Below are 115,343 nucleotides of genomic sequence, written 5' to 3'. Positions count from 1 at the left end.
GATTTTGAGATGTTAGGAGGGCGAATTGATGAGTGGAATATGGGGAAATAATTTGAAAATCTCAATTTTTGGAGAATCTCATGGAAATGCTATAGGTATAAATATAGATGGTCTTCCTTCTGGAATTGAACTTGACCTTGATAAGATTGATAAAGAAATGAAGAGAAGAGCACCTGGAAAAAATTCTATATCTACCTCAAGAAATGAAAGTGATATACCAGAAATTCTAAGTGGATACTTTGATGGTAAAACTACAGGAACTCCACTATGTGCAATCATAAGAAATAGTGATACTCGTTCAAAGGATTATGGGGAACTTAAAAATTTAATGAGACCAGGACATGCAGATTATACAGGGCATGTAAGATATTCTGGATTTAATGACTACAGAGGCGGAGGTCACTTTTCAGGGAGGATAACAGCTCCATTAGTATTTTGTGGTGCTATATGTAAACAAATTCTATCACAAAAAGGAATAGAGATAGGAGCACATATAAAAAAGATTAAAGATATAGAAGATATTAGCTTTGATTATGCAGATATATCAAAACAACAATTAACAAATTTACAAACTTTAGAGTTACCTTTACTTGATTTATCAAAGGAAGACACTATGAGAGATACTATTATAGATGCAAAACATCAAGGAGATTCAGTTGGTGGAATAATTGAATGTGCAGTAGTGGGAATTAATGTAGGCATTGGGAATCCATTTTTTGATTCTGTTGAATCTACTCTATCACATTTATTGTTTTCTGTTCCATCTATAAAAGGTGTAGAGTTTGGTTTGGGTTTTGGACTTACAGATATGTATGGTTCTCAAAGTAATGATGAGATGTATTATGAAGGTAATCAAGTTAGGAGTAAAACAAATAATAATGGTGGAATTATTGGAGGTATTACAACTGGAATGCCAATAATTTTCAAAGTTGCAGTAAAACCAACACCATCGATTAGTGTTCAGCAGAACACAATTAATATAAAAGATAAAAAAGATGATATTTTATCTATTAAAGGTAGACATGACCCTTGTATAGTTCAAAGAGCAGTACCTGTAATAGAAGCAGTAACGGCTATTGGAATTTTTGATTTGGTGAAAGGACGATAATAATGGAGGATTTAACAAGATATAGAAATGAAATTGATGACATAGATAAAGAGCTTATTCAATTATTTGAAAAGAGAATGAATACAGTTCTTGAGATTGCTAAACATAAAATGAAAAATAACACTACTATATTTCAAAAAGATAGAGAAGAAAAGGTACTAAGTAAAGCTGTAGATAATTTGGATAATAAAGGGTATTCTCAAGAAACGATACAGTTTTTTAATTCTATAATGGAGATTAGTAGGGGATTACAAAAGAGAATAATGGATGATGATAAAGAAGAAAAATCTGAATGTAATCTAAATTCATCAAATGAGAAATTTGATTTGTCAAACATCAATAAATATAAAACTTTAAAATATGAAATTAATAAAAAAAATATCCTAGTAGGGTTTCCTGGTATATCAGGTTCATTTACAGAAGAAGCATTAAATAAATTCTTCAACAAAAAAATATCCAAAAAACAATTTAAAGAATTTGAAGATGTTTTCGTAGCACTTAAAAATAAAGAAATAGATTATGGAATAATACCTATAGAAAATTCATCTACAGGAGCTATTTCTGAAACTTATGACCTTTTAAGAAAATATGGTTTCTATATAGTTGGAGAAGAATGTATAAAAATAGACCAAAATTTAATTGGAATAAAAGGTACAAAACTTGAAGATATAAAAGAAATATACTCTCATCCACAAGGGATAGGGCAAAGTAGTGAGTTTTTAAAACAGAATAGTAATTGGAAACTGATACCATTTAATAATACAGCAACAAGTGCTGAACTTGTAAAAAGACTTCAAGACAAAACAAAAGCAGCAATTGCAAGTAAAAAAGCTGCAAATATTTATGAACTAGAAATAATAAGTCCTTGTATAAATGATATTACGAATAATTACACTAGATTCGTAGTAATCAGCAATCAGATACACATTGATGAAGAATCAAATAAAATGAGCATAGTATTTTCTGTTGAACATGAAGCAGGAAAACTATATAAAGTACTTGGGTACTTTGCTGAAAATAATATAAATATGACAAAAATAGAATCAAGACCTATGAAGGATGCTTCATGGAGATATTTCTTTTATATAGATTTTGAATGCTCTATTTATAATCCAAAAGTGTACAATTTATTAGAATTGATAGAACATAATACAGCATATTTTAAATTTATAGGTGTATATAAGAATAAAATTGAATAGTAAAATAGAATTCTTTATTTAAATTTAATTATTAGGAGGTACAAAGATGAATTTTTTTGGTCTAGTAGGTGAAAAGCTTTCTCATAGTGTTTCACCTCAAATCCATAAAAGAATATTTGAGATATTAAATATTGAAAGTGCATATAAAAACTTTGAAATATCAAAAGAAGATATATCCAAGTTAGAGAGTGCTATAAAATTATTAGGGATACAAGGAGTAAATGTCACTGTGCCATATAAGGAACGCATTATGAAATATTTAGATTTTATATCACCAGAAGCAAAACGAATAGGAGCAGTTAATACAATTTTACTTAAAGAAAATATATTATATGGTTACAATACAGATTACTTTGGTCTTGATAGTATGTTTAAAATGGCCAATATTAATGTTCAAGAAAAAGTCGCTGTTATATTAGGAACTGGTGGAGCATCTAAAGCTGCTCTTACATATCTCCTTGATTCTGGTGTAGATAAAGTTTATGTTTCAACTAGAAAAAAAGATAATAAAAAATTATTAAATGATAAAGCTATATTAATAGATTATGAAGAACTTCAATTTATAAAAGGAGATATAATGATAAATGCTACACCAGTAGGAATGTATCCTAATGTTGGAATATCACCAGTACCAAAATCAATTATACAAAATTTTGATACTTTAGTGGATTTAATTTATAATCCTGGAGAAACAGAGTTTTTGAGAATTGGTAATGATATGGGTAAGAAAACTTGTGATGGTTTATATATGTTGGTAGGTCAAGCAATAAAGTCTCAGGAAATTTGGCAGAATAGAAAAATAAATAATGATATTTTAGATGTTATATATAATGAATTAAAATTAGAGTTTTTGTAAGGGGGATTATTATGATAAATAAACCAAAAGAAAAATTAATATTAATAGGTATGCCAGGAAGTGGAAAAACTACAATCGGTAAACTTCTAGCTCAAGAGTATAATTGTAGTTTCTGTGATATGGATGATTATATAAGTGAAATATCACAAAAAAGTATAGCAGAATTGTTCTCAGAAGGAGAAGATGTTTTTAGAGACTATGAAACACAAGCATGCAAAGAACTTTCTATTAGTGATAAAACAGTGGTATCTACTGGTGGTGGTGTAATAAAAAAAGATGCAAATATGGAGATATTAAAAGAAACAGGTATAGTTATTTTTATTGATAGACCTGTACAAAAAATTTTAGAAGATATAAATATTAATTCAAGACCTTTATTAAAGAATGGCAAAGATAGATTATACAACCTTTATGATGAGAGAATAAGTCTTTATAAAAAGTTTTCAGATATTGAGATTTTAAATGATAAGTCATTAAATAATGCTATATATAATATTACGAATGCAATCAGTGATAATTTTAAATTTGAGTTTAAAGAAAAATAATCTAGGGGGAAATGAAGATAATGAATATTGTTATTGTAGGGCTAGGAGTTATAGGAGGTTCTTTTGCTAAAGCACTAAAAAAAGCAGGATATGAAAATGTATTTGGAGTGGATGTAGATTTAGAAACTTTAAAGAAAGCAGAAGAATCAAAAATCATAAAAAAAGGAAGTACTACAGGTAAAGAGCTATTTAAGGAAGCTGATTTAATTATATTATCTATATATCCTAGATTAATTGTGGATTTTTTAAATAATAATAAGCAATTCTTTAAAAAAGGAACTATAATCACTGATACTACAGGAATAAAAGAAACACTTATCAATGATGTATTAAAAATAATTCCAGATGACATAGATTTTATATTTGGGCATCCCATGGCAGGAAGAGAAAAGAAGGGAATTGATTTTGCAAGTGAACAGGTTTTTAAAGAAGCAAATTATATAATTACTCCAACTGGTAGAAATAATATAAAAAATTTAGAATTGGTTGAAAATTTAATTTTGGAAATAGGGTTTAAAAGAGTAAAAAAATTGACTTCACAGAAACATGATGAGATTATAGCTTTTGCATCTCAGCTTCCTCATGTTATGGCAGTTGCTCTTATAAATAGTGATGAAGAAGATAGAGATACAGGTAAATTTATTGGAGACAGTTATAGAGACTTAACTAGAATTGCAAATATGAATGAAGATTTATGGAGTGAACTTTTTTTAGGAAATAGAGATAATTTACTAAAATCTATAGAAAATTTTGAGTCAGAAGTAAATTTGATAAAAGATGCTATTTTTAATAATGATAAAAATAAATTAATAGAATATTTTAAAAAATCTTCAATAAGAAGAGAAAGTCTAGAAAAATAAAGATTGCTATTTAAGCTACTTGTCGCTGGGTATAGATATAAACGATAGCATATTTAATTGTATTAATATCTATAGATTTAATATAATTAAATATGTTATTGATGTATTTATACCCTTAAATATTGCCACTTTATAAATAATATTTAAAAAAATGGTCTTTGTTAACAATTTATGAAACTTAATTGTAAAAAAGAGTTATTAATAGTAAAATAAAATGAATCAATTAAATTATAGTTGTTAAAGAGGGAGAGGTGTATCTACTTGAAAAATAGTAGGCCAATATTGAAAAATATGTTAATCGCATTTATAGTGCTATTCTTTTTTAGTATATTTGCTTTTTTTTATGTGAGTAATATGGATAGTGCACTAGAATATGAAACACAAAAATATCTGTCTGAAATTAGTACAGAAAGTAAAATCGCAATAAATAGTAAATTGACAAGTAATTTAGATAAATTAGAGAGCATTTCTAAACTTTTAGAGACAGAGGATAGCTTTAATTTAGAAAAAACTTTAAAAATTCTAAAATCTTATAACAAAGACAGTAATTATAATAATATTGGTCTAATTTTGCCAAATGGGAAAGGTTATGCTGAAACAATTTTTGGAACAGATTTTTCAGATAGAGATTATTTTAAACTTGCAGTTAAAGGTAAATCTAATATATCAAAACCATTAATAGATAAAACCACTGGAAAACTTACTGAAACATATGCTGTACCTTTATATAATAAAGGGAAAATTGTTGCTGTGATTGCAGCTGATTATGATGTTGAGTTTATATCTGAATTCTTATCAATTTCTACATTTGATGGGGAAGGTTTTTCACTTATATGTGATAGTGATGGTAATATAATTATTCCATCGTATCATAAAAATTTAAACTCAGATATTACAAACCTATCTCAAATTAACTTTGAAAAAAGATTTACTTTTAAAAATATGAAAAAGTCAGACCAAGGTGTAGTGCAAGTTGAAGAATCAGATGGGAATTTTTATATGGCATACACATCTCTAGGAATTAATGATTGGTTTATAGCGTCCTTTGTTCCAAAGATGGTTGTATCTAAAAAATTGAATGATTTAATGATAGTTACAATTATTGGATGGATTATACTTTCATTTTTATTTTTAGGCATTATAATGTACATACTATATTCAAAGAGAAAGAGCCAAAGAACTATAGAAAAGGTGGCCTATACAGATTTGGTAACTGGTTATTCAAATTGGAGAAAGTTTGAATTAGATGTTACAAATTTATTAAAAAAATCTTCACAAAATAATAAATATGCAATGGTTATATTTGATATTGATAAATTTAAAGCGATTAATGATATCTACGGTCATAAAAAGGGAAATTTAATTTTAAAAAATATAGCTAGTACTTTAGATGAACTAACCAATAATAATGAAACCTTTGCTCGTGTAAGTGCTGATAATTTTAATATATTGTTATCATACAATACAAAAGAAGATATAATAAATACAATCAAAAAGATTATAGCAAATAATGAACTTGTGAACTTATCTTTTGGAATTTATGAAATTAAAGATAAAACTTTGACTGTAAGTGTATATAGTGATAGAGCTTCACTTGCAAAATCTTCAATAAAAAATAATAGTGATGTGAACTTTGCTTTTTTTAATGATAAATTAAGAGATAAGCTATTACTTGAAGATAAGATAGAAAAAGAAATGGAATATGCACTTGAAAATGGTCAATTTGTAATGTATTTACAACCAAAATATAATATTAGATTAGATAAATTTTGTGGAAGTGAAGCCTTAGTAAGATGGCAGTATACAGAAAAAGACATAATATATCCAGGAGATTTTATTCCTATATTTGAAAAAAATGGATTTATTAGAAAAATCGATATGTACATATTAGAACAAGCTTGTAAAGAAATTAGATTCTTATTTGATAAAGGTATTTCACCATTGCCTATATCTGTAAATTTCTCAAGAGTTGATTTTTTAAAAAAAGATTTTATTTCAAAGATAGTAGATGTATGTGATAAATATAAAATACCATATAGTTTAATAGAAATTGAAATCACTGAATCCAGTATGTTTGGAGATACTGATATTCTATTTGATGTGAGTAGAAATCTACAAGATATTGGTTTTATAGTTTCGATGGATGATTTTGGCTCAGGATATTCTTCTGTAAATATGCTTAAAAATATACCATTAAATGTAATAAAATTAGATAGAGGATTTTTTATAGATGATAAAGATGTTGATAAAAGTCAAATTGTTATAAAAAGCATAGTTTCTCTCATCAAGCAATTAGGAATAAGTGTCGTCGCAGAAGGAATAGAAACTAAAAGTCAAATAAAAATGTTAAAAGAAGCAAATTGTGATATTGTTCAAGGATATTATTTTTCAAAACCATTACCAGTTAAAGAATTTGAAAAATTAGTCTATAAAATATAGTCAATAAATCTTAAATGGGAGGTGGTAAATAAATGATAAGAGCAAAATCTTTAAAGAGCATATTGAGTATTGTTTTAATATTTTTATTTACAATAATTTCTTTTTCTGACTTTGCATTTAAAACTAATGTTCAAGAAGAAGAAAATAATAAAGTTAATTTAAAAGAGATATCTCTTCAAAGTTCTAATGCAATAAAAATAAAATTGGATAGTTCTTTATCATTCATTAAAAGTGTATCAAATATGGTTTCATACTTTGATACTATAGATAATCAAGAAATAATTCCATTGTTATCTAGAATATCAAAGGAATCTGATTTTCAAAGAATATCTATTGTATCTCCTAAGGGGATAAGTCATACTAGTGATGGAAAAACTATCGATGTATCAAATTATGAATATTTTAAAAAAGCAATTAGAGGAGAAAGTAATATATCTGAGGTTGTGAAATCTCCAATTGATGGAAAAGATACTTTTGTTATAGCTACACCTATATTTAAAAATAATGATGTAGTTGGTATTTTGTATGGTTCTTATTACAATGATAAACTAGCTGAATTTATAGATATAACAAGTTTTAATAGTGAGGGATATATAGATATATTTGAATCTAGTGGACAATTTGTTCTAAAATCTTCGCATACAAATAATATCATTAAATCTAGTAGTAATATATATGATATATTTAAAAAGGCTTCTTTTGATGAAGGTTATAGCTACAAAAAAATATACGAGGACACAAAGAATAACAAAAGTGGTTTTACATCATATGAATATAAAGGGGAGAATAGGTATGCCACTTATACACCAATTGGCGTAAATGATTGGTATGTGCTTTCTGTTATACCACAATATACTGTAAGAAAAAATATTGATAAAATAAATCAATTAGCATTTTCTCTAATTTTTAAAGTATTCTTATTATTTATTATACTTATAATATACATCTTTTATAAAAATAATAAATCTCGAAGACATATATTAAAAACAAACAAAGAAATATCATCTATTACAAATAGCATCCCTGGAGGAGTACAAAAATGTACGATTGGAGAAAGGTATGAATTTAATTTTTTAAGTGATGGATTTATAGATTTGTTTGGTTATACAAGAGAAGAAATAGAAACCATATTTAATAATGACTTTTATAATCTAATACATAAAGACGATGTAAAAAGAATAAAAGAGGAGATTTCTGAACAGCTTCACAAAAACAAAACTATTGAGCTAGAATACAGAGTTATAACAAAAAATTGTGATGTAGTGTGGGTTTTAAATAAAGGAGAAATTATAACAGAACCTGATGGTAAAGAGTATCTTTGTTGTGTAACAGTAGACATTACAAAAACGAAACAATTAGAAAAAGAAATGGAACAAAAAAATCTAGAACTTGAAATGGTATCAGAAAATATTTTAGGTGGCATACTTATAACAGACTTTGATGAAGATTTTACTATACAATACACTAATGCTGGTTATCTTTCAATGATTGGATATACTCGCAAACAACTAGAAGAAGAACTTCAATACAGGGCATGTACTCTCGTTTTTTACGATGATAGGAAAAAGACTCTTGAAAGTATAAAACATCAGTTAGATAAAAAAGGCATAGCTGAATATGAACATAGAATAATAAGACGAGATGGTAATATTATCTGGGTTTCTGTAAAAGGAAGGCTAATTATTGATGGTGATGGAAGTAAAAAAGGTATTTGGATTTTGACTGATATAACTGATTTGAAAAATGTAGAGCAAAAACTTAAAATCAATGAAGAAAGAGTTAGAATTGCATTAAGACAAACATCAAACACTATATTTGAATATGATATAGAAACAAAATCACTTTTAAATACTAATAAAGAACTCGATAAGTACAACATTCCTAATATTACTGAAAATGTTCCATATTCTTTAGTAGAATCAGGAATAATTCATAAAGATTTTAGTGATGATTTTATAAATATGTACGAGAAAATAATGAATGGAGCAAAAATAGCAAATTGTATAATTAAGATAAAACTTCCAGATAAAAGTTATGTATGGAATAAGGTTACTTTGACTACAGTTTTTGATGAAGATGGGAAACCTGTAAGAGCAATTGGTATACAAGAAGATATAAGTGAACAAAAAGAGGCAGAAATAAGATATAATCAAGAAGGTAAATATCATTCAGCTATATTATCAGAAGCAATGATAACTTATGAGATAAATGTATCAAAAGATACTTTTATAAGAGGAAATGAAAACTGGTATAAAGAATTTGGAATTAAGCCTGACAACAACTACTCAGAGATGGTAAAAAATATAGCAAAGAATATTATCTATAAAGATGATAAAGATGTATTTTTAAATACTTTTTTGTGTAAGAATTTGTTGACTGCACACAAGAATAATATAAGTGAAATAAAATTAGAATATCGAAGAATGAATCAAGAAAATAAAATGATTTGGGTTATTTGCACGATGCACCTGATAAAAGACTCTATTACGAATGATATAAAAGCTCTTGCTTATGTTAAAGATATTGATAAACAGAAGAATGAAGAAATTAGATTAAAAATAAAAGCAGAAAGGGATACCCTTACAGGATTATATAATAAAGGGACTACTGAAAAACTAATTAATGATTTCTTAGGCTCTGAAGAGTCAAGCTCAGGAATACATGCATTTTTAATTGTTGATATAGATAACTTTAAATCTGTAAATGATAATTTAGGACATGTATTTGGAGATAAAGTATTATTTGAGGTTTCTAAACATCTAAAACCTATCTTTAGAAAAGATGATATAGTGGGTCGTATTGGTGGAGATGAATTTATAGTATTCTTAAAGAATATTCAATCTTTTGATAATGCTAAAAAGAAAGCTGAAAAAATATGTGATATATTTAGAAACTCTTATACTGAAAACAAAAAGACATATAAAATATCAGGTACAGTTGGAATTTCATTTGTTCCAGAACATGGAACTATATTTGAAGACCTTTATCAAAAAGCAGATATAGCACTTTATTATGCAAAAAGTAAAGGTAAAGATAAATATGCACTTTACAATGATTACGCTTATCAAAATGAAGTTAGCAATATAGATTACGATAACATAGAAAAAGTAAATAAAAATGAAAAATCTAAACCTGTACTTAAGGAAGTCCTTGATTCCATTGATAATTATATATATATAGTAAATCCAAATACTTATGAAATTCTTTTTATCAATAATAAGGTATCAAGTCTAGATTTAGAAATAAAACTAGGTGAGACTTGTTATAAATCATTATTAAAATCTAATAAACCTTGTAATAATTGTCCTCTTAATGGATTGGAAGAAAATAAACACTCGAAATTCAATATGGAGACAAATACATTTGGTACAAATATAAGTATAGCAAGTTGGATTAATTGGATAGACGGAGAATATAACTGTCTCATAGAGTGTATAGATATTTCTTTGTACAAAAATAAATAAAAAGGATTATGAGAATATGTTAAATAGTGTTAGTTTAATATTGGGCATAGTATTTGCAATTTACTATTTTTATCTTAAAATAGTTTTTGGAGGGATTTCATTTAGTGAAATTTTCTTAGTTGTAGGAATCCTATTAATTGTTTATCAAATATTTAAGAATAAAATTAAAGAAAAGAAGGTTTTTTATAAAGTGCTAAAGATAATAATTAGTGTTTTTTTAATAGTGTTCATAGTTACTGAAAGTTTGATTATTTTTTACCCCAAAAATAACTTTGAAGTAAAGAGTGATTATCTATTGATTTTAGGAGCTTCTGTAAAGAAGAATACACCAAGTACAACCTTAAAGGGAAGATTAAACACAGCCTTAAAATATTTAAAAGTTAATGATGATTGTTATGTGGTTGTATCAGGTGGTAAAGGAAATGGAGAAAATATAACTGAGGCAAAAGCTATGAAAGATTATCTTACAAAAAATGGTATAAATAAGAATAGAATAATAGAGGAAGATAAATCTACTAATACTTACGAAAATTTTAAGTATTCAAAGTTAAAGATAGAAGAACATAGCAAAGGAAAATTAAAAGACTTAAAAATAAAAATAGTAACAACGGATTTTCATGTTCTTAGAAGTAAAATATTGGCATATAGAAATGGATATAAAAACACCTCTTTTTATGCTAGTAAATCAAAACTTTCATTTGTACCTACTTATTATACAAGAGAATTTTTTGCACTATGGAAAACAATTGTTTTTGATAGATAATAAATTAAGAAGACTGGATATAAATTATAAACCTATATCCAGTCTTTTTTTTATATGATAAATCAAAAGTTATAAAATTATCTTTTCTTTTAATTTTAATCCATTTCTCATCTTTACAAATCTCCTTGGCATTTTATATTAATATCATGAACGTAAATAAAATATTCATAATATTAATACAAATCAATATAAAAATAGTTTTAAGATTGTACTAATTGTTATAAATATAGATAGAATTTTAAAAAGACTTTTTAGTTTACATAATAAAAAGAAAGTTAACTAAAATTCTTGATTTTAGCTTGAGGCGTACAATTAGAGATTTAAATAAATTCTAAGCTCGTTTTATCCTCGAAGGTATAAAACATCAATAAAAAATATATAAGCTACTTAAAAACTAAAATAATAAGTCGTCATTTTGGGCAAAATTACGAAAATAATTAGAATAAAAAATACGAAATAATCAAAGTGAGTAAATGTTATAAAATTCAACTAGATTTTAACGTGTATTTTGAAGTTACTTTTAATTTGCTATTATTATTAAGTGAATAAAATACTGAGAATTTTGTGATTAAAATAGAACATAAATAAAAAATGAGATGTATATAGTTTAATCCTAAAAATATCTTAAGTGATTAAATTTGATTTTTTTTAAATAGTTTGTCTGATAGTTATAGAATATAAAAGCATGGTTTTTAATTTATTTGAAACTAAAAAAAGAGAAAAAATAATAAAAAAATTACTGACATTTTACTGACAAAATACAATTTTATCTTATTATATATATTGAAAATACTAGATTAATAAAAAATGGCATAAAATAGTATATTTTATGCCATTTTTTATTTGTATGATGGTTTTTAAAAATTATAATCTAAATAGTTTATCTACCACAAAAAATACGCTATCAAATAGATTGGGAATTATGGAAAGAAAAAAAGAATATTATAGAAAAAAAGCATGCTTATTGAATGAAAATGTCACATAAAAGTATTTAAAAGAATAATATATTATGAACACAAAATTTTATAATTTTAAAGGAGTGATAATATGGCAACAGTGTCAGGCCAAATAATTTTTGATAGAGATAGAAGTGCTACTATCAACACTGGAGACACAGGAATAGCCAATGTACCAGTTGTGTTACAAAATATAACAACTGGAGCTAGACTTGTAGTTCTTACAAATGCTACAGGGAATTATGTGTTTACTAATGTTCCAAATGGTAACTATAGGATTGTGGAGGCTTTTGGAACTCCAGGAGGAATACCAACACCAGGAAATTTTGCAACAGCAGTAATAGGTCCAGTTCCAATTGCCCAAGCACCACCTATTACTTTTGTAACAAATCCACCTACAGGTTCAACAAACTTAGATTCTACAACACCTAATACATTACTAATAACAGTGACAGGTTCTGATATAACAAATCAAAATATATTAAATGGACCTGTAATTTATACACCTATACAAAATATATTGGACCCTTGTGTATCTGTATCTGATATAAATCTTATTACAGATGCGGATAATGGTACATTTGGTTTTTTCCAACCAGGTACACCAAGTAATACAGGTCCTGCAATAGAACCTTACCCAGGTGTAACGCCAGATTTTACGTATGTGGTACCAGACCCGACTAAGTTTACACCGATAGATGGAGAATACACAGTACAAAACATTATGACAAATGCGATGAGCAACGTTATAGGAGCTTGGTGGCGTATTGCTGACCATACTACAGGAAATGAAACAGGTAGAATGATGGTAGTAAATGGTTTTGATCCAGGCGCTGTATTTTTTAGATCAACAGTATCTGTTACACCTAATACTAATTTCCTATTTAGTACATGGATTTTAAATCTTTTTAAGGTAACAGGATATCCACCACCACAATTAGGCGTAAGAATACTTGACCAAAATAATAATATATTGTATCAGGCAACATTAGGAACTCAAATTCCAGTTAATACAAACGCACCAGAATGGAAAGAAGTAGGTACTATCATTAATTCTCAAAATAATAATCAACTTACAGTAGAATTTTTTAGTGAAGGAGAAGGTGCTGTCGGAAATGATTATGCTATAGATGATGTTTCTTTAAGAGAAATTGAAATACCAACATTTACTCCAATAAAAACAAGCAATACAACGGCTGCAAATGTAGGAGATATAGTCACATACACAGTTAGACTAGATAATACTTGTAGTAGTCCTTTAACTAATGTATTTTTTAGAGATATCGTTCCAAATGGTTTGTTATTTATACCTGGAAGTGTAACGGTTAATGGTGCATCTATATCAGGAGTAGACCCTAATATAGGTTTTACATTGCCAAATGTTGGAGGAGGGACAAGTGTTGAAGTAACCTTTGATGTAAGAGTAGAAGGTATTCCTAATCCAAATCCAATTAATAATATAGCAACTATAGATTATTCTTATACACCTGTAGAGGGAGGAATACCAAATGATTTTTCAGTAGATTCTAATCCAGTTCCACTTTTGGTAATAACAGCAGATATTGAAGTTACAAAGATGTCTGAGCCTGATGTTGTGAATCCAGGGGAAGAACTGATGTATACTATAAAAGTTATAAATAATGGACCATATCCATCTGAAAATGTAATCTTAACAGATAATATACCTGCTTCCATCTTGAATCCAGAGTATTCATCAAATGGAGGAATAACTTTCCAACCATGGACTGGAAGTCTTAATATAGGCACTTTAGGAGTAGGAGAAGTAAGAGTTATTATAATTAGAGGGGTTGTAAATCCATCAGCAATAGGTACTATAAGAAATACAGCTGTGGTATCTTCATCTACAGCAGACCCAAACCCTAGAAATAATACATCTACAATAGATACAGAAGTAAGTCTGTTAGCAGACCTTTTAATAGTTAAGACATCAGAACCTAACTCAGCAGTTCCAGGTACTTTATTAAAATATACTATTGAAGTAGTAAATTTAGGGCCATCAAATGCTGAAAATGTAGTACTAAATGATGATATACCAGATTCTGTTTTAAATCCGGAGTATTCAACAAATGGTGGGGTAACGTTCCAACCATGGACTGGAAGTCTTGGTATAGGAACTTTAGGTGCTGGAGCTTCAGTAACAATTTTAATACAAGGAATAGTCAGTTTAAACGCTACAGGAGATATAGTAAATACAGCAACAGTCGTTTCATCTACACCTGACCCAGATTTAAGTAATAATATATCAACTACTATTACACCAGTTAATCCACAAGCAGGCATTTCTATTATAAAAGTAACTGATGAGGATGTAGCTGTTCCTGGAGAAGAACTTGTATATACAATTGGAATTTTTAATGAAGGACCATCCAATGCTACGAATGTAGTTTTAACAGATAATATACCTGCTGCTATTTTAAATCCAGAATACTCAATAGATAATGGAGTAACTTTCCAACCATGGACTGGAAGCCTTAATATAGGTACAGTGGCACCAGGGCAATTAATAAGAATTATTATAAAGGGATTAGTAAGTTCAACAGCTACAGGATATATTACAAATACAGCAGAAGTAAGTGCAAATGTACCAGAACCAGTTGTAGATTCATCAACAGTGACAACTCCTATTATTGCATCAGCAGATATAGGTGTAATAAAGACCAACAATATGGATGCAGCAGTTCCAGGAGAAACTTTTAGCTATACTATAGTAATTACAAATGCAGGACCATCAGCTGCACAGAATGTTATTTTAACAGATAATGTACCAAGCTCTATTCTAAATCCAGAGTATTCAGTAAATGGAGGCGTAACTTTCCAACCATGGACTGGAAGTCTTAATATAGGAACTTTAAATTCTGGAGAGATAAGAAGTATTATAATAGAAGGGATAGTAAGTCAAACAGCAGTAGGTATGATTATAAATACTGCAACTGTAAGTTCACCTACACCTGATCCAAATCTAGACAATAATACTTCGACAGCAGAAATAGAAGTAAGTTCATCAGCAGATATTTCTGTAATAAAAGAGAATGAACCAATTGCTGTACCAGGAGAAACATTCATTTATGTTGTTGAGGTTTCAAATGCAGGACCATCAGCTGCACAAAATGTTATTTTAACAGACAATATACCAACTTCTATTTTAAATCCAGAATACTCAATAGACAACGGAGTGACTTTCCATCCATGGACTGGAAGACTTAATATAGGTACTCTAAATGCTGGAGAAGTAAGAAATATTATAATAATGGGAACAGTAAGCCAAACAACAGTAGGTATTATTGTAAATACTGCAACTGTAAGTTCAACTACGTATGACCCAAATCTAAATAACAATACTTCAACATCAGAAGCAGAAGTAAGCTTATCAGCAGATGTTTCCGTAATAAAATTAGTAAATAAAAAAGAAGTTTGTGTAGGAGAACGATTAGAATTTTTAATAAAAGTATCAAATGCAGGACCAGCAGATGCTCAAAATGTTATTTTAATAGACCATGTATCAAATAAACTTGGTAGGGCAGAATTTTCATTGGATAGAGGTATAAGTTTTAAACCATGGACTGGAAGTCTTGATATAGGTACATTACCAGCAGGGTCTTTAAGAGTTATTCTATTGAGAGGATTTGTAAAACCAACATGTAATGACAAACTAATAAATACTGCAAAAGTAACTTCAACAACACCAGATTCAAATCCTAACAACAATATATCAAGAGTGAAAGTGAAAATTGAACAGTGTTGTTGTGATGACTCATGTTGTAAAGATTGTTGTTGTGACGACCCTTGTTGTAATTGTTGTAAAGATTGCTGTTGTGACGACCCTTGTTGTAATTGTTGTAAAGACTGTTGTTGTGATAAACATAGTTGCAATTGTTGTAATGATTGTTGTTGCAATGAGCACAGTTGCAATTGTAACAATGATTGTTCTAAAAATAAGTCTAAATATTAATTTGCCACAATAATTTTATCCTAAATAAGATAAAAAGTAGCTTTACAGTGTATGAAGAAAATATTTTATATTAATTAAAAAATATCAACCTTTTTATATTTGATAAGGACTAACTTCGCAGTGCTATTGCCTAAAGCGAAGTGGTCCTTATATAGTTTTGTTTTTTTAATAAAAATTATTCATATCTTTTACTTATCTAAATTTATATAGCCAAAAATAATTTAAGATTTATCACATCAGGCTATTTTTATATTCATAAAGGTACATTTCTTTAAGTATATAGGTAAACTTTACTGCATTTTAAGAAGAAAAGAATTTTATTCCTATTGTTGAGGATGAGAATACTATTTTTTTATATTGGAATAATAAGAGTAAATCTATAATACAGAAAAGAGGTATTTCTAGTATGCATGAAAATAAAAAGAATCTATTAGATGGAAGCTTAGCTCAATATAATGATGCAGCTGTTCCAAAAATACCAGTATTCGCTGGTAGTGATATAACTTCAGAAGTTTATTATTTTAAACCTAATCAAGTTCTTAATGCTCATAGACATCCTAATGGTGAGCAAATATTTGTGTTTCTAAAGGGAGAAGGTAAAATGAAGCTTGGTGAACATGAATGTGATGTAAAAGATGGTGATACTGTCTTTGTACCAACAGGAGAGTGGCATGAGATTACTAATGGAAGCAAAGAAGAAATGGTAGCTGTTCAAATCACAAAAATCAATGCTGGAGCAGAATATAGAGGATAGATATATAAGTACAATTGGTACTTTAATTTCTATTTTATTATATAAACTTTAATCTCAAACTGTAAAAAGAGGCTATCTCAAAATAGAGATAAGCCTCTTTTTCATTGTTGAAATGATGAACATATATTCTTTATTTTATATTTTTTATAGCATTCTCAGCAAACTCAGTATTTACAATATCTTTATAAGGTGCTTCTTTGTCTAATTCTTTGGCTTCTTTCATAACAGACATTAATTTGTTCAATCCTTCTTCTTTTAATACAGGATTTTGAGACCATGCATCTATTGATTTGTATCTATCTACAACTGTTGTTAAGTCTTCTAAAGATATATCTTCAAAGAAAGGTTGCATAGCTTTAGCTATATCCTTACTAGGTGCTTGTTGAACCCATAGTTGACCTTTATAGACAGCATTTGTAAATCTTTGAATTAAATCTTTATTATTTTTCATATATGATTTAGTAGTGGAATAAGCTGTAAATGGTATTTCTCCAGAATCTTTTCCTATAGATGTAACTATATATCCACTACCTTCTTTTTCCATAGCTGTTGCTGTAGGTTCAAAAGCTGTTGTAAAGTCTCCTTCTCCACCTGCAAAAGCTCCTGCCATTACACCAAATTGGTAATCAGTCTAATTATAACACTAAAATATGTATTTAATTTTTTGATTAATTTCTTGAGATATTGGGGTAGAGTGTTAAAGAAAAATCATCAGACTTCTGACTAGCTTCTTTTTTATATACAGCATAATTAATTACAGTTTTAAGTAGTATGTTTTTTAAATAGGGTTCTTTCTCTTCTGTATATTCACTTAGAATTCTTTCGAGTTGAGGAATAACTTGCGTTTCAACTATTTTTCTTTCTTTTTCAATTTCAATATTTATATTTGTTTTATTTATAGCTTTTCTTATATCTTCTATACGAGATGTAAGTATATTTGAACGTTCTAGAAATGTATCACTGTCATAAATCCCTTGTTCTAAAAAATCATGTAGTCGCTCTTTTTGTTTTTCTAGATTATTAAATTCTTTATTTAAACTTGCTAAAGTATTTTCTAAATTATCCTTAATTTTAAAACTATCTTTTTCTTCTTTTAAAGATAGTTTATAATCTATTACCCATTTGTTTAAAACTGATAAAATTTTATTTTCTAATATGTATAATTTTGTAGCTTTATTTTTACAATTAGTACAAACCATATATTTCTCATGACCACTTGATGTAGTATTGGATTTGGCTACTAAAGTATGATTACAGTATCCACATTTTACAATCCCAGCTAGTGGATTAGTTATTTTATTGTTTGATGTGGGAGAGTTACTACGTTTTTTTCTTATGTTCTGTGCTTCATTCCATATATCTTCGCTTATTATTGGTTCGTGTTTTCCTTTTACTTCAATCTGTTCTTCGATTCCTCTTGTTCTACTAGAATTTCTTTTTCTCTCAACTTTATTCCATACTATATAACCACAATACACTTTATTTTTTATAATATCTCTAACTCCCTTTTCATACCAAGTCCTACCTGTTGTAGTTTTATAACCAAGTTCATTTAGATAACTAGATATTTTACATGCGCCACCTCCCTTTAAATACATATCAAAGATTATTTTAACAACAGTTGCTTTCTCTTCATTTATTATAAGTATTCTTTCTTTATTATTTAAATATTTAATGTCATATCCATAAGGCGGTGCTTGAGCTATAAATTTACCTTCTTCAATACTTTTAATTTTTCCTCTTTGCATACGTCTAGATATTAATTTTAATTCTTTACGAGCCATAAAAGCTTCAAATTCGGAATATTCTTCATCAAATTCATCATTTAAATCATAAATTTTTCTAGGAGTAATAATTTTTGTTTTAGATTTTTTAAATGTATCCAATATTAATCCTTGGTCTTGCATATTTCCACGTCCTAAACGGTCAATATCCATTACTAAGACTGCATCATAGTCATTATTTTTAACCTCATCTAATAGTTCTATCATCTTAGGTCTGTATTTTATACTTTCACCAGAAATAAGTTCTTCTTTAATATTAATAACATTTAAATTTTTCTCTTTTGCTAATTTTAAAAGAGTTGTCTTATGTCCACTTAGTGTTTCAAATTCACCTCTATGTTCTGCTTCTTCATCAGCTCTGCTTTTGCGTAAATAAATTGCGACATTCATTAAATCACACTCCTTGAATATATTATATTCAACAACAAATTGATTATATTTAAAATATAAAAAATAAACCCTTAAAAATACACGATATATTTTTAAGGGTTTATTTTTATATAGTAACTTCTATAGTCCATTTAAAATCTCATACTTTAAGTAATGTTCATATTGTTATCTTTATACCTTAGCTATAAATTTTACGCTATTTTTTTACAACAGGTATCCATACTTCAAACTTAGCATTTTGTGGGTCTGGATTTAAGTAAAGCTCAATATCAGGACCATTGTCATATTCATATCCAGAAGTAGGCAACCATTCTGTTACAATACGCTTTTCTAGTTCTTGAATTGCTTGTGGGCATTGGCCTTCTCCAGAGAATATAGCCCAAGTAAAAGCTGGAATAGTGTATTCGTCTAATGTATTATCTATAGATTTTGTACTTGAAACTGATATAAAATATTTCCATTCTTCTAAATCATTGCAAATGCTTATACCTAATACACCTTGAGGTTGACTATCCATCATAGGCATTAATTTTTGAAGAGTTCCATCTAAAGCAACTTTTTGCCACATTTGAGGAACAATTTCAAAATTCTTTTCTAATTCAGTGTGAAGTGGCTGAGATACACCAACTATACGAAATGCTTCTTTTTTTTCGACTCTATAATTCATTTCTTCGGCTCCTTTTATACTAATTTTGAAGCTGATTGGTGGAAATGCCTTCAAAGTTGTTATTTCTCCTTTTTTTATAACTGATGGAGCAACACCATGAATGCTTTTAAATGCACGATTAAAGGCCGTTGGAGAAGAATATCCATATTTTAAAGCTACATCAATTATTTTTTTATCATCATTCTGTAATTCTACAGCTGCCAAAGACATTCGTCTACGACGAATATATTCAGAAAGTGGTACATCTGCCATATAAGCAAACATTCTTTGAAAATGATATGTAGAACAACAAGCTATTTTTGCAACTTGTTCATATTCAATTTCTTTTGTTATGTTTTCTTCAATATAGTTAATTGCTTTGTTTAATCTTTCAATCCATTCCATAAAATCAGCTCCTTGTAATTTATATAATATATATTTTAAAATAGTTAATCCTCTCTTTCTATGCACTAATTAACTAGCTTAATAAAGAATGAACATGAGAAAGTCTGTAATTAACTACAAAAATGAACAAATAGTATTGTTTTTCACATTAAAGTATATCACAAATTAGTATCTAATTTTTATAGAAGATAACAGTTTTAATTGATTATGAAATTTTTATAATATTTTAGGTTAAACATTTAATTATATATAATATTTTATTCATAGTTAACTATTTTTGAGATTTGTCCTTAATCAAGCAAAGCTTAGTTACTCAATTATAAATAATCATTGAGAATAGGACAATTTTTAAGATACATAAAATATAAAGAGGAGGGGATTTAAATGCCAAAGATAGAAAAAGACTTGGATGGTACAACTACTATAATATATCTCGACGACGATGTAGATGTTCCAACAGACGAGAATGGTTATAAAATATCCATGACAGTACTACATGGAAAGACAATCTGTCATGTAGTATCTCCTGAAACAACCTTAGGAAGAAAGTTCACATTAGAAGAAAAACAAGAAAAAGATACAATAATATATGAAGCAATAGAAAAAATAATGGTAGATAGACAATTACAAATAAAAGATTCAAATAAAGAAGTTGCTAGTCATTAGCACTTCTTTAATAAGTCAAGTAGGACAAGTATTTTTTATAATATTATTGACTTATAGTCTAATTAGACTATAATATAAACATAGATAGTCTAATTAGACTACTATGAAAAATAAATACAATAAGAGTTTAAGAAAGGACAATAACAATGATTAAATCATTTTTAATGTTAGGACAGTCCAATATGGCTGGAAGAGGATTCATAAGTGAAGTGACTCCAATTTATAATGAAAGAATACAGATGTTACGTAATGGAAGATGGCAAATGATGACAGAACCTATTAATTATGACAGACCAGTTTCTGGGGTAAGTCTTGCTGCATCATTTGCAAATGCATGGTGTTGTGAAAATCAAGATGATAGAATTGGGCTAATTCCTTGTGCTGAAGGAGGCAGTTCCTTAGATGAATGGAATATAGATGGTATACTTTTTAAACATGCTATAAGTGAAGCTAAATTTGCCATGCAAAGCAGTGAATTGACAGGAATTTTATGGCATCAAGGAGAAAGTGACAGTAATAATGGCAACTATAAATTTTATTATAAAAAATTACTTTCTATTATTGAAGCTCTTAGAAAAGAATTAAATATTCCAGATATGCCAATTATTATTGGTGGATTGGGAGACTTCTTAGGAAAAGTAGGTTTTGGGAAAAGTTGTACTGAGTACGTATTTATCAATCAAGAGTTACAGAAATTTGCTTTTGAACAAGATAATTGTTACTTTGTTACAGCAACAGGCCTTACATCTAATCCTGATGGTATTCATATTGATGCAATATCTCAAAGAAAATTTGGATTACGTTATTTTGAAGCTTTTTATAATAAAAAGCATATTATGGAAGCATTAGCTAATGAAAGTGAGTTGATAATACCAAGTAATTCCAAGACATATACAAAAACAGAAAAAATATATATAAATAGTATGGACTTGGCACTAGGAAAGATATCATATGATGAGTTTGAATCTAAACTTATTAAACTTAATGATAATTAGATAAAATATTCATTAATATATTAGTAAATATAGCTTGAAAAAAGAGGTGATTTTTTGATACCCTTATTAATTTTAGGATTATTAAAACAAAATCCAAATTCTTATGGATATGAGTTGTTAGCATTAATGGAGAAGAAGCATTACAAGTACATAGTAAATTTCACTAAAGGTTCTTTTTATTATAATTTACAGCAACTTGAAGAAAAAAAGTTTATTGAAAAAGTTGAAAATAAACAATCTAATAAAAGTAGAGAAACTCATAACTATATAATTACTGAACTTGGATGTCAAGAATTTGAAAAACTAATGTATAAGTATGGTTCTAAAACAGAGTATATAAATCTATCATTTTACGCAGCACTGTTATTTGCCAATGATTATAAAAATGAAAAGTTAATAGAATTATTGGAAACGCAAATTAAGCAAACTCAAGTAAGAATTTCTCTGTTAAATGAATCCATAGAAAATAACAAAACAAATTCACATTATTTTAATAGAATGCTAGAAAATTCTCGTTCTCACCATTTAGTTAATATTGAATGGTTTGAGAAGTTACTAAATGATATTAAAGATTGATGTTAATAATAAAAAAATCTACATATATACTTTATATAAATGTAGGATATATAGATTAAAATAAGGCAGATAATTTCCAATTGGATATCTGTCTTTTTATTATATAAGATGTTAAAAGACATTTATACTATGTAAATAAAATTTATAAATATAAAGTTATTAATCGTTGAATTACAGACACTTAAGATGAAAAGTATGACATTTGATATAATAAAATTGTTTAAGTATTAATTAATGGTACAAATAGTTTTAATATAATTGTATTTATAAATAATTATAAAATAATAAATTAATTTTTTTATACTGACTTTTTTATAGTATAAATCGTTATATATAATGACGGAGGTGATAATAGTGAATGATGCTCGGATTATATCAAGAATAAAAGCAGGGGAAAAAGAATTATTTGATACTCTAATCAAAAAATACTATGATAGCATCTATTGTTATTGTTATCGCCATGTAGACAATCAAATGACTGCACAAGACTTAACCCAAGATGTATTTATAACAGTTATAAAAAATATAAGTGATTATAAACATTATGGTAAGTTTGAAAACTATTTATATGTTATTGCAAAAAATAAGTGTAAGGACTTATGGAAGAAAAAGCAACCTATATATTTAGAGTCATTAGATAAAGAGATGTCAAAGCAAGAATTAGCAGATGTTGAAAACAAAATATTTGTAAAAGAAGCTTTGATTAAATTACCAGAAGTAGAGTTTGAAGTGATAATTTTAAGATATTATCATGATTTAAAATTTAAGGATATTGCTAAGATTATGGGTTCAAGCGTCTCTGTCACAAAGTATAGAATGAATAGAGCATTAAAAAAACTAAAATTATATTTGGAAGGAGGTAAATTATGAATAATAAAAAACTTAAAGAAAGTCTATTTGAATATAAAGTTCCAAAATATGATGTTTCAGCAATTGAAAAAACGGTTAAAGCTATACATGAATTAACATTTAATAATGCAGATAAAAGAATGAATAGTATAGAATTTTTTATCTCTCAAATTGGCTTTATACGAAAAAGAACTTGGATTATGCAATTTTTAGTACTGTGTATAATATGCTTATTTTTATTTAGTACATCAAGAGATAGCAATTCACTTTACAATACTTTATCCTTGATTTCCGCAACATTTCCACTTCTCATATTAACTAATATAGAAGAGTTAGCAAAAGTATATAATAGTAGTATTTTAGAGATAGAATTTTCAACCAAAAATACACTACACAAAATTATTGCTACAAGAATGCTTGTATTTGGAATAAGTGATTTGTTGCTTATGCTTATTGTCTTGATATCTGCAAAACAAACTATTAATTTAAATGTAGTGTATATAATAATTTATATACTAGTGCCCTTTAACTTAATGTGTATAGGATGTATGGAAATTATAAATAAAAACAAAGGTAAAAATACGAATTATTATTGTATGATATATGGTGTATCTCTTGTATTATTGATATTTACACTAGGTACTTTTAGAAAAAGTATATATCAATTTGAATCAATAAACCAATGGCTAATCGTTTTTATAATCACATCAGTAATATTAATTTATGAAATAAGAAAAACATGGAGACATATTCGTTCGTTTGAAAATATTATTGTGTAAGAAAAAAATAAGAATATACAGTATCAGGAGGAATAAGTATGGAGCTAAGTGTAGAAGGATTAACAAAACAGTATAATAACAAAGTTATAGTAGATAAAATAGAATTTAGATTGAATGAAGGTATATATGGATTTTTAGGAGAAAATGGGGCAGGAAAGACCACTCTTATGAGAATGATTTGTGGGATATTAAGTCCAACATCTGGAGAAGTAAAGATAGATGGTAAAAATAACTTGGATATGGGAGAAGATTTTAGAGATATGATTGGATACCTTCCTCAAGACTTTGGATATTATCCAGATTTTACTGCAAAAGAATTTATGCTATATATAGCTTCATTAAAGGGATTGATACCTAGCCATGCAAAGAAAAAAACACAAGAATTATTAGAAATGGTTGGTTTATCAGATGTAATCAATAAAAAAATAAAAACATTCTCTGGAGGGATGAAACAAAGGCTAGGATTTGCTCAGACACTACTTAACGACCCTAAAATTTTAATATTAGATGAACCAACAGCAGGATTAGACCCTAAAGAACGAGTTAGATTTCGTAATTTGATTTCAAAATTCTCTAAAAAGAAAATTGTTATTTTATCTACTCATATTGTATCTGATGTAGAACATATTGCAGATAAGATTTTAATAATGAAAAAAGGAAGATTCATTTTAACTGGTTCAGTTGAAGAAGTAACTTCAAAAATAGAAGATAAAGTATGGAAATGTGTAATTAATGAAAATGAAGTAGAGTATATGTCTGATAGATATTGTTTAGCAAATATTCATCATTCTGGAGGAGTCGTAAATCTTAGAATTATAAGTGATATAAAACCACATGATAATGCATATAATTTGAAACCAACATTAGAAGATTTGTATTTATATTGTATTAATGAGGAACTATAAATATATATAAGGAGATAAGTATGTTTACATTAATTAAATTTGAATTAAAAAAAATAATAAAGAGAAAGTCTACAATAGCAGTTATTTTAGGAAGTCTAGCCTTAAGCATAATCCTTTTTTCTTTAATGCCAATTAAACAAAAAGCTAATGATGAGAATGGAAAAGAGTATAGAGGTCTACAGGCCATTGAAATAAAAAAACAACAATCTAAATTAAATGATGGGTACATAACAAATAAAAAAGTAGAAAACTCAGTTAAAGAATATCAAAAAATGTTTAATAATCCAGATAATATTATAAAAGATGAAAGTGGTTTTTCAGATTTTAAGCCAGATATTTATTGGAAATTTTTTTATCCTAGTAAGAGTTTTTACAGTTTTATAATAGAGTCATATAGTAAGCCTAATGATTTTGATTCCTCTATAATTAGAACAATGTCACTAAAGAATGGCATTGATTTTTATAAGTCTAGAAATGAAAAAGTAAATACAATCTTAAATATGGAATATGCAGACGGAAATTATACACAAAAAGAAAAGGAATTTTGGTTATCTAAGAATAAGGAAATAAGTGAGCCCTATTTAAATGGATATTATCAAGGTTGGGATTATTTCATATTATCGAGAGATTTACTGATTTTTACTATATTAGCTATTTGTATAAGTATAGCTTCTGTATTTTCAGGAGAATATCAATCAGGTACTGATTCAGTGATATTATCTTCTAAATATGGAAAAAGTAAAGTTATAACAGCCAAAATAATAAGTTCTTTTTTATTTGGTACAATTATTTTTATTATAAACACAATTGTATGTGTTGGAATACTCACTCTGTCTTTTGGAATGGATGGATGGAATTTACCATTACAACTTACAACTAGTTCAGTTCCATATCCATATACACTTTTACAGGCAACATTACTAAGCATATTAGTTATTTATATTATATTAATAGCATTAATTAGTTTTACACTTTTATTATCTTCTTTCATGAAATCACCTTTTCCAGTTTTAATTACAAATATAATAATACTTTTCGTACCAATATTTTTACAATATAGTGAAACCAACAAACTTTATAATCTGATTTTACGAATTTTGCCATCAAATGCTATTTCATTTTCGTTTGCCAATTATATAGATTACAAGATTGGTAATTTAATAATAGATTTACCAACTATGATTATTTTTACATGTTTAGTACTTGCAATTCTTTTCTTACCTTTTACTAAAAATAATTTTAAAAAACACCAAGTTAATTAAACTATATAATATAAAAAGCTTGAAGATATAGAAATAAATTATAGTTAATTTCTATATATTCAAGCTTTGAAGTTTTGTATTTAAGTTGAGCAATTATAAAATATGTAGTTTAGATGTTATAAGTTTATGTTATAAACATACTGATTTTTGTACATCAGTTCTTACATTAACATTACCTGCTTTTAGATTTTCTCCTATAGTAAGCCCTTTGTCTTTTAGAACATATTCAAAAGTCATAAGAGGAACTCCACCTTTTCTGCCACCTAATATTTCTTTTCCTTTTAAATCATCATAAGAGAAATTAGACATTTTTTTTCTAGCTACTAGAAAACTTCCATCTCTTTTAGTCAATTGTGCAAAGTTCACTGCATAATCATTTTTATTTTGATTATATACATATATAGATGCTTCAGGACCCATTAGACCTACATTTGCCTCACCTGAAATCAAAGCCGCCATAGTTTTATCAGCACCTTGAGTATTTATAAGGTCTATTTTTATACCTTCATCTTCAAAAAACCCTTTTGTAATAGCAGCATATTGTGGAGCGTAAAAAACGGAATGAGTAACTTCTGCTATAGTTACCTTATCTAGATTTTTAGATGAAGAGTCATCTTTTTTATCATTGGAACTAAAATCACATCCAGTTAGACATAGCGTGCCTATAACAACAGAACTTGCAATTGCGACTATTTTTTTAAACATAATAAATACCTCCCATAAAACATCCGAATAATATATAGTATTAAATATTTATTGTAGTTGTTACAAAAATGTATCTATATTTATTCTATTTCTACAAAAACCTAAAAATAAATTTGAGTTTTATGTTTTAAACAATGTTTAATCTTGGGTAAATTATATTGATTATTTATAATTTAAAGGGTAAAATTAAAATAATATTATTTTAGAGTACTATATATAAATACTAATTTATATGAAAAGAATTTATATATAAAGTTAGATTATTTTTATATGAAATAACCTAACTTTATATTTTGCAATTACTTGAGTATTACTGGACAAACATAATTAAAATGGAGGAAATTATATGAAACAAAATAAATATGATAATGATGAATTCTTTGATAAATACAGTAAAATGGAACGTTCTATAAATGGTCTAGCAGGTGCTGGAGAATGGCATGTTTTAAAAAAAATGTTACCAGAATTTAAAGGAAAACGCGTTTTAGATTTGGGCTGTGGATTTGGATGGCACTGTCAATATGCAGTTGAAAATGGAGCAGATTCTGCTGTTGGAATTGATATTTCAGAAAAAATGTTAAAAGAAGCTAGAAACAAAACAAAATTTGATAATATAAAATACATATGTATGCCTATTGAAGATATTAATTTTCCAAAAGATAGTTTTGATATAGTTATTAGTTCTTTGGCACTACATTATATTCAATCATTTGAAGATATATGTAATAAAATAAGTGACTGCCTTTCAAGTGGAGGTGAGTTCGTATTTTCTGTTGAACATCCTATATTCACTGCATATGGAACTCAAGAATGGTATTGTGACAAGGATGGTAATCATCTTCATTGGCCAGTTGATAGATATTTTACAGAAGGAGTACGTAAATCTAATTTTTTAGGAGAAGAAGTTATAAAATATCATAAAACACTGACAACTTATCTAAATACTTTAAATAAAACTGGATTTGAAATATTAGAAATAATCGAACCTCAACCAGAAGAAAAACTATTAGATACAATTCCTGAAATGAAAGATGAATTACGCAGACCTATGATGTTACTTGTAGCTGCAAGAAAAAGATAGTAAAGAATAGTTAATCTAGCTTATAGAGAAAATTTTAAATGCTAAGCTGAAAGATTAATCGTATTTTTTAAAGAAGGCAAAAGTAATGATTTCTTTTGCCTTTTCTAGTAAGTAATAATTATACTTCTACATAATATATTTCATTTCCATTTTGCTCTATAAGTTTTTTCATGTCTTCAAATTTCAAAAACACAGTAGCTGTGTTGTCATTTGGATGTATACCTATTTTATCCATTTTTAATAAATCTTTATCAAATACAACTTTTACAACAGCATCTGTATCATTTAATATACCAAAAGGAGTTACAGCTCCCTTAGTAAGTTTTAAGTATTTATGAAGTCTTTCTTCTGATGCAAAACTAAGAGGCTTACTATCAATTTGTTGACGAATGTCTTTTAAATCTGCTTTTTTATCCTTACCTAGTACAACTAAAAAATGTTCTTTCCCTTTAGCATCACGAAGAAATAAATTTTTTACAACAAATTCCATATGTAATGTTTCTAATTGTTCCATTTCTTCAATTGTATAAACTGGTGGATGATTTACAACTTCATAAGGTATATTTAATTCATCCAATTTTCTATATACTTCTTGTTGTTGAGTATCCATAATATCCTCCTATTAGAAATTTATTTTATATATAAACAATATTATCACATAAAACTTCAAAAGAAAACGTTTTATGGTGTGCAAATGCTATATTATTTGCTTTTAGATAAAGCTCTAATGTACAAATATAACCCTATAAAGTTAAAAAATTTTAAAAATACTTGTAAAAAGGACATTATTTACTATTTATAAATTATATAAAAAGAGATTATATAAAGTCACATATGAAAAAACTATATTATACTATCTTTTCTTTTTGGAATAAACTATACTTTAAATAGAGATATTTAATTTTAATAAATTTTACAGTATTAACAGTAAATTACCTTAGAAAGGAACGTGCTTTATATGTCTACAGACAAAGTTGTTGGAATCATAGATGAAGAAACTGCAGAACTTGCTGGAATTGAATATACTGGTAAAATTTATGCTTCTTCTGGTGTTATAAAACATATAAAGAAAAAACATAGGTGTCAATTAAGTAAGGATATTGTTAATGATATAATAGATACTATAAAAATGGTACTAAAATCTCCTGAATATATAGGCAGTCATCCTAAAAAGCCTGGAAAAAGTGTGGAGTTTATAAAAAAAATTGGTGATTATATTTTAGTGGCTACAGAACTAGATACAAAAAAGGGATATTTATATGTATCTTCACTATATGCTATAAAAGAAGCGAAATTAGAAAGTAGAATTAGTAGTGGAAGAGTAAAACAATACGAAAGTTAACATAATATTATTATTTTGAAACTATTGAAAAATATTGTTAAATAAGTTATAATGTTAATATATATGTAGATATTTATTAGTTAGATTTGAGGTTGGAAAGGGCACCCAATACGCTACTATGGAGTAGTTAATAGAGATGCAGGATACGCCGCCCTGCCAAATCTAATTACATTTAAAAGAGAGGATTAATTCCTCTCTTATTGTTTTTTGAACTATTAAGTAAATTTATATAAAAGATTTGAAGTATAAGAATACTTACTTTATCCTAAATAATTTCTTAGATATTCATATAATGTGATTTATGGAATAATATGAATAATCCTATATCTATAAAAAAGTATTTTTTTGTATTAGTTTCTAAAAATTTAGTTAGAAACTATATCATTATGGAAAAAAATGTATTATAATATTTAGAAATATTATAATAAGGGGCGATTAGATATGAGTTTATCAAAGAAAATAGAAGATAAGAGAAAAGCTAAACAAAGAGCTGAAAAAGTTAAGCAAGCTAAAGTTGCTACAGCTGGTGTAGTGTTAGGAGCAGTTACTGGTGCAGTGAGTGGAGTATTGTTGGCTCCTAAATCAGGAAAAGAAACAAGAGAAGACATAAAAGATGCTTCACAACAGATTGTTGAAAAAATAAATATTAAAACAGTAGATGTAAAAGATAAAATGTCTAACAAGCTAGAAGATAGAAGAGGAAATTTTATGGAGTCAAAGAAAAAAATAAGAAAGTACATAGATACTAAAAAGAATATTGAGCATTCTAATGAGGAAGATAAAATAATAGATATTGTTGAACCAGTTAGTGTTACTGAGGAATAGGAATGAACAATACAATAACAATCAATATAAGTATAATATATATATTATTAGCTATACTTGGATGTGTTGCTTTAGTTTATTTAATTATTGTACTTGCTAAATTACATAAGATTTTAAGTAATGTTGGAACTGTTTTAAATGATAATACACAAAATATAAATACAACTTTAAATAATCTTCCTAGTGTTGTAGAGAATTTTGGAGAAGTAGGAGAAAATATGAAAGATGTAACAGAAGCAGTTACTGAAGTTACAGCAGATTTTCTTGTTACTAAAGACAGTGTCAAATCAAATATGGATGTTATAGTGGATATATTGACTATAATCAAAAACATTTTTTTAGATAAAAAATAATTCTAGTTTTAATGAAAAAATTATTAAAACAGAAAATAATTTATAAATAAAATTAATATGAATAAATAAAGATGTATCTATTAATTAATAAACTAACAAGTAGATACATCTTTTTTATTAGATTTTTATAAAATAATCATTCTCTTATAATTTATCTATTTGTTTTAATGCTAATTTAACAGTTTCATATCTATCAGCACCATTTATTACTACATCACCTTTTACAAGTTTATTAGCTTCTCCACCTATAACATAAACTTTTTTCCCTAAACCTTGCTTATAACTAGATGCTTCAACTATTAAAGCATCTTTTAATTGCCAGTATAAAATCTGAGCTGCTACTTTGTCAGCATCTCCTGTATAAACTATTACATTTTCATACACTTTATTTACCCCCTGAGAATCTGATATAGATTTATTTAATATTCCTTCTGCTATCAATTTAGCAACTTTATCTTTATTGTTAATGTAGTAATCTGTATCTGCCTTACTATCTACAAAACATACTTCTATTAATATTGATGGTGCATCAGTATGATTAAGCCAATAAAGACCTCTAACATCAGATTTTGCTCCTCTGTTTTTAAATACTGTAGCTAATTTAGCATTTACTCTTTCTGCATGTATTTTCCCATTATTAGTTTTATATATTGTTTCTGTACCTTCTGGAGCTGAAGTTGTGACATTTGCATTAAAATGAATTTGAACAGCTAAATCAGTTTCTTGTTTGTTTGCTATTTTACACTGGTCTGCTAAATGATTATTTGATTCATCAACTCTTCCTGTGTAAACAGTAGCTCCTCCTATTTTAAGCCATTTGACAATCAAGTCATTCATTATTCTTGTTTCTTTACCTTCATTTATATATCCAACAGCTCCTGTACCTTTTCCAGTTAAAGTATGACCTGGTATTACTACTACTTTCAAGCTATGCATCTCCTTTTCAATTAAATTTAACCTCTATTTAATATATGCATAACTTAGAAATTTGTTTCTTTTTATGTCTTATAGATTTAATATAATATATCTTGTAAATTCATAGAGTATTTAGGTAAAATGTATTAAAGTTATAGTTTTGTATATAATACATTGCTTGATTTCAATAATTTTATAGCATATTCGTCCATTCTATATCCATTTCTATAGTATACATGTTTAATTCCAGATTGAATTATGGCTTTAGTACAATTTAAACATGGAAAATGAGTTACATAAATGGAACAATATTTAACTGCGATACCTTCTTTGGCACAATAGTAAAGGGCATTTTGTTCAGCATGAATTGTCCTAATACAATGTCCATCTCTCATCTCATGACCAACTTCACTACAATGCTTATCTCCAGAAATACTACCATTATAACCAGTAGATACAATTCTATTTTCTGAATTTACAATTATAGCACCTACATAGGCTCTATCACAAGTACCTCTTTCAGCTACTGTCTCACATAATCTCATAAAATATTCTTGCCATGAACATCTATTTTCAATTTTATTTTCCAAATTAATCCCTCCAAACTTATGTCTAATATATAAAGTTTATACCTTAAAAATAGTATTAAAAACAAATTTATATATAAATATGTTAGAAACAAAGCAATTTAAAATAAGAAAACTGTCTCAATAAAATCGAGACAGTTTTATAATCAAGGTTTATAATAGAAGTTCATATTTTTCTTTAAATTCTTTTACAGCTTCAGGCCATGCCTTTTGCTCTGTAATCCCTTTTTCTTTAGCTATTTTAATTGCAATTTTTCTTATCATTGCAGCTCCCTCTAATATTCCCATTTTTAATCTCCCTTCAAATATCTTTTTGTATAGAATATAAATAGTGCTAAGATTTATTACATGCTGCATATACAATATTTATACAACATGTAACTTCTAAACTCCTTTTATTTTCATACGTCTTTAACCGACATATAATTATATTCAGTAGGTTTTAAAATTATCACTTAAATAATTATTATTTAATCTTTTTTATTATTTACTTTCTTATTTACACACTAAAAACTGTAGGTAAATTTGTCTTATATCTTCACAAATATTCCTACAGCTTTAATTATTAAAAATGTATCTCTTTAATTTCGAAAAAGGATTACTTATAAGAAATCATTCCTTATTATAATCACTAAAATAATCAAATATCTTGAATAAAATTTTACTTATCTAGAATTGTATATTTTTTCTATAATATTAACTACAGCGTACATTGCCCATGCACAGATAGCCAATACAAATACGCCCATCATTACTAAATCTAATTTGAATACTTGAGAGCCATATACTATTAAGTATCCTATTCCATATCTTGAAACCAAAAACTCTCCAACAATTACGCCTACCCATGCCATACCAATATTAATCTTAGTTAAATTTATCAAATTTCCTGTATTTGCGGGTAGTATAAGTTTAAAAAGTATTTGAGATTTACTTGCTCCAAAACTTTTTAGCATTTTAATTTTCTCTTCATCTATATTCATAAAATAATTGTAAGCTGAAAGTATAGTAACAACAACCGAAATAGTTACAGCTGTTACGACGATTCCTTCTATTCCAGCACCTACCCAAACTATAATTATAGGAGCCAAAGCAGTCTTAGGAAGAGCATTTAAAACTACCAAAAATGGGTCTAATATTTTTGATAATTTCTCTGACCACCAAAGAGCAATTGCTACCAATATACCTAAAACAGTCCCTATAACAAGACCAAGGACAGTTTCATATACAGATATTCCAATATGTTTAAATAACTGTCCACTAGATGCATACTGAATAAATAAATTGTAAATATCACTTGGTTTGCTAAATAGAAATGTATTTATAACATTTAAGTCAGCTAGAAGTTCCCAGACTATGATAAAACCAATTAGAATTAATAACTGGTAGAACAATACATTTCTTTTTTCTCTTTTTACACCTTTAACATAGTTTATATATCCTTCTGATCTTTTATTAAGCCTCATGTGTATCTAGCTCCTTCCATAATATGTCGAAATACTTTTGAAAATCCGGAACTTTACGTGTTTTGAGAGGCGTTTTTGTTCCATCCATATTAAGTTCAATGTCGTAAATGTTTTTTATGGTAGCAGGTCTTTTAGATAATATTGCAACCTTATCTGATATGCTTATTGCTTCTACTATCGCTAAGAAAGTGCAACTAATTATTTAAAGAAACAGAATCATCTATTTCAGCACCCATATAAATAATGTTAAGGTCTCCTAAACTACTATCCCAAATAATAGAATCAATAATAGTAGACAATAATAATCTCTTATCATCCAGGCTAGCATTATCAACTTCATTATTAAATTTCTTCAAATTACTAACAATAATGTCCAAATTAAAACAATCACTACTAGTATTTATATCACTAGACTCTAAGTCATCAATCTTACTCTTTAAGATACTAATCTCATTATTTAAACTTTCAACTTGAGAAATTATGTAATCAGAAGCAATACTGCCAGTATTTTTTGCAAGCTCTTTAATTAAATTGTTAATAAGTTTTTCTTTCTCTAAAACCTTGTTTTTAAGTAAATCAGTCTCGGAGTGTAAATCATTAAAGGCATAATCAATCTTAATTTTATTACTATCAAATGCACTTATGATAGATTCTAAATCACAGTTTTTAATTTTATCTACAACTAAACTTTCAACTAATGGACCATTAAGATTTTTACAGTTACAACCATCAACGCCAAGTGTTTTTTTAGTTCCACATACATAATAATATTTTAAATCTTTATCAGTTTTTTTACCTTTATAAGTGATTCTCATATTAGCACCACACTTACCACATTTTATAAGACCAGATAAAAGAGCAGTTTTACCAGTTGCTATTCTAGGCGCTTTATCACGATTTTTATCCAGTTGATTTTGTGTTTTAAGCCATATCTCAGGTTCTATAACTCCAAGATGCTTTGCAATTGCAGCTATGGAATCAGACGTATTTTTAGCATATGTCAATATTCCACATTTTCCATCTGGAGTTCCTATAACCTCCATACCATTGTCTCTGAGATATTTTAAAATTTTATCATTAGCTTTTACATATGCTGGATTTCTAAGTATTCTAGATAAAGAGCTAGGGTCAAATTTACCACCATGAGGACCTCTTATACTATTGTGATAGACATATTTATATAATTTTGATAAGGACCTAAATTCTAAGTACTTATTATATATTAGCTTTACAATCTCCATTTGCTCATCGTTTACTTGGAGTTTATACATACTTCTTTCTTTTAGATTTTCATCCAAAAAAGTGATTCTTTCACTGTTAAATCCATGAGGTGTTTTTCCACCAAGCCATCTACCACTACGAGCCAATTCATACATATTATCTTTTACACGTTCTGCAATGGTTTCTCTTTCTAATTGAGCAAATACACTTGATATAAACATCATAGCTCTTCCCATTGGAGTAGAGGTATCAAATTGTTCTTTAATAGATATAAACGATATATCTAGTTTGTTTAATTTTTCTATTAAAGTAGAAAAATCAGATACATTTCTCGAGATTCTATCCAATCTATAACAAATTAGATAATTAAATTTTTTATCCTTGGCATCTTGCATCATTTTTTTAAATTGTGGTCTATCTATATTACTACCACTAAAGCCCTCATCTTCATATATATAAAAATCTTCTATACCAATAGATTTGGCATAATCCATACATAGTTGTATTTGATTTTCTATAGAATCACCTTTCCCAGTGAATCTTGATTTTCTTGAATAAATTGCAGCTTTCAAAATTAAGACCTCCTATAAATTCGAGCTATCTATTTTAAATTTTTTATTATAGTATTTCAAATGAATATATTAATTAATTGAATTTATATAATTATCCCCTTTATAATATATGACTATTTATTTTTTTTATTTCTTTGCCATTAAAATTCCAAATGAGTTGGGCAAATTGATACTTAGTTGTATCAGGACAAATCTATAACTTCATAGATTAATATAAGATACTTAAAATCCAGATATTTTAAAATATGATTTTTAAAACTAGTAGTTATAACAAAAATGTGTAGGGGGCTTGCATATGGAAATCAAGGTTATAGAAATTTTTCCTAAAGATGGAGCTAAACTCAATGAAATAGAAATGGCTAAAGCTAATTGGTTTGTAAATATAATAAGTAAAAAATATCCTAAAGAAATTTTAGGGGAGGCTTTTACCCTTTTAGAAAAAGAATTAAACGTAAGTAAAGCTGATACATAAGCTTCGATTATTGATTTTAATGTACTATGACTTGACATTATATTAATCAAATAGTATATTTTAAAATATAACACAATGAAGTGTTAAAAGAGCAATGGAGCTCCATAGATAAAGTCTATGGAGCTTTTTTGCGTATTTAACTTAAGGAGGATGGTAATTTGAATAATTTTGAGATTAAAACCAAAATAAAATTTGGAGAAGGTTCACTAAAAGCACTACAAGAATTAAAAAACAAAAATGTATTAATAATAACAGACCCATTTATGGTTAAATCAAAAACAATAGATAAAATAACATGTAATTTAATAAATTCAACATATCAAGTTTTTGAAGAAATAGTGCCAGACCCACCAATAGAAATAGTAGTAGCGGGAATAGAAGCATTTAAATCTATAAATCCAGATGTAATAATAGCATTAGGTGGAGGTTCTGCAATAGATGCTGCAAAATCTATAGTGGATTTTTCTAAAAAAATATTAAAAACTAATGAAGTAGAATTTATAGCAATACCAACAACAAGTGGAACAGGTTCAGAAGTAACATCATTTGCAGTAATATCAGATAATCAAAAGGGATGTAAGTATCCATTAGTAAGTGATGATTTACTTCCAAATATGGCAATACTAGACCCAGAACTTATAAAAACTGTACCAAACTTTATAACAGCAGATACAGGTATGGATGTATTGACACATGCTATAGAAGCTTATGTATCTACAAATTCTAATGATTTTTCAGATGCATTAGCCGAAAAAGCTATAAAACTAGTATTTAAGTACTTAATAAAGGCATATAAAGATGGAAATGATATAGAAGCTAGAGAAAAAATGCACAATGCATCTTGTCTGGCAGGTATGGCATTTAATCAAACATCACTTGGTATAAATCATTCTATAGCACATGTATTAGGTGGAAAATTTCATATACCACATGGAAGAGCAAATTCAATATTACTTCCACATGTGATAGAATATAATGCATCAATAGTAGGATATACTAATACAACTTACTCAGATACAGCCATGAAATATGCGCAAATAGCAGAATTAGTAGGGTTTGGAAATGGTAATATAAGAATAGCAGTTAAAAACTTAGTAAATGAAATAAAGAAATTGCAAAAAGAAATGAATATGCCAACCAAATTAACACAGTGTAAATTAAATTTAAAAGATATAACTAATGAAGAAAGAGAAATAGCAAAACTTGCTATAAAAGATACTTGTACATTAACCAATCCTAAAGTGCCAACTGAAGAGGATATAATAAGCATATTAAATAATATTAAATAATTACATTTTATTACATGCAAACATAATATTATACAAATAGGGAAAATGTTTTTAAAAATATAAATAATATATTGACAAATATAAAACATAAAACTATAATGAAAGTATCACAAAGGCGTGATACTTTAGTAAAAAGCAACGGAGCTTCTTAGGAATATTAATATTATTCTTATGGAGCTTCTTTTATTTTAAGCAAATAACTTTTTAGTAAACTATATTTAAAGAAAGTAGGGAATAAATTTGGCTGAAGAATCTAAGCAAAGAGTCATTCAAGAATATGTTCCTGGAAAACAGGTTACATTAGCACATATAATAGCTAACCCTAATGAAGATATATATAAGAAGTTAGGATTGGTACTTGATAAAAAAGATGCAATAGGAATACTTACAATAACACCAAGCGAAGCATCAATAATAGCAGCAGATGTTGCTACAAAATCTTCAAATGTATCTTTAGGTTTTATAGATAGATTTAGTGGTTCTGTAGTAATATCAGGAGATGTAAGTTCTGTAGAATCTGCATTAGATGATGTTTTAGAAGTTTTAGGAAATATGTTAAACTTCTCATCTACAAAAATAACAAGGACATAATAATATAATGAAGAATATAATATTTATGGGAAAGACGGGTAGTGGAAAAACTACTCTATGTCAAAAACTAGACCAATTGGAATTGAAATATAGAAAAACTCAGTCAGTAGAACTTTATAATAATGCAATAGATACTCCAGGTGAATATATGGAAAACAGAAATCTATATAATGCATTAATAACAACATCAGCAGATGCAAAGATTATAGCAATAGTGTATGATGCTACACAAGAAGAAAATTATATAGCACCAGGGTTTGCAAGTATGTTTTGTAAAGATGTAATAGGGATTATAACTAAAATAAATAAAGCTACTGAAGATGAAATCAACATAGCTTATGAGAGACTATTATTAGCAGGAGCAAGCCAAATATTTAAAATAGATACAGTGGATAATATTGGGCTTGAAACATTATTTAAATATCTAGAAAAATCTAAAAATATAGATGAAATTTAAGGGGAAATGTTTTTTTAACTAAAAAATATGATAAAATTATATGGATAGTTAAAGAAAATATAAATTAGTATTTTATAAAGAAATATATAAACTATTCTAAAAAGATTTAATCTTTAAGTGAGGTAGGAACATGGGGAAAAAAATACTATTGGTTGATGATGAACCACTGTTAAGGATGGACACAAAGGATATATTAGAAAGTCATGGTTATGAAATAATAGGAGAAGCAAGTGATGGATTTGAAGCTGTTGAAATGTGTAAAAAACACAAACCTGATTTAGTTATAATGGATATAGAAATGCCAATACTTGATGGTATAAAAGCAGGCAAAATAATCTGTAAAGAAAATCTAGCAGGTGGAGTGCTTTTATTAACTTCATTTGAAGATAAAGAATATATAGAAAAAGCCAAAAGTATAGGTGCTTATGGATACTTGGTAAAAACAGCAAGTGAAAAGTCATTTATCCCAACTATAGAAATGTGTTTAAATAAGGTAAATGAATTTGAAAAAATGAAAAAAGATTTAGAAAAGGTAAATTCTAAATTGAATGAAAGAAAATTAGTAGAAAGAGCAAAAGGTATACTTATAAGAGAGTTTAAGATTTCTGAGGATGAAGCATACACTAGAATAAGAAAATTAAGTATGGATAAAAGAACTACAATGATGGAAATTGCCAAAATGATTATTATAGGATACGATGACTAATACGATAAAAAAAATAGCAACTACACAAACATACTTAAATAATAATGAAATTGAAAAAATTATAGAAGTATCAAAATCCTTAGATTTAATGGCTTCCTTTTATGAGGCTGATGTTTTTATAGATGTACTAAGTAAACTTGATGATGAAGCGATTGTTGTGGCACATAGTAGACCTAAAGAAAAGTCAGTCTACAGTGAAAGTGTTGTAGGTAAAAAGGCTCTAATTGAAAATGAACCAGGAGTTATAAAGTGTCTAAGTACTGGAGAAAGAGCAAGAGATATAAAAGCTTTAACACAAGAATACAAGCTGGTTAAACAAAATATTCAGCCAATAACATTAGATGACAAAGTTTTAGCAGTATTAATAGTTGAAAAAGATATAAGTAGTGAAGTTAAAAGTGAATTTGAAACTAACGAGGATGAAGAAAATAAGAATTTACATCAGTTTATAAAATTGATAGGAAATAATGATTTTTTAGTTGATAATTTAAATTCTGCTATCCTTATATTTGATAAAAATGGAAAACTAAAAATTAAAAATCGTATTGCAACTGAGATGTATAAAAACCTTGGATTTGATTGTGATATACAGGATATGCATTACAACGACTTATATATAGAAACTAAAGTATTTGAAGATATATTAATAGATGAAAATTATGATGAAACAAATGAAGTTTCGATAGGTAATATGTTTTTCAAAATAAAAACTATATACATCAAAGATGATGAATTTAAAGTTTGTAAAATAGTACAAGATATAAGTGATTTAAAACGAAAAGAAGAAGAATTAGTTTTAAAAACAGTAGCTATTAGAGAAGCTCATCATAGAGTGAAAAATAATCTTCATACAGTAATATCTATAATAAAAAAGCAAAGTAGATTATCTCAAAATGAGGAAGTTAAACAATGTTTAGATAATATAATAAACAGAGTGTTTGCAATACTTTCAACTCACTATCTATTATCCAAGGAAGTAGATAATAATATATCTATACGAGAAGGTATCAACTTATTAGTATCAAATATTCAAGGTGGTTATTTGTTTAGTAAAGATATAGATATATGTATAACAGGTGAAGATTTTAAAATTAGTGGAGAAAAAGCAACCGCCATACTTTTAGTTATAAATGAAATATTACAAAATTGTTATGACCATGCTTTCATTGATAGAGAACGTGGCAATATACAAATACTAATAAATAAAGATAATGATTCTAGGAATATAGCTATTATAGATGATGGCGTTGGATTCGATAGTGATAATATAAATAAAAATAGTTTAGGAACATATATAATAGATAGTTATATAACTCAAATGTTAAAAGGAAGTATAAAAAGAAAGAGTAGTAAAAATGGGACAGAAGTATTAATTACTATACCTACACAAATTAATATTTAAATAATAACTCATCTACAAAGTAGTAGTTTTAATTGAGCAAAGAGGCTTAAGGTTATTAATAAATTAAGTTAGTTGAATATATTTATAAAACTTGTAAATATGAATTCAATTTAACAGATATTTATTATAGCTTTAAGCCTCTTTGCTTGTTTAAGACATACTTAAACTTTAGGAGGTGAGAAAATGAGAGAAGAGTTATTAAGTGTTGGTATTGACATTGGAACAAGTACTACTCAGTTGATTTTTTCTAAGTTAATAGTAGAAAATACTGAATCAAATTTTTCGGTACCTAGGATAAGTATAGTAGACAAAGAAATTATTTATAAAAGTAAGGTTTATTTCACTCCCCTTATCTCAAATAATGAAATAAATGGACAGCAAATAAAAGAAATAGTTGAAAGTGAATATAAAAAAGCAAATATATCTAAAGTAGATATACATACAGGAGCAGTAATAATAACTGGCGAAACAGCCAGAAAAGAAAATGCAAACGATGTGCTTCATACTTTAAGTGGATTTGCAGGAGATTTTGTTGTTGCAACAGCAGGCCCTGACCTAGAAAGCATAATATCAGGTAAAGGAGCTGGAGCTCATATTTATTCAAAAGAATATTCAACTACAATTGTAAATATAGATATAGGTGGGGGAACTAGTAATATAGCCTCATTTAAAAGAGGAGAAGTAACTGATACTGGGTGCTTGGATATAGGTGGAAGGCTTATAAAAGTAGATAAAATAAGTAAAGAAATAACTTATATATCACCTAAAATAAATGAAATCATAAAAGATAATAATTTAAATCTTCAAGTTGGAACTGTAGCTACAATAGAAAATACAAAACCAATAGTTAATATAATGGTTGACTTATTAATGGAAAGTATAGGATTAAAAACTCAGACACCTTTATTTGATTTTATAATAACCAATAAATCAATCAATATAGATGAAGATATTAAGAATGTCTCATTTTCAGGTGGGGTAGCTGATTATATTTACTATGATGGAGAAATAAAAGATTATTTTGAATATGGTGATTTGGGAATTTTACTTGGTCAAGCAATAAAAAATTGTGAGTACCTTAAAAAAGTGAACATAGTCAAATCTATGGAGACAATAAGAGCTACAGTAGTTGGTGCAGGTTCTCATACTACTGAGGTAAGTGGAAGTACAATAACTTATACTAGTGAGAATTTTCCACTTAAGAACTTGCCAGTTTTAAAATTATCAATGGATGAAGAAGTAGGTACTTCAAAACAAATCAGTGAAGCTATAAAAAACAAACTTAACTGGTTTAAGTTAGAAAATGATTTACAGAAAGTTGCTATAGCTATGATAGGCAAGAAAAACCCAGCCTTTTCAGATATACAAGAATATGCCAAAGGATTTGTGGATGGAATGCAACAAATCATAGAAAATGATTTGCCTTTTGTAGTAATTGTTGAAAACGATATGGCAAAAGTATTAGGTCAAGCAATATATGCATTATTAAATTATGAAAAAGAAATTGTCTGTATAGACAGTGTCAAGGTCGAAAATGGAGACTATATTGACATTGGGAAACCTATAGTTGAAGGTAAAGTTTTACCTGTAGTAATAAAAACATTAGTTTTTAATTAATAGAAGGAGGTAAGTAAATGATTTTAAAGACAAAATTATTTGGACGTACTTATCAGTTTAAAAGCTTATATGATGTAATGGCTAAAGCTAATGAAGAAAAATCAGGAGATAAATTAGCAGGTCTTGCAGCAGAATCAGCTGAAGAAAGAATAGCAGCAAAGGTTGTTTTATCACACATAAAGTTAGAAGATATAAGAAATAATCCTGCAGTAGCATATGAGGAAGATGAAGTAACAAGAATAATACAAGATGCTGTAAATGAAAAAGTTTATGAAGAAATAAAAGAATGGACAGTATCAGAACTTAGAGAATGGATATTAGATTCAAATACTACAAGTCTTGATATAAGAAGAATATCAAGAGGATTAACTTCTGAAATAATAGCAGCAGTTGCAAAGTTAATGTCAAATATGGACTTAGTCTATGCTGCTAAAAAAATAAAAGTTACTGCTCATTGTAATACAACTATAGGAGAACAAGGTACATTATCAGCAAGACTTCAGCCTAATCACCCTACAGACGACCCAGATGGAATACTTGCATCACTTCTTGAAGGTTTAACTTTTGGTATAGGAGATGCAGTACTTGGTCTAAACCCAGTTGATGACTCAGTTGAAAGTGTTACTAAAGTGTTAAAAAGATTTGAAGAAGTAAAACAAAAATATCAAATACCAACTCAAACATGCGTATTAGCACATGTTACTACACAAATGGAAGCAATAAGAAACGGTGCTCCTGCAGATTTGATATTCCAATCTATAGCAGGTTCTGAAAAGGGAAATGAAGCATTTGGATTCAATGGTGATACTATCGAGGAAGCCAGACAATTAGCTTTAAAACATGGTACAGCTACTGGACCTAATGTTATGTATTTTGAAACTGGACAAGGTTCAGAATTATCTTCAGAAGCACATCATGGAATAGACCAGGTTACTATGGAAGCTAGATGTTATGGATTTGCTAAAAAGTATGAACCATTCTTAGTAAATACAGTTGTTGGATTTATAGGGCCTGAGTATTTATATGATGCTAGAGAAGTAGTAAGGGCAGGACTTGAAGACCATTTTATGGGTAAATTACATGGATTACCAATGGGTGTTGATGTTTGTTACACTAACCACATGAAGGCTGACCAAAATGATATGGAAAACTTAGCTATACTACTGACAACAGCAGGATGTACATATTTTATGGGAATACCTCATGGAGATGATGTAATGCTTAACTATCAAACAACAGGATACCATGAAACAGCATCACTTAGAGAAATGTTTGGATTGACTGCAATAAAAGAATTTGATGCTTGGATGGAAAAGATGGGATTCTCTAAAGATGGTAAGTTAACAGAGTTAGCAGGAGACGCATCTATATTATTAGGATAGGAGGTATTTAGTATGAATGAGAAGGATTTAAAAGCATTAGTAGAACAGTTAGTTGGACAAATGGTTGGAGAATTAGATACTAATGTTGTATCTGAAACTGTTAAGAAAGCAACTGAAACTGTAATTGATAACAGTGCTTGCATAGATGATATAACAGAAATTGATATAAGAAAGCAATTACTAGTAAAAAATCCTAAGGATGCAGAAGCTTACTTAGATATGAAAGCCAAAACACCTGCAAGATTAGGTATAGGAAGAGCTGGTACAAGATATAAAACAGAAACAGTTTTAAGATTTAGAGCAGACCATGCTGCTGCACAAGATGCTGTATTCTCTTATGTAGATGAAGAATTTATAAAAGAAAATAATATGTTTGCAGTAGAAACTTTATGTAAAGATAAAGATGAATACTTAACTAGACCAGACCTAGGAAGAAAATTCTCTCCAGAAACTATAAATAATATAAAATCTAAATTTGGAACAAATCAAAAGGTTTTAATATTAGTGGGAGATGGACTTAGTTCAGCCGCTATAGAAGCAAACTTAAAAGATTGTGTGCCAGCTATAAAACAAGGTCTAAAAATGTATGGAATAGACTCAAGTGAAATTTTATTTGTTAAACACTGTAGAGTTGGTGCTATGGACCACTTAGGTGAAGAATTAGGTTGTGAAGTTATATGTATGTTGGTTGGAGAAAGACCAGGATTGGTTACTGCTGAATCAATGTCAGCATATATAGCATATAAGCCATATATAGGAATGGCAGAAGCAAAGAGAACAGTTATATCAAATATTCACAAAGGTGGAACAACTGCAGTCGAGGCAGGTGCTCATATAGCTGAACTTATAAAAACTATGCTGGATAAAAAAGCTTCAGGAATAGACCTTAAATAAAGTCGAGGGAGTGTAGAATATGAAAAACGATATGATTCGTCCTAATATACTAGGAGTTAAAATAATTTCGAATATAAGTCCAGAAATGGCACAAAAACTAGAATTAAAATCACACCATAAAAGCTTGGGGTTAATAACTGCAGACTGTGATGATGTTACATACACAGCTCTTGATGAAGCAACTAAAGCTTCAGAAGTTGATGTTGTATATGCAAAATCAATGTATGCAGGTGCAGCAAATGCTTCAACAAAACTTGCTGGTGAAGTTTTAGGAATAATAGCAGGACCAAGCCCAGCCGAAGTAAGAAGTGGATTAAATGCAATAATTGATTTTATGGAATATGGAGCAACTTTTATAAGTGCAAATGATGATGATTCAATAGCATATTACGCTCATTGTGTATCAAGAACAGGCACATACCTTTCAGAAGTAGCAGGAATAAGAGAAGGTGAGGCATTAGCTTATTTAGTAGCACCACCACTTGAAGCAATGTATGCTTTAGATGCAGCGATGAAGGCAGCAGATGTTAAAATGTGCGAATTATTTGCACCTCCAACTGAAACAAACTTTGGTGGAGCATTACTTACAGGTTCTCAATCAGCTTGTAAAGCAGCATGTGATGCATTTGCCGAAGCAGTAAAATCAGTTGCAGACAATCCAACAGGCTTTTAGGATAATTAAATGGATGCTATAGGCTTAATAGAAGTAATAGGGTATGTTGCTGCAATAGAAGCTTCTGATGCTTGTTTAAAATCTGCAAATGTTAATCTTGTAAGAATTGATAAGGTTGGAGCAGGTATTGTTACTTTAACAATAAGTGGAGATGTTGGTGCTGTCAAATCTGCTCTAGAAGCAGGTGAAATGGCAGCTTCAAGAGTTGGTACATTAAGGGCATCACATATTATACCAAGAATCCATAATGAAGTAACAGATACTTTATTTAAAAAGGAAGAATCTAAAGTCTGTGAAGTTTTGGAAAAGACAGATAAGAACTTTGAAAATATATTAGAAATAGGTAACATAATTTTAGATGATATTGAAAATAATGATAAACAAGATAGTAATATAAAGAAAGTTAAAAATGAAATAGAAACAGTCGATGATAGTTTAACTGAAGCTGATGAAGAAAAAATAGAAAATTCTAATGCTCATAAAGAAGTATTAGAACAAGTTAAAATAGAAAACACTGATTTCGATAAAGATGATTTATCAAAAAACAGTGTAAAAAAACTTAAAGCTATAGCTAAGAAATTAGACTCTTCAATAACTTATAAAGATTTAAATGTTCTTAAGAAGGAAGAATTAATAAACTTAGTTAAAAAGCTTAGCAGAGGGGATAGATAGTTATGACACTTTTAGATAAAGATTTAGTATCTATACAAGAAGTCAGAACTCTTGTAAAAAAGGCTAAAGTGGCTCAAGAGAAACTTTCTAAAATGAGCCAAGAGCAAATAGATAAAATAGTAAAGTCTATTGCAGATGCAGCATTTAATAATGCTACTAAGTTAGCTAAAATGGCAAATGAAGAAACTGGATTTGGAAAATGGGAAGATAAAGTAATAAAAAATACTTTTGCATCTATGGGAGTTTATGAAACTTTAAAAGATACAAAAACTATTGGAATAATTGGCGAAGATAAAAAAGAAAACACTATAGATATAGCTACACCAGTTGGAATTGTAGCAGGGCTTATACCTTCAACAAATCCAACATCAACAGTAATATATAAAACCATAATATCTATAAAAGCAGGAAATACTATAGTTTTCTCTCCACATCCAAATGCAAAAAAATGCATACTTGAAACAGTTAAGATAATAAATGAGGCAGCTATAAATGCTGGAGCACCAGAGGATTCAATATTATGTATAACTAATCCAAGTATAGTTGGAACAAATGAATTAATGAAGCATAAGGATACAAACTTAATATTAGCAACTGGAGGAGAAGCAATGGTTAGAGCTGCTTACTCTTCAGGAACACCAGCTATAGGAGTTGGCCCTGGAAATGGACCAGCATTTATAGATAAGTCAGCAAATGTTAAGTTGGCAGTCAAGAGAATAATAGACTCTAAAACTTTTGATAATGGTGTTATATGTGCATCAGAACAATCGATAGTGATAGAAAAGTCCATGGAAGAAACTGTTTTAAAAGAACTTAAAAACCAAGGAGCATATCTTTTAACTGAAGAAGAGAGTGAAAGATTAGCAAAGTTCATATTAAGAGCTAATGGTACTATGAATCCGCAAATAGTTGGTAAGAGTGTTGAGGTGATAGCAAATTTAGCAGACCTTGCAAATGTACCTAAAAATACAAAAGTCTTAGTTGCAAGAGAAACTAAAGTTGGTCACAATGTAGCCTATTCAAGAGAAAAACTTACACCAATACTTGCATTCTATGTTGAAGATAATGTAGATGCTATTATGAATAGATGTAGAGAAATACTATTAAATGAAGGTGCTGGACATACTTTCTCAATGCATGCAAATGATGAAGAATTGGTAAAAAGATTTGCTCTTAACATGCCAGTATCAAGAATACTTGTGAATACTCCTTCAGCACTTGGAGGAATAGGTGCATCAACAAATCTTGTACCAGCACTAACACTTGGTTGTGGTGCGATAGGTGGAAGCTCAACTTCAAACAATGTAGGTCCACTTGATTTAATGAATATTAAAAGAGTAGCTTATGGAATCAAAGAAATAGAAGAACTTGGTAGAGATAAATCTCAAGTTGAAAAATCAATGTTTGACTCAATGGATAAAGAAGAATTAATAAATCTTCTAGTTCAAAGATTAGTCAAAGAACTAGCATAATTAAAATAAACAATGAAACTTATAGTTTATAACTATAAGATTTCTAAAAATAAAAAACTATAAAATAATATTAAATTTTTGGAGGATAAGATTATGGCAAGTGCAAATGCATTAGGAATGATAGAAACTAAAGGATTAGTAGGAGCAATAGAAGCAGCAGATGCAATGGTTAAAGCTGCAAACGTACAATTAGTAGGAAAAGAGCAAGTAGGTGGAGGATTAGTTACTGTAATGGTAAGAGGAGATGTTGGAGCTGTTAAAGCTGCTACAGATGCTGGAGCTGCTGCTGCTGAAAGAGTTGGAGAACTAATATCAGTTCATGTTATACCAAGACCACATTTTGAAGTAGATGCTATATTACCAAAAGTGTCAGCTGAGTAATATAAATGTAATTTGAAAATTTAAATTTTGATTAAAAAAGAGGCTATCTCAAAAATGAGTCTTACTAATAAACTCAATGTATTTTGAGGTAGCCTTTTTTATACATCTAATAGGAGATGTGATAAAATGGGTGTTTTAACAGAAAATGAAGTAAAAAGAAAAATTGGAAAAAATAAAGATAATATAACTGAATTTTATATAGAAAAAGGGCAAATAATAACTCCTTCTGCAAAATCTTATTTAGCTGAGAGAAGTATTGAGCTTAAGTATGTTGATAAACTTCCAGTCATAAATAATGAACCTAAGGAAGTTATAAAAGAAGTAGTTAAAGAAAAAACATATAGATATACTACTGTATTTGGTGCTAAATTGGATGAGAAACCAGAACATATGACTCAATTAAATGGAAATCTTTTAGTTTTTAAAGACCATAAAAGAATAATACTAAGAGGTAAAATAGATTCACTTGAATCAGAAATACTGAAAACTCAAGTTCTTTGTCAAAAGCTAGATATGCCAAAGCTTGTTAAGGAATTACAAGAAGTATTAGATTTTGTAAGAAATATAATGAGATGTGAAGTTTTGGAAGAAAAACTAGAAGACTTTAAACTTTTAGGGTTAACTCCTCAAGAACTTAGAGAACAATCTCACTATCCTAAAAAATATTTTGGTATAGGACATGAATTCCCAAGTTATGAAATGGGTGAAGCTGTAGTTGCTATAAACAGTATAAGAAGCAATGTTAGAGAGGTTGAACTTGCAGCTTATGAAGCATTTAAGGGTGAGTATGGAAATGTTCATAGAGAAGATTTAATAAAGGCACTTAATAGATTGTCATCTGTATTTTGGATAATGATATATAAAGTTAGAACTAATAAGTATAAGTAGTTGGAGGACGTAATGGAAAGTCTATTAAACGAAATAGTAGAAGAAGTAATAAATAGAGTTAAAAAAGAAGCGTTTATAGAGGTTGAAGCATCAGGAAGACATGTTCACTTAAGTAGAGAAGATGTAGATAAATTATTTGGTAAGGGGCACACTCTTACAAAATTAAAAGACTTATCTCAACCAGGTCAATATGCTTGTAAGGAAAGAGTTACTATTACAGGGCCTAAGGGAAGTATAAAAAATGTAGTTGTACTTGGACCATGTAGAGAAGAAACTCAGGTAGAAATCTCTTTAACAGATGGTTCAACTCTTGGATTAAAAGCTCCTATAAGACAAAGTGGAGACTTAGAAGGAACTTTAATGGTTAAAATATCAACACAACATGGTGAAGTTGAACTCGATAAAGGATTAATGGTTGCTAAAAGACACATACATATGACGCCTGCTGATGCAGAAAAATTCAATGTATGTGACAGAGAAATAGTTGAAGCTAAAGTGATGGGTCAGAGACCTCTAACATTTGATGATGTAGTAATAAGAGTTAGTGATAGTTTTAAAACTTACATGCACATAGATTATGATGAAGCTAATGCATGTGGTTATTCAAAAGGGACTGTTGCTAAAATAATAAAGAAAGCATAGATTTAACCTGCTATATAGATTACCTCTAGGGAGGATTTAATATGAATTATGATAAGCTTGTAGATTTAGTAATAGAAGAAATCTATAAAAAAATAAATAATGATGAATTAAAAGTATCTAATAAACCTAAAGCTGTAACTGTATTTGAACAGGATAACAGTAAATTTAATTTATTAAGAGATGAATTTGAAATATTAGAATTTAATAAAAGCATAAAAGAATGCGAGGTCGTGATAGTTTCAAAACTTTGTATGAGAGGATTATCAAACTTAGCACTTGGAAATTCAACAAGTGACGAAGAGAGATTTATACTAAAGATGCTTATGAAAGGTAAAAAAGTATATGTCTTAGATGAAGGAATTGAATACAAACGATATAAAGATACTGCACCAAAAGCATTGTATAAAAAATTCATATCATTTGAAGATGAAATACGTAAATTTGGTGTTGAAATTATAAAAGACTTAAACACTATAGCTAAAAGTAAGTTAAGTATACAAAGTGAAACTACAGAAATTTTAAATAAAGATACTATAAGTTTAATCAATACAGAGAATACAAAGATAGTTAATGAGTTTAGTTTAGATTTAAGAAATAAAAAGCTTATATCAGAAGCTGATTTAAGAAAACCTACTATAAATGGAGTTAAAAATATATTAGTTAATAAAAAAAGTATAATAACTCCATTAGCTGTAGATTTTATGAGAATACACCATCTCGAACTAAAGAAAATGTAAGGAGGTAATTTTATGGATATAGGAAAAGTTGTAGGTAATGTTTGGGCCACAAGAAAAGATGAAAAATTGTGTGGTCAAAAACTTTTAGTCGTAAAAATTTTAGAAACTAAAGACACATACAAAGAAGGCTTCATGGTTGCGGCCGATAATGCAGGAGCAGGAAATGGAGACTTAGTTCTTATATCCAAAGGTTCCTCAGCAAGAGAATCTATTGAAAAAAAACATGTTCCAGTAGATGCAACTATAGTTGGAGTGGTTGACTCCTTTGAGGTATTTGATGAATAAAAGTATAGGCGCTATAGAGTTTAAAAGTATAGCTAAAGGTATAGAAGTATCTAATGAAATGGTAAAAAAATCATCAGTCGATGTATTATACTTAAAAAGTATTTGTCCAGGTAAATTTTTAATAATAGTAGGTGGAGAAACTTCCTATGTAAATGAATGCATAAGTTATGGAATGGAGCTTGGAGAAAAGTACATTGTAGATAATTTTGTAATAAATTCAATTTCACAAGAAATATTAAATGGATTTAAAAATAGGTACCAAACATTAGATAATATAGTCTCTATAGGTGTTGTTGAAAGTAGTAAAGTATGTGCTGGAATAAAAATGCTTGATAAGACTTTAAAATCAAGCGACTTAGTATTAGTAAAGCTTCAATTATCTTTTGCTATAGGTGGAAAGTTAGTATATATAGTAGCAGGAGATTTAAGTAGTTTAGAATATGCATTAAAAGAAAGTGAAAAAGTTGTAAAAGAAAAAGAAGTAATCTATAAGACTGTAATATCATCAGTAGACAGTCAAATAACAAAAAGTCTAATAAAATAATGGGGGGCATTATGAGTATAAACGAAATTATAATCTATGTAATGGTAGTCTTCATGGCACTTGGAGCTATAGATAAGTGTATAGGCAATAAATTTGGTCTTGGAGAACAGTTTGAAGAAGGTATAATGGCAATGGGTTCACTTGCAGTTGCGATGGTTGGTGTTATATGTCTAGCACCAGTACTTGCTGATGTATTAAGACCAATTGTAGTACCAGTATTTGATATGCTTGGAGCTGACCCAGCTATGTTTGCTGGAAGTTTATTAGCTAATGATATGGGTGGTGCGCCACTTGCTCTTGAGCTTGCAAAAGACCCAAATGCTGGATTATTTGGCGGATTAATAGTAGGAGCTATGATGGGACCTACAATAGTATTTATAATACCAGTTGCACTTGGGATAATAGAAAAAGAAGACCAAAAATTCTTAGCAACAGGAATACTTGCAGGAATAATAACGATACCTGTTGGGGCGTTTGTTGGTGGATTAGTTGCAGGATTTGAAGTAATGATGGTTCTTAGAAACTTAGTGCCAATAATAATATTTGCAGTAGTTATAGCACTTGGATTATTGAAGTTTGAAAATGCTATGATAAAAGGATTCACATACTTTGGAAAAGGTGTAGTAATAGTTATAACTTTAGGGCTTGCTGCTGCGATAGTTGAAGCCTTAACAGGAATAGTTGTAATACCTGGAATGAAACCAATAGGTGAAGGTATAGAAATAGTAGGGGATATAGCAATAGTTTTAGCAGGGGCATTCCCACTAGTGTTTGTTATAACAAAAGTGTTCAATAAACCATTGATGGCTTTAGGAAAAGTTCTTGGAATGAATGATGTATCAGCAGCAGGTCTTGTTGCAAGTTTAGCTAACTGTATACCAATGTTTGGTATGATGAAAGATATGGATAATAGAGGAAAGATAATAAACGTGGCATTCTCTGTATCGGCAGCATTCGTATTTGGAGACCACTTAGGGTTTACAGCAGGGTTTAATGCTAATATGATAACACCAATGATAGTTGCTAAATTGGTTGGTGGTATAACAGCAGTCCTATTAGCTATGGTTATAGCAAATAAAACACTAAAAAAGGAGAATGCATAAGATGGATATAACAAATATAGATAAAAACTTAATTGAAACATTAGTAAGACAAATAATAGAAGAAAAAATAAATGGAACTAAAGATAGTGTAGATTTCGTTAGAAATAAAGATGTTAGTGGAATAACTTCTATAAAGTTACCAACAGTAAAGGTTAATGAATCTGATAGATTAGATACAGGAAATCCTAATGATGTAGTTTATACAAAAGATTTATTTACATTAGAGGAAAGTCCTAGATTAGGCTGTGGTATGATGGAGATGAAGGAAACTACTTTTGACTGGACTCTAAACTATGATGAAATAGATTATGTAATAGATGGAACTTTAGATATAATAATAGATGGAAGAAAGATATCTGCTTCTTCAGGTGAGTTAATATTTATACCAAAAGGAAGTAAGATACAATTTTCTGTACCTGATTATGCTAGGTTTATATATGTAACATATCCAGCAGACTGGGCATCTCAAAATTAACAAGAGAATACTTTAAATACAGAAATAAGGCTATGACTACAAAATCATAGCCTTATTTTCAGATTTAATAAATCACAATTACTTTTGATTCGAAGTCTTTATTATTTCTTCTCTTAAATATTTAAATTTATTTACAAAAAATGGAACAGGTGCAAATAATGACAATATTTGTTATAATTAATTTAACATAGTACTTGGAATTTGAGGATATGAGAATAAATATTTTTTATTGGAGGGGAATTAATGAATATAGTAAAGTTGCTAGATATTATGTATAAAGAAGATATTATAAGTAATTTGATAGTTGGTTTAATAAATGAATCACCATCATTTAGAAATTCATTTCTAGAAAATTTAGCTGAAATACAAAATCCAAATGATTTTAGAGTTAAAGCTCATACAAGAATATCAACATCTGTTGGAATTCCAGATATAATCATAACAATAGAAAAAGAGGATGAATCTATTTTATTAATAATAGAGAATAAATTAAAAGCAGATGAAGGGTATAATCAAACTTTAAGATACTTAGACAATAAATGCATAAATGAATTGATAAGTAATAAAAAAATATTTAATAAAAGAATGAAAGAAGATATAGAATGTAAATTCATATTCTTAACCTTAATACCAGAACAACAACCTACAGGAACTGAATTTGTAAATATAACATATAAAAATTTAGTTGATAAGGTAAATATAGAAATAGAAGATAAAGGATTAAATAGAGTATATGAAGATTTTATAGAGCTCTTAAAAGAATTTTATGATGGTTTAAATATTAATATAAAGGACAATCTTATAAAAACATTAAATCAAGAATCAAATAGTTTAAAAGCTTTTATAAAGTTTAAAAAGATATTTGACTGTATAAAAAATGTAAATGGATTAAGTATATATGATGTTGGAAAAACTGGTGGAATGGGAAGAGTAAGTTTTGTTGCAAAGATATCTAAGGATAATTGGTTAGGAAAAGATGATATAAAGATAGTAGATGATAAATATAAAATCACAAAAGACAGTTATAATATACATTTAGAGCCATCATTTGATACTTTCAATAAAATTATAAGCTTACCATTACATTATGAGACTAATCCATATATACCTAAAAATAAATTAATAGAAAATAGTGATGAAGAAGAATATAAAGAATATAAAGTTAAAAGAGACTATATAAAACAATTAATACATAATAAAATTAATAATTTAAATGATGAAAATATAAAAATTTATAATGGTTCAAATCAAATCGCTTTAATAAAACTTCAAATAAATGAAGAAATGCTTATTGAAGAATTTATAAATGAAATTCAAAAATATATGGAAAAAATTTCGGAAATAGTGGATAGTTGTTTAATAAATTAGATAAACTTATGATATTGGAGATACAATCTATGATTTATGAATACTTTTACACGTTTATCATTTTTTTATCTCCTAGTGTTGCACTTTTATACATATTGCTTCACCAATATCATGCGTAACCAAAATAGTAGATTTATTCTCATTTTTAATAATACTATAAACATCATCACAAACCAACAATCTCGTCTGATAATCAAGAGCTGAAAAAGGCTCATCTAAAAGTAAAATATCTGGATTTACAGACAGTGTTCTAATAAGTGCAACCCTTTGTCTCATACCACCAGATAATTCTTTTGGGTACATGTTTCTAAAATCCCATAATCCATAAGTCTTTAAAAGACTTTCAACTCTATCTAAAGATTTTTTATCTTTTTTGCCTTGAATTTCTAAGCCAATAGTTATATTATCCATTATATTTCTCCATTCAAGCAAATTATCTTTTTGAAACATATATCCAATATTTCCAGTAATCTTTACGTCTCCACTAGTTGGTTTTAAAAGATTAGTAAGAATATTTAAAATTGTAGATTTACCGCTTCCAGAAGGACCAAGCAAAGTTAATATTTCTCCTTCTTTCAAGTTAAAATTAACATCTTTTAATACTTCAAGTTCGCCTTCCTTAGTGTAGAAGTTCATATTTATATTTTTAACCTCTACTATGTTGTCATTCATTATGCCACCCCCTATAACTTTTAGCTCGTATATATTATGTTATTAACAATATGACCTATTTGTACCATTTTTCATAAATATAATATAAATATTTTGTTTATTTACGTATTTTCTTAGTAACTTGTACGTATAAATTATAGATAAATAAATTATAAGGTAGGGGATAGAATTGAGTAACATAATAACTAATTTAATAGAGTCAATATTTACTAATCCGATAACTATATTGTTTTTACTTGCAATAACTTTATATTCTGTTTTTAAGATAATAGAAAATAACAGAGTATACTCGTTTGTAAGTTCAAAACTAGAAGAAATCAATAGAAACCATAAAACGAGTGAATTTTATGGAAAGGTAAGGAATGATTACTATACATATAGCAAAGAAAATCCTTATTCTGATGTAAATATAACTTCTTTTGTAGAAGAAGTTGTATCAGATTTAAAACACAACAACTTACCACTTTTAGAGAAGATTAGAAGTATAAAAAATTCATCTTCAATAAGTATTTTGCTTGGAGTTTTAGGTACATTTGTTGGACTTTCTACAATGCTTTTATGTGTTGATACCAAAGACATTATAAATTCACTTCCTTCGACTATTAGTAGTATGCAGACTGCATTTACAACAAGCATCTTTGGAGTCGTATTTTCTCTAATTATAGGCTACTGTACAAAGATAAAAGATTGTGAACATGTTTTAATACAGATAATGTTAAAATGCGAAAATTTATTAACATCTGAGATAACTCATTTTAAATCAGAAAGAATGGATTTAAAAGTAGAAGAGGTAAAAAATACAATAAAACAAATAAGTAAGTCTATAGAAGCTATTGAAAAATTTGATAAAATATCTAAAGATTTAAATGATTTTAATGATGAATTCATAAGTGGAATAGAAGCTTTAAAAAGCCTTTTAGAGGGTTCTCAAAGCTCTATTAAGACCTTTGACCAAAGCGTAAGAAAATTAGATAAACAGTTTAATATTTTAAATGTAAAGTTTGTAAAACTGTTTGATAAGTATGATAATCAAGACAACATAAATAAAGAGATTTTATTTGACATAAAAGAATCTTCAAAAAATATATACAATGCTACTGAAAGCCAGTTTAAAATTAGAGACTACATAAAAAATATAAATGCAGGATTTGCTTTATATGAAAGAAGTGCCCAAGATTTATTAACTAAATTAATGACTCATGAAAATAAAATATCTCAAAATCAAAAAATTCTTTTAGATGAAAAGTTTACTCTAGATGATTCAATAAAAAATCTTTCAAGTATTATTGAAAACTTTTCTAATGACCTACAAGTTAAACTAGATATAATGTTTGAGAATTCTTTAGATATTCAAGATAAATTAGACGTTATGTTTAATAACTCTTTTATGCATGATGAAGTTCCTCTTGAGAGTGAAGAATTATTTAAAGATGATATCGATAGTGTATTTAACCCTTTCAGCGAAGAAATTTATGAGATAGAAAATAATGAAATAAAGGTCATAGGTGAGGATGAGTTAAATGAATAATAAATATAGAAGAACTGTTAACAGAGAATTTGAAAAGAGTAGCTTTTGGCCAACATTTACAGATTTATTATCAACTGTCTTGATGGTTGTGATTCTTATCTTATTTAGTTCAGAAAGTATTTCAGGTTCTGTCGAGCAAGATTTGGCCAAGAACGTCAACGCTTCTGTTGAGGAGACCTTTAAAAAAAGTGGTATTCCTGTGAAAGTAGATAAGGTTAATGGTCAAGTAACCTTTGGTGAAAGAACTATGTTTGATGTAGATAGTGATGTTTTAAAACCAGAGGCTAAAGAAATGTTAAAAATGTTCGTTCCAAAGTACATAGAAACTATTTATAAAGATTATGGTGACTATATATCCAAAATAGTTATAGAAGGCCATACAGATGATGTAGGGAGCTATATATACAATTTAGACCTGTCCCAAAGAAGAGCATATAGTGTTGCAAAGTATATAGTAGGGGATGAGATTGGTGACTATAAATATAAAGATAAGGTTACTAGACATATTATTGCAATAGGAAGATCAAAAGCTGAACTTATAAAAGATGGAGATAATGGAGTAAACAGAGATGCATCTAGAAGGGTAGAGCTAAAATATGAAATAAATATTAATCAAAATAAATAGTTAAATTTTTATAAAAAAAAAGAAGGCAGTTGGTGTGAGCTTTAAGCCTTCTTTAAGGAAAAAGTTTATTTATTTTTGTTGATATTTAACATATTATAGTTTTTAGAAAAAATTTGCAATATCTTAAACGTAAATGGTCGTTTAAAATGCATAACTGGGTACTACTGATGTAAAATATTTCATTTTATATAATATAAAATTTATAAGCAATCAATTGTTCATATTATTATACGATAACAAGTCATTTAAAATATTATGTAAAAAAATATCATAAAAACTCATATAATGCTAGTGATATTATTATATTATATAGAATTTAGAGTAAGTTGATTATTTATTAATTTTACATATATTAGATTGTAGTAGAAAAATAAAAAGGTAACAACTAATATTAGTTGTTACCTTTTTATTGATGAAAAAATTTAACTTTAATTATTTTTTTATCAATTGACAGCCAAAACAGATTCCTGCGCCTCCAGATTTCTTAATTTGATACATTGCTTGGTCTGCTTTATTAATTAATTCTTCTGCATTATTTCCATCTTCTGGATAGCAAGCTATGCCAACACTAGTATTGCAATATACAGAACCATTTTTTAAATTCCATGGTTCTTTAAATCTTTTATGTATGAAACTTACTAAATTACATATATTATCTTTTGTAATATCCCCACCAATTACAGCAACAAATTCATCTCCACCATTTCTATAAACAGAATTCTTAAGAAGTGGAATTGAAGAGAAAAAATCCCCAAGTTTTACAAGGAATTCATCACCAGCATCATGCCCATAATTATCATTAATTACTTTAAAGCCATCAATATCGAAAAAGATTACATATCCTTGCTCATCTTCTTTAGCATTGTCGATTCTATTTTTACATTCTTCAAGAAGCATCCTTCGATTTGGGAGACCTGTTAACACGTCGTAATTTGCCATATATTCAATTAATTCTTCATTCTTTTTATTATCAGTTATATCTGCACTGCTAACAAGATGAGCAAGACGACCATCAACCCATCTAAAAGCTGTACTAAATACTCTAAACCATGCTCCATCAAAAGGTCTTTGATAATTCCATGTATATACTCCTGTACTATTCCCATTTTCATCAATAAGATTTTCTTGTGGACAAAACTCACAAGGAGATGTCTGTCCTGGGAAAAGAATTTGCCAGCATTTATGGTTTGAAAATTGAGATACGCCACCATAAGGAGCAGCCATTGACTCATTGACATATAAAATATCATATGTATAAAAATCAATTATATAAATATCTATGCCTGTATGATTTATTATTCCTTCAAGTGCAGTCTGTGTGAATAAAACTTTATTTCTATGTATTCTTATTCCTAAATACTTTTCAAGCATTGAAAGTACAATGGATAATGTCTTAAATTCAGAATCAGAAAAATCTATTTTGCTGGATGTAGTATTTAGAAATAAGATAAAACCATAATTATTAAAATATTCATCTATGACAGAAATTCCAACCAAATATTCTGCAGAAAAAATATTCATAAAATCAATTTCACATGAGCTATAATCTTTATTTTTATCTAAGCAAATTATTTCTTGATGAGCTAATTGATTCTTAAAATCTGACTCAATTTCACATGCACTGAAGCTATTACATAATTTTGTATCATTCAAATTGTAATTTTCAATTAAATTAAATTGATTATATTGGTCTGCCTCATATACTAAGCCACATTCAAATGAAAAACTATTACAAATAAGTTCAAGAGATTGAGTGATTGTTTTTGTATCTATCTGTTTTCCAATGAGCATATTAGCAAGTGCTTGAATAAGTGTATAATGTGAGTTATCTTTCATTTTTACCTCCTAAGTAAAAATCCTGTCAATAACTCATCATTTGGCTAAGTTTGAAATGAGAATTTCCTTCCTCAAATATAGGTTAAGATAGTTAAACTGACAGTTATCAAAGTTTAAAATTATATTTTTATATTACTAATAATGACTTATTTAACTATTTTCTTTTAGTTAATATATATATTATAGTATATTTTTTTAATGGATTAAAGCTTAAAAATTCCCTATGATGCAATTTATTATCATCACTATTATATTAAACATTATTACTTAAAAATACATAAAAAATTAACAGTTTATATTGTAAAAATAAAGAAATAATCAAGGTATTATTGTTTAAATGTTAAGTCAATATAATCTGACTATATAAGAGAAATATTGATACTAAATAGTTAATTATGATAAAATAAGTCGATAGATGTTGTAAAGTATTATGAAAATGGAGGAGTAGTTTGTGATAGGAAGTAGTATAAAAAATAGTAATATAAAAAGTAAAAGAAATTCTAAATTTAAAGCTTTAGTATTTTTACTGATAATATCTATATCGATTTATTTGACTGGTTGCGATACATCAGATAATGTCAACAATCAATCAAATAACAAAGATTCCTTATCTAGTAGTATATCGAGTGATAAAAATGTAAAGATTCATTTTATTAACACTGGAAATAGTGATGCAATATTGATTCAAGAGGGTAAAACTTTTACATTGATAGATGGTGGGGATAATGATGATGAAAATTTAATGGTAGATTATCTTAATAAGCAAGGTGTAAAAGATATTAAGTATCTTATAGCTACCCATTCTCATGCAGATCACTTAGGTGGACTTGATTCTGTTGTCAAAAACTTTAACATAGAGAATGTTTTTGTATCGAATGGTTCAGCAGAAACAAAGAGTTATAGAGACTTTATAAATGCTTTGGCAAATAAAGATTTATCTCCAAGCGTCCCGCTTGAAAATAAGAAGTTTTATTTAGAAGATTCTTACTTTGAAGTTCTAAATACAAATGGTGGAGATACGACTAATGAACAATCTCTAGTTCTTGCATATACTAATGGTAAAGATAAAGCTTTATTTACAGGTGATGCTGAAGAAGGTACAGAAAAAGAGATACTACCAAAGCTTAGTAAAGTAGACCTTTTAAAAGTGGCTCATCATGGTTCTCGTAGTAGTTCATCTCAAGCGTTTTTAGATAAAGTAGACCCTGAGTATGCAGTCCTTTTAGTAGGTAAAGGTAATTCATATGGTCATCCACATCAAGAAACAATGAACAAATTGGAAAAAATGGGAGTAAAGGTACATAGAAGTGATGAGTGTTCAGACATAATATTTGAATCGACAGGTGATGGAGTATTTACAAGCTGTAAAGATGGAAGCTATAAAAAAGGGGTTAGAGAAGATGGAAACTCTGAAAAATCAAATAACAATACAATAACAAATGAACCTCTAAATAAAGAACAAAATGTATCTAATACATCAGAAATAGTGTATTTTACTCCAAAAGGGAAGAGTTATCACTCAACAAAAAATTGTAGTGGTCTTTCAAGAAGTAAAAAAATATTATCAGGTACTATTTCCGAAAGTAAAAAAAATGACCCATGTGATATATGTTATGGAAAATAATAAAAGAGCAGATAATAAAAAATAAAATAAATGCATAAAAAAAATAAGCTATAATTAGTAGATAACACATTTTATCTATACGAATAGCTTATTTTTTTAGTATTCTTTAAATAGTTATTTTATAACTCTAAATACACCAGTTACAATACCTACAATTTCAACTTCTGAATCATTAAGCATAATTGGTTCCATAAAATCATTTTCTGGCTGAAGTCTTATTAAGTGTCCTTCTTTAAAAAATCTCTTAACCGTAGCAGATTCACCATTTATAAGTGCAACTACTATCTGAGAATTCAAGGCTGTATTTTTTTTGTCTACTACAACGTAATCTTCATCTAAAATTCCTGCATTAATCATACTTTCGCCTTTTACTCTTAATACAAAATTATTACTGCCCTTTACTAAACTGGCAGGGAATGGAATGTATTCCTCTATGTTTTGTTGAGCTAAAATGGGTTCTCCAGCTGTTATTTGACCTACTAATGGAAGTTCTATTATTTCTTGATTAGCTCCAGAAACATCATTTACTTTACTACGTTCTAAAACTTCAATAGCTCTTGGTTTAGTAGGGTCTTTTCTTATGTATCCCAGTTTTTCAAGTTTATTTAGATGAGAGTGTACAGTTGAAGTAGATCTTAACCCTACAGCAGTACATATTTCTCTTACAGCAGGTGGATAACCTTTTAATATGATTTGAGACTTTATAAATTCCAATATCAAAACTTGCTTTTCAGTTAGATCTAAATACATAACATCACTCATTTCTAAACATATTTTGTTTTTATTTCCATACGTTTTATATTTTTAATTATAACATAATCCATTTATATCTGCAAACATTTGTTCCTGATTTTTAATCATCCTCAATCCATTCAAAATTCTTAACTATATCACGTTTTACATTCTTTTTATGAGCTGCATAAAGCTGAGTAGTTGTGACATTATCATGGTCAAGTAAGTTTTGAACATCGTATATAGAAAATCCTGTTTGGATTAGGGAAGTCGCAGCAGTTGCTCTTAATTTATGAGGACTATATCCATTATCTCTAGTCGTATCCAGTGGAATAGAGGTATATTTTTTTACCAATGTTCTTATAGCTTTTGCTGTAATTCTCTTGTTTTGAAGAGATAAGAATAAAGCATCTTTTTCATCATCATTTAATAAATCATCTCTTGTTCTTTCATTTTGCAAATAGTCTTTTATTACATGTTCGCAAGTATGATTTATAGGCATTAAAACTTCCTTTCCACGTTTTCTATATATTTTAAATTCTCCTCTTGAAAAATTAAAAGAGGATATGTTTAATTCTCTAAGTTCGTTTAATCTAAGCCCATATGTGACAAATAGAGCTAAAATAGCTTTATCACGCAATTTAGTCTTTCTCCAATATACTTTTTCTTTTTCTGTAAGACCTTCACCTGTTTCTACTGATTCTAACATCTTAGCAACTTCATCTATTTCAAGACGTTTAATAGCATCTGGTTGAGGTTTAGGAAGTTTTATTGGATTAAATCCATCAGTTATATTATTATCTATTTGAGAGTTCCTATATAAGAACTTAAATAGAGTAGAGATGGATGATTTTTTTCTTGCCAAAGCTCTATTATTATTTTCAAAAATTAATGTGTTTTTTTCTGTATTTTTATAATATCTACTACAATAATCACCTAAGAATAAATTTATATCTCTTGATTTTATTGTATTAAAATCATCTTCAGTAATATCTTTTATACAATCTGCACTTGTTAATTCTTTAGTTTCAACCAAATATGAACAGAAAAAATTTATATCTTCTAAATAAGCAAGTCGTGTGGAAACTGCAACAGAACCTTTTAAATATATAAAATAATCCTTCATAAATACAGGAAGTTTATTTTCCAAAAGTAGACATTTTTCTATAAGCTCATTTTCCTTGATGACGATATTATCAGGTTTATCTGATTTATTATGTATTTTTATAATTTTCTTATCATTATTCAAAATTAAACCTCCTAAAGTAAAAATATAAATCTTTTAAATTATATAAATTAATTATAAATTTTTAATTTAATTATTTTTTGTATTTTTAAGAGATTAGTAGTGCTTTAATCGAGATTAGCGCTAACTATTCCCTAAATCCACATTTAAAGACTAGTTGTATTTAAGTACTCTTTTTTATTTCTCAATATATTTTAAGAATTATTCTATAAATATATTGAGAAATTTTATACTCTACTGAAATCTTTTTTATTTAATATTTTTATATGTTTCTAATAAAACTAAATATATTGTAAAATATACAGCTCTTTAATTAAAGTTTTTAAATGGACTGACCAAACTTAAAATATAAGATATTATTAGAGTTACCACTGAAAAAATAAGCCCTATCGCCATGAAAAAACTCACAAATATATTATATTGAACTATCAGACTGGATATATTCAAGTTATCAGGTCCAAGTAAGTATGTAATTAGACTTATCGCAAAAATAACTATGATTATAAAACTCAAACCATTTAAGCTGTTTTTTAAATCAGCACTACTAAGTGACATATGTGTAGATATAGAATACATTAGGAACATAAATATAAAATACTTCAATGAATATATACTAGGTGTTAACAACATTACTTTTATAAAATTATAAATATCATCTATAATAATGTGCATAAAACCGTTTATATTCAAACTATTAATCATACTTACATATAATTTTAAGTCTATATTTTGTGTCACTTTCATATAACTCTCTGGCAACAATATATTAAAAAGTAAAATAATCATTATTGTTCCACCTATAATAGGTGCAATTCCTATAAAGAAATTTCCTATACTTTGATAAAGACTATCTTTCTTATAACTATGACTTACATATCCTAATATGCCATCATTTTTACTTTCTATTGGTCTGAAAAATTTAACTGAATTTACTTTATGCATAAAAATCAAGCACATTATCAAATGACTAAGTTCATGAATAAATGTTCCTATAGCTCCAGTTACAATAATCCCAGTTTTTCCAAAAGATGAAAATATAAATTTATTATTTAGATTTTCTGTAATACTAAAAATCAGTCCAAAAACAATAAATATTCCTAAAAAGCAAAAGATATTTATCATACTTATTTTTAAAATTTCGATTATATGAATCATAAATTAAAACCTCATGTAGAAGTATTTGACTACTCTACTTCATATCCATTACAAGTTAGAATTTCACAAGCATTTTCTATATCTTTTTCTTTTATTAAAATATAATCTGTATCATATGTAGAAATTGCAAATATGCTTATTTTATTTTCTGCTAATAAGCCACTTAGTTTAGATAAAATTCCTATAAGTGAAAAATCTAAAGGCCCTAGTATCTTAAGTATTCTCCACTCTTTTTCCGACTTAACATCAGAAGGAATATTATTATTTGAACATACAACACTTAATTCATCCTCAGTCTTAGTTATAGAGTAAAAGTTTTTTGTATCTATCCATGTTGGTATTTTACTATCATTATTTAATCTACATACTGCATACTCTTCTGCAAATAATTTTAATTTCATAATGTACATCTCCTTTAAACTTATTTGTTTACTTAAGATTATACATTAAAAATTATATAAAATAAAACATATAACGTAAAAAAGGTTCACTATAGTATCCTATTTCTATAGCCAACCTTTAAAACTTAATTAAATTCTAATAAAAGATATATTATCTAGGTTCAATTATAAGTTTAATGGCTGTTTTCTTATCACCCTCGATTTCTATATCAGTAAATGCGGGAATGCAAACTAAATCCATTCCACTAGGTGCAACAAAACCTCTTGCTATTGCAATTGATTTTATCGCTTGATTTAGAGCTCCAGCTCCTATAGCTTGTATTTCTGCAATACCTCGTTCTCTCAGTACTCCAGCCAAGGCTCCAGCTACAGAATTAGGATTAGATTTTGATGAAACTTTTAGTACTTCCATTTCAACATCTCCTTGTTAATTTGTTAAAGTATCCATTACCTAAAGTACTAAATCACAATTGCCATTTACTAATTACAATCATCATTTAAAGTATACTTTTATAAAAATATACTTCTATAATTGTTTTAAGAAAACCTTTATTTTTTAAAACCATTTTATAATGAAAAAACTACAAATTTCTTTATATTCTATAAGCATTTTCCAATATTTCTAAATTTATTATATCTTTGAGTCATAATTTCTTCTTTATCCATATCTTTATAATGATTTAATCTTTCTAAAATATAAGCTTTTATTTCCTTTGAAACAGCTTCTACATCTTTTTGTGCTCCTCCAAGAGGCTCTTTTATAATCTTATCTATTATTTTTAAATCATACAAATCATCACTTGTAAGTTTCATAACATTACAAGCTTCTTTAGCTTTAGAAGAATCTTTAAATAGGATACTAGAAAGACCTTCAGGTGATATTACAGAATAAACTGAGTGTTCTAACATGCAAACATCATTACCTACTCCAATACCCAAAGCTCCTCCACTACCACCTTCACCAATTACAAAAGTGATTACTGGAACAGAAAGTTTACTCATTTCAAGTAAGTTTCTTGCAATAGCTTCTCCTTGTCCTCTTTCTTCTGCTTCTAAACCACAAAAAGCTCCTGATGTATCAATAAACGTTATTATTGGTCTATTGAATTTCTCAGCTTGTTTCATAAGTCTTAGTGCTTTTCTATATCCTTCTGGATGAGGCATTCCAAAATTTCTTTTTATATTTTCCTTTGTATCTCTTCCTTTTTGATGACCAACTATAGTAACATTGAATCTTCCTATCTGACCTATTCCTCCAACAATAGAAGGGTCATCTTTAAAAAGCCTATCTCCATGAAGCTCTAAAAAATTAGAACAAATGTGTTCTATGTATTCTAAAGTCGTAGGTCTTTTTATATCTCTACTTAACATCACCTTTTCATATGGAGATAGATGGGAAAAGGCTTCTTCTTTAAGTTTTTCCAATTTCTCATTAAGTGAATTTATTTTATCACTTAAATCTATATTATTTGCCTCAGAAATAGTTATTAATTGTTTAATATCATTTTCTAAAACCTTTATTTTTTCGCTATTATTTTCAATCAAAACAGTTCCTCCTTCATGCCCTATTTCTTGTGCATAGCAAGAATTTGATATAATACTTCCTTCATTTTTCTTCTATCTACTATCATGTCAATAAAACCTTTTTCAAGTAAAAACTCAGAAGTTTGGAATCCTTCAGGAAGTTTCTGATTTATTGTTTGTTCTATTACTCTTGGACCTGCAAAGCCTATCAATGTATTTGGTTCAGAAATTATAATATCTCCAAGCATAGCAAAACTAGCAGTTACTCCTCCTGTAGTAGGGTCAGTTAGAACTGATATATATGGCAATGATTTTTCTTCAAGTTTAGAAAGTGCTTGAGAAGTCTTTGCCATCTGCATAAGAGATACCATACCTTCTTGCATTCTAGCTCCTCCTGAAGCAGAACAAATAATTATAGGTAAATTATTTTCAGCAGCATATTCTATTGAATAAGTTATTTTTTCTCCAACAATAGAACCCATACTTCCCATCATAAAATCAGGATTCATTACACAAATAACTGTTTTAATTCCATTTAATCTTCCATAACCTGTGACAACAGCTTCTGACTCATTCGTTTTTTCCTTATAAGAGTCTACTTTTTCTTTGTATTTAGGAAAGTTTAGTGGGTTTTGAAATTCTACCTCAGAATTAAACTCCATAAAAGTTCCCTTATCAATCAATAAATTTATTCTTTTTCTTGCTCTTAAGCCATAATGTCTTGAACATTTTGGACATACAAATGAATTTTCTTCTATGTCCTTTCTAAATACATGACTATCGCAACCTTTGCAATAAGTCCAAAATTTATCATCTACACTATTCTTTTTAAAGTTGTCATCTAAAGAAATCGTAACATACTTAGATTCTTTTGATGATAAAAATTTTTTTATCATAATCTATTTACTCCTTATAATGTAGCAAATTCTTTCTTCATAAAGACATCTTCTATAAATTTGGTATGATGAGTATCTTCTCTAAACTCTTCACTTGTTACAAGTGCCTTTTGGAATTCTACATTTGTATTAATACCTTCTACAATAATTTCGTCTAGAGCTCTATACATTCTATTTATACATTCTTCTCTAGTCTCAGCCCAACATATTAATTTACCTATCATAGAATCATATAAAGGTGGTATAGTATATCCTGCATATACAAAAGTATCAAATCTAACACCAAAACCTCCAGGTAAATTTAACGATTCTATCTTACCTGGTGATGGAGCAAAGTTATTTGATGAATCTTCAGCATTTATTCTACACTCAATAGCATGACCTCTAAAAGTAATATCTTCTTGTTTAAAAGGAATTTCTTCCCCATTAGCTATAGATATTTGAAGCTTTATAAGGTCAAGACTTGTTACCATCTCTGTAACTGGATGCTCAACTTGTATTCTTGTATTCATCTCTATAAAGTAAAAGTTTTTATCTTTGTCAACTATAAACTCAATAGTACCAGCACCAATATAACCTACACCTTTTACTATATCTACTGCGATTTTATGAAGTTTTTGTCTCTCTTCATCTGAAAGGTATGGACTTAAAGATTCTTCTATTACTTTTTGATTTCTTCTCTGCATAGAACAATCTCTATCACCTAAATGTATTGCATTTGAGTGTTTGTCCCCAAATACTTGTACTTCTATATGTCTAGGATTTTCTATGAATTTTTCCATATATAAATCGCTATTAGAAAATGCCGCTAGAGCTTCTGAACTTGCCATGTCAAAATTTGAAAAAAGTTCTTCTTCTTTTCTAACGATTCTCATACCTTTTCCACCGCCTCCACTTGAGGCTTTTATCATAACAGGATAGCCAATTTCTCTTGCAACTTCTAAAGCTTCTTCCTTAGTTTTCAAAACAGATTCTGAACCAGGAACAACAGGGATATTTAATTCCATCATAGTTTCTCTTGCTCTAGATTTATCTCCCATCAAAATCATTTGTTCTCTTGTTGGACCTATAAAAATAATATTATTCTCTTCGCATTGTCTTGCAAATTCAGGATTCTCTGATAAAAAGCCAAAACCTGGATGAATAGCATCACACTTTAATTTAAGAGCAAGGTATATTATATTTTCTATATTGTTATAACTCTTGCTTATATTGTTTGGCCCTATACAAATAGATTCATCAGCTATATATCTATGAAAACAATCTTTATCTATTTCAGAATAGATAGCAACAGTCTTGATACCTAATTCTTTACATGTTCTGATGATTCTAACTGCTATATCGCCTCTATTTGCAACTAGTATTTTTTTTATCAACTTAAATACCTCCTACTACAATGGTTTTATCTTAAATAAAGGTTGATTATATTCTACTAGTTCTTCATTATCAACTAATACTTCAATTATTTCACCTTTAATTTCACTTGTTATCTCATTCATAAGCTTCATCGCTTCTAATATACATAAAGTATCGCCTTCTTCAACTACATCGCCAACTTTGACAAAACTATCTGCATCTGGACTTGGAGAATCATAGAATGTTCCCATCAAAGGAGCTACTACTACTGATAGATTCTCATTAGATGCGACAGGTATATCGTTTACAACTGGCTTTTCTAAAGAAAGATCCACTACTGATTCTTGTTGTACACTTAAAACAGGTGAACTTGTAACTTGAGCTTTTTTAGATACTTCTAATTTTAAATCGCTACTTTCAAGTTTTACATATTCTAAGTTAGTTGAGTCTATAACCTTTAATAATTCCTTAATTTCATTGATGTTCATGTTGTTACCCCCTTGTATTATTACCTGGTGCTAATATTATATCACAAAAAACAAATTTATAAAAGAAAAAGTGCTGACTAGAGAATCAACACATCAATATATATTTTAATTTTAGATTAACAACAAGTAACTTATATTTGTTTTAATTTTCCATTATTAATATAGATTATAAGTATAAAATGAATAAAATTCAATATTTTTTGCAAAATACAAGAGAATACAAATTAATACCTCGGGGATTTTTAAGACAAATACCAATATTATGCAATTTAGACTTCGCTTTCTTTCAAATTAGTATCATTTTCTTTATCTTTACATAGAATATACTTTAACTTAGTTATTAAAATATCACTATACATGTTAAAAGTTATTAAAATTGCAGGAATTATAAAATAAACTCTAGCACCTATAAAGCCAAAAACTACTGTAAGAAATATTAATCTTTTATTTAAAGTAAAAAAAGGTATATTAAAGATACTTTTATCAGATGTCTTTGGAGTATAAGAACATATAATTCCAAAAATTACAGTTAACATACAAAGTGGGAGTAATGTATAACTTGAAATTATTCCTAAAAAGCCGATACTTTCAAAGTATTTACTAGCACTATTTGTATAAACAAACATGTATCCATTTAAGTAAGCGCATATACATGATATAATGCCAAAAGTTCCTCCTAGGGACTGAGTGTACCAATTAAAAAATTTAGATTCCATATACCTCACCTCCTAAAACTGTATATATAATGATATGCGTTTAAATAATGAAATATATCTTTATATGCTTATGAATAAATTTTTGTTAATTTCATTAATTTATGTTTAAGAAATTTGAAGTATAGTGTAGTATATATTAATGTAGATAAAGTTTTATGCTACTCAATTAATTTATCTCATTATGGATTTAACACAGGTTTAAAAATTATTACAGGGTTTTATATTTTTGTTGAGCTGAAAAATTTATTATAAATGAAGGGATGTTTTCGCTTTGGTAGATACATTAGAATTTGGTCTTAAAATTTTATTTTTTATATTATCAATTATTTGGATGGGTAAAATAATGATTTTAAGAACTGATAAGCAAATAGTAATCAATCCTTTGCTTATTGGTATATCTGCAGTCCTTGTGATGTTGCATACCTCACAAAGTAACATTGAATTTTTTGGACTAGATGTCCAGTATATAAGAATAGTTTTATATATCATATATTCATTAATAATTTTAATAGGAATATGGGCTACTAACAGAAGAAATGGTATTTTCTAGATAATCTATTTTTAATAGATATCTAAAGGTTGCTAGTAACAAAGTGCTAATAATAGTGCTCTGTTACCAGCAACCTTTATTTTAGTTATACATTTAAATTAAAAATTAAATTATTAAGTAAGTTGACATATACTTATTTTACATTGAAAGTGATTAGAACTTCTTGAGATGTATTTAAATCATTTTTGTCACTTAGTACAACTTTTACTACAGCTTGACCTGTTTTATTACCTTTAACAGTCATACCTTCATATGAAATTATGTTTTTATCACTTACAGATACAGTAAAATCTAAATCCTTTGGAAGGCTATCAGTAACTTCCCAATACTTATAATAGCTATCAATTTTCTTTGTAATTATTTTTCTCAAATCAATACTTTCACCTTTTGCTATATCAACATTATGATATTTAGAATCCAGTTTATATTGATTGTCTTTTGTATCAATAAAATTCAAATCACAATTCACATCCACACCATTATCAGAAAGAGAATTTACTACACCATCATCAACCAGATAATTATTTGCTAAATTGATTGAATCCATATCTTTTAGACTTAAAGCTTCCCTAGGAACTTCTTTTATGTTATTGTTCCAAAAAATAAAATTGTCTACATTTTCAAGATAGGATATTCCTTTTAAATTTGAAATGTTTTCACCAGTTGCATAAAATTCTCCATCTAAAGCCTTTATATTGCTTATAGTCATCTCATCTGGGTTTATATATCGTTTTACAACTGCTCTTAGATTGGCATCAGGAAAAATATTTTTAAGTTGATTGTCACTTAAAACATTATCATTTGAATTTATTGGACTTAAAGCTGCCGCAGAAATAAGAAATGGTATTACATTAGCTAAATTCATAGTACCCTCCCACATAAATTTTTTATATATAGTAATTTAATTTCTATGAGAGGGTTCTGTTTCCTTGTTGTATATACATACTTTCGTACACTTTATTAATATAAATTAAAATAAATTTCTACTATTAAACTTATAAACATATTGCTAGTTACGTTTTTTAGCCTCACATCTAAATATTCGCATACCTTGTGACATAAATTTGTCCTCATACTCTGTTGTAACATTATTTTCATACTCACTATTTCCTAAATCAAGAGAAATATTCTTCAATAGCCAATTATTTGCAGCAATTTCATTTAAACTAAACTCGAATAATTTTTCATTATCTGTTTTAAAATGAATTTCGCCATTATCTTCTAAAACCTTGTTATACATACCTAAAAATCCAGAATGAGTGAGTCTTCTTTTACTCCATCTATTTTTAGGCCATGGGTCACAGAAGTTTATATAAATTCTTGACAATTCTTTAGCTTCAAAGTAATCTAAAATATTACTTACATCTCCCCATAAAAATAATATATTATTTAAATTAGAAACATCAGCCTTTTCAACAGCCTTTAAAAGAACTTCTTCTTTAAGTTCCATAGCAATATAATTTATGTCAGGGTTTTGCTGGGCTAAAGTTGTTATAAACTTACCTTTACCAGTACCAAATTCCACATGTATTGGATTATCATTACCAAACTTAAAACTCCACTTACCTTTTAATTCTTCTATATCGTCTCTTAAAACGTATTTTGTATAACTTAAAAGTTTTTCATCTGCACCTTTTTTTCGTCTTCTTCTCACAATAATTCTCCTTATATATAAAAATTAGTAAAATACATTTTTTATTATACATTATCTAAGCAAAAAATAAAAAGAACTCTCTTAAAATAGAAATCTATTTCTATAAAGAGAGCTCTTAATCTGCTAAAAATTAATCTTAGTGGCACCCTGAACAACCAGAGCATCCTCCTCCACCTTGATCTTTCATATTTTCAGGAATAACTCTAAATCCAAATCCTGTATCTTCTATTATTATATCTCCATACTGACTATATTCATCAGAGCTCATTACAAATTGTAATTCTCCAACTTCATAAGTTAAGTCATCTTCTTTTTTCTCATCTAAAGCTAATCCAAAAGAAGGACCTCCACAACCAACACCTGCAAAGTATACTCTTATATTATTAGGTTTATCTTGATTGTCTTTTAAGATACTTTTCAAAGTATCAATAGCTGTTTCTGGTAAAGTAATTTTCATTAAATCATTCCCTTTCAAATATTTTATTAAAACAATATCTATTATATACCCATATAAGGTACATAATCAATTAGTTTTTGCATATTTTACTAAAACTTCTGCCAAATATTACTTAAAGCTTTAAAATATTTTATATGATATTTTATTTCCTTAAGTAAATACCCTATTGTATGCTTAGTAAACAAATAAAAGTTTTGCTAAAAAATATAATTCTTTTATTTGTTGCCTTAATATTATAACACATTTGATAATGACCAATTCATATATGCAAAATTTATATATTTGAAAGCTTCTCTGTATACAACAAGAAAAGCACAATGGTACATATCATCGTGCTTCTTCTTTCTTTTTATAATTTCCATTTGTAACTACTCAAAGATGTTGTGGCTATAACAATGCAAAATGGCTACTCTCAATAACTGATTTCATCTGACATAAGCAAAAAGGATGTCCAGCTGGGTCAAACATAACTTTCCAATCATCAGAAAATTGCTCTTTTGCGATTGTCGCTCCACAATGAATTGCATACTGAACTGCCTTTTCCAAATCATTAACAGCAAAATCCATATGAGCCATCTGCTGTTGAGCTTCGGGCTTTCCTGGCCATACAGGTGGTTTATACTCAGGATTTCGTTGAAACGTTATACCAGGATATGTACCTTGATTTGTTCCTGGAGCACCAACACATGCAAATTCTTCATTATAAAATGGTATTTCCCACTTAAGTAATGTTGCATAGAATTTTGCTAATTCATATGGGTCTTTACAATCCATTGTAAATGAATACATTTTTATTTTCAATTCATTATACATAACTTAATTACCTCCAATAATCTAAATTCAAACATTGAGTTTGTAAGCTATTTTACGTGTCCTTATATTATGTATTAAGTATTTAGTTCTTGCAATATAAAAAAACTTATATTTTAACATTTTATAATTATTGAAACTGTTTAATAGATTCAGCAGGCTACATCGTATGTTTTGAAACTTCTTCAACACTTAAACCTAGTTTTAACAACCTTTTTATGACACTTTCCATGCTCTCTGAAACTTCTAATTTATTGGTAATTCATATCCTAGCAACTCATTATACAATTAAACCATCTAAAATTGTAATAGTACGGCTACTACTTTTAGCTGCTTCTAATGAGTGGGTTACCATAATTATAGTTTGACCACTTTCTTTGTTTATTTTACTTAGTAAATTTATTATTTCTGTTCCTGTATTGCTATCTAAATTTCCAGTAGGTTCATCAGCAAATAGAATTTCTGGTTTTCCTATTAAAGCCCTGGCTATAGCAACACGTTGTTGTTGACCACCAGATAACTCTCGTGGTGTATGTTTACGTCTATCACATAAACCTACTATATCTAATATTTCATCTAATTGATTTTTATAATCTTTTAAATTCTTACCATCTAATAATAAGGGAAGCATTATATTTTCTTCAACATTTAGATTTGGTATTAGATTATAAAATTGAAACACAAATCCTATATTTCTACGACGTATTATACTCATATTATCATCATCAAAATGTGATATATCAGTTCCATTTATATACACTTTTCCATTAGTTGGAGTATCTAAGCCTCCTAATATATATAAAAGAGTGCTTTTCCCAGAACCAGATTGACCCATAATAGAAACAAATTCACCTTTCATTACTTGCAAGGATATATCTTTTAGCACCCTAGTTGTTGCATTTCCAATTTTGAATTCTTTAATAATATTTTTAGCTTCTACAGCTAAACTCTTAAATGTAGTTTTCATATTAACCTCCATTATTATTCAAATTTAATTTCTTCTACTAGATTCATTTTCTTACTTTTTACAATTGGGACTATTGAACCTATTAAAGTTACTACAATTCCCAATAATCCCACAATAATGAATGTTTTAAAATCCAATTCTGGGGACATTGAAATCTTTGGTCCTGCAACTATGAATATAGTTTGAATTTCCATTATAGATATTACAATTCCAATAATAGAACCTAGCAACCCTGAGGTAAAACCTTCAATCAATGTCATTTTTACATTTTGTTTATTGCTTTGCCCTACCGATTTATACATAGCTATAGAACGTCTTTTTTGAATATAATTAATTATTAGGTTATTGATAATCCCAACTGTAGCAAGAATAAAAATGAAATAGGTCATTTTATTCATAGGAGATAAAAAACTACTTATAGTTTTTAAAGCATCATTATTAAATTCTTTAACTGTACGGCTCCAGTTAGATGTATCTTTAAATAGGTCTCTTATCTGAATCATAACAGCATCTGGATTAACTGCTGTATATGTTAAAAGACCATAATTAGTTTCATCAAAATCGCTAACAGCATAATGTGATGGTATAACAGCTTCTACATCACTTGCACGAGATTTAAAACTACCTACTATACTATAAGAAAACTCATATTTATCATTAGATAAAGTTACTGTCTCTCCTATAGATAAACCTAGTTTTTTTAAAGTATCTTCATTCAAAATAACAGAACGCTTATCTTCAAAAGATTCAATTACTTGTTTTTTCATATCAGAATTTGTATAATTGATTGCAAGCATAGAACTATACAATTTTAAATTATCTGTGGCTTCTAGTCTTGAAAATGTTGTATTGTTACCACAAATCTTATTATTCATAACATAAATAGGTAAAATATTTTTAATTCCACTTATATGTCTAACATCTTCAATAAACTCTTCATCCATCTTTCCATCTGCAAAACCTTGTAGTTCTGCATCACGAAATACATCACCTACATAAGTTTTGACAAAACTGCCAACAACACTTATTACAATCACTGCAGAAATGCTTATAAATAATAACGTAATATTCTGTGTAATATTTTTGTTATTTTTCATATTTCTAGCAGCTAATTTCCCCTCATTACCTAGAATCTTTTCATAAACAAACTCAAAAATTGTAGACATGGTATCAGTAAAAGGAGGTATTAACACAATAGTAGATACGATTAATCCCAGTAATGAAAATCCCCCAGCTAAATACAGTGTATTTTCAGGTGATATTCTTGGCAGTAGAATAGACAAAATAAGTATAATAGTGCCTATAAAAAGTATATGACGATTTGAAACATTCTTTTCTTCTACAGCTCCTAATACGACATTTTTAATAGGCAAACGACTGGCTTTTCTAACAGGTATATATGCACTAAATAAAGAAACAATTATTGCTACTATAACAGAGACAATCACCCCAAGAGGAGATATTACTGTTGGAATTGATATTCCTTGTTCAAGAGAATTTCCAAGTCCATGTAGCATAATATTTAAAACAACTATACCAATAGGAATAGCAATCACTCCTCCAATACTTCCATATAGCAAACTTTCAAACATTAAAATATAAGTTACAGTTTTTTCATTAGCTCCAACACTTCTAAAAGTACCAATAAATGGAATGCGTTCTAGTGTAATCACTTTATAACTACTGTATATGATAAATATACTAAGAGTTAATGCGAAAAAGCTTATTAAGAAGAAAGGCATTGTTTTTTGTCTAGCATCTGCAACTATCTTACTTTCATTTATGGTGCTTGATACCTTGTATTTTTCAGTTGGAAGTTCTTCAGACAATTTACTTACTAGATTTTCTGTTTTTTCTCCTTTTGATTCGATAAGAACTCTTGTATATCCATTTCCTTTATTTAATATTTTAGATAGAGTTTCTTTAGGTAATAGTGCATTTACACCTCTTGTATGTCTCAAAAATACTGTATCATATGAAGCAATATCACTAACTCCAAAAGTATAGGGCTTCCCATAGATTTGTAAAGTAATAGAATCACCTTTTTTTATTTTATATTTTGATGTAAAATGGTTGGGAAGAATAATCTTATCACCAGAAAAATCAGTAATACTATTCCCATTTTCCAATCGTGGTTTGTTGATTTTATTCAGTTGATTTAAGTCTGCTGATATAAGACTGAATGATTCATAATATCCATCTGTATGATAAATAGCAGAACTTTCTAATATCCCAACCTTTGATTTTATAGAATTTAGATTAGGAATATCTTCTAGACTAGTTAACATATCTGGATTTTTATTTTGGATAGATATAGTTGCACTACCAAACATACCTCTTGCCATCTTTCTCTGTGCACTTTCGTAAGATAATCCAATCGAGAACGAAACAAAAAGTAAAACTGTCGATAAAACTATGGACAATAACATAACTGTCGTCCTAATTTTTCTTTCTCTAACATTTGTTAAAATATACTTTAATATAATCTTCAAATTTACACCTACTTCCTTAATTAAATTTAACCTAGACTTAGATTTAATCCAATCTATGTAGAATCTCTAATACAACTTTTTATTCTGTTTTCAACTAAACAAAATCCTAAATAAAAAAGATTGATAAACTATTATATAAACATAATAATCTACCAATCTTAATATATTTTTTAATTAACCTTAATTAACCTTAATTAAGTGGAAAGCAGATATGAAATGAACTGCCTAGACCCAATTCACTTTCAATAGATATATCTCCTTTATGAATTTCAATGATTTGCTTTGTTATTGCTAATCCTAAGCCAGTTCCATTTGTTCTTTGCTTTTGCGTGGTTCCTCTATAATAACGATTAAATAAATTTGACACTTCTTCTCTTGTAATCCCTTTTCCATTATCTGAAATAGTAATTTCAATTTGTTCATTCAACGCTATATTCACAACAACTTTGGTATCCTTATTTCCATATGTAAAAGCATTAATGATAAGATTACTAAAAGCACGTTTTAATAGTGTATAATCAAAACTAAAGTTAATAATGTCTGTATCATTTTTAAATTCAATTATATTTGACTCATACTCTGGGTAGTTTAAAATATCAATGGACAATTCCTTCAAAAACCTTACTAAATCATCATTTTTCTTATTTAAAGGAATAATTCCATTTTGTAATTGATAGGTTAACTTTAAATCGCTTATAAGTTTATTTGTATATTCTATATTTTTTAACATGATTGAAGCATATTTATGTATCTTTTCGGATGAATGAGTAATACTGTTATCTGCAAGGAGTTCTGCATATCCTTTTATTGGTGAAAGTGGAGTTTTTAAATCATGGGTTATATTTGAAATCCATTCTTCTCGCATAATATCAGTTTTCTTTTGTATCTCATCACTTTTATGAATTTCTTTACTCAGAAGATTTAAACTATTATAAACATCAGCAAAAACTCCTTTAATCTTAATTGGTAGATAGCTTCTTTTTGAAACATCACTAACAGCAATTGTAATATTGGAAATACACTTTGTTACCCAGTAACTATAAATGACTCCAGAAATCAAAATTATTAAAAATATAATTACTATAATTGAAAATATAATTGACTTTCCACCTATAAATTTATTACCATCAAAAAACATATTTACTTTAGATATATTTAATGGAAAATGTATAATATAAATAAAATCATTTTTGTTATTTGTAATAGTATTAAAGTATGTAGTGCCATCACTAGAATTATTTTGCTCAACTAATGCTAGTAATTCGGAATTAGAATAGTAATTTTTATGGTCTTTGGGTTCCGAAAATCCATAAACTATATTTCCATTAGAATCTAAAATTTGCAACCACAATTTGTTTTCTTGAAGTTTTTCTAAACCATATTCTTTTATTTGTGGTTTATTATCTATAAACATTATTTGTTCATTAAAATCTTCTGTAAATTTTTTAGCCCAATCACTATGTACATACTTCCCATTTGGCTGTTGAATAGTAATGAGGGATAAGAAAATGCCTATTACAATAAAAATTAAACAAAGAAAAATTACGAAAAAAATAAGGTATGAATGGAGTATTGTCTTGTAACTAGGTTTACGCATTTAATCAACTCTTTTCTTAAGCTTGTATTTTGATTTAAAAATATAACTATCTATATAAATTATATTTATATTACTTTATGTTATCAAGATAGTTATTGTCTTCAATAAATTCAAATAAAAGTATATCAGCATATTAAACAATATAAAGAAATTCTTCATATAACTGTCTTTATAGGGGATACTTTATAAAAGAACTAAAAAATTATAACATATAAAACTTTCATAGATAAATAACAATATTGGTAAAAATATTAAAATACTATATAAAATTCACAAATATTAAGAATAATGAAACACTTGAAATTACTTATATCAAGAAAAATTTATATAATATAAATTGGTCAAATATGTTATAATATTAAATTGTGACAAGTTCATGGAGGTGTTTATATGAAAAAACAAAAGTCGCCAATTTTACTTGAGATGTTTGGTCTATTTTTTGGTTGTATATCAATGAGTATTGGTATAAATATGTTTTTAAAACCACATACAATTGCTCCAGGGGGGCTTAGTGGTCTATCATTAGTATTAAACAAAGTTACAGGACTTCCAGTATCAGCCATCATGTTAATTATAGGTATACCATTAGTAATACTTGCTTTTAGAATTATGGGAACAAAAAATTCATTAAAAACGTTATTTGGTACAATCGTGTTTTCTGCTATAGTCCAATTAACAGACCCATTATCAAAATTAAGATTTACTGATGACTTACTATTATCTGCTATTGCAGGTGGAATATTAGTTGGTATTGGTTTAGGAATAATGTTTAAGTCAGATGCTTCTACTGGGGGGACAGATTTAATTGCACTCATACTTAGTAAAAAATTCCCAGGAATAAAAGCTACAAAATTCATGTCATGTTTAGATGGAATGGTTGTTATATCTTCTGGTATAGTAAATCGTAGTTTAGAAACTGCTCTTTACTCTGGTATAGCACTTTGTATATTAATAAAAATAGCAGACATGATAATAGAAGGATTTGACCATTCAAAAGCATTTTTTATTATTTCTGATGAGCCAGAAAATTTAAGAAAAGCTATAACTGAAGAACTTGATAGAGGTCTTACTATTCTAGATGGTAAGGGTGGATATACTAGAGAAAATAAAGAGGTCTTATTAGTTGTAGTTTCTAAAAAACAAGAGCTTTATCTAAAGAGATTGGTTAAAAGAACTGACCCTACTGCATTTGTTATAGTTACAGATGTACATGAAGTTCTTGGAGAAGGATTTAAAAAATTAGAAAATTAATTATAAAGTTAATACTTTAATTAATTTTGCTTAATAAGAAGTTTATATAAAAGGGCATGAGTCTGAAAGTCTCATGCCCTTTTGTTTAAACTTTATTAGTATATTAAATACTTATATCTATTATTTTCTCAATTCATATTGATAACAAGGAACATTTTTTACAATACTACCAGCATGAATTTTCTTCATATGTTTTCCCATACATTTAAATCCTAGCAAATCTAATGATTTTGTAGAATTCTGATTTTCTTCATATGTTATAGCAATGATTTTTTTTAAGTTTAATTCTCTAAACCCATACTGTATTACTCTTTTAGTTATCTCAGTAGCAAAATCATGCCCCCAATAGTTTGGGTTGATACATATACCTATTTCTGCTTCTAATGCTTTGGGATTTATATTATTAAACCCCATATTTCCAATAACTTTATTGTCTTTTTTATATACTATAGCAAAATGACCAATCTTTCCTTTTTTATACGGATTTAGAAAAAAAGATTTTATAAACTTTCTTGTGTCCTCTAAAGATTTGTGTTCACTAAATGGTAAATGCTTTACGACTACTTTATTTTTATAACAATCAAAAAAATCTTCAACATCCTCTAAGGATGCAGGTCTTAGTATACAGTTTCTAGTTTCTAAGGTTTTCATTTGAGGATATCCAGAATCAGACATTTCTAATCCCCCTTTATACATTAATCTAAATATACTGTTCATATTTAAAATACGATATTAATTATATAAATGTTCTCAAATTAACCTTATTTCTATTTTTAATAAAAACTAGCTTATTATATGAATCTTTCAAACGTACAAACTTGTATCTACCTAAATTACATATTATTTGAAATCATACTTAAAAATTCTTTCGTTGCTAAAGACAAGGAGATATCCTTTAAATGACAATACCCTATACTTCTCTTAGGTATTGGCTCTTTTATATCCAATTTAAATAATTTTTTGCTTTCCAAATAATCTATACTGAATTCTTCTATAACACAAGATACGCCAAGATTTATGTACGCAAATTCTAAAAGTAATTCATGAGAACCCAATTCTATATCTGGGTTTAGTTTTATACCTTTTGATAAAAAATATTCATTTACATACAACCTTGAATTTGCTTTATTTTCCAACATTATCAAAGGCAATGTATTTAATTCTTCTAAGGATATTTTTTTACCTTTATATTCTATGTAATCATCTGCACATACAAATATATCATGTATTTCAATACACTCAACAATATTTAGTGAATCATCTTCTATTGGCATATTTATAATTGCTATATCTATATTTCCATCTTTAAGTAGGGATATAAGTTCTCTACTCGTTCTATTTATTGTAGATACATGTATATGTGGATACTTCTTATGAAAGATTTCTAAATACTTTAATAAGAAAAAACGTGCAGCAGTATCTCCTACTCCTATTTTTAAAGAACCATATTCTAATTTTTTAAATTTATTTATTCTATCTTCTCCAGATGCTATTAGCTTTAATGCAGTAGTTACATGTTCACTTAAAATCTTTCCCTCTGGTGTTAATTTTACACCTTTATTATTTCTATAAAACAGTATAGTGTCCAATTGTTCTTCTAATTGTTTTATTGACTGGCTTACAGCTGGCTGTGACATAAATAATTCTTTGGCAGCAAGAGAAAAACTCTTATTACTTGCAACTGCATTAAAAATCCTATATAGTTCAAGTTTTATATTCATATATAATTACTCCTTATGTCAAATATTAGTATTATTTATTTTACTTATAATCATATTTGAATTATAATATACATGGTACTAATATGACAATATTAATTCTTTAGGAGGATTTTGAATAATGAATAGATTAGTTGGGACTGTTTCAAGAGGGGTTAGAGCGCCTATTATAAGACAAGGAGATGACTTAGTCAAAATAGTTGTTGATTCTGTTTTAAATGCGTCAAAAAGTGAAAACTTTGAAGTTAGAGACAAAGATGTAATTGCAGTTACAGAAGCTGTTGTAGCTAGAGCACAAGGAAATTATGCTCATGTTGATAATATTGCGGCAGATGTAAAAGATAAATTTGGAGATGATACTGTTGGTGTTATATTCCCAATTTTAAGTAGAAACCGTTTTGCAATATGTTTAAAAGGAATTGCAAAAGGATGTAGAAAAGTTGTATTAATGTTAAGCTACCCTTCTGATGAAGTTGGAAACCATTTAATAAGTATTGATGAACTTGATGATAAAGGAATAAATCCTTGGTCAGATGTTTTAACAGAGGAAAAATATAGAGAGTTATTTGGATATAACAAACATACATTTACTGGCGTAGATTATGTTGATTATTATAAGAATTTAATTAAAGATTGTGGTGCAGAAGTAGAAATTATATTTGCCAATAATCCAAAAACTATTCTTGACTACACAACAAGTATTTTAACTTGTGATATACATACAAGACAAAGAACAAAGAGAATTTTAAAGCAAAATGGTGCTAAGAAAGTGTATTCTCTTGATGATATAATGACATCAAGTGTAGATGGTAGTGGGTATAATGACCAATACGGACTTTTGGGTTCAAACAAAGCTACAGAAGAAACAGTAAAATTATTCCCTATAAATTGTGATGAGGTTGTAAACAAAATTCAAGGTGACATAAAAGAAATCACAGGTAAAAATGTAGAAGTAATGGTTTATGGAGATGGAGCTTTTAAAGACCCTGTAGGAAAAATATGGGAGTTAGCTGACCCAGTAGTATCTCCTGCTTATACAAAAGGTTTAGAAGGAACTCCAAATGAAGTGAAATTAAAATATTTAGCAGATAATGATTTTGCTGACTTATCTGGTGATGAATTAAAAGAAGCTATTTCTAAATACATAGTTGAAAAAGATAATAAATCTGATGATTTAACAGGAAATATGGTTTCTCAAGGTACTACTCCAAGAAGATTAACAGACCTTATAGGTTCTTTAGCAGATTTAACATCTGGAAGTGGAGATAAAGGTACTCCTATTATTTACATACAAGGATACTTTGACAATTATACAAAATAATTTTTTTAAAAGAGGATTTTATTTCTCTATATTAAATTTAAAATTTATTAAAACCTCTTAATTGATACATTTTACTATGTATCAATTAAGAGGTTTATTTAATGACTCTAGAAATGATTACCTCTAAGGCATTTTTAGATTATATAAACATTCTTATTTAGATTTATACAATTCTAGCTCTTGCTTATTTCTGAGATAATATCATTTTTTAAAATTTGCTTTACTGGAATAATAACTGCAACGATGCTGATAATAATATTTAAAACAATCATACCTATATAGAGAGATGCATTTACTTCAAAGATTGGATTTATATATAAATATACGCGTTTTACCATAAAATAAATCATAAATTGTCCAATAATACTTCCAATTATCATTATAATACTTGCATATAATCCATATAAGAAACCTTCTCTCATCATCATAAGTAAAAACCTATTATCCGTAATACCCATAGCTCTTAAAATCCCAAATTCATGTCTTCTTGAAAAAACTAAGTAACCTACTGTATTGATAATATGAAATAGACTTATTGCTAGAAGTACAAATACAATACCATATATAAATAAAAGTTTTTGATTTAAATAGGTATTATTTTTTTCAATAGCTATGGTATAGTCTGTTACTATACATCTCTTTATATTATTTACAACACTTTTTATATTTTCAGACAACTCTACGCTATTACTTTCTTTTGTCTTTTTTATACTTACTGAATTGTAATTTTCAATATTAAAGTTATTCTTCATTTGTTCATTTGTCATAACTATATCCATACCATAGTCGCCAATAAAATACATGTTATTAGCCATTACACGTTTTACAGTAGCAGCAACTACAAATTCTTTTGTTACATAATCATCCTTATTTTCTTCTTTAAATTTAACAATTTCACCTGTTGGTTTCATTGTTTTTGGTACTTTAACCTTTATTGTATTTCCTGGTTTTATATCCACTGCATCATACATACCAGTCCCATCCATAGGTAATCTAACTATAACTTTATTATTTTTGACCATATCATCATGATTAATTTTTCCATCTATGACATAAGAATTTAGCCCTTCTAACATTCCATTGTTATATCCATATATATTGGTTTTTAAAAGGTATCCCCCTTCACTTTGTTTTGTACAAATACCATTAAAAAAATTCTTTATTCTATAATCTTTCTCAAGAGGTTTAAAGAAGTCTTTCCAAAATAATTGTTTTTCTTTAATTTGTATAGCTCCAAACAAATACTTTACTGGATAAACTCGTGATACTCCCTCAACCTCATTGAGTCTTGAAATTTTATCTTTAGGTATACCTATATCAAAATCGGTTGTTTGCATAGTTACTTGGTAGTCAGAATTTAAACCATCATCAGCTTTCATTGTAAGTTCATTATTATTTTTAGTAAGCTGTATAGAGTAACTGGAACATAGGAAAATAATCCCACCAAGTGACAATGAAAATAAAATACCCACAAACATTCCCTTTTTTTGAGTCATGTATTTATGAGATAGTACCTTTGTCATATTAGAATGTCTTACACTTTCTAAAGTCCTTTTTTGCTTATTAGTGACCTTAAAATTTTTCATGGATTCTATACTAGAATATTTATTTAATTGATGTACAACACGCACAGTGATTAAAATTAACAATAATAAAATAAATAAGAATCCCAAATAAATAGATTTTTCGCTTATAAAAAATGCTCCTGGAGTAATATCACTGCTCAAAAATATATGTGGAAATCGTTCATATATTGTAGATGCTACTCCAATACCCAATATACAACCTATAGGAAATCCAATAATAAAAAGTAAAAATAACTCTAAAAATAGTAAGAATAAGAGTTGTTTATTATTGGCACCTAATACTTCTAAAACTCCATATTGTGATATTCTCTGAAGTATTGAAACGTGGAAAATACTATATACTGCTGCTGCACCAAATACTCCAACAAGTAAGATAATTGCATTTGTATTTAGCTCTAGATTTTTTAAGAACTCAAATATATTATATTTTTCTATGCCTTTTGGAGGCTTTACTCCAAATTCAATTGATAAGTGCCAATTTACACGAGCGTTTTCTTTTGATATATTGAATTCTTTTATAAATTTAGAGTTTTGCTTATTTATACTTTTATTTTCATCATACTTTACATAAACTAAATAAGAATTATTTTCTTTAGGTTGTGAATAATCATTTACAAATCCTTGCATATCAGTTTTGGGATTTGTAAGATTTGATAAAATACCACATAATTTATAAGTTTTACCATCTAATTTAATTGTCGTTCCAATCTCTTTTTTTACATTTAAATTATTTAGTGAATATGTGTCAAAAGCTATCTCTCCATCTTTACTAGGAAGACTTCCTTGCAATAATTTTCTACCTGTCATATCTAGGTATGATGAATCTGCACTTAAAAATTCTATAATAAAAGGTTCATCTATATGAGATTTAGTATTTGTAACCCCAAGTTTATCTATAGTGTATTTTTTTGATTTTTTATTTTCTTTAATTTTTTTTAGTTGTTTCTCGTTTACTTTATAGTAAAAATGATAATCTCCTTTATCTTCCCTTATTTTTTCGATTGCACTTTTATTTGCACTATTAACTAGAGAACCAATTCCTGTCAAGAGTGCTACTGATAATACTATGCTTAAAAATATAGACATAGATTGTTTTTTGTAATGTTTAATATATTGAATTGCAAACTTTATCAAAGACATCATAGTACTCCACCACCATTATTTACTACAATTCCATCTTCAATATGTATAATTGAATCACATACTTGTGCTATATTTTCATTATGTGTTACCATCAGTATCGTTTGATGAAATTTTGCACTACTTTCTTTTAATAAACATACTACTTCCATTGTGGTTTTACTATCAAGATTTCCAGTTGGTTCATCTGCTAATATAAGTGCAGGTTTATTTGCTAAAGCTCTAGCAATTGCTACTCTTTGTTGCTGTCCACCAGAAAGCTCATTTGGAAACTTTAGACGCTTATCCCAAATCCCCAATGTATTCATCAACATTTCAATATATTCATGGTCTACATGATTTCCTCTATCTAATGTAACAGGAAGAGTTATATTATCATAAGTGTTCAGTACTGGTATTAAACTGTAGTTTTGAAATATAAACCCTATATTTCTTCTTCTAAATACTGTTAAATCTTTTTTTCCTATTTTAGATATATTCTTTCCTTTAATTATTACATCACCTGATGTTGGATTATCTAATCCACCTATAATGTTTAATAATGTGCTTTTGCCAGAACCAGAAGTTCCAACTATAGCAGTAAACGTAGCTCGTTCAATTTCTATGCTTACTCCATTTAAAGCTTTGACTTTAGTCTCATCTTTTCCATAGTGTTTTACTAAATTATTCGTCATTAATATACTCATTTAATTTCTCCTTTCAGTACAGGTATATGTTCTTATAAGATATTGTAAATGACAATAATTACACTCATCCTACAAAGTTAATTTAAACTCTTACAGTTTTGTAAGAAGATACTAAAACAACTTCCATTTCCTAACTTAGATTCTACTATAATATTCCCATTTTCTTTTTCTAAAATTAACCTTGCAAGATATAGACCAATCCCTGTTCCATTTTGATTTTCTACATTCTTGCTTCTATAAAACCTTTTAAAAATATCATTTAACTCTTTACTATCAATGCCTATTCCTTCATCTTTAATAATGATTTTAGTATACAATTCCATTTTTATTATAGAGACAGTAATTACACTATTTGATGGTGAGTATTTTATAGCATTTTCTAATACATTTACAATTGCTTCTATAGTCCATTTTTTATTATGGACTAGTTTTACATCTGAAAATGGTTCTAGATTTATCCTTATATTTTTAGCTTCTGCTTTATTAAAAACAGTACTAATACTTTGCAGAATAGTATCTTTTATTAATAGTTCATCTACCTCAAAATTAATGACTCCATCTTCTAATTTAGTCATCTTAAATAGAGATTGTAATAACCAATCAATCTTAAAGGTTTCATTTTTCATCTTTTGTAAAAACTCCTTTTTCTGTGATGTAGAAATATTCATATTCTCCAGAAGCTCGCAATAAATATTTATATTTGAAAGTGGAGTTTTTAATTGATGTGACATATTTGAGATTAAGCTTTTAATTGCTTCTTTTTCTAATTTTGACTGTTCTACTTCTATTTCTATCATATCTTTAACTTTTTTTACTTGGTGAGAAATTTTTGATAATCTTGTATCTTTAGTATCTGAATAAGTAACTTCTTTACCTTCCAATATTTGATTCAACATTAAACTCAATTCATCATATCTATTTTGATTTTTTTTAGTGATTATGATACATACAGCTACTATACATATCATAAAAGCTAATACCAACATCTTATTCTACCTCGTTCCATAGATACCCCATTCCATAAGCTGTTTTTATATATTTTGGATTAGAGGGATTATCTTCTACTTTTATTCTAAGTCTTCTTATATTTACAGATACAATATTCTCATCAACATAATTTTCTTCACTATCCCAAATATGATGCAAAATTTGTTCCTTTAATAATATCTGACCTTTATTTTCAATTAGGTAACTTAGAAGCTTATATTCTACAGAGCTAAGTTCTAAACATTCTTCATTTTTATATACTCTAAGTAAGCTTTGGTCCAATTTTATTCCATTAGAATATATTACTTTATTATTTAATTTTTTTCTTATTGCTACTTTAACCCTTGCCTTTAATACAGATAAAGAGAATGGTTTTGTAATGTAATCATCAAGTCCTATTTCTAATCCTTTTACCTCGTCAATTTCTGAGTCTCTTGCAGTAAGCATTATAATTGGTGTATCTGACTTTTCTCTTATTAACTTACACACATCAAATCCATTTCCATCTGGGAGATTACAGTCCAAAATTATAAGGTCTATATTTTTATTATTAAATACATGCAATCCTTCTTGTACTGTGTAAGCCTTAAATACATTAAATCCATCACTTTCAAACGCATAAAAAAGGCCTTCGTTTAAGTTTATATCATCCTCAATAATTAATAAGTTCAATTTTACACTCCTTTAAATTTTAATTATTTTTGTCTTGTTATAGTTTTAATATACATTGATTTCACTAAAAAGACTGTAATTAAATTTGTTTTTCAAATCTAGTTACAGTCTTATATCTTGTACTTACTCTTCATTCTTAGAATATGCCTCATAAAACATTTTGATTGAATCTAAATTATCGTCAGTTATAATAGGTACACCACTTGCACTTAAAAATTCAGATAAAAATTCAATACGCCTGAAATATTTTTCTGTACTATCTCTAAATAATATTGGGTCTAGCCAAATATTAATTAAAATTATGAATACTTCAGATACTTCATCTGGATAATCTGTTTTAAAAATACCTTCTTCTATGCCTTGCTTTATTAGACAAGATAATAAAGGAGTTATTTCAATAGTAGATGCTCGTATATTCTTTATAAAAAAAGTTGGCTTTTTTTGACTGCACATATAATCAATCAATTTTTTTCTTATTTCTGAACTAGATATATATAAAATAAATTCAGATATTTTTTCTCTAACAGTTAACTTAGGATTGTTTAATAATGACTTTAGATTTTCAACTTCTACTCTTAAACTATTTAATACTATCTCTTCAAATAGCATTTCCTTGTCTTTAAAATGATAATACACAGCCTCTTTAGATATATCAAGAGTATCAACGATTTGTTGCATAGTTACATCATCATAATCTTGCTCTTCAAATATTTTCCATGCGACTTCTAGTATCTGATTTTTTATTTTATCAGAGTATTTATTTCTTGACATATAAATTCACTTCTTTCTTTATTAGTTTATACTAATCATTAGTACATTAATTATAATAAGATTCTTTACAATATGTCAACACACTCCATTTAAAGACAACAAAACGTATTTGCTCCTAATTTTTTTAATATTAATATAATTTCCTTATAAAAATATTATAATTAATTATGTAGTTATACATTTCTCAATTTAACTACACTTAAATTGAAAATACAACGTTGTTCTTATATAATTAAATTATACAACAATAATGATATATTTTTTAAGTATATTTTTACTAGGGGGAATAGAGATGAAAAGGGTTGATGAAAGAAATACTATGTTTGCAAGGGCAAATTATAAAAAGGATAGTACTGCTTATAATGACTATTATAAGCAAAATCCTGAGAAAAAAGAAATTGATGATAGTATAAGAAGCAGACCAAACTTATGTAGCGAAGGAACAATGACTTACAACAAAGTAAACTCTCCAATGGCAAGTAGTGCATTTGACTTTTTATCTGATATAAAGTCCTTATGTGAAGGAAACGTTTCTGACACAAAAGTAGATGTAGATGCAAAATCAATGACAAAAAAAATAAAAGGTTTTGCAAAGCAATATGGTGCTTCTGTAGTTGGTATAACTAAATTAAAAGACTATCATATTTATACAAATAGGGGAAGACATGAAGAAAATTATGGAGAAGAAGTTAATCTGACTCACAAGTATGCTATTGTATTTGGATGTGAAATGGATAAAGAAATGATAAATAGAGCACCAATGATATGTGAAGTTATAGAAACATCAAAGTGTTATGTAGATGCTTCTATTGTTGGAATGATTTTAAGTTACTACATAAGAAACTTAGGATATGATGCCAGAAATCATATGGATGCTAACTATTTAGTAATGCCTGTTTTTATAGCTCGTGATGCTGGTCTGGGCGATATAGGAAGAAATGCTATTCTTACAAATAAAGATTATGGTTCTAGACTTAGATTAGGTGTTGTTACTACAGATATTCCACTTTTAGAAGATGAATATGTTGATTTTGGATTAGAAGATTTTTGCAAGGTCTGTAAAAAATGTTCTTTTAACTGTCCTTCTCACTCACTTTCTAATGATATTAAGATTAGTGATGATGGAAAGTATAATTGGGTAATTGAACATGAAACATGTTATATTAAATGGAGATATTTAGGTACAGATTGTGGTATGTGTATATCTGCTTGCCCATTCAGCCAAAATCTTGAAACTATAAAAAATACCACTTCTTTTAAGGGTAATAATGAACTTATTGAAAAAGCTTTAGATGAGTATACTTCAAAATTTGGTAAAAGAATATTTGTACCTGGCAACCCTTCTTGGTTAAAATAGTTCTACTTAGTCAAGAGTCTGTCCTATGATGAATTATAGGACAGATTTTTTATTAAATACATAGATTATGAAGGATTTTTTCTTGATTATAACAATTCAGCAATATTTTAAATTTATAATTGACCTTATAAAACTTATGAAATGTCAAACATAAAAGGAGTATATATATGGAAAAGATATTGGTTGTGGAAGATGATACTATATTAAATAAAACTCTGTCATATAACCTAACAGAAGATGGATATTTGATTACTTCAAAATTTACAGCTATTTCTGCATTAAAGTCTATTATGGAGTATAAATTCGACTTAATCATTTTAGATGTTAATTTACCAGATAAGAGTGGATTTGAATTATGTAAAGAAATTAAGATGAATTGTGATATACCAATAATTTTTTTAACAGCTAATGATATGGAATACGATATGATTAAAGGTTATGAGCTTGGAGCTTTAGATTATATAACAAAACCCTTTAATATAAATGTATTTAAGCAGAAAGTAAAAGCTCTTTTAAATCATATTACAATAAAAACAAAACAAGATTGCTATGATGATGGATATCTTGAAATTAACTTTTCTGAGCTATCAGCCAACATAAATGGAAATCAAATTATATTTACTCCATTAGAATTTCGTACATTGAAGCTATTTACTGAAAATCCTAAAAACATATTAACAAGAAAAATACTTTTAGAAAAACTCTGGGATATAGATGCTAACTTTGTAGATGAACATACTTTAACATCTGTTATAAGTAGAATTAGAAGTAAGATTGAAAAGGATGATTTTCAATATATTAAAACAGTATATGGTATGGGGTATATGTGGTTGGGTGAAAGAAATGAAATTTAAAAAATTTTCTTTTAGCTCTATTTATTTAACAATTGCCATTGGTCTAATTTTTACAGCCCTTCTATTTAGTATAGCAATTTATGTAATAACTGATGATATAAAACTAGTTGTCTTATTATTAATATATACAGTAATACTTTGTGGATTTATGGCCCTAATAGTATTTTTACTTCATAAAAAAATAACTCTGTTTTGTTCTGAAATATGTCATACTTTAGATAGTATGATGAATAGTGAAGACAATATTGAAATTGCATTAGAAAAAGAAACTATTTTATCACGTATCAATCATAGATTAGTTAGAATGTATGAAGTTATTCAAGAAAATCGTCATAATGTTGCTATGGAAAAAGCTAACTTACAAGAATTAGTTTCTGATATATCTCACCAAATTAAAACTCCTATTGCAAATTTAAAGATGATTAATACTACTCTACTTAATCAAAAATTTAAAACAGAAATTCAAAATGAGTTTTTGATGGATATGGAAGGTCAATTAGATAAATTAGATTTTTTGATGCAGTCTATGGTGAAAACATCTAGATTAGAAACAGGTATAATTACACTATCTAAAAAGAGAAATTTAATTTATGAAACAATTGCTATAGCACTTAGTGGAATTTTATTTGATGCTGAAAAAAAGAACATTGAAGTTACAGTCGATTGTGACCCTAATTTATATATAGTTCATGATAAAAAATGGACTTCTGAAGCTATTTTTAATATATTGGATAATGCAGTAAAATACACGAATGCTAATGGGAAAATACATGTATCTACAGAATGTTGGGTTATGTACACCAAAATAGATATCACTGATAATGGAAAAGGAATATCAGAAAGTCATCAAGCAGAAATATTTAAAAGATTCTATCGTGAGGAAGATGTACATGATATAGATGGTATTGGAATAGGTCTATATCTTTCAAGAAAAATTATATCTCTTCAAGGTGGATATATTAAAGTTACATCAGATATTGGAAAAGGGGCTACATTTTCTATATTCTTACCAAATAAATAGCTCTTTAAATATTTTATTTGTGATAATTCTGCAACATTTTGATTTTATACTGTTCTTATAATATATTAAGGAGGTTTTATGATGAGTATTTTACAAGTAATTGATTTGAAGAAATATTATGGTGAAAATTCAAATATTACAAAAGCTCTCGATGGTGTAAGTTTATCTATTGAGAAAGGTGAGTTTATCTCTATTGTAGGTACATCTGGAAGTGGTAAATCAACATTATTAAATATGATGGGAGGATTAGATAATCCTACATCTGGAAAGGTTGTTATAAGAGATAAAGAATTATCAAATATGACTGACGAACAACTTACAATTTTTAGACGTAGAAACATAGGTTTTATATTTCAAAATTATAATCTTGTTCCTTTGCTTAATGTATATGAGAATATTATTTTACCAATAGGATTAGATGGAGAGACCATAGATAAAGATTTTATACATGAAATTATAAGTATGCTTTCTCTAGAAGAAAAACTATATGATATACCAAGCAATCTTTCTGGAGGACAACAACAACGTGTTGCTATAGCTAGGGCACTTGTAACAAAACCTGCTATTATACTAGCAGATGAACCAACAGGTAATCTTGATAGTAAAACAAGTACAGATGTGTTAGCTTTACTGAAAATGACAAGTGAAAAATTCAATCAAACAATTGTAATGATTACTCACAATAATGAAATTGCTCAACTAACTGATAGAATTATTCGCATTGAAGATGGAAAAATTGATAATTAGGAGGTGTAATATATGTTTAAAAATAACAATCGTGCTTTTATAAGAAAAATAGCTTTAAATGATTTGAAAATTAATAAACTCAAAACATCTCTTTCAGGTATTATTATAATGATTTCTACATGTTTACTGTTAACAGTAGCCTTAGTTTCATATAATGGTTCTGTAGATTTAGTTAATTCATCTCCATATCATGCTATATATAAGTCTGTAAATGAAAAATCAAAAAACATATTATATCGAGATAAAAATTTTAGTGATGTAGGAACATACAAGTTAATTGGCAGTAACAAGAAGACAGATTATATGATGTCAACTATTTATGCAGATAATATAGCAATCAAACTTATGAATTTTCAACCAATGGAAGGTACTATGCCTACAAATAAAAATGAGATTGCTATTTCAGAAAAATACTTACAGCAACTTTCTTTAAATAAAGACATTGGAGACAGTATTAAATTAACTTATCGTGATAATATGACGAATAAAGAAATACAAAGAGATTTTGTTATTGTTGGCCTTTTAGAAAATTATTATCAAGATAATGCTAAACAATATTATACAGTTGTTTCAAATGACTATTTTAAGAACACAATTTCTACATCTTTACAAAACAAAAGTAGCAATTTTGATGATACAAGACCTAACGATGTAGATGTATTAGTAAAATTGTCAGAAGAAAATACAAAGAAAGATTCAGCTTCAATTAAGGCACAATTAAAAGATATTGGCTTTTCTTTAGGGATTAAAAAACATAATATATACTTAAATGATAAATATATTGAATCAAATTTAATCGATAGTGAACAGGTTATTACAGTTTTGGCAGTTGGAATAGTTATTCTTTTTTCTAGTATTTTTGTTATATACAGTATTTTTTATGTTTCAGTTGTTAATTCGGTTCATGTGTATGCTAAGTTGAAATCTTTAGGAATGACTTCTTTTCAGTTAAAAAAGATTATTTCTCTACAAGGAAATTTTTTATCGATTGTTTTTATTCCATTAGGTATCATTATATCGTGTATAATTGCTTACATAATTCAACCATTGGCATGGCAGATAATAGATGATTCATTTATAATCTTAATTTTATCACTAGTAATGTACTTAACTGTTAGAATTTCTCTACATAAACCTGCTAGAATTATTTCCAAAATATCTGCTATTGAAGGTATGCAATACACAGAAATTAAATTTAGAAAAAAAATAAAAAACTTTAATTATATAAATATTAAAAATTTAGCCTTAAAAAATATTGAGTCAAATAAAAAGAAGAACTTAATTGCATTAATCTCACTAAGTATTAGTGGAATTTTATTTATTTCAATTGCTAATCTTGCTAATTCGATAAATTTTAAGAAACAGTTGTCGCAACAATTTGTATATAACGAAAATTACCTTGTTAGCATTAAGAGTGATAATTTATATGAACGCATTACACAAATTCAACAAAACAACCCATTAACAGATTCCCTTAAAAATGAGATTGAATCTATTCATGGAGTAAAAAAAGTAATTGAATCTAAATCAATTAAAGGTAGTCTTATAGAACCTTCTATCAAAGATAAAGATGAAAAACAATTTACTACTTTAATTAAAGGTCTTACACCTGAACTTTTAAAATCATTTGAAGAATATATTGTAAGTGGAAAATCAGATTATAAAAAACTTAACTCAGATGATTTAATTGTAAATAAGTATAGAGCAAAATCCTATGGATTAGATTTAAAACTTGGAGATACAGTTACATTTGATATTTTTAGTGGAAATAATATTATTAAAAAACAAATGAAAATTAAAGGAATTATTGATAATTCTAATACAGGTAGTATGTTTTTTGCTTTGGATAAAACCTTAGAATCTCTAACTCCATATAATACAAACTTAGATTTTTCTATTTTGGTAGATAAAAAATATTCTAAAGAAGTTGAAGAAAAGTTGCTAAGTATCATTCAGGAACATTCTAGTTTAATGCTTTATTCATATGAGGATGATTATAAAATGATTACTAGAGCATTTAAGTATATAGTTGTAACTTCATACATTTTTGTTGGTTTAATTTCTTGTTTTGGTATACTAAATATGACCAATATTCTAATAAATAGTGTTTTAATCAGAAAAAGAGAATTTGCTTTACTTCAAGCTGTTGGAATGACAAAAAAGCAACTTCGAAATATGCTTTACAGAGAAGGTTTAAATATAAGTATTAAAGCTATATGTATTTCAAGTTTATTAGGTTATTTGGGTTCAAGTTTACTTTGTACTTTTATAAAAGATGTAGTTAGAGTAGATTTTATTAATTTTAACTTTTCTATATTTACTATTTTAATTTTTTCTTTTGTATTAATTGGAATACAAGTTTTAACAACTGAATTACTTGTAAGAAATATAGAAAAAAAATCACTTACAGAACGCTTACGCTCTCAATAAAAAATAGGAGTTACAATTAATCTATCAGTAGATAATTGCAACTCCTATTTTAACTTTAAATACTTTTCTTTTTTTCTAATATTTCATATACACAATCTTCTGTTGAGTTACTATCTTTTTCTCTTCTCTTTTTAGAATCGATTAAAACAAAATACAGTATAAATCCTACAACAAGTCCCCATGTTCCACCTTTAGCAGCAATCACACCTCCCATAAGCCCAATTAATCCCTTCTCTACACCAGTATTACATAGTTCCATTGACAACTTTGTACATAAATAACCTTGAACTAAGAGTGTCACTGAAAGTGCTAATGGTATAAGAGGAGTAGCAATCTGAGCAACTGGATAAAAACATATGAAAATAGCTGAAACCCACACTAATGTACCCATACCACTAAAAATGGACTGCATTGCTTCCTTTCCAACCTTATATCTTTGAGCAACACTTCCAGTAAGTGTCGCAGCTAATGGACCACACATTGGTATATATGGAGAAATAACTGCCATAACAATATTTCTTATACCACTTATAATATTAGACCTATTTGAATTGAAATCTATATATTCATCTTTTCTGTTTTCACTTTCAGAAAGTACTAAATTTTCACCTGTTATAAAATCACCAAATGCAATTATATATATCATAAAAGCCATTGGTAACCCTTGTATAAATAACATCATGTTTGGAAAACCTATTCCAAGAGGAGATACTGTATTTATTAAATTTTTTAAGTCTACTATGTAAATTATTTTATCAAAACTCAAACTAGGAATTCCTATTTCTTTGCTAAATATACCTACAATTAAACTCACTAAAATAGCTGATACTACTCCATATTCTCCTAAATGAAATAGAAATTTATTTTTAACTTTTAAAGTGTCAAATCTTTCAGAAAACATTACAAAACAGGCAACCAAAATTCCTACTGTTATAGCTATTGGATAAGAATCAAATCTACCTTTAGGACTAAATTCTGATATTACAGTAGAGATACCAACACCCATTAATATCCCACCTTTAATAGAATTTGGTATTTTACTAACTAACTTTCCAGCTACTCCAGTTATTCCCATCAAAATAAATATGATTCCTAAATCTATTTGTAAAGCTGTTAATGCTTGTATTCTTTCAATGCCCATGCTAAACTTTAACAAATATGCAGTTGTAAGAGTTATAGAAGCCGTAATCCAACCAGGTACAACTGGGTCTCCCATAAAAACATGTAAGCAGTATAATATGGAGTTGATTATAGCCATACTCCATGCTACTTCATAAGGTAATCCCAAAATTTGTGTACTAAGACCAATAGTTCCTAAACTTGTCATACTTGATATTATTCCTTGAATAGCTTCTGGTTTCTCAAACCTGTAATGTATAAATGGAATTCGTATCTTGAACAATCCAAATTTTATATGAGGTTGCTCTATTCTAGTGAGTCTTTCCATAATTTCACTCCACCTTTCGATAACTCTTATAAATTTACAACCTTATAATTGTTTATAAATTATCAATGTCGTTAAAACTAGTATATAACATGCAAATTGCATAAACAATAAATTAAATTTATAAAATTGATAGATTTTGTGCATATATGGAAAGACATCTTCATTTTTATTTGTTTATATCACTTGATAAAGGCTCTTTATAAAACTCAATGGTTCTTTTCCATGATTCAAATTGCCCTTGTGTATTTCCTTCTATCGTTCCTCCTGAAGAAAAGATACCTCCACCTACATTCATACATAAGGTCTCTTTTAAAGGTATAATATATGGAATTGGTAATGGATGCCCCATATTATTATATGTTAATAATTCTACTTTACATGGATAATTGTTTTCTTTAAGTATTTCTAATGCCTCTAAACAAGCATCATAACTATTCCATATATTATCTTTTTTCCCAGCAATCATAAGTATGTCTGCTTTGGAATTTTCTATTCTTATTCTAGCTTCATTTCTATTATTCGCTCTTTCAAGATTTTTTTTATAAGAATTGGCAAATCCAAATGGAATTCCTTTTGAGATATCTTTCTTTTGTTCTTCAAGAAAGATATCATCATCTAAGTGGATATATGAAAATGGTTCCCCTTTATACGACCATGATGAAGTATCTTTTCCATTCTCCAATCCATTAAGAGCTTGGAAACAATAAGTATGTGGAGCTGATACTACAACTTTTTTAATCTGTTCATATTTTGAGGCAAGTAAAAGTGCTAACTCTCCACCCTTTGATGTTCCATGAATAAAGATTTCTTTAGTATTAGTAATTTCATTTTCACTAATCCATTTAAATACTTTTTCAAAATATTCTAATGGAACTTCTTCTAATTTATCTGGTAGACCCTCTAAGGCAAAATAAGCAACTGTTAGTACATTGAATCCCCTAGATGCAAGTGGAGCTGCTAAAAGGTCTAGAGCATCTAAACTTCCATCAGAACCACCCAACATTAGAATTGTTTTATTATTAGAATTTTGTTTATAAAATAATTTTCCTATAAATTCATCAGATATGTATTTTGTAGTAATATCATGTGATTTAAATAGTCTTTTCAGTTTAACTTCTTTTCTTTCATTAGAAGATTCAAATATCATATTCATGATTATTGGCTTATCTATAGATATATTTTCTGCAAAATTATTACCTTCAGTTTTAGATTTTTCCAGCGAATAAATTAATCCCATACAGTCAGGATTTTTATAAGTACCTTCTATAGGTTCAACTGAATCTAAATCTACTTCTCCCTTTTCATTTGAAGAAAATACTCCATAAGAAGAGAATTCTTCTCCCTTACACCATGGAAATTCCATTTTCATACTTACTTTAAGTTTAGTATTTGGAGTCAAATCTGAAACTATAATCTTAAGTCTTTCATCTACAAACGATTCTAAATTGTATACATTTACTTTCATAATCCATTTCTCCTTATAATATTAGTGATTTATATGTTTAAAATAACTTTATCCAATGTAATATGAATCCTCTGAATTAAGACATCATATTGACTATTTTATTGTATCAACTCATCAACTCTTTGTCAATATGATGTCTTTTTATTCATTTTAAATTATCACTAATATACTCTCTCTATTTAATATCATCATAAATAAAAACCACTCTTTCTAAAGAATGGTTTTTGATAAATGTTATTTTATATTGACAAGTTTCTCTTTTAATTTAAATTTATATAATTAGATATTTTTTATTTAATATCTAATTATATCATGCATTTGCAAAAGTATATATGGCATTAATTCTTGCTATATATAAATTTTCATCGCTACATCCAATATATTTAGCATATTTCTCTATCTTTTCTTTTGCATTTTCAACATCACTTTCATCACTCTCCATTAACTCATTTATATAAATATCCATTAATGAAGCTTTATAATCTTTTATATCATAACCTAAAAATTCAGTTAATCTCTCAATTTCCTTATTGAAATCTCCATCTTCTTTCACCAAAAATTCGTATACATCTTCTCTATATGGATTTAAGGTTATTATTTGTTTTACAACCTTACATTCATCAGCTTTTCCAATAAAGCCATCTTTATAATTATTAAATAATGCATTAGATTTTTTTATAGATTCTTCATCAATATAAGAATGTACCTCAGTTACCCTATTTTCTATAAGAGCATCCACTACAGCATAATGAATTTTAAAACAATCATTATATAAATAATTACTCATTTTTTTTACTGTTGATTCTATTTCTAAAAAACTAGCATGACCATTTTTTTTATTTTTATTTGGAATGATAAAAGTTTTATTCAAATTATTAAAAAGTCTCTTAAAATCCAAGTATTTTTCGCAATAAACACTTTTAAAGGTATCGATATCTATAGTTATAATTCCAAAACTTACTATAGTCTCAATGCCTTTCTTAAAAGATTCCTCTATATATTTTTCTCCTAAATTTAAACCTCTATCTGATATTTGTTTTAAATTTTGAAAATTATTTAAACAATCTCTTTCAAAGTTTTTAGAAATTTCCAAAGCGTATAGTTTAAAGATTTTCCTTATCTTATTATAATTATTTTTCGTATCATCAAATCTGATAATAGCTCCATTTACATCAAAAGTAATCATTGAGTTTTAACCTCCCCATTAGTTTCATCAATAAAATAAATTTAATATAAACTTTATAATCATAATATTAAACTTATTTATACTATAATTATTAATTTGATGATAAAAGCTATTTTCCTTCTAAATAAAAAATTTGTCTAAAGTTTTTAAAAAAATTAGACAAATCTTAGACTATTATTCTTTAAATTATTCCAAATACTCCAAATAATATTGGTATAAATATAGCTGGCAACAAATTTGCTACTTTTATATTTGTTAGTTTAAGTACATTTAAACCGAGACCTATAATCAGTAAGCTTCCAGCTGCTGTCATCTCTGTAACTACAGGGTCACTTAAGAATCCATTTAAAAACGATGCACCTAAACATATAATACCTTCATATAAAAATACGGATATTGCAGAAAACATTACACCTATACCTAAAGAAGCAGTGAATATAATAGAAGCTATTCCATCTATTACAGATTTTACAAATAATGTATCATGACTTCCTGTAAGTCCACTTTCTAGTGCTCCAACTACTGCCATAGCTCCTATACAAAATAATAAACTAGATGATATAAAACCTTCCGCAATAGAATCTTTTTTATTTCCTTTAGAGAATTTACTTTGTAAAAAAACTCCTAGTTTGTTTACCCATTTATCTATATCTATTAACTCTCCTATTAAAGCACCTATAGCTATAGATGTTATTGTTACTAACGTATTTTTCCCCTCTAAAGCTCCTGATATACCGATATACAATACACATAAAGCAATTCCATTCATTATAGTATCACTTACTCTTTGAGGTAGTCCTCCTTTAATTATAAGACCTACTATACATCCACCTGCAATTGCTAGACTATTTGCTATTACTCCAAACATTTTTTCTCCCCTCGATTAGCTAATTAAAATTTACTCATATTATCAAAACTTAAACATCAATAGTTTGTAGTGGATATTTTAAATATTCCAAAAATTCTTCAAATCCTTTTCTAGATATATTTACAGTTTTAGTATTTATATTTGGATGAAAATTTAAGAAATCTTCTTTAATTACATCCTTGTCTATGTAAAGCTCCACTTTTCTTTCTATGTCATTTATCAATGAAAAAGGATTTACACTTCCTGGAAGAAGTTTAAGTACATTGTATAATCTTTCAGGCGAAGCAAATGATAATCTAGAACTTCCTATCTTATCTTTAAGTGAGTTTAAATCAACCTGCTTTTCTCCTTTAACTACAATAAGGTAATACTTATTTCCTTTAGCATTTCTTAAAAATAAATTTTTACATTGACATCCTTTTGTTATTTCATCCAAAATTACTAGTTGTTCTGCTGTATATACAGCTTCATGCTCTACTACATCATATTCAATATTTAATTTGTCCAAGATACTATATATTTTAGTTTCATTAATTCTCACTTCATTTTCGTCTTCTTCTTTCATAACTTTATCTTTCAAATCATTCATATTTCTCTTTTCTCCTTAAACACTTTGTTATTTCTATACCCTCTTTAAGATATTACTCTACAATAGCTATTGCTCTTACTGGAGCACCATCAGCGTCATTATACTTAAATGGAGCTGCTATAAATAGAAATTTTTCTGGAACATTTTCTAGATTTGTAAGATTTTCTATTATTATTTTACCTTTTTCAAATAGAATATGATGCACTTTAAAAACTGATGTATCATATCTATCAACTGATAGCATGTCTATGCCTATACCTTTTATATTAGTATCAGCTATATAATTTGCAGCTTCTTCTGTTAATGTAGGATAACCTACATAGTACTGCTTTTTATCCCAAAACTTTGACCAACCTGATTTAAATATTATAAAATCACTACGTTTTATTTCATCTTCATATTTTTTTAGATATTCTAGCTCTATATTCTTATTTCCTTTTTCAAGTTCCAATACATAAGCTTTTCCAACAAAATTTTCTATATCCAATTTGTCTAGGGTCTCACCTTTAGTATACATATGTCTTGGTGAATCCATATGAGTTCCATTATGAGAAAATACACTAATAAGTGTTTCTTGATAACCATTTTCTTCAATAATTGCTACTTTTTTGATATCTGGTCTGTTAGGCTCTGCATATACAGGCATGTCGTTATGTGTCACATGAGTTAAATCAAAAACCTTCATTTTTATATACCCCCTATGTTTTATTTTCTATTATATACCTAAATTCACTTTATTTCTATCAGTTTTTATTCCATTATATACCATACTAATATATAGTTTTTATAAATTTCAAGGGATTTACAGAAAAATCTTGAAAAGAATTATCAGTAAATATAACATCTTCGCCTAAAAAACGTTTGTATCTTCCTTCTTCTTTTTTCAATGTAATTCTTTGTTTCTGTGAATGATTGTTAAAAACCATTATTTTAAGTGGAGCTTTTTTTCTATTTGTCTGAACTCTTTTTAACATGTATTTTATATGCATATCAGCTTCAGGAAATGAATATCCACAAAATATTAAAAGGTCAGTATCTCTTAACGTTTTTTCTGTTTCATTCCAAACATTACTTAAAAATATATTTGACATATTCTTAAAATATGTTGGTGGGACTATAATAGGTTCTGTCAATTCACCACATTCTAGACATTTTGTTTCTGAACTATTTTCAATAAGTTTCATGACACCACCTTCATGCGGGGTAAGAGTTACACTATTACAAATAGGGCAATAAAGCCAATTTAGTGACCCATGTACCTTATATAATTTTATTAGTGGTTCTTTTGGTTTTCTCCAATTTATTTCTTCCTTAAAATTAGTAAATTCCACACCATAATCAAGCATAATTGGAGAATCATTTTTGTCCCTTAAACCAGTGACTGTATTGTCTATATGTATATCATAATTTGCACTAATAAAAGTGGTATCAAGAAGTAAATCATTTTCTAAAAGGTTTTCAACTAAAAGTTTATGATATTTATTATCTGTTCTAGGTGTATTATGAATTGCTTCAGCCATTAATAATATTAAGTATTGTCTCAAAAAACGTATACTATCACTTCTATTATTTAGATTTTCTAGACCAAAGTTTCTAAAGGCCTCTCTTCTTTGTTCTGCTAAATCCAAAAGACCTAGAACTTCCTCAAATGTAGGAAAGTTTGCATTATCTAGATTATCTTTTACTATATCAATGTTGAACATCTGTTTAAAAAAATTGTATAATTCTCTATTCATATTGGTATTATAGTTTTTAGGATTTAGTTTTTTAAAATATTCACTAAAAAGTTCATTTTGAATAGGTAGATTTTCTGCTGCTGAAGCTCCTGCTCCTAAAAATATAGCTATTTTCATATGATTCCTCCTAATATAAATATTACTACTGTTTTTTATATCTATTAAATATTCATATCATATCTTTAATAATACAACAATAAAGCTGTCTCTTCCTAGAAAAAAATCCTATTACAAGACAGCCTTATATTTATATTAAATCTTTAATAATTCATAAATAGAAAGAGCATATATTTGAGTAGCCTTTACAATATCCTCTACTATTAAATATTCATTAGCTTGATGTTCTGTTTCTGGTTTTCCTGGGAAAATAGCTCCAAATGCAACACAATTATCTAAAGCTCTTGCATAAGTTGCTCCTCCAGATGAAAGTGGTGTTCCATCAAGACCAGTTTCTTCTTCGTATACTTTTCTAAGTGTTTTTACAAGAAGTGTATCTTCTGGAACATAGATTGAATCTAAGAAATCATACTCCTTATAAGTTAAATTGTACTTATCTGTCATTTTCTTTAATTCTTTTACAAAGTCATCTTTTTTGTATGTTACTGGAATTCTTATATCTATTCCAGCAAATTCTTTTTCACTATCAATAGTTACTCTACCTATATTTACTGTTAGCTTGCCAGATACATCATCCTTACAATTAGGAATTATATTATTACCATTAGCATCCTCTCCAATGACTTCTGCTAAAAACTTAATTATATTAGAATCTATACCTATATTATTAAGAGCTATACAAAGTCTAGCTACTGCATTTATACCAGTATCACTTGCTGCTGAATGGACACTTTTTCCTATTATACATATTTTATTTCCTTCAACAGTATATTCAAAATTTAACTTATCAAGTTCTTTTTTTAATTTATCAGAATATTTTCCAATATAAATCGCTTTTCCTGGAACCGCATTTAAGGCTTTTCCAACTGACAATTCTATATCACTTTTACTATCACAAATTAAGTGAACTTGTAAAAGACCTTTTTCTGCATTTGTTATTGGAAATCTAGAATCTGGAGTAAATCCGTAATTTGGTATTTCTTCATTATTTTCTTTATATTTATTTATACATCTCCAAAGATTTTCTTCATCAGCTCCAAAAATAAATCTTATTCTCTTATTAAAGTCTACCTTTAAATCCATAAGAGCTTTTACTGCATAAATTGCTGATATTGTAGGACCTTTATCATCTTGTGTTCCTCTTCCATATAAATTACCATTTTCTAGAACAGCTTCAAATGGAGGATGATTCCAACTTTCCAAATCACCTTCTGGAACTACATCAACATGACCAAGTATACCTATCATCTTTTCGCCTTGTCCGATTTCAGCATATCCATAATATCCATCCTTATATACTGTCTTAAATCCTAGAGATTTACATAAGTCTAATATACCTCTTAAAGCCTTATCTACATTTTCACCAAACGGGCAGTTTTCAGTTGCGTCAGATATAACACTAGGTATTTTTACACTTTCTTGTATAGAAGAAATCATTTCATCTTGTAGAGAATTTACTTTTTCTTTAATTTGCTCTTTCATATTATCACCCTTCAATTTTCATCATAATATACTAATAAATATTTTGACCTTTTTAAAAAAAAATATGCTTATTTTTTCAGTTTTTTTATAAATTCAATCGCTTTTAAAGTCCCCATTTTGGAATGGTCAAATGTAAGTCCACCTTGGAAATAGACGTTATAAGGAGGTCTTATTGGAGCATCTGCACTTAACTCTATAGAAGAACCTTGGATAAAAGCTCCTGCTGCCATTATGACTTCACTTTCATATCCAGGCATGTCCCAAGGAACAGGTTTTACATAAGAATCAACTGGTGCCGCTTCTTGTATCCCTTCACAAAAACTTATTACCTCATCAGCATCATTAAGTCTAATACATTGAATAATATCACTTCTTAAATCATCGTATTTTGGCAATACATTATAACCTAACTTTTCAAAAGCTCTTGAACAAAATATGGCTCCCATTACAGCCTGAGACACTATATAAGGTGCCAAGAAGAATCCTTGAAGTACATTTCTAGTAGTTCCAAAAGTAAGGCCACATTCTTTTCCTATTCCAGGAGAAGTCATTCTATAAGATATAAGTTCAATTAAATCTTTTTTACCAGCAATATATCCACCTGTTAATGCAAGACCACCACCAGGATTTTTTATTAGAGAACCAGCCATAACATCTGCTCCAACATCAGTAGGTTCTTTAGTATCTAAAAACTCACCATAACAATTATCAACCATTACGATAACTTCTGGTTTAACAGACTTTATTACATCAATAGCTTCTTTTATATCACTAATTGAAAGCGACTTTCTCCAAGAATATCCTTTTGACCTTTGTATCATAACAAGTTTAGTTCTATCATTTATTTTATTTCTAATTCCTTCTAAATCTAAATTCCCATTTTCTAAAAAATCTACATCATCATATGTAACACCATACTCTTTTAATGAACCTTTTTCTTCTCTTATCCCTATAACACCTTCTAAAGTATCATATGGTCTACCAGTAACAGACAAAATTTCATCCCCTGGTCTAACTATACCTTGTATGCACAAAGTAAGTGCATGTGTTCCATTTACAATTATTGGTCTTACAAGAGCATCTTCTGTATTAAAAACTTTAGAATAAATTTCTTCTATTTTTTCACGCCCAATATCATTATATCCATATCCTGTAGTCCAGTTAAAGTGCATATCACTTAGTTTAGACTCTTGCATAGCTTTTAAAACTTTATATTGATTATATTCTCTTATTTCCTTTATTTCTTCAAACTTGTCCTTTATTTCTTCCATTACTTCTTGCGATAGTTTAAAAGTATCATCATCTATCCCATAGTAATCTTTTAATAATTCTTTTGTCTCATTAAGCATTTTATCACCTGTCTCTTTATTATTTTATTTAAACATGCCAAAGGAGACTATTTTACTAAAACAAATAAATCATAGTTTATAGGTTAGTATAAGTCTCCTCTCAATCATCTTAAATTAAATTATTATCTATCTGTTGTTATTATTGTTATTGTTTTGATTTTGATTTGTTAGATTAATATACTTTCCAGGTTGTATAGTTGAAACAGCATGTTTATAAATCATGTTTTGCTGTCTATTATCTCCTTCTATTAATATTATATAACTATCAAATCCTTTTACAAGCCCTTTAACTTGTACTCCATTAACTAAATATATAGTAACAGGTATCCTTTCTTTCCTAGCATTATTTAAAAACAAATCTTGTAAATTTAAAACTGTATTTTTCATTAGATTTGTACCCTCCCAAGATTAAATTTAACTTCTAAAATATTCCTACCTTATATTCTATATAAGTTATGATAAATTTTCAATATTAAGTTGTATACTTAAAAAATTATATATTATTTTATAGAATCTTTAATATATAAGATTATTTCATTTTTTAATATATCTATGCTTTCATATTTATCTAAATCAAACCATTTTGCTATTTCATATCTTTTAAACCAAGTTATCTGACGCTTTGCATACCTTCTAGAATCTCTTTTGATTATTTCGATAGCTTCTTCGTATGTATATTCTCCATCTAGATACTTTAATATCTCTTTATAGCCTATACCTTGCATGGATATCATGTCTTTTTTAAATCCCATACTTAAAAGTTTTTTGACTTCTTCAACCAACCCATTTTCAAGCATGATGTCAACTCTCATATTTATTCTTTCATATAAGTGTTCTCTATTTCTATTTAATACAATTATTATTGGTTCATACTCTTCATTAAATTTTAAATCACTTGAAAAGTCATTCATTTTCTTACCGCTTAGACAAACTTCAAGTGCCCTTATAACTCTTTTAGTATTGTTCTTATGAATTCTATTAGCAGCTTCTTCATCAAGTAATTTCAATCTATCATGCATGTAATCTATTCCCTTTTCATCAAGCTGATTTTGAAGTTCATCTCTCAATTCATTATTGGCATCAGATTTTGCAAAATCCATATTATATATTAAAGAGTTTAAATAAAGCCCTGTGCCTCCAGTTACTAATACAGATTTTCCTTTTTGATTTATTTCATATATATACTTTTTTGCCCTTTGTTGAAACTCTGAGACTGAAAATGGATAGTCAGGCTTAACTTCATCTATAAGATAGTGCTTTACTCCCTGCATCTCTTCTTCTGTAACTTTTGCACTTCCAATATCCATATATTTATATATTTGCATAGAATCTGCTGAAATTATCTCTGCATTCATGTCTTTTGCTAATTTTATTGACAAATCTGTCTTTCCAACAGCAGTTGGACCTGTAAGTATTATAAGTGGTATTTTTTTCATAATATTCCTTTCCATATATTTTAACTATCCAAATATTTTACATGATTCTTTTAAACATTTTTTCTATTTCTGTCTTAGATATTTCGACCATTATGGGTCTTCCATGAGGACATGTAAATGGATTCTCACAATCTTCTAATTGTTTTAACAGACTTTTTATTTCAATATCATATATTTTATCATTTGCTTTTATAGCAGACCTACATGCCATAGATGCAAATCGTTCTCCCTTTAAATCATAATTACTTGTAATCTCTTCTATATTATCAACTATCTGAAGAATGAACTTTTCAGTTTCAGGAACTCCAAATATAGTTGGCACACATCTTATCATTATATGATTATTACCAAATACTTCTAATTCAAAACCAAATTTCATAAATAACTCTAAATTATTTTCAATTTGAAGCATATCTACATTTGATACTTCAATTACCACTGGGTCTAAAAGTATTTGCATATTGATATCTTGTCTATAAAACTTTTCCATATATCTCTCATATAATATTCTTTCATGTGCAGCATGTTGGTCCAACAAATACATAGAATCATCTTTGCTTAAAATTATATAAGTATTAAACACAACACCAATTACAGAATATCCATATAGAGAAAATTTACGTTTTGAACTATATAAATACTCTTCTCCGCACTCTCTAATGCTATCAATATAACAGTTACTATCGCTTCTTGAACAATCAACTTGAAATTCTTCTTGTATATTGTCATTTACAGTATCTTCACTTAGATACTTAGTGTTTTTTAATTCATCTTCTACACTCTCATTTAATACTTCACTTACCGATTGAAATTCATTTATTGGTCTTTCACTCGATAAAGTTATAACTTCAATAGCTTCATCTTTTTCTTTAGTAATATTGTTATTTTTAGAATCATCTTCTAATAAATTATTATTTTTCAATTCAAAACCTGTACTTTTTTCTCTATTATTAATAGCAATTCTAGGTTGCGTTTTTTTATCTGAATAAGTAGCATACTTTCCAATAAGATTTGAATGTATCAGTTTAACCTTTAGAAAATCTCTAAGTTCTATATAGACTTCTTGTTCTTTTTCAAATTTAATTTCGAGTTTATTAGGATGTATATTTACATCGATACATGATGGTTCCACTTCTATATTTAAGAAACAAACTGCATGTTTACCTATTGGAATTATAGACTTATAACTTTCTGTTATTGCATCTATGATTATTTTGCTTTTTACAAATCTTTTATTTATATAGATATGTTGTAAATTTTTATTGGAACGATATATATTGTTATTACCTATATATCCATTCATTTTAAAGTGATTACATTTAAACTCCACATCTATTATATTTTCTGTTATTTCTTTTCCATATATGCTTCTAATGGTATTTACGAGTTTACCATCTCCTGGAGTATTTAACATTTGTTTGTTATTATTTGTATATTTAAATTGAACACTTGGATTACCTATTGCAAGTTTATTTATTAAATCACTTATATTTATAGTTTCTGCATGAGTAGACTTTAAAAACTTCTGTCTTGCTGGTGTATTAAAGAAAATATCTTTTATAATGATTGTAGTTCCATTAGTAGAACCAATTGGTTCTTTTGATATTATTTTTCCACCCTCAACGTATATTTTAGTTCCTATAATCTCATCCTTTGTTTTAGTAGTCATCTCTAATTTGGATACAGCTGAAATAGATGCTAATGCCTCCCCTCTAAAACCAAGAGAATATAAGTCGTATAAATCATCAATTTTTTTTATTTTACTAGTAGCATGTCTTAAAAATGATTTCTCAACTTCACTTGAAGGTATTCCTATTCCATTATCTGTAATCTTAATTAAACTCTTACCTCCATCAACTATATCTATAGAAATTTTGCTTGCACCTGCATCGATAGAGTTTTCAATAAGTTCTTTCACTACAGAAGAAGGTCTTTCTACAACTTCACCTGCTGCTATCTTATTTATAGTTAAATCATCTAGGATGTTAATTATATTTTTCATTTGCACACCTCTAAGATTTTATTTCTTTTGCTTTTTTTTGAAGATTATAAAGAGAATTTATCGCATCCAATGGAGTCATATTTAGGATATCTAGATTTAAAATTTCTTCTGATAATATGTCTCTCTTTACACTATCAAAAGATATTTGAGTTAATGCTACTTCTTTTACAGAATCTTCTTTATTGGTTTTCTCCGTATCATCATTTTCCTTTATTAAAGCAACTTCATCATTTAGTAACTTAAATTTAGAATTTAATTTATCATAATCCTTTTTTATATGCTTATAGTCTTTTACTATAAGTTCATGTTCTATTTTTAGAGATTCATATTTATTCTTAAAATTACTTTGATTTACCTTAAGCAATTCTTCATCTAAATTAATGCTAGTCGCATTAGCTTTTTCTTTATCACCATTTATCGCTACACTGTTATAGACATGATTTTTTTCCAAGTCTTTAAGTATATATTTTGCTCTTTCTATGACTTCATCTGGTAGTTTAGCTAATTTAGCAACATATATTCCATAACTCTTATCTGCCCCTTGAGGAATTATTTTTCTTAAAAAGATTATTCCTTCTCCATCTTCTTTGACTGCTATTGAATAATTCTTAACCTCTTTAAACTCCTCTTCTAAATCAGTAAGTTCATGATAATGTGTTGCAAATAATGTTTTGCATCTAATATTCTTCTGAATATATTCCACTATTGACCATGCTAAACTTATACCATCATAAGTGCTGGTTCCACGACCTATTTCATCTAATATAACTAGACTTCTCTCTGTAGCATTTTTTAGTATAAGAGATACTTCATTCATTTCCACCATAAAAGTAGACTGCCCTTGAGACAAGTCATCACTAGCTCCAACTCTAGTAAATATTCTATCTAAGATTGGAATATCAGCATATTCTGCTGGTACAAATGAACCTATATGTGCCATAAGTGCTATTATAGCAGTTTGTCTCATATAGGTCGATTTCCCAGACATATTAGGACCAGTTATTATGTTAATAATATTTTCTCCACGGTTTAGATATGTATCATTTGGAACGAAATTTTCCTCACCTACTATATTTTCAACAACTGGATGCCTACCATTTCTTATATCAAGTTTATTATTTTCATTTATTGCTGGCTTTACATAATTATTTATGTGTGCAACTGTTGCCAGAGATACAAAAACATCTATATTAGCTATAGTTTTAGCTACTTTTTGTATTCTATCTATATTTTTGTATATAGTATCTCTTATACCTACAAATATCTCGTATTCTAGAGACTTAATTTTTTCTTCAGCATGTAATATCTTTTCTTCTATTTCCTTTAATTCTGGAGTTATATATCTTTCTGCATTACTAAGTGTCTGCTTTCTTATATATGTCTCATCTAGTTTTGCCTGTTTAAAGTTAGCTTTTGTTATTTCTATATAGTAACCAAAAACTTTATTAAAACCTATTTTTAATGATTTAACTCCTGTCTTTTCTCTTTCCCTATTTTCTATTTCTTTTACAAGAAAAGCTCCATTTTTAGAAATATCTCTTAATTCTTTAAGCTCATCACTAAAATCAGACTTAATTATATTTCCATCTTTTATAGTTATTGTAGGTTCTTCTAAAATAGCTTCATCTATTAAATTGTATATATCATCCAATTTATCCATTTCTGAAACATACTCTTTTAATATTGTTGCATTTGATAAATCTATTGTGTCTTTTAAATTTGGTAATTTTTCTATTGAATTTTTTAAGTGAACTAATTCTTTTGGTGTAACCCTTTCAAATGCTATCTTTCCACATATTCTTTCTATATCGTATATATTTTTAAGTATATCATTTAAATCTTCTCTTAATATAAAATCATCTTTTATCTCTTCTATTACATCTAATCTATTTTCAATTTTAGACTTATTTATCAAAGGTTCTTCAACATATTTTCTTAAAAGTCTACCTCCCATTGCTGTAGAAGTTTTATCAAGAACATGCAATAATGAACCTTTTTTCTTATTGCCTCTTATAGTTTGAGTAAGCTCTAAGTTAGTTCTAGTAAACATATCTAAAACCATGTATTCTGATGAATTGTATATATTTATATTATTTATATTAGATGTTATTTGTTTTTGAGTATTATATATATAATTCAGAAGAATTGATAAGCTTGACTTTATAAGACCTTTATCATCAAACTTTAGTTTTTGCAGATAAACCTCTGGAAAATATTCTCTTAATATATTTATATCCAAATAGTTATCGCTAAAACTTTCATTTATGTATATATTACTTACAGTAGCTATATCTCTAAGCTTTTCTATAAAGTCTAAATCATTTATAATTATTTCTGTAGGATGGATTTTTGCAATCTCTTCAATTACTTTATCTTCATTTAAACAAGTTGCATTAGTTTCTCCAGTACTTATATCAACATAAGTTAGCCCTATATTAGAACCATCCTTATATAAAGACAACAAATAATTATTTTTTTTATTTTCAAGTAAGTTTCCATCTAAAACAGTTCCAGGAGTGATGACTCTTATAACCTCTCTTCTAACAATTCCTTTTGCAGTAGATGGGTCTTCCATTTGTTCACCTATTGCTACTTTATATCCATTTTCAACTAATTTTGATATATATGAATTGGCTGAGTGGAAAGGCACACCACACATAGGAGCACGTTCTTCTAAACCACAAGCTTTTCCTGTTAATGCTATTTCAAGAGCTTTTGAAGCTACTAATGCATCTTCAAAAAACATTTCATAAAAATCTCCCAATCTAAAAAACAGTATACAATCTTTATATCGGTTTTTTACTTCAAGGTACTGCTTCATCATAGGAGTCAATTTATTCATATCTATTTGCATTATCAAACCTCCTTCTTTTCTAATTAAATATTATATCATAGTAGATGATTATTATTAACATAATATATAAAATTTTGACGTATAACTAAAAAACAATCCAAAATGTATAATTGCATTTTGGATTGCTAGGTTTAATACTCTTTGAATAAAGCATATATATAATTTTTACAACAAAGATATTATTTCTTTCTTAAGTTTAATGACATTTTCAAGGTTATCTTCATTCAGTTTTTTACTATCAATAATAAATTCTTTTTTTATTATTGATGGCTTTTTTGAAATGACATAAATTCTATTTGACAGCATTATAGCTTCATCAATATCATGGGTTATAAGAAGTATTGTTGAATTTACCTTTTTCTTAACATCTAAAAGCCATTTTTGCATAGATGTCTTAGTCAACGAGTCTAGTGCTCCAAAAGGCTCATCTAAAAGCATTATGTCATTAGAATTTACAAAGGTTCTCAGGAAATTTGCTCTCTGTCTCATTCCTCCAGAAAGTTCAGATGGATATTTATTTTCATATCCATTTAAACCAAAAACCTCAAAATAATGTTTTACCATTTCCCTTGCTTTACTCTTTTTTTCTTTTTTTAAGACCAGTGGTAGTGACACGTTATCTATTATAGTTTTATATGGTAAAAGTAAGTCTTTTTGGTACATGTAACTGTATTTTCCATTTATATCTACTTTACCACTATTATAATCTGTAAGTTTAGTTATAATATTAAAGATAGTACTTTTACCACATCCACTTGGTCCTAATATAGAAACAAATTCGCCTTCATATACATCAATACTTATATCTTTTAAAACTTCAACTTCTTTATATGTTTTTGATACATTTTCTATAGATACTTTTATTTTTTTATTGTGGTAAGAATTCATTTGTGTAAGCATCACTTGCCTTCATATCCTTATCTATTAATTTATATTCTTTTAAGAATGATGTGTAGTTATTCCATACACTGTCTTTCATTTCTCCCCATCTAGGTGCATCGTCTTTATATTTACTTGCTAGATATTCTTGACTCTTTAATGCTAATTTTTCATCTACCTCAGGTGCATGTTTTACTAATATTTTTGCTGCATCTTCTGGATTTTTAATTGCATATTCGTAACCTTTTGTTGTAGCCTTTAAGAATTTCTTAGCTAGTTCTGGATTATCTTTTAGTACAGTTTCATTAGAAATTATAAGTGGTGTATAATAATCTAATCTTTCATCTAAATCTTTTACTGGTATAAAGTTCAAATCATAGTCAATTAAACTTGCCTTAACTGCATCCCAACCTTCAAATATCCATGCAAAATCTACAGTTTTCATAGCTGCAAAGAAATCATCTTGACCAGTATTAACTATTTTTAATTTGTTAAAGTCGGCTCCATTTTTCTTCATAACTGCTTTAAAAACAGCTTCTTCTGATGGAGAACCCCAACCACCGTAAGTTTTTCCCTCAAAATCCTTAGCTGTAGTTATATTTTTTTCTTTTGGTGATGCAAACCCAGAAGTATTATGTTGTATAACAGCTGCTACAGCTTTTATTGGAAGTGGGTCTTCACTAGTCTTTGCATAGGTAACTTGTTCTTGATAACTTATACCAAAGTCCGCTTTGCCTGTTGCAACTAAAGTCTCAGCTCCACTTTCAGGTGGTTGCACTACTTCAACATCTAAACCTTCTTCTTTATAATAACCTTTATCAAGTGCCACAAATAATCCAGTATGATTTGTATTTGGTGTCCAATCAAGCACCATAGTCACTTTTTTAGAAGAATCATCTTTAGTACTACTTTTATCCTTATCATTATTTGAAGAACATCCAGTTATTGTCGCTAATGTAAAAACACTTACTAATCCTAATATTCCTAATTTTTTAAAATTCATAATTTCCTCCCTCAAATACAATTAATCTGCTAATCTATGTCTTATAACAATTTTTTTTGCTACTTGTACAACTCCTACAAATATTAAACTAAATATAACTACCAATATAGTAGATGCAAATACTTTATCAAGAGCATATGCACTTTTTGACCTTAGCATATAAACACCAAGACCTTTGGTTCCACCTAACCACTCTGCAACAGTCGCTGCCATTACAGCATAGGTCGCAGATATTTTAAGCCCAGAAAAAAATTTATCCATTGCCATAGGAAATTTAAGATGAATAAATGTATTAATTTTATTTGAATTCATAGTCTTAAATAAATTTAAATAATCTTTATCAATATTCTCGATTCCATCTACAAAACTTATTAATATAGGAAAAAAACAAGTAAGCGTTACCATCAATATTTTTGGCATTGTCCCAAAGCCAAACCATATCATAAAAAGTGGAGCTATAATTATTGTAGGTATCATTTGAGTGACCAACATAATAGGATAAAGACACTTTTTTATTATCGACACAAAATCCATCAATACACCAATTATTAATGATATTATAATTGCAACTATAAAACCAAGTATTGCTTCTCCTATAGTAACTACAGCATGCATGGATAAATTTTGAGAGTCTTTAAAAAATACATTAAGTATATCTACTGGTGTGGGTAGTATATACTGTGGGACTTTTAAAACTTCTACCACAGATTGCCAAAGAATAAGTATAAACAAAAATGTTGCTATTGGATATATACTATCTTTAACTTTATCTATGATTTCTAAGTTTTTCATCTATAGTCAAACCCCCAGCTTTTTCATCTACTCTAGCTACTGTTATAACTCTTTCACATCCAAGGTTAAAAGGGATTTTATGTACTTTCTTCAATAATTCAAAAACTTCATCAAAATCACCTTCAACAGTCGTACTCATTGCACCTATTTCACATTTAAGACCACTTTTTTCAATTTCAGCAATACAAGCATCTACTACTTTATACATTTCTTCCTCACCTTTGTAAGGTCTTAGTGGCATTACTGCTATGTCTGCGATTACCATTTAAATCACTCCTTTAAAAATAATTAATACCTACTAGGTATATTTTGTTTTTTATTAAAAATTTTACTTCTGAAAGATAATATATTTAAATAAAATAAAAGTCTTATCCACAATAGGATAAGACTTATTTTCATCTTTACTGGTCTCCCTACACTGGCATTATCCAAACAGGTTCAAAGGGTCGAGATAAAATCTCCTCTCAGCACATTAGCTCCCCGAAATATATTATATCTTTTCTACTTGATTATACTACACTTATCATATTTTAACAAATTTTTTATTCATATTATATATTTTATCTATTTTAAAATATATAATACCAAAATAGTATTTTTTAGTATTTTTAAAAAAGTATATTGCCATAATACCTACTCATCATAATTTATTAGAGTTTGATTAAATTTTAAAGCTTATTTATAAAAATATACTATTATAATGATTTTTATTTATTTTATTAACCATTTGACTTTATTTAGCTTTATTCTTCTGCCTCAAATTAGTTCAATTTAGGTTAATAATAAAAACCTCTTATTCTGATTTGTATATATAAACTATATAATGTAATTATTTTACCTAATTTATTTTTGAAAAATAAATTATTTTTTTTAATTTTTAAATTTTTTAATATGTACCTTGAAAAATCAAACGTTTTCCTATATGATTGTAATTGTAGAATAAAACTAAATAGGCAAAACTAGAGAAATTTAGTGACGCAAAGCTATAGGGACTAAGACTTATGAAACGAGTTATGTCAGCCAGTTGCCAAAAAGATATTTTCTTTTTGTTTTTATGAAAGTTTTTTAGGGGGATAAATGATATATGTTTATAGATAAAATGGATAGATGTACGCATATACTAACTGCATATATATGCAGTTCATACGATTACTGCAATTTTATAGATACACAATTAAATGACTTTATACTAGAATATGGAGAGAACGTGGTAGAATCTTGTTTGCATCAAGTGATGGTATTGGTAAGCAGATATAATTAAAGAAATTTTATTTTCTAGAAAACCCTTTTTAGTTTTATCTACGTTTTATAATACATTAAAGAACTAATTAAAATAAGCTTCATTATCTATTTTTCATGAAGTAAACAGTTGAGTTTATCTCATATACTGTTTACCCCAATTACATAATTCTAATAATATCGATTCCAATGATTTGCCACGTTTAGTAGACAAATATTCAACTTTTGGAGGAATAGTCGGATAAGAAATCCTCTTAATAAGTCCATCTCTTTCAAGATACTTTAATTCTTGTGACAGTATCTTATGACTTATATGAACAACTTCTTTTTTTAATTGACTGTAACGTATTGGCTCTTGTTTTAAAATATGCCATAAAATAATTGCCCTCCATTTACTTCCTATCACAGTCATGGTAAAACCAATTGAACAATTAAAATCTTTTTGTCTTTCTTCAATATTTGGAAATTCTTCAAAATTATTATCTATATCCATCCCAATCCTCTCTTTCAAAATAGTAAGTATCTAACTAAAAAGTGCATTCTTGTTTAGCATACTAATTCGTAATATAATCTTGATTGTAGCATAGAGCCTTACATAATACTACTTTTTTAGATGTATATGTTTAAATTTTAATATAGACATATACTGTTTTATTAATTTTATTTAAATAGATAATAATAAGTAATAACTTATCTAAAGTTTTCTATGTACACAAACTACTCTAATATTTAGAAAGGATTATATAATATGAATAAAACATTTCGTCTTTATCAAGTTGACTCATTTACAAAAGAAAAATTTACAGGTAATCCAGCTGGTGTAATTACAAATGCTGATGGCTTATCTGAATCACAAATGCAAAAAATAGCAAGAGAATTAAATAATTCAGAAACTGCTTTTATTTTCAATAAATTTGTTAAAAATCATCAAGAAAATTATGATGTACATATCAGATTTTTTACACCAACTAATGAGGTTCCTATATGTGGTCATGCTACTATTGCTGCCCATTATGCTAGAGCAGTAGAAAACCAACTCAATAGCACAACAGTATTTCAAAAAACTGGCGCTGGAATATTGCCAGTTGATATTATAAAAAAAGATAATGATTATGAAATAATTATGACACAAGGAAAAATTGAAGTATCTCCACCATTAAAACAAACCTATCAAGAAAGATTACTTAATGCATTTGGTATTTTAAAGGAAGATATTCGTACAGATTGTCCTATTGCCATAGCATCTACAGGACATTCAAAGGTTATGATTGGAATAAAGAGATTATCAACATTAAATAATTTATCTCCAAATTTATATGAATTATCGAAAATAAGTCAAGAAATAAAATGTAATGGATATTATATTTTTACATTAAATAATAAAGAAATGCTACAGGTTCATGGAAGGATGTTTGCTCCTGCAATTGGTATTTCAGAAGACCCTGTTACAGGAAATGCTAATGGGCCTTTAGGTGCGTATATTGTACATTATAAAGTAATACCTATACCTAACACAGAGTTTATATTTGAAGCAGTTCAAGGAGAAGCAATAAAACGCAAAGGCAAGATGTTAGTAAAAGTAATTATTTCAGATAATAAACCCGTTGAAGTAAAAATAATTGGAAAAGCTATAATTGCATTCTCAACAAACATAGAAATTGAATTATAGAATACATCTAAGTAAAATTTTGAACTTTTTAATTCTAATTAATACTAATTTAATAACAAACTAATTTATATACAA

General features: G+C 27.7%; 111 protein-coding genes and 2 riboswitches (1 of these 113 running past the window's edge). Of the genes, 56 read left to right on the top strand and 55 right to left on the bottom strand.

Annotated features, from left to right (window positions below; all coding sequences use genetic code 11):
• The 11 genes from aroA to Q3287_RS07065 all read left to right on the top strand — a co-directional run.
• Nucleotides 1-51, top strand: the end of a protein-coding gene (aroA, locus tag Q3287_RS07115) for a 3-phosphoshikimate 1-carboxyvinyltransferase (RefSeq protein WP_054276705.1). The gene continues 1,263 nt to the left of window position 1, outside the view; 51 of the gene's 1,314 nt are visible here — the last part of the coding sequence; its start codon lies off the left edge, out of view; its stop codon occupies nucleotides 49-51.
• Entirely contained in the window at nucleotides 29-1,108 is a 1,080-nt protein-coding gene (gene aroC, locus Q3287_RS07110; RefSeq protein WP_054276706.1) for a chorismate synthase, read from the top strand. Before aroA ends, aroC begins: the two co-directional genes overlap by 23 nt.
• Nucleotides 1,109-1,110: 2 nt before the next feature.
• Complete coding sequence (gene pheA / locus Q3287_RS07105; protein ID WP_407813962.1) at nucleotides 1,111-2,307, top strand: prephenate dehydratase; 1,197 nt, start codon at nucleotides 1,111-1,113, stop codon at nucleotides 2,305-2,307.
• A 46-nt stretch (nucleotides 2,308-2,353) separates the two neighbouring features.
• Nucleotides 2,354-3,163 carry a shikimate dehydrogenase gene (gene aroE / locus Q3287_RS07100; protein WP_407963772.1) on the top strand — a complete coding sequence of 270 codons (810 nt, stop codon included), beginning with the start codon at nucleotides 2,354-2,356 and terminating at the stop codon, nucleotides 3,161-3,163.
• Nucleotides 3,164-3,174: 11 nt separating this feature from the next.
• Nucleotides 3,175-3,708 carry a shikimate kinase gene (locus Q3287_RS07095; RefSeq protein WP_169466834.1) on the top strand — a complete coding sequence of 178 codons (534 nt, stop codon included), beginning with the start codon at nucleotides 3,175-3,177 and terminating at the stop codon, nucleotides 3,706-3,708.
• 20 nt (nucleotides 3,709-3,728) lie between these two features.
• Nucleotides 3,729-4,568: a prephenate dehydrogenase gene (locus Q3287_RS07090; RefSeq protein WP_407963771.1), complete on the top strand. Its 840-nt coding sequence runs from the start codon at nucleotides 3,729-3,731 to the stop codon at nucleotides 4,566-4,568.
• A 261-nt stretch (nucleotides 4,569-4,829) separates the two neighbouring features.
• On the top strand, nucleotides 4,830-7,007 hold the full coding sequence (locus tag Q3287_RS07085; protein ID WP_407963770.1) for an EAL domain-containing protein: 2,178 nt from the start codon (nucleotides 4,830-4,832) through the stop codon (nucleotides 7,005-7,007).
• Nucleotides 7,008-7,039: 32 nt separating this feature from the next.
• Nucleotides 7,040-10,471, top strand: coding sequence for a GGDEF domain-containing protein (locus tag Q3287_RS07080; protein WP_407963769.1), 3,432 nt, complete (start codon nucleotides 7,040-7,042; stop codon nucleotides 10,469-10,471).
• Between the two features lie 16 nt (nucleotides 10,472-10,487).
• Nucleotides 10,488-11,234, top strand: coding sequence for a YdcF family protein (locus tag Q3287_RS07075; protein ID WP_407963768.1), 747 nt, complete (start codon nucleotides 10,488-10,490; stop codon nucleotides 11,232-11,234).
• A 1,047-nt stretch (nucleotides 11,235-12,281) separates the two neighbouring features.
• A complete protein-coding gene (locus Q3287_RS07070) occupies nucleotides 12,282-16,160 on the top strand; it encodes a hypothetical protein (protein ID WP_407963767.1) in 3,879 nt (1,292 codons plus the stop codon).
• A gap of 406 nt (nucleotides 16,161-16,566) precedes the next feature.
• Nucleotides 16,567-16,914 (top strand): cupin domain-containing protein, encoded by a 348-nt coding sequence (locus Q3287_RS07065; protein WP_054276714.1) that lies wholly within the window; start codon nucleotides 16,567-16,569, stop codon nucleotides 16,912-16,914.
• 130 nt (nucleotides 16,915-17,044) lie between these two features.
• Here Q3287_RS07065 and Q3287_RS07060 read toward each other — a convergent pair whose 3' ends face one another.
• The 3 genes from Q3287_RS07060 to Q3287_RS07050 form a co-directional block, all read right to left on the bottom strand.
• Complete coding sequence (locus Q3287_RS07060; RefSeq protein WP_074178151.1) at nucleotides 17,045-17,524, bottom strand: ABC transporter substrate-binding protein; 480 nt, start codon at nucleotides 17,522-17,524, stop codon at nucleotides 17,045-17,047.
• Nucleotides 17,525-17,582: 58 nt separating this feature from the next.
• Entirely contained in the window at nucleotides 17,583-19,088 is a 1,506-nt protein-coding gene (locus Q3287_RS07055) for a recombinase family protein (protein WP_407963766.1), read from the bottom strand.
• 196 nt (nucleotides 19,089-19,284) lie between these two features.
• A complete protein-coding gene (locus Q3287_RS07050; RefSeq protein ID WP_407963765.1) occupies nucleotides 19,285-20,139 on the bottom strand; it encodes a GyrI-like domain-containing protein in 855 nt (284 codons plus the stop codon).
• Between the two features lie 384 nt (nucleotides 20,140-20,523).
• Here Q3287_RS07050 and Q3287_RS07045 point away from each other — a divergent pair, with 384 nt between their 5' ends.
• The 7 genes from Q3287_RS07045 to Q3287_RS07015 all read left to right on the top strand — a co-directional run bounded on the left by Q3287_RS07045 (nucleotide 20,524) and on the right by Q3287_RS07015 (nucleotide 26,171).
• On the top strand, nucleotides 20,524-20,805 hold the full coding sequence (locus tag Q3287_RS07045; RefSeq protein WP_054270325.1) for a hypothetical protein: 282 nt from the start codon (nucleotides 20,524-20,526) through the stop codon (nucleotides 20,803-20,805).
• A gap of 146 nt (nucleotides 20,806-20,951) precedes the next feature.
• Complete coding sequence (locus Q3287_RS07040; protein ID WP_407963764.1) at nucleotides 20,952-21,800, top strand: sialate O-acetylesterase; 849 nt, start codon at nucleotides 20,952-20,954, stop codon at nucleotides 21,798-21,800.
• A gap of 54 nt (nucleotides 21,801-21,854) precedes the next feature.
• Nucleotides 21,855-22,376 carry a PadR family transcriptional regulator gene (locus Q3287_RS07035; protein ID WP_407963763.1) on the top strand — a complete coding sequence of 174 codons (522 nt, stop codon included), beginning with the start codon at nucleotides 21,855-21,857 and terminating at the stop codon, nucleotides 22,374-22,376.
• Between the two features lie 354 nt (nucleotides 22,377-22,730).
• The gene (locus Q3287_RS07030; protein WP_074178152.1) at nucleotides 22,731-23,246 is read left to right on the top strand and encodes an RNA polymerase sigma factor; all 516 of its coding nucleotides are present in this window, start codon (nucleotides 22,731-22,733) and stop codon (nucleotides 23,244-23,246) included.
• Nucleotides 23,243-24,004 (top strand): hypothetical protein, encoded by a 762-nt coding sequence (locus tag Q3287_RS07025; RefSeq protein ID WP_407963762.1) that lies wholly within the window; start codon nucleotides 23,243-23,245, stop codon nucleotides 24,002-24,004. Before Q3287_RS07030 ends, Q3287_RS07025 begins: the two co-directional genes overlap by 4 nt.
• 38 nt (nucleotides 24,005-24,042) lie before the next feature.
• Nucleotides 24,043-24,909 (top strand): ABC transporter ATP-binding protein, encoded by an 867-nt coding sequence (locus Q3287_RS07020; protein WP_407963761.1) that lies wholly within the window; start codon nucleotides 24,043-24,045, stop codon nucleotides 24,907-24,909.
• Nucleotides 24,910-24,929: 20 nt separating this feature from the next.
• Nucleotides 24,930-26,171, top strand: a complete 1,242-nt coding sequence (locus tag Q3287_RS07015) for an ABC transporter permease (protein ID WP_407963760.1) — start codon at nucleotides 24,930-24,932, stop codon at nucleotides 26,169-26,171.
• 129 nt (nucleotides 26,172-26,300) lie between these two features.
• Here Q3287_RS07015 and Q3287_RS07010 read toward each other — a convergent pair whose 3' ends face one another.
• A complete protein-coding gene (locus Q3287_RS07010) occupies nucleotides 26,301-26,876 on the bottom strand; it encodes an ABC transporter substrate-binding protein (protein ID WP_407811752.1) in 576 nt (191 codons plus the stop codon).
• Nucleotides 26,877-27,222: 346 nt separating this feature from the next.
• On the opposite strand from Q3287_RS07010, the gene Q3287_RS07005 reads away from it, so the two are divergent.
• On the top strand, nucleotides 27,223-27,957 hold the full coding sequence (locus Q3287_RS07005; protein ID WP_407963759.1) for a class I SAM-dependent methyltransferase: 735 nt from the start codon (nucleotides 27,223-27,225) through the stop codon (nucleotides 27,955-27,957).
• A gap of 118 nt (nucleotides 27,958-28,075) precedes the next feature.
• Here the strand turns inward: Q3287_RS07005 and Q3287_RS07000 are convergent, their stop codons facing one another.
• Nucleotides 28,076-28,567, bottom strand: coding sequence for a prolyl-tRNA synthetase associated domain-containing protein (locus Q3287_RS07000; protein WP_407963758.1), 492 nt, complete (start codon nucleotides 28,565-28,567; stop codon nucleotides 28,076-28,078).
• Nucleotides 28,568-28,915: 348 nt separating this feature from the next.
• Between Q3287_RS07000 and Q3287_RS06995 the strand changes: the two genes are divergently transcribed.
• The 3 genes from Q3287_RS06995 to Q3287_RS06985 all read left to right on the top strand — a co-directional run bounded on the left by Q3287_RS06995 (nucleotide 28,916) and on the right by Q3287_RS06985 (nucleotide 30,477).
• On the top strand, nucleotides 28,916-29,299 hold the full coding sequence (locus Q3287_RS06995; protein WP_054270335.1) for a PBECR2 nuclease fold domain-containing protein: 384 nt from the start codon (nucleotides 28,916-28,918) through the stop codon (nucleotides 29,297-29,299).
• A gap of 441 nt (nucleotides 29,300-29,740) precedes the next feature.
• Nucleotides 29,741-30,124, top strand: a complete 384-nt coding sequence (locus Q3287_RS06990; protein WP_054270336.1) for a YtxH domain-containing protein — start codon at nucleotides 29,741-29,743, stop codon at nucleotides 30,122-30,124.
• A 2-nt stretch (nucleotides 30,125-30,126) separates the two neighbouring features.
• A complete protein-coding gene (locus Q3287_RS06985; RefSeq protein WP_054270337.1) occupies nucleotides 30,127-30,477 on the top strand; it encodes a hypothetical protein in 351 nt (116 codons plus the stop codon).
• Between the two features lie 144 nt (nucleotides 30,478-30,621).
• On the opposite strand, the gene Q3287_RS06980 is transcribed toward Q3287_RS06985, so the two are convergent.
• The 5 genes from Q3287_RS06980 to Q3287_RS06960 all read right to left on the bottom strand — a co-directional run bounded on the left by Q3287_RS06980 (nucleotide 30,622) and on the right by Q3287_RS06960 (nucleotide 35,238).
• The gene (locus Q3287_RS06980) at nucleotides 30,622-31,413 is read right to left on the bottom strand and encodes an N-acetylmuramoyl-L-alanine amidase (protein WP_407963757.1); all 792 of its coding nucleotides are present in this window, start codon (nucleotides 31,411-31,413) and stop codon (nucleotides 30,622-30,624) included.
• A gap of 131 nt (nucleotides 31,414-31,544) precedes the next feature.
• Nucleotides 31,545-31,982, bottom strand: a complete 438-nt coding sequence (locus Q3287_RS06975) for a deoxycytidylate deaminase (RefSeq protein ID WP_407963756.1) — start codon at nucleotides 31,980-31,982, stop codon at nucleotides 31,545-31,547.
• 150 nt (nucleotides 31,983-32,132) lie between these two features.
• Nucleotides 32,133-32,267: a hypothetical protein gene (locus Q3287_RS06970; RefSeq protein ID WP_054270339.1), complete on the bottom strand. Its 135-nt coding sequence runs from the start codon at nucleotides 32,265-32,267 to the stop codon at nucleotides 32,133-32,135.
• Between the two features lie 377 nt (nucleotides 32,268-32,644).
• Nucleotides 32,645-33,445 carry an ABC transporter permease gene (locus tag Q3287_RS06965; RefSeq protein WP_054270340.1) on the bottom strand — a complete coding sequence of 267 codons (801 nt, stop codon included), beginning with the start codon at nucleotides 33,443-33,445 and terminating at the stop codon, nucleotides 32,645-32,647.
• A gap of 194 nt (nucleotides 33,446-33,639) precedes the next feature.
• The gene (locus Q3287_RS06960; RefSeq protein WP_407963755.1) at nucleotides 33,640-35,238 is read right to left on the bottom strand and encodes a recombinase family protein; all 1,599 of its coding nucleotides are present in this window, start codon (nucleotides 35,236-35,238) and stop codon (nucleotides 33,640-33,642) included.
• 295 nt (nucleotides 35,239-35,533) lie between these two features.
• Here Q3287_RS06960 and Q3287_RS06955 point away from each other — a divergent pair, with 295 nt between their 5' ends.
• The 21 genes from Q3287_RS06955 (at nucleotide 35,534) to Q3287_RS06855 (ending at nucleotide 53,288) form a co-directional block, all read left to right on the top strand.
• A complete protein-coding gene (locus tag Q3287_RS06955; RefSeq protein WP_054270343.1) occupies nucleotides 35,534-35,710 on the top strand; it encodes a hypothetical protein in 177 nt (58 codons plus the stop codon).
• Nucleotides 35,711-35,868: 158 nt separating this feature from the next.
• On the top strand, nucleotides 35,869-36,999 hold the full coding sequence (locus Q3287_RS06950; RefSeq protein WP_407963754.1) for a 1-propanol dehydrogenase PduQ: 1,131 nt from the start codon (nucleotides 35,869-35,871) through the stop codon (nucleotides 36,997-36,999).
• A 240-nt stretch (nucleotides 37,000-37,239) separates the two neighbouring features.
• On the top strand, nucleotides 37,240-37,590 hold the full coding sequence (locus tag Q3287_RS06945; protein WP_021384706.1) for a BMC domain-containing protein: 351 nt from the start codon (nucleotides 37,240-37,242) through the stop codon (nucleotides 37,588-37,590).
• A 7-nt stretch (nucleotides 37,591-37,597) separates the two neighbouring features.
• Nucleotides 37,598-38,047, top strand: coding sequence for a EutP/PduV family microcompartment system protein (locus tag Q3287_RS06940; protein ID WP_054270345.1), 450 nt, complete (start codon nucleotides 37,598-37,600; stop codon nucleotides 38,045-38,047).
• Between the two features lie 130 nt (nucleotides 38,048-38,177).
• Nucleotides 38,178-38,753 carry an ANTAR domain-containing response regulator gene (locus tag Q3287_RS06935; protein ID WP_054276728.1) on the top strand — a complete coding sequence of 192 codons (576 nt, stop codon included), beginning with the start codon at nucleotides 38,178-38,180 and terminating at the stop codon, nucleotides 38,751-38,753.
• Nucleotides 38,746-40,155 carry a histidine kinase N-terminal domain-containing protein gene (locus Q3287_RS06930; protein WP_407963753.1) on the top strand — a complete coding sequence of 470 codons (1,410 nt, stop codon included), beginning with the start codon at nucleotides 38,746-38,748 and terminating at the stop codon, nucleotides 40,153-40,155. The genes Q3287_RS06935 and Q3287_RS06930 overlap by 8 nt, the downstream gene beginning before the upstream one ends.
• A gap of 183 nt (nucleotides 40,156-40,338) precedes the next feature.
• Complete coding sequence (eutA, locus tag Q3287_RS06925) at nucleotides 40,339-41,772, top strand: ethanolamine ammonia-lyase reactivating factor EutA (protein ID WP_407963752.1); 1,434 nt, start codon at nucleotides 40,339-40,341, stop codon at nucleotides 41,770-41,772.
• A 17-nt stretch (nucleotides 41,773-41,789) separates the two neighbouring features.
• Entirely contained in the window at nucleotides 41,790-43,154 is a 1,365-nt protein-coding gene (locus Q3287_RS06920) for an ethanolamine ammonia-lyase subunit EutB (protein ID WP_021384698.1), read from the top strand.
• A gap of 12 nt (nucleotides 43,155-43,166) precedes the next feature.
• Entirely contained in the window at nucleotides 43,167-44,048 is an 882-nt protein-coding gene (gene eutC, locus Q3287_RS06915; RefSeq protein ID WP_054270350.1) for an ethanolamine ammonia-lyase subunit EutC, read from the top strand.
• A 19-nt stretch (nucleotides 44,049-44,067) separates the two neighbouring features.
• Entirely contained in the window at nucleotides 44,068-44,721 is a 654-nt protein-coding gene (gene eutL / locus Q3287_RS06910) for an ethanolamine utilization microcompartment protein EutL (RefSeq protein WP_054270351.1), read from the top strand.
• A 9-nt stretch (nucleotides 44,722-44,730) separates the two neighbouring features.
• Nucleotides 44,731-45,393: a BMC domain-containing protein gene (locus Q3287_RS06905; protein ID WP_407963751.1), complete on the top strand. Its 663-nt coding sequence runs from the start codon at nucleotides 44,731-44,733 to the stop codon at nucleotides 45,391-45,393.
• A gap of 2 nt (nucleotides 45,394-45,395) precedes the next feature.
• Nucleotides 45,396-46,865 (top strand): acetaldehyde dehydrogenase (acetylating), encoded by a 1,470-nt coding sequence (locus tag Q3287_RS06900; protein WP_407963750.1) that lies wholly within the window; start codon nucleotides 45,396-45,398, stop codon nucleotides 46,863-46,865.
• A gap of 93 nt (nucleotides 46,866-46,958) precedes the next feature.
• On the top strand, nucleotides 46,959-47,246 hold the full coding sequence (eutM, locus tag Q3287_RS06895; protein WP_003423991.1) for an ethanolamine utilization microcompartment protein EutM: 288 nt from the start codon (nucleotides 46,959-46,961) through the stop codon (nucleotides 47,244-47,246).
• Between the two features lie 126 nt (nucleotides 47,247-47,372).
• Nucleotides 47,373-48,134 (top strand): cobalamin adenosyltransferase, encoded by a 762-nt coding sequence (locus Q3287_RS06890; RefSeq protein WP_054276734.1) that lies wholly within the window; start codon nucleotides 47,373-47,375, stop codon nucleotides 48,132-48,134.
• A gap of 12 nt (nucleotides 48,135-48,146) precedes the next feature.
• Nucleotides 48,147-48,776, top strand: coding sequence for an ethanolamine utilization phosphate acetyltransferase EutD (gene eutD, locus Q3287_RS06885; RefSeq protein ID WP_054270355.1), 630 nt, complete (start codon nucleotides 48,147-48,149; stop codon nucleotides 48,774-48,776).
• 41 nt (nucleotides 48,777-48,817) lie between these two features.
• On the top strand, nucleotides 48,818-49,513 hold the full coding sequence (locus Q3287_RS06880) for a TIGR02536 family ethanolamine utilization protein (protein WP_407963749.1): 696 nt from the start codon (nucleotides 48,818-48,820) through the stop codon (nucleotides 49,511-49,513).
• 12 nt (nucleotides 49,514-49,525) lie between these two features.
• Entirely contained in the window at nucleotides 49,526-49,798 is a 273-nt protein-coding gene (locus Q3287_RS06875; RefSeq protein ID WP_407963748.1) for a EutN/CcmL family microcompartment protein, read from the top strand.
• Complete coding sequence (locus tag Q3287_RS06870) at nucleotides 49,791-50,342, top strand: BMC domain-containing protein (RefSeq protein ID WP_054276737.1); 552 nt, start codon at nucleotides 49,791-49,793, stop codon at nucleotides 50,340-50,342. Before Q3287_RS06875 ends, Q3287_RS06870 begins: the two co-directional genes overlap by 8 nt.
• An 11-nt stretch (nucleotides 50,343-50,353) precedes the next feature.
• On the top strand, nucleotides 50,354-51,445 hold the full coding sequence (gene eutH, locus Q3287_RS06865; RefSeq protein ID WP_054270358.1) for an ethanolamine utilization protein EutH: 1,092 nt from the start codon (nucleotides 50,354-50,356) through the stop codon (nucleotides 51,443-51,445).
• Nucleotide 51,446: 1 nt separating this feature from the next.
• Nucleotides 51,447-51,920, top strand: a complete 474-nt coding sequence (locus Q3287_RS06860; protein WP_407963747.1) for an ethanolamine utilization protein EutQ — start codon at nucleotides 51,447-51,449, stop codon at nucleotides 51,918-51,920.
• Nucleotides 51,921-52,163: 243 nt separating this feature from the next.
• Entirely contained in the window at nucleotides 52,164-53,288 is a 1,125-nt protein-coding gene (locus tag Q3287_RS06855; protein ID WP_407963746.1) for a hypothetical protein, read from the top strand.
• Nucleotides 53,289-53,360: 72 nt separating this feature from the next.
• On the opposite strand, the gene Q3287_RS06850 is transcribed toward Q3287_RS06855, so the two are convergent.
• Nucleotides 53,361-53,960: an ABC transporter ATP-binding protein gene (locus tag Q3287_RS06850; protein WP_407963745.1), complete on the bottom strand. Its 600-nt coding sequence runs from the start codon at nucleotides 53,958-53,960 to the stop codon at nucleotides 53,361-53,363.
• A gap of 169 nt (nucleotides 53,961-54,129) precedes the next feature.
• Between Q3287_RS06850 and Q3287_RS06845 the strand changes: the two genes are divergently transcribed.
• Nucleotides 54,130-55,488, top strand: a complete 1,359-nt coding sequence (locus Q3287_RS06845) for a hypothetical protein (RefSeq protein WP_407963744.1) — start codon at nucleotides 54,130-54,132, stop codon at nucleotides 55,486-55,488.
• Entirely contained in the window at nucleotides 55,481-56,113 is a 633-nt protein-coding gene (locus Q3287_RS06840; RefSeq protein ID WP_054270362.1) for an OmpA family protein, read from the top strand. The genes Q3287_RS06845 and Q3287_RS06840 overlap by 8 nt, the downstream gene beginning before the upstream one ends.
• Before the next feature lie 432 nt (nucleotides 56,114-56,545).
• On the opposite strand, the gene Q3287_RS06835 is transcribed toward Q3287_RS06840, so the two are convergent.
• Nucleotides 56,546-57,949, bottom strand: coding sequence for a diguanylate cyclase domain-containing protein (locus Q3287_RS06835; protein ID WP_407963743.1), 1,404 nt, complete (start codon nucleotides 57,947-57,949; stop codon nucleotides 56,546-56,548).
• 466 nt (nucleotides 57,950-58,415) lie between these two features.
• Here Q3287_RS06835 and Q3287_RS06830 point away from each other — a divergent pair, with 466 nt between their 5' ends.
• Entirely contained in the window at nucleotides 58,416-59,573 is a 1,158-nt protein-coding gene (locus tag Q3287_RS06830; RefSeq protein ID WP_407963776.1) for a ComEC/Rec2 family competence protein, read from the top strand.
• A 114-nt stretch (nucleotides 59,574-59,687) separates the two neighbouring features.
• On the opposite strand, the gene lexA is transcribed toward Q3287_RS06830, so the two are convergent.
• From lexA to Q3287_RS06780, 10 genes are all read right to left on the bottom strand, one after another.
• Complete coding sequence (lexA, locus tag Q3287_RS06825; protein ID WP_054270364.1) at nucleotides 59,688-60,323, bottom strand: transcriptional repressor LexA; 636 nt, start codon at nucleotides 60,321-60,323, stop codon at nucleotides 59,688-59,690.
• Between the two features lie 103 nt (nucleotides 60,324-60,426).
• Entirely contained in the window at nucleotides 60,427-61,554 is a 1,128-nt protein-coding gene (locus Q3287_RS06820) for a tyrosine-type recombinase/integrase (protein WP_407963742.1), read from the bottom strand.
• Between the two features lie 306 nt (nucleotides 61,555-61,860).
• Nucleotides 61,861-62,706 carry a hypothetical protein gene (locus Q3287_RS06815; protein ID WP_407963741.1) on the bottom strand — a complete coding sequence of 282 codons (846 nt, stop codon included), beginning with the start codon at nucleotides 62,704-62,706 and terminating at the stop codon, nucleotides 61,861-61,863.
• A 29-nt stretch (nucleotides 62,707-62,735) separates the two neighbouring features.
• A complete protein-coding gene (locus Q3287_RS06810) occupies nucleotides 62,736-63,107 on the bottom strand; it encodes an ACT domain-containing protein (RefSeq protein ID WP_407963740.1) in 372 nt (123 codons plus the stop codon).
• Nucleotides 63,108-63,258: 151 nt separating this feature from the next.
• A complete protein-coding gene (locus Q3287_RS06805; protein WP_003424039.1) occupies nucleotides 63,259-63,519 on the bottom strand; it encodes a stage V sporulation protein S in 261 nt (86 codons plus the stop codon).
• A gap of 188 nt (nucleotides 63,520-63,707) precedes the next feature.
• Nucleotides 63,708-64,652, bottom strand: coding sequence for an acetyl-CoA carboxylase carboxyltransferase subunit alpha (locus Q3287_RS06800; RefSeq protein WP_054276744.1), 945 nt, complete (start codon nucleotides 64,650-64,652; stop codon nucleotides 63,708-63,710).
• 20 nt (nucleotides 64,653-64,672) lie between these two features.
• Nucleotides 64,673-65,527 (bottom strand): acetyl-CoA carboxylase, carboxyltransferase subunit beta, encoded by an 855-nt coding sequence (gene accD, locus Q3287_RS06795; protein ID WP_054270369.1) that lies wholly within the window; start codon nucleotides 65,525-65,527, stop codon nucleotides 64,673-64,675.
• Nucleotides 65,528-65,541: 14 nt separating this feature from the next.
• Entirely contained in the window at nucleotides 65,542-66,903 is a 1,362-nt protein-coding gene (gene accC / locus Q3287_RS06790; RefSeq protein WP_054276745.1) for an acetyl-CoA carboxylase biotin carboxylase subunit, read from the bottom strand.
• Between the two features lie 15 nt (nucleotides 66,904-66,918).
• Entirely contained in the window at nucleotides 66,919-67,371 is a 453-nt protein-coding gene (accB, locus tag Q3287_RS06785) for an acetyl-CoA carboxylase biotin carboxyl carrier protein (protein WP_054270371.1), read from the bottom strand.
• Between the two features lie 269 nt (nucleotides 67,372-67,640).
• Complete coding sequence (locus Q3287_RS06780; RefSeq protein ID WP_054276746.1) at nucleotides 67,641-68,087, bottom strand: hypothetical protein; 447 nt, start codon at nucleotides 68,085-68,087, stop codon at nucleotides 67,641-67,643.
• A gap of 271 nt (nucleotides 68,088-68,358) precedes the next feature.
• Here Q3287_RS06780 and Q3287_RS06775 point away from each other — a divergent pair, with 271 nt between their 5' ends.
• The gene (locus Q3287_RS06775; protein WP_003424072.1) at nucleotides 68,359-68,637 is read left to right on the top strand and encodes a hypothetical protein; all 279 of its coding nucleotides are present in this window, start codon (nucleotides 68,359-68,361) and stop codon (nucleotides 68,635-68,637) included.
• Nucleotides 68,638-68,770: 133 nt separating this feature from the next.
• On the opposite strand, the gene Q3287_RS06770 is transcribed toward Q3287_RS06775, so the two are convergent.
• From Q3287_RS06770 to Q3287_RS06735, 8 genes are all read right to left on the bottom strand, one after another.
• Nucleotides 68,771-69,502 (bottom strand): hypothetical protein, encoded by a 732-nt coding sequence (locus tag Q3287_RS06770; protein ID WP_054270373.1) that lies wholly within the window; start codon nucleotides 69,500-69,502, stop codon nucleotides 68,771-68,773.
• Nucleotides 69,503-69,646: 144 nt separating this feature from the next.
• On the bottom strand, nucleotides 69,647-70,291 hold the full coding sequence (gene trmB / locus Q3287_RS06765) for a tRNA (guanosine(46)-N7)-methyltransferase TrmB (RefSeq protein WP_407963739.1): 645 nt from the start codon (nucleotides 70,289-70,291) through the stop codon (nucleotides 69,647-69,649).
• A gap of 136 nt (nucleotides 70,292-70,427) precedes the next feature.
• Nucleotides 70,428-70,748 (bottom strand): hypothetical protein, encoded by a 321-nt coding sequence (locus Q3287_RS06760; RefSeq protein WP_003424083.1) that lies wholly within the window; start codon nucleotides 70,746-70,748, stop codon nucleotides 70,428-70,430.
• A gap of 233 nt (nucleotides 70,749-70,981) precedes the next feature.
• A complete protein-coding gene (locus Q3287_RS06755) occupies nucleotides 70,982-71,110 on the bottom strand; it encodes a hypothetical protein (RefSeq protein WP_284961264.1) in 129 nt (42 codons plus the stop codon).
• Nucleotides 71,111-71,135: 25 nt separating this feature from the next.
• The gene (locus tag Q3287_RS06750; protein ID WP_407963738.1) at nucleotides 71,136-71,561 is read right to left on the bottom strand and encodes a VOC family protein; all 426 of its coding nucleotides are present in this window, start codon (nucleotides 71,559-71,561) and stop codon (nucleotides 71,136-71,138) included.
• A gap of 277 nt (nucleotides 71,562-71,838) precedes the next feature.
• Complete coding sequence (locus Q3287_RS06745) at nucleotides 71,839-72,525, bottom strand: ABC transporter ATP-binding protein (RefSeq protein WP_407963737.1); 687 nt, start codon at nucleotides 72,523-72,525, stop codon at nucleotides 71,839-71,841.
• 14 nt (nucleotides 72,526-72,539) lie between these two features.
• Nucleotides 72,540-75,017 carry an ABC transporter permease gene (locus Q3287_RS06740; protein WP_407963736.1) on the bottom strand — a complete coding sequence of 826 codons (2,478 nt, stop codon included), beginning with the start codon at nucleotides 75,015-75,017 and terminating at the stop codon, nucleotides 72,540-72,542.
• A 190-nt stretch (nucleotides 75,018-75,207) separates the two neighbouring features.
• Nucleotides 75,208-76,614, bottom strand: a complete 1,407-nt coding sequence (locus Q3287_RS06735) for a sensor histidine kinase (protein ID WP_407963735.1) — start codon at nucleotides 76,612-76,614, stop codon at nucleotides 75,208-75,210.
• Between the two features lie 390 nt (nucleotides 76,615-77,004).
• Here Q3287_RS06735 and Q3287_RS06730 point away from each other — a divergent pair, with 390 nt between their 5' ends.
• Nucleotides 77,005-77,865: a YitT family protein gene (locus Q3287_RS06730; protein ID WP_054270379.1), complete on the top strand. Its 861-nt coding sequence runs from the start codon at nucleotides 77,005-77,007 to the stop codon at nucleotides 77,863-77,865.
• A 120-nt stretch (nucleotides 77,866-77,985) separates the two neighbouring features.
• Here Q3287_RS06730 and Q3287_RS06725 read toward each other — a convergent pair whose 3' ends face one another.
• Both Q3287_RS06725 and Q3287_RS06720 read right to left on the bottom strand, forming a co-directional pair.
• Nucleotides 77,986-78,540 (bottom strand): GNAT family N-acetyltransferase, encoded by a 555-nt coding sequence (locus Q3287_RS06725; protein WP_407963734.1) that lies wholly within the window; start codon nucleotides 78,538-78,540, stop codon nucleotides 77,986-77,988.
• Nucleotides 78,541-78,698: 158 nt separating this feature from the next.
• Nucleotides 78,699-79,586 carry a LysR family transcriptional regulator gene (locus tag Q3287_RS06720; RefSeq protein WP_223153033.1) on the bottom strand — a complete coding sequence of 296 codons (888 nt, stop codon included), beginning with the start codon at nucleotides 79,584-79,586 and terminating at the stop codon, nucleotides 78,699-78,701.
• 118 nt (nucleotides 79,587-79,704) lie between these two features.
• Here Q3287_RS06720 and Q3287_RS06715 point away from each other — a divergent pair, with 118 nt between their 5' ends.
• Nucleotides 79,705-80,904 (top strand): coenzyme F420-0:L-glutamate ligase, encoded by a 1,200-nt coding sequence (locus Q3287_RS06715; protein WP_167640351.1) that lies wholly within the window; start codon nucleotides 79,705-79,707, stop codon nucleotides 80,902-80,904.
• A gap of 173 nt (nucleotides 80,905-81,077) precedes the next feature.
• On the opposite strand, the gene Q3287_RS06710 is transcribed toward Q3287_RS06715, so the two are convergent.
• The 5 genes from Q3287_RS06710 to Q3287_RS06690 form a co-directional block, all read right to left on the bottom strand.
• On the bottom strand, nucleotides 81,078-83,633 hold the full coding sequence (locus Q3287_RS06710) for an FtsX-like permease family protein (protein ID WP_407963733.1): 2,556 nt from the start codon (nucleotides 83,631-83,633) through the stop codon (nucleotides 81,078-81,080).
• Nucleotides 83,630-84,316: an ABC transporter ATP-binding protein gene (locus tag Q3287_RS06705; protein WP_054276758.1), complete on the bottom strand. Its 687-nt coding sequence runs from the start codon at nucleotides 84,314-84,316 to the stop codon at nucleotides 83,630-83,632. The genes Q3287_RS06710 and Q3287_RS06705 overlap by 4 nt, the downstream gene beginning before the upstream one ends.
• Before the next feature lie 77 nt (nucleotides 84,317-84,393).
• Complete coding sequence (locus tag Q3287_RS06700) at nucleotides 84,394-85,302, bottom strand: sensor histidine kinase (RefSeq protein ID WP_407963732.1); 909 nt, start codon at nucleotides 85,300-85,302, stop codon at nucleotides 84,394-84,396.
• A gap of 1 nt (nucleotide 85,303) precedes the next feature.
• Nucleotides 85,304-85,975 carry a response regulator transcription factor gene (locus Q3287_RS06695; RefSeq protein WP_407963731.1) on the bottom strand — a complete coding sequence of 224 codons (672 nt, stop codon included), beginning with the start codon at nucleotides 85,973-85,975 and terminating at the stop codon, nucleotides 85,304-85,306.
• A gap of 123 nt (nucleotides 85,976-86,098) precedes the next feature.
• Nucleotides 86,099-86,746 carry a TetR/AcrR family transcriptional regulator gene (locus tag Q3287_RS06690; protein WP_167640349.1) on the bottom strand — a complete coding sequence of 216 codons (648 nt, stop codon included), beginning with the start codon at nucleotides 86,744-86,746 and terminating at the stop codon, nucleotides 86,099-86,101.
• 292 nt (nucleotides 86,747-87,038) lie between these two features.
• Between Q3287_RS06690 and Q3287_RS06685 the strand changes: the two genes are divergently transcribed.
• The 5 genes from Q3287_RS06685 to Q3287_RS06665 all read left to right on the top strand — a co-directional run bounded on the left by Q3287_RS06685 (nucleotide 87,039) and on the right by Q3287_RS06665 (nucleotide 93,155).
• On the top strand, nucleotides 87,039-88,103 hold the full coding sequence (locus Q3287_RS06685; protein WP_054270388.1) for a 4Fe-4S dicluster domain-containing protein: 1,065 nt from the start codon (nucleotides 87,039-87,041) through the stop codon (nucleotides 88,101-88,103).
• 167 nt (nucleotides 88,104-88,270) lie between these two features.
• The gene (locus tag Q3287_RS06680) at nucleotides 88,271-88,957 is read left to right on the top strand and encodes a response regulator transcription factor (protein WP_407963730.1); all 687 of its coding nucleotides are present in this window, start codon (nucleotides 88,271-88,273) and stop codon (nucleotides 88,955-88,957) included.
• Nucleotides 88,947-89,978: a sensor histidine kinase gene (locus tag Q3287_RS06675; RefSeq protein ID WP_407963729.1), complete on the top strand. Its 1,032-nt coding sequence runs from the start codon at nucleotides 88,947-88,949 to the stop codon at nucleotides 89,976-89,978. Before Q3287_RS06680 ends, Q3287_RS06675 begins: the two co-directional genes overlap by 11 nt.
• A gap of 81 nt (nucleotides 89,979-90,059) precedes the next feature.
• Entirely contained in the window at nucleotides 90,060-90,725 is a 666-nt protein-coding gene (locus tag Q3287_RS06670) for an ABC transporter ATP-binding protein (protein WP_074178191.1), read from the top strand.
• Nucleotides 90,726-90,737: 12 nt separating this feature from the next.
• Nucleotides 90,738-93,155 carry an ABC transporter permease gene (locus Q3287_RS06665; RefSeq protein ID WP_407963728.1) on the top strand — a complete coding sequence of 806 codons (2,418 nt, stop codon included), beginning with the start codon at nucleotides 90,738-90,740 and terminating at the stop codon, nucleotides 93,153-93,155.
• Between the two features lie 55 nt (nucleotides 93,156-93,210).
• Here Q3287_RS06665 and Q3287_RS06660 read toward each other — a convergent pair whose 3' ends face one another.
• The 17 genes from Q3287_RS06660 to Q3287_RS06580 form a co-directional block, all read right to left on the bottom strand.
• The gene (locus tag Q3287_RS06660; protein ID WP_407963727.1) at nucleotides 93,211-94,602 is read right to left on the bottom strand and encodes a hypothetical protein; all 1,392 of its coding nucleotides are present in this window, start codon (nucleotides 94,600-94,602) and stop codon (nucleotides 93,211-93,213) included.
• Nucleotides 94,603-94,768: 166 nt separating this feature from the next.
• Nucleotides 94,769-96,067, bottom strand: coding sequence for an acyl-CoA thioesterase/bile acid-CoA:amino acid N-acyltransferase family protein (locus Q3287_RS06655; protein WP_219673982.1), 1,299 nt, complete (start codon nucleotides 96,065-96,067; stop codon nucleotides 94,769-94,771).
• Between the two features lie 310 nt (nucleotides 96,068-96,377).
• Complete coding sequence (locus tag Q3287_RS06650; RefSeq protein WP_054270395.1) at nucleotides 96,378-97,253, bottom strand: hypothetical protein; 876 nt, start codon at nucleotides 97,251-97,253, stop codon at nucleotides 96,378-96,380.
• 181 nt (nucleotides 97,254-97,434) lie between these two features.
• Nucleotides 97,435-98,121, bottom strand: a complete 687-nt coding sequence (locus tag Q3287_RS06645) for a DUF554 domain-containing protein (protein WP_054270396.1) — start codon at nucleotides 98,119-98,121, stop codon at nucleotides 97,435-97,437.
• A 49-nt stretch (nucleotides 98,122-98,170) separates the two neighbouring features.
• Entirely contained in the window at nucleotides 98,171-98,710 is a 540-nt protein-coding gene (locus tag Q3287_RS06640; RefSeq protein ID WP_167640344.1) for a prolyl-tRNA synthetase associated domain-containing protein, read from the bottom strand.
• Between the two features lie 52 nt (nucleotides 98,711-98,762).
• A complete protein-coding gene (locus Q3287_RS06635) occupies nucleotides 98,763-99,395 on the bottom strand; it encodes a cyclase family protein (protein ID WP_054270398.1) in 633 nt (210 codons plus the stop codon).
• 85 nt (nucleotides 99,396-99,480) lie between these two features.
• Entirely contained in the window at nucleotides 99,481-100,563 is a 1,083-nt protein-coding gene (locus Q3287_RS06630; RefSeq protein ID WP_074178196.1) for an SIR2 family protein, read from the bottom strand.
• 135 nt (nucleotides 100,564-100,698) lie between these two features.
• The gene (locus Q3287_RS06625; RefSeq protein ID WP_407963726.1) at nucleotides 100,699-102,045 is read right to left on the bottom strand and encodes a M20 family metallopeptidase; all 1,347 of its coding nucleotides are present in this window, start codon (nucleotides 102,043-102,045) and stop codon (nucleotides 100,699-100,701) included.
• A gap of 68 nt (nucleotides 102,046-102,113) precedes the next feature.
• Entirely contained in the window at nucleotides 102,114-103,394 is a 1,281-nt protein-coding gene (locus Q3287_RS06620; protein WP_054270401.1) for a methionine gamma-lyase family protein, read from the bottom strand.
• Nucleotides 103,395-103,520: 126 nt separating this feature from the next.
• Nucleotides 103,521-103,781, bottom strand: coding sequence for an RNA chaperone Hfq (gene hfq / locus Q3287_RS06615; protein WP_003428780.1), 261 nt, complete (start codon nucleotides 103,779-103,781; stop codon nucleotides 103,521-103,523).
• A gap of 113 nt (nucleotides 103,782-103,894) precedes the next feature.
• A complete protein-coding gene (gene miaA, locus Q3287_RS06610; protein WP_407963725.1) occupies nucleotides 103,895-104,830 on the bottom strand; it encodes a tRNA (adenosine(37)-N6)-dimethylallyltransferase MiaA in 936 nt (311 codons plus the stop codon).
• Nucleotides 104,831-104,867: 37 nt separating this feature from the next.
• Nucleotides 104,868-106,832, bottom strand: a complete 1,965-nt coding sequence (gene mutL / locus Q3287_RS06605; protein ID WP_407963724.1) for a DNA mismatch repair endonuclease MutL — start codon at nucleotides 106,830-106,832, stop codon at nucleotides 104,868-104,870.
• A gap of 10 nt (nucleotides 106,833-106,842) precedes the next feature.
• Nucleotides 106,843-109,686: a DNA mismatch repair protein MutS gene (gene mutS / locus Q3287_RS06600; protein ID WP_407963723.1), complete on the bottom strand. Its 2,844-nt coding sequence runs from the start codon at nucleotides 109,684-109,686 to the stop codon at nucleotides 106,843-106,845.
• A 165-nt stretch (nucleotides 109,687-109,851) separates the two neighbouring features.
• A complete protein-coding gene (locus tag Q3287_RS06595) occupies nucleotides 109,852-110,586 on the bottom strand; it encodes an ABC transporter ATP-binding protein (protein WP_200908109.1) in 735 nt (244 codons plus the stop codon).
• The gene (locus tag Q3287_RS06590; protein ID WP_407963722.1) at nucleotides 110,555-111,568 is read right to left on the bottom strand and encodes an ABC transporter substrate-binding protein; all 1,014 of its coding nucleotides are present in this window, start codon (nucleotides 111,566-111,568) and stop codon (nucleotides 110,555-110,557) included. Before Q3287_RS06590 ends, Q3287_RS06595 begins: the two co-directional genes overlap by 32 nt.
• Nucleotides 111,569-111,589: 21 nt before the next feature.
• On the bottom strand, nucleotides 111,590-112,360 hold the full coding sequence (locus Q3287_RS06585; RefSeq protein WP_054276777.1) for an ABC transporter permease: 771 nt from the start codon (nucleotides 112,358-112,360) through the stop codon (nucleotides 111,590-111,592).
• A complete protein-coding gene (locus Q3287_RS06580) occupies nucleotides 112,335-112,625 on the bottom strand; it encodes an MTH1187 family thiamine-binding protein (RefSeq protein WP_003424145.1) in 291 nt (96 codons plus the stop codon). Before Q3287_RS06580 ends, Q3287_RS06585 begins: the two co-directional genes overlap by 26 nt.
• A gap of 128 nt (nucleotides 112,626-112,753) precedes the next feature.
• Nucleotides 112,754-112,853: riboswitch (TPP riboswitch) on the bottom strand.
• A 449-nt stretch (nucleotides 112,854-113,302) separates the two neighbouring features.
• Nucleotides 113,303-113,392, top strand: a riboswitch (cyclic di-GMP riboswitch).
• A gap of 52 nt (nucleotides 113,393-113,444) precedes the next feature.
• Between Q3287_RS06580 and Q3287_RS06575 the strand changes: the two genes are divergently transcribed.
• A complete protein-coding gene (locus Q3287_RS06575) occupies nucleotides 113,445-113,621 on the top strand; it encodes a hypothetical protein (RefSeq protein WP_054270407.1) in 177 nt (58 codons plus the stop codon).
• A gap of 114 nt (nucleotides 113,622-113,735) precedes the next feature.
• On the opposite strand, the gene Q3287_RS06570 is transcribed toward Q3287_RS06575, so the two are convergent.
• A complete protein-coding gene (locus tag Q3287_RS06570) occupies nucleotides 113,736-114,092 on the bottom strand; it encodes a helix-turn-helix domain-containing protein (protein ID WP_003428797.1) in 357 nt (118 codons plus the stop codon).
• A 255-nt stretch (nucleotides 114,093-114,347) separates the two neighbouring features.
• Between Q3287_RS06570 and Q3287_RS06565 the strand changes: the two genes are divergently transcribed.
• Nucleotides 114,348-115,268 (top strand): PhzF family isomerase, encoded by a 921-nt coding sequence (locus Q3287_RS06565; RefSeq protein ID WP_407963721.1) that lies wholly within the window; start codon nucleotides 114,348-114,350, stop codon nucleotides 115,266-115,268.
• The last annotated feature ends 75 nt before the right edge of the window (nucleotides 115,269-115,343 follow it).

The organism is Clostridioides sp. GD02404 (assembly GCF_045898275.1).
Taxonomy (GTDB): Bacteria; Bacillota; Clostridia; order Peptostreptococcales; family Peptostreptococcaceae; genus Clostridioides; species Clostridioides difficile_A.
This window is presented reverse-complemented; position numbering and strand designations above follow the sequence as displayed.

What these genes read in the sequence shown, in the direction of transcription:
- Q3287_RS06635 (WP_054270398.1), bottom strand. Translation starts at nt 99,395, where the DNA reads ATGAAGGTTTTTGATTTAACTCATGTGACACATAACGACATGCCTGTA.
- Q3287_RS06875 (WP_407963748.1), top strand. Translation starts at nt 49,526, where the DNA reads ATGGATATAGGAAAAGTTGTAGGTAATGTTTGGGCCACAAGAAAAGAT.
- Q3287_RS06580 (WP_003424145.1), bottom strand. Translation starts at nt 112,625, where the DNA reads ATGGTAATCGCAGACATAGCAGTAATGCCACTAAGACCTTACAAAGGT.
- Q3287_RS06570 (WP_003428797.1), bottom strand. Translation starts at nt 114,092, where the DNA reads ATGGATATAGATAATAATTTTGAAGAATTTCCAAATATTGAAGAAAGA.
- Q3287_RS06705 (WP_054276758.1), bottom strand. Translation starts at nt 84,316, where the DNA reads ATGAGTATATTAATGACGAATAATTTAGTAAAACACTATGGAAAAGAT.
- eutL (WP_054270351.1), top strand. Translation starts at nt 44,068, where the DNA reads ATGAAAAACGATATGATTCGTCCTAATATACTAGGAGTTAAAATAATT.
- Q3287_RS07095 (WP_169466834.1), top strand. Translation starts at nt 3,175, where the DNA reads ATGATAAATAAACCAAAAGAAAAATTAATATTAATAGGTATGCCAGGA.
- Q3287_RS06985 (WP_054270337.1), top strand. Translation starts at nt 30,127, where the DNA reads ATGAACAATACAATAACAATCAATATAAGTATAATATATATATTATTA.
- eutH (WP_054270358.1), top strand. Translation starts at nt 50,354, where the DNA reads ATGAGTATAAACGAAATTATAATCTATGTAATGGTAGTCTTCATGGCA.
- mutL (WP_407963724.1), bottom strand. Translation starts at nt 106,832, where the DNA reads ATGAAAAATATAATTAACATCCTAGATGATTTAACTATAAATAAGATA.
- Q3287_RS06725 (WP_407963734.1), bottom strand. Translation starts at nt 78,540, where the DNA reads ATGTCTGATTCTGGATATCCTCAAATGAAAACCTTAGAAACTAGAAAC.
- Q3287_RS06855 (WP_407963746.1), top strand. Translation starts at nt 52,164, where the DNA reads ATGAATATAGTAAAGTTGCTAGATATTATGTATAAAGAAGATATTATA.
- Q3287_RS06710 (WP_407963733.1), bottom strand. Translation starts at nt 83,633, where the DNA reads ATGATGTCTTTGATAAAGTTTGCAATTCAATATATTAAACATTACAAA.
- Q3287_RS06995 (WP_054270335.1), top strand. Translation starts at nt 28,916, where the DNA reads ATGTCTACAGACAAAGTTGTTGGAATCATAGATGAAGAAACTGCAGAA.
- Q3287_RS06670 (WP_074178191.1), top strand. Translation starts at nt 90,060, where the DNA reads ATGAGTATTTTACAAGTAATTGATTTGAAGAAATATTATGGTGAAAAT.
- Q3287_RS06655 (WP_219673982.1), bottom strand. Translation starts at nt 96,067, where the DNA reads ATGAAAGTAAATGTATACAATTTAGAATCGTTTGTAGATGAAAGACTT.
- Q3287_RS07045 (WP_054270325.1), top strand. Translation starts at nt 20,524, where the DNA reads ATGCCAAAGATAGAAAAAGACTTGGATGGTACAACTACTATAATATAT.
- Q3287_RS06970 (WP_054270339.1), bottom strand. Translation starts at nt 32,267, where the DNA reads ATGGGAATATTAGAGGGAGCTGCAATGATAAGAAAAATTGCAATTAAA.
- Q3287_RS06965 (WP_054270340.1), bottom strand. Translation starts at nt 33,445, where the DNA reads ATGAGGCTTAATAAAAGATCAGAAGGATATATAAACTATGTTAAAGGT.
- Q3287_RS06770 (WP_054270373.1), bottom strand. Translation starts at nt 69,502, where the DNA reads ATGAATTTAGCTAATGTAATACCATTTCTTATTTCTGCGGCAGCTTTA.
- Q3287_RS06755 (WP_284961264.1), bottom strand. Translation starts at nt 71,110, where the DNA reads ATGGAAATTATAAAAAGAAAGAAGAAGCACGATGATATGTACCATTGT.
- Q3287_RS06720 (WP_223153033.1), bottom strand. Translation starts at nt 79,586, where the DNA reads ATGAATATAAAACTTGAACTATATAGGATTTTTAATGCAGTTGCAAGT.
- eutM (WP_003423991.1), top strand. Translation starts at nt 46,959, where the DNA reads ATGGCAAGTGCAAATGCATTAGGAATGATAGAAACTAAAGGATTAGTA.
- Q3287_RS06980 (WP_407963757.1), bottom strand. Translation starts at nt 31,413, where the DNA reads ATGCATAGCTTGAAAGTAGTAGTAATACCAGGTCATACTTTAACTGGA.
- Q3287_RS06685 (WP_054270388.1), top strand. Translation starts at nt 87,039, where the DNA reads ATGAAAAGGGTTGATGAAAGAAATACTATGTTTGCAAGGGCAAATTAT.
- Q3287_RS06745 (WP_407963737.1), bottom strand. Translation starts at nt 72,525, where the DNA reads ATGAAAACTACATTTAAGAGTTTAGCTGTAGAAGCTAAAAATATTATT.
- aroE (WP_407963772.1), top strand. Translation starts at nt 2,354, where the DNA reads ATGAATTTTTTTGGTCTAGTAGGTGAAAAGCTTTCTCATAGTGTTTCA.
- Q3287_RS06645 (WP_054270396.1), bottom strand. Translation starts at nt 98,121, where the DNA reads ATGTTTGGAGTAATAGCAAATAGTCTAGCAATTGCAGGTGGATGTATA.
- Q3287_RS07025 (WP_407963762.1), top strand. Translation starts at nt 23,243, where the DNA reads ATGAATAATAAAAAACTTAAAGAAAGTCTATTTGAATATAAAGTTCCA.
- Q3287_RS06750 (WP_407963738.1), bottom strand. Translation starts at nt 71,561, where the DNA reads ATGTATAATGAATTGAAAATAAAAATGTATTCATTTACAATGGATTGT.
- Q3287_RS06810 (WP_407963740.1), bottom strand. Translation starts at nt 63,107, where the DNA reads ATGAAATTAAAATTATTTGCAGAAGAGTATGCAGTATGTAGATTAAAT.
- eutD (WP_054270355.1), top strand. Translation starts at nt 48,147, where the DNA reads ATGGAAAGTCTATTAAACGAAATAGTAGAAGAAGTAATAAATAGAGTT.
- Q3287_RS07005 (WP_407963759.1), top strand. Translation starts at nt 27,223, where the DNA reads ATGAAACAAAATAAATATGATAATGATGAATTCTTTGATAAATACAGT.
- Q3287_RS07065 (WP_054276714.1), top strand. Translation starts at nt 16,567, where the DNA reads ATGCATGAAAATAAAAAGAATCTATTAGATGGAAGCTTAGCTCAATAT.
- Q3287_RS06860 (WP_407963747.1), top strand. Translation starts at nt 51,447, where the DNA reads ATGGATATAACAAATATAGATAAAAACTTAATTGAAACATTAGTAAGA.
- Q3287_RS07010 (WP_407811752.1), bottom strand. Translation starts at nt 26,876, where the DNA reads ATGTTTAAAAAAATAGTCGCAATTGCAAGTTCTGTTGTTATAGGCACG.
- Q3287_RS06715 (WP_167640351.1), top strand. Translation starts at nt 79,705, where the DNA reads ATGAATAGATTAGTTGGGACTGTTTCAAGAGGGGTTAGAGCGCCTATT.
- Q3287_RS06730 (WP_054270379.1), top strand. Translation starts at nt 77,005, where the DNA reads ATGAAAAAACAAAAGTCGCCAATTTTACTTGAGATGTTTGGTCTATTT.
- Q3287_RS06650 (WP_054270395.1), bottom strand. Translation starts at nt 97,253, where the DNA reads ATGATTACTTTTGATGTAAATGGAGCTATTATCAGATTTGATGATACG.
- mutS (WP_407963723.1), bottom strand. Translation starts at nt 109,686, where the DNA reads ATGCAAATAGATATGAATAAATTGACTCCTATGATGAAGCAGTACCTT.
- Q3287_RS06690 (WP_167640349.1), bottom strand. Translation starts at nt 86,746, where the DNA reads ATGTCAAGAAATAAATACTCTGATAAAATAAAAAATCAGATACTAGAA.
- Q3287_RS06590 (WP_407963722.1), bottom strand. Translation starts at nt 111,568, where the DNA reads ATGAATTTTAAAAAATTAGGAATATTAGGATTAGTAAGTGTTTTTACA.
- Q3287_RS07060 (WP_074178151.1), bottom strand. Translation starts at nt 17,524, where the DNA reads ATGGCAGGAGCTTTTGCAGGTGGAGAAGGAGACTTTACAACAGCTTTT.
- Q3287_RS06840 (WP_054270362.1), top strand. Translation starts at nt 55,481, where the DNA reads ATGAATAATAAATATAGAAGAACTGTTAACAGAGAATTTGAAAAGAGT.
- Q3287_RS07050 (WP_407963765.1), bottom strand. Translation starts at nt 20,139, where the DNA reads ATGGAATGGATTGAAAGATTAAACAAAGCAATTAACTATATTGAAGAA.
- Q3287_RS06760 (WP_003424083.1), bottom strand. Translation starts at nt 70,748, where the DNA reads ATGAAAATTACTTTACCAGAAACAGCTATTGATACTTTGAAAAGTATC.
- Q3287_RS06620 (WP_054270401.1), bottom strand. Translation starts at nt 103,394, where the DNA reads ATGCTTAATGAGACAAAAGAATTATTAAAAGATTACTATGGGATAGAT.
- aroC (WP_054276706.1), top strand. Translation starts at nt 29, where the DNA reads ATGAGTGGAATATGGGGAAATAATTTGAAAATCTCAATTTTTGGAGAA.
- Q3287_RS06815 (WP_407963741.1), bottom strand. Translation starts at nt 62,706, where the DNA reads ATGATTCATATAATCGAAATTTTAAAAATAAGTATGATAAATATCTTT.
- Q3287_RS07000 (WP_407963758.1), bottom strand. Translation starts at nt 28,567, where the DNA reads ATGGATACTCAACAACAAGAAGTATATAGAAAATTGGATGAATTAAAT.
- Q3287_RS06675 (WP_407963729.1), top strand. Translation starts at nt 88,947, where the DNA reads ATGAAATTTAAAAAATTTTCTTTTAGCTCTATTTATTTAACAATTGCC.
- Q3287_RS07070 (WP_407963767.1), top strand. Translation starts at nt 12,282, where the DNA reads ATGGCAACAGTGTCAGGCCAAATAATTTTTGATAGAGATAGAAGTGCT.
- Q3287_RS07090 (WP_407963771.1), top strand. Translation starts at nt 3,729, where the DNA reads ATGAATATTGTTATTGTAGGGCTAGGAGTTATAGGAGGTTCTTTTGCT.
- Q3287_RS06575 (WP_054270407.1), top strand. Translation starts at nt 113,445, where the DNA reads ATGTTTATAGATAAAATGGATAGATGTACGCATATACTAACTGCATAT.
- Q3287_RS06660 (WP_407963727.1), bottom strand. Translation starts at nt 94,602, where the DNA reads ATGGAAAGACTCACTAGAATAGAGCAACCTCATATAAAATTTGGATTG.
- Q3287_RS06955 (WP_054270343.1), top strand. Translation starts at nt 35,534, where the DNA reads ATGGAAATCAAGGTTATAGAAATTTTTCCTAAAGATGGAGCTAAACTC.
- Q3287_RS06835 (WP_407963743.1), bottom strand. Translation starts at nt 57,949, where the DNA reads ATGAAAGATAACTCACATTATACACTTATTCAAGCACTTGCTAATATG.
- accB (WP_054270371.1), bottom strand. Translation starts at nt 67,371, where the DNA reads ATGAACATCAATGAAATTAAGGAATTATTAAAGGTTATAGACTCAACT.
- Q3287_RS06565 (WP_407963721.1), top strand. Translation starts at nt 114,348, where the DNA reads ATGAATAAAACATTTCGTCTTTATCAAGTTGACTCATTTACAAAAGAA.
- lexA (WP_054270364.1), bottom strand. Translation starts at nt 60,323, where the DNA reads ATGTATTTAGATCTAACTGAAAAGCAAGTTTTGATATTGGAATTTATA.
- Q3287_RS06990 (WP_054270336.1), top strand. Translation starts at nt 29,741, where the DNA reads ATGAGTTTATCAAAGAAAATAGAAGATAAGAGAAAAGCTAAACAAAGA.
- Q3287_RS06805 (WP_003424039.1), bottom strand. Translation starts at nt 63,519, where the DNA reads ATGGAAGTACTAAAAGTTTCATCAAAATCTAATCCTAATTCTGTAGCT.
- Q3287_RS06665 (WP_407963728.1), top strand. Translation starts at nt 90,738, where the DNA reads ATGTTTAAAAATAACAATCGTGCTTTTATAAGAAAAATAGCTTTAAAT.
- Q3287_RS06940 (WP_054270345.1), top strand. Translation starts at nt 37,598, where the DNA reads ATGAAGAATATAATATTTATGGGAAAGACGGGTAGTGGAAAAACTACT.
- Q3287_RS06920 (WP_021384698.1), top strand. Translation starts at nt 41,790, where the DNA reads ATGATTTTAAAGACAAAATTATTTGGACGTACTTATCAGTTTAAAAGC.
- Q3287_RS06900 (WP_407963750.1), top strand. Translation starts at nt 45,396, where the DNA reads ATGACACTTTTAGATAAAGATTTAGTATCTATACAAGAAGTCAGAACT.
- Q3287_RS06890 (WP_054276734.1), top strand. Translation starts at nt 47,373, where the DNA reads ATGGGTGTTTTAACAGAAAATGAAGTAAAAAGAAAAATTGGAAAAAAT.
- pheA (WP_407813962.1), top strand. Translation starts at nt 1,111, where the DNA reads ATGGAGGATTTAACAAGATATAGAAATGAAATTGATGACATAGATAAA.
- Q3287_RS06680 (WP_407963730.1), top strand. Translation starts at nt 88,271, where the DNA reads ATGGAAAAGATATTGGTTGTGGAAGATGATACTATATTAAATAAAACT.
- Q3287_RS06850 (WP_407963745.1), bottom strand. Translation starts at nt 53,960, where the DNA reads ATGAATGACAACATAGTAGAGGTTAAAAATATAAATATGAACTTCTAC.
- Q3287_RS07080 (WP_407963769.1), top strand. Translation starts at nt 7,040, where the DNA reads ATGATAAGAGCAAAATCTTTAAAGAGCATATTGAGTATTGTTTTAATA.
- Q3287_RS06595 (WP_200908109.1), bottom strand. Translation starts at nt 110,586, where the DNA reads ATGCTTACACAAATGAATTCTTACCACAATAAAAAAATAAAAGTATCT.
- Q3287_RS06735 (WP_407963735.1), bottom strand. Translation starts at nt 76,614, where the DNA reads ATGCGTAAACCTAGTTACAAGACAATACTCCATTCATACCTTATTTTT.
- Q3287_RS06625 (WP_407963726.1), bottom strand. Translation starts at nt 102,045, where the DNA reads ATGAAAGAGCAAATTAAAGAAAAAGTAAATTCTCTACAAGATGAAATG.
- accD (WP_054270369.1), bottom strand. Translation starts at nt 65,527, where the DNA reads ATGATAAAAAAATTTTTATCATCAAAAGAATCTAAGTATGTTACGATT.
- Q3287_RS07075 (WP_407963768.1), top strand. Translation starts at nt 10,488, where the DNA reads ATGTTAAATAGTGTTAGTTTAATATTGGGCATAGTATTTGCAATTTAC.
- Q3287_RS06640 (WP_167640344.1), bottom strand. Translation starts at nt 98,710, where the DNA reads ATGAATGATTTGAAAGATAAAGTTATGAAAGAAGAAGACGAAAATGAA.
- hfq (WP_003428780.1), bottom strand. Translation starts at nt 103,781, where the DNA reads ATGAAAAATACAGTTTTAAATTTACAAGATTTGTTTTTAAATAATGCT.
- eutA (WP_407963752.1), top strand. Translation starts at nt 40,339, where the DNA reads ATGAGAGAAGAGTTATTAAGTGTTGGTATTGACATTGGAACAAGTACT.
- miaA (WP_407963725.1), bottom strand. Translation starts at nt 104,830, where the DNA reads ATGAAAAAAATACCACTTATAATACTTACAGGTCCAACTGCTGTTGGA.
- Q3287_RS07040 (WP_407963764.1), top strand. Translation starts at nt 20,952, where the DNA reads ATGATTAAATCATTTTTAATGTTAGGACAGTCCAATATGGCTGGAAGA.
- Q3287_RS06905 (WP_407963751.1), top strand. Translation starts at nt 44,731, where the DNA reads ATGGATGCTATAGGCTTAATAGAAGTAATAGGGTATGTTGCTGCAATA.
- Q3287_RS06880 (WP_407963749.1), top strand. Translation starts at nt 48,818, where the DNA reads ATGAATTATGATAAGCTTGTAGATTTAGTAATAGAAGAAATCTATAAA.
- Q3287_RS06935 (WP_054276728.1), top strand. Translation starts at nt 38,178, where the DNA reads ATGGGGAAAAAAATACTATTGGTTGATGATGAACCACTGTTAAGGATG.
- Q3287_RS06780 (WP_054276746.1), bottom strand. Translation starts at nt 68,087, where the DNA reads ATGGAATCTAAATTTTTTAATTGGTACACTCAGTCCCTAGGAGGAACT.
- Q3287_RS07015 (WP_407963760.1), top strand. Translation starts at nt 24,930, where the DNA reads ATGTTTACATTAATTAAATTTGAATTAAAAAAAATAATAAAGAGAAAG.
- Q3287_RS06700 (WP_407963732.1), bottom strand. Translation starts at nt 85,302, where the DNA reads ATGTTGGTATTAGCTTTTATGATATGTATAGTAGCTGTATGTATCATA.
- Q3287_RS07020 (WP_407963761.1), top strand. Translation starts at nt 24,043, where the DNA reads ATGGAGCTAAGTGTAGAAGGATTAACAAAACAGTATAATAACAAAGTT.
- Q3287_RS06870 (WP_054276737.1), top strand. Translation starts at nt 49,791, where the DNA reads ATGAATAAAAGTATAGGCGCTATAGAGTTTAAAAGTATAGCTAAAGGT.
- Q3287_RS07055 (WP_407963766.1), bottom strand. Translation starts at nt 19,088, where the DNA reads ATGAATGTCGCAATTTATTTACGCAAAAGCAGAGCTGATGAAGAAGCA.
- eutC (WP_054270350.1), top strand. Translation starts at nt 43,167, where the DNA reads ATGAATGAGAAGGATTTAAAAGCATTAGTAGAACAGTTAGTTGGACAA.
- Q3287_RS06930 (WP_407963753.1), top strand. Translation starts at nt 38,746, where the DNA reads ATGACTAATACGATAAAAAAAATAGCAACTACACAAACATACTTAAAT.
- Q3287_RS06630 (WP_074178196.1), bottom strand. Translation starts at nt 100,563, where the DNA reads ATGAAAATAGCTATATTTTTAGGAGCAGGAGCTTCAGCAGCAGAAAAT.
- Q3287_RS06585 (WP_054276777.1), bottom strand. Translation starts at nt 112,360, where the DNA reads ATGAAAAACTTAGAAATCATAGATAAAGTTAAAGATAGTATATATCCA.